At 36.9% G+C, this 115343-nt stretch carries 118 protein-coding genes and 2 riboswitches (2 of these 120 running past the window's edge); of the genes, 43 read left to right on the top strand and 75 right to left on the bottom strand.

The window, feature by feature from the left end:
• Positions 1-201, bottom strand: partial view of a TetR/AcrR family transcriptional regulator gene (locus AC1RFD_RS01745; RefSeq protein ID WP_054550665.1) — the 5' portion only. The gene continues 387 nt to the left of window position 1, outside the view; 201 of the gene's 588 nt are visible here — the first part of the coding sequence; it begins with the start codon at positions 199-201; its stop codon lies beyond the left edge, outside the window.
• A gap of 126 nt (positions 202-327) precedes the next feature.
• On the opposite strand from AC1RFD_RS01745, the gene AC1RFD_RS01740 reads away from it, so the two are divergent.
• Together AC1RFD_RS01740 and AC1RFD_RS01735 are read left to right on the top strand one after the other, a co-directional pair.
• A complete protein-coding gene (locus AC1RFD_RS01740) occupies positions 328-1320 on the top strand; it encodes an NADPH:quinone oxidoreductase family protein (RefSeq protein WP_054550664.1) in 993 nt (330 codons plus the stop codon).
• A 288-nt stretch (positions 1321-1608) separates the two neighbouring features.
• On the top strand, positions 1609-2736 hold the full coding sequence (locus AC1RFD_RS01735) for an acyltransferase (protein ID WP_281216762.1): 1128 nt from the start codon (positions 1609-1611) through the stop codon (positions 2734-2736).
• 737 nt (positions 2737-3473) lie between these two features.
• Here AC1RFD_RS01735 and AC1RFD_RS01730 read toward each other — a convergent pair.
• A complete protein-coding gene (locus AC1RFD_RS01730; protein ID WP_288582210.1) occupies positions 3474-5945 on the bottom strand; it encodes an S-layer homology domain-containing protein in 2472 nt (823 codons plus the stop codon).
• Between the two features lie 675 nt (positions 5946-6620).
• Positions 6621-7157: a TetR/AcrR family transcriptional regulator gene (locus tag AC1RFD_RS01725; RefSeq protein WP_048391146.1), complete on the bottom strand. Its 537-nt coding sequence runs from the start codon at positions 7155-7157 to the stop codon at positions 6621-6623.
• A 133-nt stretch (positions 7158-7290) separates the two neighbouring features.
• Here AC1RFD_RS01725 and AC1RFD_RS01720 point away from each other — a divergent pair, with 133 nt between their 5' ends.
• Entirely contained in the window at positions 7291-8031 is a 741-nt protein-coding gene (locus AC1RFD_RS01720; protein ID WP_288582212.1) for an SDR family oxidoreductase, read from the top strand.
• Between the two features lie 93 nt (positions 8032-8124).
• On the opposite strand, the gene AC1RFD_RS01715 is transcribed toward AC1RFD_RS01720, so the two are convergent.
• The 4 genes from AC1RFD_RS01715 to AC1RFD_RS01700 all read right to left on the bottom strand — a co-directional run bounded on the left by AC1RFD_RS01715 (position 8125) and on the right by AC1RFD_RS01700 (position 10840).
• Positions 8125-8436, bottom strand: coding sequence for a cupin domain-containing protein (locus AC1RFD_RS01715; RefSeq protein ID WP_048391149.1), 312 nt, complete (start codon positions 8434-8436; stop codon positions 8125-8127).
• A 41-nt stretch (positions 8437-8477) separates the two neighbouring features.
• Positions 8478-9464, bottom strand: a complete 987-nt coding sequence (locus AC1RFD_RS01710; protein WP_485598589.1) for an ABC transporter substrate-binding protein — start codon at positions 9462-9464, stop codon at positions 8478-8480.
• 82 nt (positions 9465-9546) lie between these two features.
• Positions 9547-10374: a helix-turn-helix transcriptional regulator gene (locus AC1RFD_RS01705; RefSeq protein ID WP_054550658.1), complete on the bottom strand. Its 828-nt coding sequence runs from the start codon at positions 10372-10374 to the stop codon at positions 9547-9549.
• A gap of 217 nt (positions 10375-10591) precedes the next feature.
• The gene (locus tag AC1RFD_RS01700) at positions 10592-10840 is read right to left on the bottom strand and encodes an opine metallophore biosynthesis dehydrogenase (protein WP_492474438.1); all 249 of its coding nucleotides are present in this window, start codon (positions 10838-10840) and stop codon (positions 10592-10594) included.
• 72 nt (positions 10841-10912) lie between these two features.
• Here AC1RFD_RS01700 and AC1RFD_RS01695 point away from each other — a divergent pair, with 72 nt between their 5' ends.
• Complete coding sequence (locus AC1RFD_RS01695) at positions 10913-11533, top strand: flavin reductase family protein (RefSeq protein WP_269898837.1); 621 nt, start codon at positions 10913-10915, stop codon at positions 11531-11533.
• 190 nt (positions 11534-11723) lie between these two features.
• Here AC1RFD_RS01695 and AC1RFD_RS01690 read toward each other — a convergent pair whose 3' ends face one another.
• The 5 genes from AC1RFD_RS01690 to AC1RFD_RS01670 all read right to left on the bottom strand — a co-directional run bounded on the left by AC1RFD_RS01690 (position 11724) and on the right by AC1RFD_RS01670 (position 16301).
• A complete protein-coding gene (locus AC1RFD_RS01690; RefSeq protein ID WP_492474867.1) occupies positions 11724-12665 on the bottom strand; it encodes an alpha/beta fold hydrolase in 942 nt (313 codons plus the stop codon).
• A 272-nt stretch (positions 12666-12937) separates the two neighbouring features.
• Positions 12938-13870, bottom strand: coding sequence for an EamA family transporter (locus tag AC1RFD_RS01685; protein ID WP_054550654.1), 933 nt, complete (start codon positions 13868-13870; stop codon positions 12938-12940).
• Positions 13871-14256: 386 nt separating this feature from the next.
• A complete protein-coding gene (locus tag AC1RFD_RS01680) occupies positions 14257-14466 on the bottom strand; it encodes a hypothetical protein (protein ID WP_387254706.1) in 210 nt (69 codons plus the stop codon).
• A gap of 227 nt (positions 14467-14693) precedes the next feature.
• Positions 14694-15347, bottom strand: coding sequence for an MBL fold metallo-hydrolase (locus tag AC1RFD_RS01675; protein WP_387254708.1), 654 nt, complete (start codon positions 15345-15347; stop codon positions 14694-14696).
• 30 nt (positions 15348-15377) lie between these two features.
• The gene (locus AC1RFD_RS01670) at positions 15378-16301 is read right to left on the bottom strand and encodes a DMT family transporter (RefSeq protein ID WP_054550652.1); all 924 of its coding nucleotides are present in this window, start codon (positions 16299-16301) and stop codon (positions 15378-15380) included.
• A gap of 113 nt (positions 16302-16414) precedes the next feature.
• Here AC1RFD_RS01670 and AC1RFD_RS01665 point away from each other — a divergent pair, with 113 nt between their 5' ends.
• Positions 16415-17833, top strand: a complete 1419-nt coding sequence (locus tag AC1RFD_RS01665; RefSeq protein ID WP_492474437.1) for an aminotransferase-like domain-containing protein — start codon at positions 16415-16417, stop codon at positions 17831-17833.
• A 437-nt stretch (positions 17834-18270) separates the two neighbouring features.
• A complete protein-coding gene (yiaA, locus tag AC1RFD_RS01660) occupies positions 18271-18741 on the top strand; it encodes an inner membrane protein YiaA (protein WP_048391167.1) in 471 nt (156 codons plus the stop codon).
• A gap of 119 nt (positions 18742-18860) precedes the next feature.
• Here the strand turns inward: yiaA and AC1RFD_RS01655 are convergent, their stop codons facing one another.
• The 4 genes from AC1RFD_RS01655 to AC1RFD_RS01640 all read right to left on the bottom strand — a co-directional run bounded on the left by AC1RFD_RS01655 (position 18861) and on the right by AC1RFD_RS01640 (position 22802).
• Positions 18861-19910, bottom strand: a complete 1050-nt coding sequence (locus AC1RFD_RS01655) for a 2,3-butanediol dehydrogenase (RefSeq protein WP_054550650.1) — start codon at positions 19908-19910, stop codon at positions 18861-18863.
• Positions 19911-19929: 19 nt separating this feature from the next.
• Positions 19930-20568 carry a GntR family transcriptional regulator gene (locus tag AC1RFD_RS01650; RefSeq protein WP_048391171.1) on the bottom strand — a complete coding sequence of 213 codons (639 nt, stop codon included), beginning with the start codon at positions 20566-20568 and terminating at the stop codon, positions 19930-19932.
• 559 nt (positions 20569-21127) lie between these two features.
• Positions 21128-22105 carry a serine hydrolase domain-containing protein gene (locus tag AC1RFD_RS01645; RefSeq protein ID WP_492474436.1) on the bottom strand — a complete coding sequence of 326 codons (978 nt, stop codon included), beginning with the start codon at positions 22103-22105 and terminating at the stop codon, positions 21128-21130.
• Positions 22106-22196: 91 nt separating this feature from the next.
• Positions 22197-22802, bottom strand: coding sequence for a TetR/AcrR family transcriptional regulator (locus AC1RFD_RS01640; protein WP_048391175.1), 606 nt, complete (start codon positions 22800-22802; stop codon positions 22197-22199).
• Positions 22803-23093: 291 nt separating this feature from the next.
• Here AC1RFD_RS01640 and AC1RFD_RS01635 point away from each other — a divergent pair, with 291 nt between their 5' ends.
• Positions 23094-24491, top strand: coding sequence for a hypothetical protein (locus AC1RFD_RS01635; protein WP_369580602.1), 1398 nt, complete (start codon positions 23094-23096; stop codon positions 24489-24491).
• Positions 24492-24521: 30 nt separating this feature from the next.
• Here the strand turns inward: AC1RFD_RS01635 and AC1RFD_RS01630 are convergent, their stop codons facing one another.
• From AC1RFD_RS01630 to AC1RFD_RS01615, 4 genes are read right to left on the bottom strand one after another with little or no spacing between them, the layout of a single operon-like run.
• Entirely contained in the window at positions 24522-24920 is a 399-nt protein-coding gene (locus AC1RFD_RS01630; RefSeq protein ID WP_054550647.1) for a GntR family transcriptional regulator, read from the bottom strand.
• 21 nt (positions 24921-24941) lie between these two features.
• Positions 24942-25721, bottom strand: a complete 780-nt coding sequence (locus tag AC1RFD_RS01625; protein ID WP_048391181.1) for an ABC transporter permease — start codon at positions 25719-25721, stop codon at positions 24942-24944.
• 6 nt (positions 25722-25727) lie between these two features.
• Positions 25728-26630, bottom strand: a complete 903-nt coding sequence (locus tag AC1RFD_RS01620) for an ABC transporter ATP-binding protein (RefSeq protein WP_054550646.1) — start codon at positions 26628-26630, stop codon at positions 25728-25730.
• Positions 26614-26865 (bottom strand): PLD nuclease N-terminal domain-containing protein, encoded by a 252-nt coding sequence (locus AC1RFD_RS01615; protein ID WP_054550645.1) that lies wholly within the window; start codon positions 26863-26865, stop codon positions 26614-26616. Before AC1RFD_RS01615 ends, AC1RFD_RS01620 begins: the two co-directional genes overlap by 17 nt.
• 183 nt (positions 26866-27048) lie before the next feature.
• On the opposite strand from AC1RFD_RS01615, the gene AC1RFD_RS01610 reads away from it, so the two are divergent.
• On the top strand, positions 27049-27588 hold the full coding sequence (locus tag AC1RFD_RS01610; RefSeq protein ID WP_048391183.1) for a transcriptional regulator: 540 nt from the start codon (positions 27049-27051) through the stop codon (positions 27586-27588).
• A gap of 32 nt (positions 27589-27620) precedes the next feature.
• Complete coding sequence (locus AC1RFD_RS01605) at positions 27621-28481, top strand: YitT family protein (protein ID WP_048391185.1); 861 nt, start codon at positions 27621-27623, stop codon at positions 28479-28481.
• Positions 28482-28522: 41 nt separating this feature from the next.
• Here the strand turns inward: AC1RFD_RS01605 and AC1RFD_RS01600 are convergent, their stop codons facing one another.
• Positions 28523-29686: a YbfB/YjiJ family MFS transporter gene (locus tag AC1RFD_RS01600; RefSeq protein WP_492474435.1), complete on the bottom strand. Its 1164-nt coding sequence runs from the start codon at positions 29684-29686 to the stop codon at positions 28523-28525.
• A 100-nt stretch (positions 29687-29786) separates the two neighbouring features.
• Between AC1RFD_RS01600 and AC1RFD_RS01595 the strand changes: the two genes are divergently transcribed.
• Positions 29787-30665 (top strand): LysR family transcriptional regulator, encoded by an 879-nt coding sequence (locus AC1RFD_RS01595; protein WP_492474434.1) that lies wholly within the window; start codon positions 29787-29789, stop codon positions 30663-30665.
• Positions 30666-30750: 85 nt separating this feature from the next.
• Here the strand turns inward: AC1RFD_RS01595 and AC1RFD_RS01590 are convergent, their stop codons facing one another.
• Positions 30751-32352: a Na/Pi cotransporter family protein gene (locus AC1RFD_RS01590; RefSeq protein ID WP_181574679.1), complete on the bottom strand. Its 1602-nt coding sequence runs from the start codon at positions 32350-32352 to the stop codon at positions 30751-30753.
• A 279-nt stretch (positions 32353-32631) separates the two neighbouring features.
• Here AC1RFD_RS01590 and AC1RFD_RS01585 point away from each other — a divergent pair, with 279 nt between their 5' ends.
• On the top strand, positions 32632-32937 hold the full coding sequence (locus AC1RFD_RS01585) for a hypothetical protein (RefSeq protein ID WP_048391191.1): 306 nt from the start codon (positions 32632-32634) through the stop codon (positions 32935-32937).
• Between the two features lie 4 nt (positions 32938-32941).
• Here AC1RFD_RS01585 and AC1RFD_RS01580 read toward each other — a convergent pair whose 3' ends face one another.
• The 5 genes from AC1RFD_RS01580 to AC1RFD_RS01560 all read right to left on the bottom strand — a co-directional run bounded on the left by AC1RFD_RS01580 (position 32942) and on the right by AC1RFD_RS01560 (position 37167).
• On the bottom strand, positions 32942-34453 hold the full coding sequence (locus tag AC1RFD_RS01580; RefSeq protein WP_054550640.1) for a sensor histidine kinase: 1512 nt from the start codon (positions 34451-34453) through the stop codon (positions 32942-32944).
• A complete protein-coding gene (locus tag AC1RFD_RS01575; protein WP_048391196.1) occupies positions 34437-35138 on the bottom strand; it encodes a response regulator transcription factor in 702 nt (233 codons plus the stop codon). Before AC1RFD_RS01575 ends, AC1RFD_RS01580 begins: the two co-directional genes overlap by 17 nt.
• Positions 35139-35191: 53 nt before the next feature.
• A complete protein-coding gene (locus AC1RFD_RS01570) occupies positions 35192-35779 on the bottom strand; it encodes a DedA family protein (protein ID WP_103117674.1) in 588 nt (195 codons plus the stop codon).
• Entirely contained in the window at positions 35779-36351 is a 573-nt protein-coding gene (locus tag AC1RFD_RS01565; protein WP_054550638.1) for a class I SAM-dependent methyltransferase, read from the bottom strand. The genes AC1RFD_RS01570 and AC1RFD_RS01565 overlap by 1 nt, the downstream gene beginning before the upstream one ends.
• A 450-nt stretch (positions 36352-36801) precedes the next feature.
• Positions 36802-37167, bottom strand: coding sequence for a hypothetical protein (locus tag AC1RFD_RS01560; RefSeq protein WP_319840082.1), 366 nt, complete (start codon positions 37165-37167; stop codon positions 36802-36804).
• A 284-nt stretch (positions 37168-37451) separates the two neighbouring features.
• Here AC1RFD_RS01560 and AC1RFD_RS01555 point away from each other — a divergent pair, with 284 nt between their 5' ends.
• The 4 genes from AC1RFD_RS01555 (at position 37452) to AC1RFD_RS01540 (ending at position 40827) form a co-directional block, all read left to right on the top strand.
• On the top strand, positions 37452-38351 hold the full coding sequence (locus AC1RFD_RS01555) for a hypothetical protein (protein ID WP_054550637.1): 900 nt from the start codon (positions 37452-37454) through the stop codon (positions 38349-38351).
• A 137-nt stretch (positions 38352-38488) separates the two neighbouring features.
• Positions 38489-39124 carry a TetR/AcrR family transcriptional regulator gene (locus AC1RFD_RS01550; protein ID WP_066036632.1) on the top strand — a complete coding sequence of 212 codons (636 nt, stop codon included), beginning with the start codon at positions 38489-38491 and terminating at the stop codon, positions 39122-39124.
• A gap of 21 nt (positions 39125-39145) precedes the next feature.
• Positions 39146-40027: an ABC transporter ATP-binding protein gene (locus AC1RFD_RS01545; protein ID WP_233436359.1), complete on the top strand. Its 882-nt coding sequence runs from the start codon at positions 39146-39148 to the stop codon at positions 40025-40027.
• A 2-nt stretch (positions 40028-40029) separates the two neighbouring features.
• A complete protein-coding gene (locus AC1RFD_RS01540; RefSeq protein WP_175400711.1) occupies positions 40030-40827 on the top strand; it encodes an ABC transporter permease subunit in 798 nt (265 codons plus the stop codon).
• 40 nt (positions 40828-40867) lie between these two features.
• Here AC1RFD_RS01540 and AC1RFD_RS01535 read toward each other — a convergent pair whose 3' ends face one another.
• Positions 40868-41464, bottom strand: a complete 597-nt coding sequence (locus tag AC1RFD_RS01535) for a TetR/AcrR family transcriptional regulator (RefSeq protein ID WP_492474433.1) — start codon at positions 41462-41464, stop codon at positions 40868-40870.
• A gap of 116 nt (positions 41465-41580) precedes the next feature.
• Here AC1RFD_RS01535 and AC1RFD_RS01530 point away from each other — a divergent pair, with 116 nt between their 5' ends.
• The 6 genes from AC1RFD_RS01530 (at position 41581) to AC1RFD_RS01505 (ending at position 47275) form a co-directional block, all read left to right on the top strand.
• Complete coding sequence (locus tag AC1RFD_RS01530; RefSeq protein WP_115673488.1) at positions 41581-42309, top strand: ABC transporter ATP-binding protein; 729 nt, start codon at positions 41581-41583, stop codon at positions 42307-42309.
• Positions 42306-43322, top strand: coding sequence for an ABC transporter permease (locus tag AC1RFD_RS01525; protein ID WP_048391207.1), 1017 nt, complete (start codon positions 42306-42308; stop codon positions 43320-43322). The genes AC1RFD_RS01530 and AC1RFD_RS01525 overlap by 4 nt, the downstream gene beginning before the upstream one ends.
• A 159-nt stretch (positions 43323-43481) precedes the next feature.
• A complete protein-coding gene (locus AC1RFD_RS01520; RefSeq protein WP_492474432.1) occupies positions 43482-44354 on the top strand; it encodes an ABC transporter ATP-binding protein in 873 nt (290 codons plus the stop codon).
• Positions 44355-44372: 18 nt separating this feature from the next.
• Complete coding sequence (locus tag AC1RFD_RS01515; RefSeq protein WP_048391214.1) at positions 44373-45071, top strand: hypothetical protein; 699 nt, start codon at positions 44373-44375, stop codon at positions 45069-45071.
• A gap of 32 nt (positions 45072-45103) precedes the next feature.
• The gene (locus AC1RFD_RS01510; RefSeq protein WP_115673491.1) at positions 45104-45823 is read left to right on the top strand and encodes a response regulator transcription factor; all 720 of its coding nucleotides are present in this window, start codon (positions 45104-45106) and stop codon (positions 45821-45823) included.
• A 9-nt stretch (positions 45824-45832) separates the two neighbouring features.
• Positions 45833-47275 (top strand): sensor histidine kinase, encoded by a 1443-nt coding sequence (locus tag AC1RFD_RS01505; RefSeq protein WP_485598563.1) that lies wholly within the window; start codon positions 45833-45835, stop codon positions 47273-47275.
• A gap of 13 nt (positions 47276-47288) precedes the next feature.
• Here AC1RFD_RS01505 and AC1RFD_RS01500 read toward each other — a convergent pair whose 3' ends face one another.
• On the bottom strand, positions 47289-48047 hold the full coding sequence (locus tag AC1RFD_RS01500; protein WP_485598561.1) for a DUF4184 family protein: 759 nt from the start codon (positions 48045-48047) through the stop codon (positions 47289-47291).
• A 159-nt stretch (positions 48048-48206) separates the two neighbouring features.
• Between AC1RFD_RS01500 and AC1RFD_RS01495 the strand changes: the two genes are divergently transcribed.
• Positions 48207-48965, top strand: a complete 759-nt coding sequence (locus AC1RFD_RS01495; protein WP_112117594.1) for an ABC transporter ATP-binding protein — start codon at positions 48207-48209, stop codon at positions 48963-48965.
• A gap of 3 nt (positions 48966-48968) precedes the next feature.
• Positions 48969-51353 carry an ABC transporter permease gene (locus AC1RFD_RS01490; protein WP_492474431.1) on the top strand — a complete coding sequence of 795 codons (2385 nt, stop codon included), beginning with the start codon at positions 48969-48971 and terminating at the stop codon, positions 51351-51353.
• 39 nt (positions 51354-51392) lie between these two features.
• Here AC1RFD_RS01490 and AC1RFD_RS01485 read toward each other — a convergent pair whose 3' ends face one another.
• Positions 51393-51842, bottom strand: a complete 450-nt coding sequence (locus AC1RFD_RS01485; protein ID WP_054550630.1) for a 2-thiouracil desulfurase family protein — start codon at positions 51840-51842, stop codon at positions 51393-51395.
• Between the two features lie 84 nt (positions 51843-51926).
• Between AC1RFD_RS01485 and AC1RFD_RS01480 the strand changes: the two genes are divergently transcribed.
• Together AC1RFD_RS01480 and AC1RFD_RS01475 are read left to right on the top strand one after the other, a co-directional pair.
• Positions 51927-52472 (top strand): GrpB family protein, encoded by a 546-nt coding sequence (locus AC1RFD_RS01480; protein WP_281216778.1) that lies wholly within the window; start codon positions 51927-51929, stop codon positions 52470-52472.
• Positions 52473-52491: 19 nt separating this feature from the next.
• On the top strand, positions 52492-52977 hold the full coding sequence (locus tag AC1RFD_RS01475) for an NUDIX hydrolase (protein WP_490761741.1): 486 nt from the start codon (positions 52492-52494) through the stop codon (positions 52975-52977).
• 48 nt (positions 52978-53025) lie between these two features.
• Here AC1RFD_RS01475 and AC1RFD_RS01470 read toward each other — a convergent pair whose 3' ends face one another.
• From AC1RFD_RS01470 to AC1RFD_RS01460, 3 genes are all read right to left on the bottom strand, one after another.
• Positions 53026-53541, bottom strand: a complete 516-nt coding sequence (locus AC1RFD_RS01470; protein WP_416141430.1) for a DUF6886 family protein — start codon at positions 53539-53541, stop codon at positions 53026-53028.
• A gap of 13 nt (positions 53542-53554) precedes the next feature.
• Complete coding sequence (locus AC1RFD_RS01465) at positions 53555-54295, bottom strand: class I SAM-dependent methyltransferase (RefSeq protein ID WP_416141429.1); 741 nt, start codon at positions 54293-54295, stop codon at positions 53555-53557.
• A 185-nt stretch (positions 54296-54480) separates the two neighbouring features.
• Positions 54481-55665, bottom strand: coding sequence for a YbfB/YjiJ family MFS transporter (locus tag AC1RFD_RS01460; RefSeq protein ID WP_054550627.1), 1185 nt, complete (start codon positions 55663-55665; stop codon positions 54481-54483).
• Positions 55666-55782: 117 nt separating this feature from the next.
• Between AC1RFD_RS01460 and AC1RFD_RS01455 the strand changes: the two genes are divergently transcribed.
• From AC1RFD_RS01455 to solA, 4 genes are all read left to right on the top strand, one after another.
• Positions 55783-56673: a LysR family transcriptional regulator gene (locus AC1RFD_RS01455; RefSeq protein ID WP_054550626.1), complete on the top strand. Its 891-nt coding sequence runs from the start codon at positions 55783-55785 to the stop codon at positions 56671-56673.
• A 194-nt stretch (positions 56674-56867) separates the two neighbouring features.
• Positions 56868-58235, top strand: a complete 1368-nt coding sequence (guaD, locus tag AC1RFD_RS01450; protein ID WP_416141428.1) for a guanine deaminase — start codon at positions 56868-56870, stop codon at positions 58233-58235.
• A 51-nt stretch (positions 58236-58286) separates the two neighbouring features.
• Positions 58287-59636 carry a uracil-xanthine permease family protein gene (locus AC1RFD_RS01445; RefSeq protein ID WP_492474430.1) on the top strand — a complete coding sequence of 450 codons (1350 nt, stop codon included), beginning with the start codon at positions 58287-58289 and terminating at the stop codon, positions 59634-59636.
• 127 nt (positions 59637-59763) lie between these two features.
• Positions 59764-60879, top strand: coding sequence for an N-methyl-L-tryptophan oxidase (solA, locus tag AC1RFD_RS01440; protein ID WP_492474429.1), 1116 nt, complete (start codon positions 59764-59766; stop codon positions 60877-60879).
• A 42-nt stretch (positions 60880-60921) separates the two neighbouring features.
• Here the strand turns inward: solA and AC1RFD_RS01435 are convergent, their stop codons facing one another.
• The 4 genes from AC1RFD_RS01435 to AC1RFD_RS01420 are packed head-to-tail and all read right to left on the bottom strand — an operon-like array spanning position 60922 to position 64443.
• Positions 60922-61485, bottom strand: coding sequence for a 5' nucleotidase, NT5C type (locus tag AC1RFD_RS01435; RefSeq protein ID WP_066036621.1), 564 nt, complete (start codon positions 61483-61485; stop codon positions 60922-60924).
• Between the two features lie 16 nt (positions 61486-61501).
• Entirely contained in the window at positions 61502-62587 is a 1086-nt protein-coding gene (locus tag AC1RFD_RS01430) for an FAD-dependent monooxygenase (protein WP_066036620.1), read from the bottom strand.
• On the bottom strand, positions 62584-63696 hold the full coding sequence (gene ribD / locus AC1RFD_RS01425; protein WP_421927720.1) for a bifunctional diaminohydroxyphosphoribosylaminopyrimidine deaminase/5-amino-6-(5-phosphoribosylamino)uracil reductase RibD: 1113 nt from the start codon (positions 63694-63696) through the stop codon (positions 62584-62586). The genes AC1RFD_RS01430 and ribD overlap by 4 nt, the downstream gene beginning before the upstream one ends.
• A gap of 15 nt (positions 63697-63711) precedes the next feature.
• Positions 63712-64443: a GTP cyclohydrolase II gene (locus AC1RFD_RS01420; protein ID WP_048391249.1), complete on the bottom strand. Its 732-nt coding sequence runs from the start codon at positions 64441-64443 to the stop codon at positions 63712-63714.
• 269 nt (positions 64444-64712) lie between these two features.
• Here AC1RFD_RS01420 and AC1RFD_RS01415 point away from each other — a divergent pair, with 269 nt between their 5' ends.
• The 4 genes from AC1RFD_RS01415 (at position 64713) to AC1RFD_RS01400 (ending at position 68522) form a co-directional block, all read left to right on the top strand.
• Positions 64713-65348: a GntR family transcriptional regulator gene (locus AC1RFD_RS01415; RefSeq protein WP_103117656.1), complete on the top strand. Its 636-nt coding sequence runs from the start codon at positions 64713-64715 to the stop codon at positions 65346-65348.
• Positions 65349-65506: 158 nt separating this feature from the next.
• Positions 65507-66706, top strand: a complete 1200-nt coding sequence (locus AC1RFD_RS01410; protein ID WP_048391251.1) for a quaternary amine ABC transporter ATP-binding protein — start codon at positions 65507-65509, stop codon at positions 66704-66706.
• The gene (locus AC1RFD_RS01405) at positions 66699-67553 is read left to right on the top strand and encodes an ABC transporter permease (RefSeq protein WP_048391252.1); all 855 of its coding nucleotides are present in this window, start codon (positions 66699-66701) and stop codon (positions 67551-67553) included. The genes AC1RFD_RS01410 and AC1RFD_RS01405 overlap by 8 nt, the downstream gene beginning before the upstream one ends.
• A gap of 84 nt (positions 67554-67637) precedes the next feature.
• Complete coding sequence (locus AC1RFD_RS01400; RefSeq protein WP_048391254.1) at positions 67638-68522, top strand: glycine betaine ABC transporter substrate-binding protein; 885 nt, start codon at positions 67638-67640, stop codon at positions 68520-68522.
• A gap of 42 nt (positions 68523-68564) precedes the next feature.
• On the opposite strand, the gene AC1RFD_RS01395 is transcribed toward AC1RFD_RS01400, so the two are convergent.
• The 3 genes from AC1RFD_RS01395 to AC1RFD_RS01385 form a co-directional block, all read right to left on the bottom strand.
• Positions 68565-68879 carry a DMT family transporter gene (locus AC1RFD_RS01395; RefSeq protein ID WP_048391256.1) on the bottom strand — a complete coding sequence of 105 codons (315 nt, stop codon included), beginning with the start codon at positions 68877-68879 and terminating at the stop codon, positions 68565-68567.
• Positions 68879-69220, bottom strand: coding sequence for a DMT family transporter (locus tag AC1RFD_RS01390; protein WP_004232293.1), 342 nt, complete (start codon positions 69218-69220; stop codon positions 68879-68881). The genes AC1RFD_RS01395 and AC1RFD_RS01390 overlap by 1 nt, the downstream gene beginning before the upstream one ends.
• 126 nt (positions 69221-69346) lie before the next feature.
• A riboswitch (guanidine-I (ykkC/yxkD leader) is annotated at positions 69347-69443 on the bottom strand.
• Positions 69444-69473: 30 nt separating this feature from the next.
• Positions 69474-70616, bottom strand: coding sequence for a PstS family phosphate ABC transporter substrate-binding protein (locus AC1RFD_RS01385; protein ID WP_288583893.1), 1143 nt, complete (start codon positions 70614-70616; stop codon positions 69474-69476).
• Positions 70617-70851: 235 nt separating this feature from the next.
• Between AC1RFD_RS01385 and AC1RFD_RS01380 the strand changes: the two genes are divergently transcribed.
• Positions 70852-71325: a YbaK/EbsC family protein gene (locus AC1RFD_RS01380; RefSeq protein ID WP_004232289.1), complete on the top strand. Its 474-nt coding sequence runs from the start codon at positions 70852-70854 to the stop codon at positions 71323-71325.
• 589 nt (positions 71326-71914) lie between these two features.
• Here the strand turns inward: AC1RFD_RS01380 and AC1RFD_RS01375 are convergent.
• The 3 genes from AC1RFD_RS01375 to AC1RFD_RS01365 form a co-directional block, all read right to left on the bottom strand.
• Complete coding sequence (locus tag AC1RFD_RS01375; protein WP_421926138.1) at positions 71915-73168, bottom strand: glutathionylspermidine synthase family protein; 1254 nt, start codon at positions 73166-73168, stop codon at positions 71915-71917.
• 23 nt (positions 73169-73191) lie between these two features.
• Entirely contained in the window at positions 73192-73848 is a 657-nt protein-coding gene (locus AC1RFD_RS01370; RefSeq protein ID WP_112117579.1) for a hypothetical protein, read from the bottom strand.
• A gap of 136 nt (positions 73849-73984) precedes the next feature.
• Positions 73985-75034, bottom strand: a complete 1050-nt coding sequence (locus AC1RFD_RS01365) for a DUF418 domain-containing protein (RefSeq protein WP_288583887.1) — start codon at positions 75032-75034, stop codon at positions 73985-73987.
• Positions 75035-75216: 182 nt separating this feature from the next.
• On the opposite strand from AC1RFD_RS01365, the gene AC1RFD_RS01360 reads away from it, so the two are divergent.
• Positions 75217-75480 carry a Parvovirus coat protein VP1-like protein gene (locus tag AC1RFD_RS01360; RefSeq protein WP_081011051.1) on the top strand — a complete coding sequence of 88 codons (264 nt, stop codon included), beginning with the start codon at positions 75217-75219 and terminating at the stop codon, positions 75478-75480.
• Between the two features lie 40 nt (positions 75481-75520).
• On the opposite strand, the gene AC1RFD_RS01355 is transcribed toward AC1RFD_RS01360, so the two are convergent.
• Positions 75521-76291 carry a GNAT family N-acetyltransferase gene (locus AC1RFD_RS01355; RefSeq protein ID WP_288583884.1) on the bottom strand — a complete coding sequence of 257 codons (771 nt, stop codon included), beginning with the start codon at positions 76289-76291 and terminating at the stop codon, positions 75521-75523.
• Between the two features lie 133 nt (positions 76292-76424).
• Here AC1RFD_RS01355 and AC1RFD_RS01350 point away from each other — a divergent pair, with 133 nt between their 5' ends.
• Positions 76425-76931: a GNAT family N-acetyltransferase gene (locus AC1RFD_RS01350; protein WP_333005522.1), complete on the top strand. Its 507-nt coding sequence runs from the start codon at positions 76425-76427 to the stop codon at positions 76929-76931.
• 50 nt (positions 76932-76981) lie between these two features.
• Here AC1RFD_RS01350 and AC1RFD_RS01345 read toward each other — a convergent pair whose 3' ends face one another.
• The 3 genes from AC1RFD_RS01345 to AC1RFD_RS01335 all read right to left on the bottom strand — a co-directional run bounded on the left by AC1RFD_RS01345 (position 76982) and on the right by AC1RFD_RS01335 (position 78503).
• Complete coding sequence (locus AC1RFD_RS01345) at positions 76982-77341, bottom strand: pyridoxamine 5'-phosphate oxidase family protein (RefSeq protein ID WP_416141933.1); 360 nt, start codon at positions 77339-77341, stop codon at positions 76982-76984.
• A complete protein-coding gene (locus AC1RFD_RS01340; RefSeq protein WP_403019692.1) occupies positions 77307-77483 on the bottom strand; it encodes a pyridoxamine 5'-phosphate oxidase family protein in 177 nt (58 codons plus the stop codon). The genes AC1RFD_RS01345 and AC1RFD_RS01340 overlap by 35 nt, the downstream gene beginning before the upstream one ends.
• 156 nt (positions 77484-77639) lie before the next feature.
• On the bottom strand, positions 77640-78503 hold the full coding sequence (locus AC1RFD_RS01335; protein WP_403019694.1) for an AraC family transcriptional regulator: 864 nt from the start codon (positions 78501-78503) through the stop codon (positions 77640-77642).
• 278 nt (positions 78504-78781) lie between these two features.
• Between AC1RFD_RS01335 and AC1RFD_RS01330 the strand changes: the two genes are divergently transcribed.
• Both AC1RFD_RS01330 and AC1RFD_RS01325 read left to right on the top strand, forming a co-directional pair.
• A complete protein-coding gene (locus tag AC1RFD_RS01330) occupies positions 78782-80011 on the top strand; it encodes an MFS transporter (protein ID WP_048391272.1) in 1230 nt (409 codons plus the stop codon).
• 24 nt (positions 80012-80035) lie between these two features.
• Positions 80036-81442: a M20 family metallopeptidase gene (locus AC1RFD_RS01325; protein WP_387254758.1), complete on the top strand. Its 1407-nt coding sequence runs from the start codon at positions 80036-80038 to the stop codon at positions 81440-81442.
• Positions 81443-81477: 35 nt separating this feature from the next.
• Here the strand turns inward: AC1RFD_RS01325 and AC1RFD_RS01320 are convergent, their stop codons facing one another.
• The 3 genes from AC1RFD_RS01320 to glnA form a co-directional block, all read right to left on the bottom strand.
• The gene (locus tag AC1RFD_RS01320; RefSeq protein ID WP_492474428.1) at positions 81478-82773 is read right to left on the bottom strand and encodes an ArsR family transcriptional regulator; all 1296 of its coding nucleotides are present in this window, start codon (positions 82771-82773) and stop codon (positions 81478-81480) included.
• Positions 82774-83155: 382 nt separating this feature from the next.
• The gene (locus AC1RFD_RS01315; protein WP_048391275.1) at positions 83156-83350 is read right to left on the bottom strand and encodes a hypothetical protein; all 195 of its coding nucleotides are present in this window, start codon (positions 83348-83350) and stop codon (positions 83156-83158) included.
• Positions 83351-83435: 85 nt separating this feature from the next.
• Positions 83436-84770 (bottom strand): type I glutamate--ammonia ligase, encoded by a 1335-nt coding sequence (gene glnA / locus AC1RFD_RS01310; protein WP_048391277.1) that lies wholly within the window; start codon positions 84768-84770, stop codon positions 83436-83438.
• 585 nt (positions 84771-85355) lie between these two features.
• Between glnA and AC1RFD_RS01305 the strand changes: the two genes are divergently transcribed.
• The 4 genes from AC1RFD_RS01305 to AC1RFD_RS01290 are packed head-to-tail and all read left to right on the top strand — an operon-like array spanning position 85356 to position 89065.
• Positions 85356-86489 carry a response regulator gene (locus AC1RFD_RS01305; protein WP_048391278.1) on the top strand — a complete coding sequence of 378 codons (1134 nt, stop codon included), beginning with the start codon at positions 85356-85358 and terminating at the stop codon, positions 86487-86489.
• Positions 86490-86495: 6 nt separating this feature from the next.
• Positions 86496-86915 carry an ATP-binding protein gene (locus AC1RFD_RS01300; protein WP_054550610.1) on the top strand — a complete coding sequence of 140 codons (420 nt, stop codon included), beginning with the start codon at positions 86496-86498 and terminating at the stop codon, positions 86913-86915.
• A gap of 27 nt (positions 86916-86942) precedes the next feature.
• Positions 86943-88640 (top strand): methyl-accepting chemotaxis protein, encoded by a 1698-nt coding sequence (locus AC1RFD_RS01295; protein ID WP_048391281.1) that lies wholly within the window; start codon positions 86943-86945, stop codon positions 88638-88640.
• Positions 88641-88678: 38 nt separating this feature from the next.
• The gene (locus AC1RFD_RS01290; RefSeq protein ID WP_009370722.1) at positions 88679-89065 is read left to right on the top strand and encodes an STAS domain-containing protein; all 387 of its coding nucleotides are present in this window, start codon (positions 88679-88681) and stop codon (positions 89063-89065) included.
• A 572-nt stretch (positions 89066-89637) separates the two neighbouring features.
• Here AC1RFD_RS01290 and AC1RFD_RS01285 read toward each other — a convergent pair.
• The 14 genes from AC1RFD_RS01285 to AC1RFD_RS01220 form a co-directional block, all read right to left on the bottom strand.
• The gene (locus tag AC1RFD_RS01285) at positions 89638-90984 is read right to left on the bottom strand and encodes a sodium-dependent transporter (RefSeq protein WP_036080548.1); all 1347 of its coding nucleotides are present in this window, start codon (positions 90982-90984) and stop codon (positions 89638-89640) included.
• 219 nt (positions 90985-91203) lie between these two features.
• Entirely contained in the window at positions 91204-91791 is a 588-nt protein-coding gene (locus tag AC1RFD_RS01280) for an ECF transporter S component (RefSeq protein WP_036080135.1), read from the bottom strand.
• A gap of 216 nt (positions 91792-92007) precedes the next feature.
• Positions 92008-92193, bottom strand: a riboswitch (FMN riboswitch).
• 143 nt (positions 92194-92336) lie between these two features.
• Positions 92337-93626, bottom strand: coding sequence for an RsiX family anti-sigma factor (locus AC1RFD_RS01275; RefSeq protein ID WP_054550609.1), 1290 nt, complete (start codon positions 93624-93626; stop codon positions 92337-92339).
• A complete protein-coding gene (gene sigX / locus AC1RFD_RS01270) occupies positions 93623-94156 on the bottom strand; it encodes an RNA polymerase sigma factor SigX (RefSeq protein ID WP_009370717.1) in 534 nt (177 codons plus the stop codon). The genes AC1RFD_RS01275 and sigX overlap by 4 nt, the downstream gene beginning before the upstream one ends.
• A 78-nt stretch (positions 94157-94234) precedes the next feature.
• The gene (locus AC1RFD_RS01265; protein ID WP_048391287.1) at positions 94235-96010 is read right to left on the bottom strand and encodes an ATP-binding protein; all 1776 of its coding nucleotides are present in this window, start codon (positions 96008-96010) and stop codon (positions 94235-94237) included.
• Positions 96003-96719, bottom strand: coding sequence for a response regulator transcription factor (locus AC1RFD_RS01260; RefSeq protein WP_004232215.1), 717 nt, complete (start codon positions 96717-96719; stop codon positions 96003-96005). Before AC1RFD_RS01260 ends, AC1RFD_RS01265 begins: the two co-directional genes overlap by 8 nt.
• A gap of 114 nt (positions 96720-96833) precedes the next feature.
• Positions 96834-98015 (bottom strand): c-type cytochrome biogenesis protein CcsB, encoded by a 1182-nt coding sequence (gene ccsB, locus AC1RFD_RS01255; protein WP_048391290.1) that lies wholly within the window; start codon positions 98013-98015, stop codon positions 96834-96836.
• Complete coding sequence (gene resB, locus AC1RFD_RS01250) at positions 98012-99688, bottom strand: cytochrome c biogenesis protein ResB (protein ID WP_054550608.1); 1677 nt, start codon at positions 99686-99688, stop codon at positions 98012-98014. The genes ccsB and resB overlap by 4 nt, the downstream gene beginning before the upstream one ends.
• Positions 99689-99693: 5 nt before the next feature.
• Positions 99694-100233, bottom strand: a complete 540-nt coding sequence (resA, locus tag AC1RFD_RS01245; protein WP_004232210.1) for a thiol-disulfide oxidoreductase ResA — start codon at positions 100231-100233, stop codon at positions 99694-99696.
• A 317-nt stretch (positions 100234-100550) separates the two neighbouring features.
• Positions 100551-101282, bottom strand: a complete 732-nt coding sequence (locus AC1RFD_RS01240) for a pseudouridine synthase (protein ID WP_004232209.1) — start codon at positions 101280-101282, stop codon at positions 100551-100553.
• 300 nt (positions 101283-101582) lie between these two features.
• Complete coding sequence (locus tag AC1RFD_RS01235; protein WP_244205598.1) at positions 101583-102170, bottom strand: alkaline shock response membrane anchor protein AmaP; 588 nt, start codon at positions 102168-102170, stop codon at positions 101583-101585.
• 104 nt (positions 102171-102274) lie between these two features.
• Complete coding sequence (locus AC1RFD_RS01230) at positions 102275-103345, bottom strand: D-alanyl-D-alanine carboxypeptidase family protein (protein WP_054550607.1); 1071 nt, start codon at positions 103343-103345, stop codon at positions 102275-102277.
• A 77-nt stretch (positions 103346-103422) separates the two neighbouring features.
• Positions 103423-104016 (bottom strand): SMC-Scp complex subunit ScpB, encoded by a 594-nt coding sequence (gene scpB / locus AC1RFD_RS01225; RefSeq protein WP_048391293.1) that lies wholly within the window; start codon positions 104014-104016, stop codon positions 103423-103425.
• The gene (locus tag AC1RFD_RS01220; RefSeq protein WP_054550605.1) at positions 103988-104767 is read right to left on the bottom strand and encodes a segregation/condensation protein A; all 780 of its coding nucleotides are present in this window, start codon (positions 104765-104767) and stop codon (positions 103988-103990) included. Before AC1RFD_RS01220 ends, scpB begins: the two co-directional genes overlap by 29 nt.
• 55 nt (positions 104768-104822) lie before the next feature.
• Here AC1RFD_RS01220 and AC1RFD_RS01215 point away from each other — a divergent pair, with 55 nt between their 5' ends.
• Entirely contained in the window at positions 104823-105329 is a 507-nt protein-coding gene (locus AC1RFD_RS01215) for a DUF309 domain-containing protein (protein WP_066036604.1), read from the top strand.
• Here AC1RFD_RS01215 and AC1RFD_RS01210 read toward each other — a convergent pair.
• The 11 genes from AC1RFD_RS01210 to AC1RFD_RS01160 all read right to left on the bottom strand — a co-directional run.
• On the bottom strand, positions 105326-105697 hold the full coding sequence (locus AC1RFD_RS01210; RefSeq protein ID WP_004232192.1) for a GNAT family N-acetyltransferase: 372 nt from the start codon (positions 105695-105697) through the stop codon (positions 105326-105328). The two genes, AC1RFD_RS01215 and AC1RFD_RS01210, sit on opposite strands and share 4 nt — an antisense overlap.
• Positions 105698-105896: 199 nt before the next feature.
• Positions 105897-107216 carry a diaminopimelate decarboxylase gene (lysA, locus tag AC1RFD_RS01205; protein ID WP_103117641.1) on the bottom strand — a complete coding sequence of 440 codons (1320 nt, stop codon included), beginning with the start codon at positions 107214-107216 and terminating at the stop codon, positions 105897-105899.
• A 225-nt stretch (positions 107217-107441) separates the two neighbouring features.
• Positions 107442-108890, bottom strand: coding sequence for a spore germination protein (locus AC1RFD_RS01200; RefSeq protein ID WP_004232186.1), 1449 nt, complete (start codon positions 108888-108890; stop codon positions 107442-107444).
• A gap of 15 nt (positions 108891-108905) precedes the next feature.
• The gene (gene sigF / locus AC1RFD_RS01195) at positions 108906-109697 is read right to left on the bottom strand and encodes an RNA polymerase sporulation sigma factor SigF (RefSeq protein ID WP_009370709.1); all 792 of its coding nucleotides are present in this window, start codon (positions 109695-109697) and stop codon (positions 108906-108908) included.
• Between the two features lie 10 nt (positions 109698-109707).
• Positions 109708-110148 (bottom strand): anti-sigma F factor, encoded by a 441-nt coding sequence (gene spoIIAB / locus AC1RFD_RS01190; protein ID WP_048391296.1) that lies wholly within the window; start codon positions 110146-110148, stop codon positions 109708-109710.
• Positions 110141-110494, bottom strand: coding sequence for an anti-sigma F factor antagonist (gene spoIIAA, locus AC1RFD_RS01185; protein WP_004232181.1), 354 nt, complete (start codon positions 110492-110494; stop codon positions 110141-110143). The genes spoIIAB and spoIIAA overlap by 8 nt, the downstream gene beginning before the upstream one ends.
• Before the next feature lie 239 nt (positions 110495-110733).
• Positions 110734-111984 carry a thymidine phosphorylase gene (locus tag AC1RFD_RS01180; RefSeq protein WP_492474427.1) on the bottom strand — a complete coding sequence of 417 codons (1251 nt, stop codon included), beginning with the start codon at positions 111982-111984 and terminating at the stop codon, positions 110734-110736.
• Positions 111985-111997: 13 nt separating this feature from the next.
• Complete coding sequence (deoB, locus tag AC1RFD_RS01175) at positions 111998-113179, bottom strand: phosphopentomutase (RefSeq protein ID WP_066036601.1); 1182 nt, start codon at positions 113177-113179, stop codon at positions 111998-112000.
• A 98-nt stretch (positions 113180-113277) separates the two neighbouring features.
• The gene (xerD, locus tag AC1RFD_RS01170) at positions 113278-114180 is read right to left on the bottom strand and encodes a site-specific tyrosine recombinase XerD (protein WP_492474426.1); all 903 of its coding nucleotides are present in this window, start codon (positions 114178-114180) and stop codon (positions 113278-113280) included.
• 175 nt (positions 114181-114355) lie between these two features.
• Entirely contained in the window at positions 114356-114820 is a 465-nt protein-coding gene (fur, locus tag AC1RFD_RS01165; RefSeq protein ID WP_004232171.1) for a ferric iron uptake transcriptional regulator, read from the bottom strand.
• Positions 114821-114942: 122 nt separating this feature from the next.
• On the bottom strand, positions 114943-115343 hold the 3' portion of the coding sequence (locus AC1RFD_RS01160) for a hypothetical protein (RefSeq protein WP_004232169.1). It continues 112 nt past the right edge of the window; 401 of the gene's 513 nt are visible here — the last part of the coding sequence; its start codon lies beyond the right edge, outside the window; the stop codon is at positions 114943-114945.

The raw sequence follows: 115343 nt of genomic DNA, 5'->3' as shown, positions 1-115343 counted from the left end.
GTAGATTTTGTTCGTAGTGGATTCAAGTAATTCTAATAAAATGTTTTGTTTGCTTGTAAAGTAGTAATGAACTACCCCTTTTGAGACACTGGCATGATTGGCTATGTCTTGTAGTGTAACCTTATCATAACCTAATTGTGAAACAGCGTTAAAGGCTGCTTTCATAATCTGTTTTTTACGTTCTTCCTCTTTCTTTTTCATAGGAGCCTCCGATGACTTGATAGAAGTTATTATACATGAAGAGTAGCAACAATCCAATTTTATGTTGACCGGTCAGAATAATTTTGATACTGTTTAATGGAATAAAATTGTAGGGGGACGTTTACGATGACGGCAGAAAATTTTAGTGCGTTAGTAGTCAATAAAGATGATGCATTTACAGTGAAAGTGAACAAGTTAACTTTAGAAGATCTACCAAAGGGTGAGGTATTAATTAAAGTTAGTTATTCAGGTATTAATTATAAAGATAGTCTTGCCTCTATTCCTGATGGTAAAATCGTTACGTCTTATCCTTTTGTTCCTGGCATTGATTTAGCTGGGACTGTTGTTTCTTCTGAGGATTCTCGCTTTAAAATTGGTGACGAGGTCATTGCGACTAGCTATGAAATAGGTGTTTCCCATTTTGGTGGCTTTAGTGAATATGCCCGCATCCCAGCGCAATGGATTGTACCGCTTCCAAAAGGACTTTCCCTTAAAGAGGCTATGGTAATTGGTACTGCAGGATTTACAGCTGCATTATCTGTTCAAAAGTTAGAGGAAAATGGTATTCATCCTGAAAAGGGGAAAATTCTTGTGACAGGGGCTACAGGAGGTGTAGGTAGCTTTGCTGTATCTATTCTTTCAACACTGGGTTATCAAGTTGAAGCGAGCACAGGAAAAGAATCTGAACATGAATATTTACAATCACTCGGGGCTACTACAATAGTAAATCGTGAAGAGGTTTATGATGGAAAAATTAAAGCATTAGGCAAACAAAAATGGGCTGCTGCTGTTGATTCTGTTGGTGGAGAGCCACTTGCCTCATTATTAAGCCAAATTCAATATGGTGGGGCTGTTGCATGTAGTGGTTTAACGGCAGGTACACAGCTTCCTACAAGTGTATTTCCCTTCATTTTAAGAGGCGTGAGTTTACTTGGAATTGATTCTGTTTATTGCCCAATGGACATTCGATTGAACATTTGGCATCGACTAGCGACTGATTTCAAACCAGCAAACCTTAATGATTTTATTCAGCAAGAGGTAACACTACAACAACTTCCTGATGTTTTACCTATTTTACTGAAGGGTCAAGCAAGAGGTAGAATCCTTGTTGCATTATAAGGAGTTTAATTAAGCTTCCTTCTTTATTCTATTTCCCAGAAAATAATTCTAGATGGCAAATAACAACATACAGCTACTACGCAAAGCGAGCGTGGTAGCTTTTTTTATTGTTGACATCTCCCTGACATAAAAGCGCTTTATAGTAGCTCATGAACAACCCACTTGTTTCCTTTAGACAAATTTAGGCAACAAAGCTTGTCTAAATTTGTACTAACAAGCATACCAATAGAGTATGTAGGCAGTATTCCGGGAATTCAATACTATAATTAATACTTTGGAGATGATCGTATGAAGCGAGCACATATTAATGAATTAGCTATTACACGGGCTTTAGCCATTCTAGCTGTTCTTCTTATTCATTCTACTAGTACACCTGTAACGGCTTTATCTAGTGACTCAAAATTATATCCATTTTATGTATTTTTCAATATCTCCCCTAAATTCGCTGTCCCTGCTTTTATTTTTTTAAGTGGCTTTGTATTATTTTACAATTATATACAAAAGGATTTAACAAAGGAGCTTATCATTCATTTTTATAAAAAAAGAGTGACCCAAATACTCATTCCTTATCTCTTTTTTTCTATTTTTTATTATGCAGCAATGCAATTTTATGTGACACATGATTTAGTAGACACATGGCGTTCTCTATTTAGTATCGAATTTCTAGAAAAACTTTTATTAGGCAAAGCGTATACGCATCTATACTATATTTTTATTATTGTTCAATTCTATCTTATGTTCCCATTATTCCTATATATTTTAAAGAAAAAACCAGCACTATCTCCTTATTTAATTTGGATTGGGTTCGTTCTTCAATGGGTCTTTATTCTATTAAACGCTGAGTTATGGCAGTATCCCTATAGAGGGAGTATCGCTTTTTCCTATCTCTTTTATTTCTTAGCAGGGGCATTTTTAGGGATTTATTTTGAAAAATACAAAGGATGGCTTCAACTAAAAAAAGAAAATTTTCCTATCAAGATACTTTTTGTGTGGTGTATTTGGCTAATTTCTACTATATATAATGTTTATTTATATTACTTTGTTTATACATCACAAACCTATATAGTGAACAGCACAATATTTGAGCTAGTTTTTCAGCTACAATCTTTAACAGCCTGTATTGTCTTATTACAGCTTTCTTTCTGGATCTATGATAAATGGAACCATGCTTTTGTAAATGGCTTAATCAATCTAGGAACAGTATCATTTGGCGTCTATCTATTGCATCCATTTTTCCTTTTCCTTTATAGACAATTAAGTACTGGTGGTAATAGTATTCTGTATCATCTTTGGAGCATTGGGGGCTTTATCTTTGCACTCTTCGTTCCATGGATGGTCGTGCTATTGATGGGCAGATTCTTTAAGTACCATTGGATTGCCTTTGGGCCTATCCCGAGTAAATTCCCTTACAAATAGCCGTTCATTATGCACAGCCAGTCGTCGATTTGTTTCCGTCAACTGGCTGTGTATATTTAGTTGAGAACCTGTTATTTTGTGCTTACCGTTACTGAAATACTAATGTTTCTTCTGAGGTGCATTATTAAATAAGAAGAAACTAATTAAAAAGGCCCTGTGGAAATCTACCAAGGGGTTTCATAGTGTTAAAAAACAATCAATAAAAAGTGAAAATGAATTTCCGTTGCAGGCTACTTACTTTCCTGTGGGCGAGCGCCGAATTGCTTCCTCCGCTACCACTCCGTTTAGCGTTTTGCCTGTCTTGCTATCCCTCGGGAGTCAAGTTGCCCTCCCCCACAAAAGTGTTACCTTTTTAGCAAAGGTTTTCAAATAAAGTGAAGGTTTATGAAGAGGTGTTGTCACGCATCACTTCTCTACATTGAAAATAAAAACCTATCCTTTTTCTAATCATGCAAATCATGGGCTATTTTGATCGCTCTGCTAGTATGAAAAATAAGGAAAAAACACTTTTGCAGAATGGTTGATTGGAGTGGAACCAGCGTCACTCCTAGGGGATTTAACGTCTCAGAGGAGACCCTGGAGCGAACACAGCGGCTCATCGGACGCCCCCTGGAAAGGACGCTGGCGGAACGGAAATCAACCTCTCGCAGGTCTTTCTCTCCTATTAGCATGATCTTATTTAAACACTAAAAAAGCCCTGTGGAAATCTCCACAGGGCTTTTCAATGAACGATTTAATTATTTTGCAATAGAACCGTCTTTTACTTTGTTGTTATTAGCATCAACTAGGTTTGTTGATTTGAATTCAACTACAATGCTGTCAGTTAATGCATAGTCAGCTTTAGTTGTCGCAGTAAGTTTACCACCAGCTACTGTAATAGAAGCAAGTTCTACAGTTGATCCTGCAATTTTAACAGTAACACCTGTTGGAGCAGCTTGATCAGCAATATTTTCAGAGAAATCTACTGTAAATGTTTTGCTATCTACTGCAGTTACTTTAGTAGCAACAGGAACAATATTTTCTTTAAGTGCTACTTGAGTTGTCACTTTTCCACCTTTAAGCGTGTTACCTTTTGTATCTACTACATTGCTAGCTTCAAGTACATAATTACCATTAGCTGTGATAGAACCTTCTGGTAAAGTGAATCTTACTTTCTTAGTACCATCTACAAACTGAAGTTGCGTACCTGCAGGAAGTTCTTTTCCTCCAAGTGTGTAGTTAGCAGCATTTGTAGCTGTTGCAGTCACATCTTTAGCATACTCAACTGTGAATACGTTATTGTCAGTTACAACAACTGGAGTAGCGCCGAATACTAATGAATCTGTTGGTGTTTCAGGTGTAGCTTCAAATACGCCTGTTGTTACATTGAAAGTAACAGTATCAGCAGTTACATTACCAGCTAAATCTGTTACTGCTTTAGCAGATAACTCGAAAGTGTATGTTGAATTGCTATCTAGATCAATGTCAACTTTTACAGTGTTTTTCTCTGCACCCTCGATTTTACCGTTACCATCTACATCGAAACCTGCATCTGCTTTTACTGCTGTTTCTTTTCCAGTAGTGTAAGCAATACCATTTTGTGTTTTAACAGTTAATTTTCCTTCTACTTTTACTGGCTCACTAAAAGTAAGGTATAATGCATCAACGTCTGTAGTAGCATTTACATCATCAGCTACTAACATTTTAGTAGCAGTAGAAACAAGTGTAGCAGGTGTTAAATCTTTTGAAAGAATAGCATTGAACTCAAATGCATCACCTACATTACCAGCTAAATCTTTTTGTCCTTCTACTTTAATGTTTGTATTAATGAATGTAGCTGTACCTAAAGCAGATTTAGCATCAATAGTGAATACAGTTTTATCCTCTGTATCTTTAATATCAGCATCTGTTAAATAGAATACAGTTGATCCTACTGTTACTTTTGCATATTCTTTAGTCTCTGCATCTGCATTAAGATTTTGTTTCATTAATTCTTCAGAGAAATCAAACGTAATTTCTGTACCATTCACTGCTGTAGAAACAGTTGGTTTTGAATTATCAACGTCTGCTTTCAAAACTGTGAAGTTAACTGCGATAGGATTTGCGATATTATTAGCGAAGTCAGTTGCACCAACAATGTCTACTTTGTAAGATTGTTCTGCTGTTAATCCAGTAATTGTTAATTTCTTACCAGATAAAGTATAGCGATCTTTTGATAGTTCTGTACCATTTAAGCTGATTGTTCCTTCACTTTGTACAGGCTCGTCGAAAGTGATAACAGCTGTAGTACCTTTAGCTTCTACAGAATTAACGCTTACAGGAGTCGTATCTGCAAATGTGATTAATTTGTTGAACTCTTCAGTTAGAACTTTAGCATCCCCTTTTGTTTTAATTGGTTTTACAGTTACTTTACCATTTGTTAATTTTACCTCTTTATCAGTTGTTAACGTAACTGTCATACCGTCTTCAGATACTACTGCGTTAGTGATTGCTACACCTTCAACAGCATATTTTGTTGTGATTGCTGCATCTTTTGCATCAACAGCTGTGTTGAATTTCACTTCAAGTTCTTTTGCATTCAGTCCTTTTACAGCTTCTACAGCTGGTGTTACTTCTTGAACTGCGTCAATCGTACGTTTTACCATTGTAGCGAATTCTTCGCGGCTAATTTTATCTTGTGGTGCTAATAAAGAGCCTTTACCATTGATTACACCATTTTCTACAGCTGTTTCTAAGTAAGATACAGCCCATTTAGAAGCTTTAGAAGCATCTGCAAATTGGCTAAGATCTGCTTTACCTGTTAATTGGTAGCCCTGAACGATGACTTTAGCAGCTTGTTCTCTTGTTAATTGAGCTTTAGGCTCAAATTTACCATTGCCCATACCATCAAATAATTCTGGTGAAGTTGCAAGTACTGCATTATAGAACCAATCATTTTCACTAACATCAGAAAAATCTTCAGTACCAGTAGCTTTTAAATCTAATGCTTTTGATAAAATTTCAGCCGCTTCTGCACGAGTAAGTGTACCAGCTGGGTTGAAGTTTCCTTTTTCATCGCCTTGGATGTAGCCTTTATCAGTTAAAAATTGAACAGCTTCTTTTGCCCAAGATGAAATGCTAGCTGCATCTTGAAATTCCGCAGCTGATGCTACTGGTACGATTGCTGATGCTACAAGTGCTGCTGTAGCTGTAGTTGCGAAAAATTTACGACCTTTGTTTTGTTTTGTCATAGTATATTCCTCCAGAATTTTAATAAATTATATTATTCTGTGAGAACAATATTATCGCGCTATTTAATTATAAAATTATAAAAATATGTATAAATCGTTCCCACAAATAATAATTCAACCAATTATATGTAAAGCAATCTTCTAAATTTTTCATGATTAAATATCCCAATCAAACTGTAATTTGCTTTACAAGACAATAATATAACTTCATTACCAATAAATAAACGCTAAAAATAAGGTAATTTTAATACTGCATTGGTTATACAGGGAATCTTTTCATAAAAAATTTCTATAATTTAGAAATACTATAACCTTTAACGGCAAAAGTAGCTGTTTCAATTAAATTTACAAATAATTCCTTTTTTAATCTAATCCGATTTCATTATTTTTTCGATATAATGATATACAGAATCATAAATTTTTATCCTCCTGAAATTACATCTAGATTCTATTATCCATTTATGCCTCGTTAGAAATATTCAATTGAGTATCTGAATGCTTTGATTGCAAATTCTTCATTTACCACATTATCCTATCTTCCATAAAGAAATAGATTGCCTTAGCTGAATCTAATAATAAAAAGAAACGGATTGGGGAAATACTTATTTCCCCATCCGTTTTATAATTTTGATCATAAAAGCACAACAAGCAGTACTTACTTTGAAAGATCAAGACTTAATGAGATCTACTAACAACAGACCAAACCTGTTCAAACAAATGTAGATGGTCCCCCTGATTCCACCGTTCAGCAAAATAAGGATTATGGAAGTAAGTAAAAGCTACAATAACTGCCATCCCCTTATTTTCCCAACCACTAATTTCTTCAACTTTTTTAGCAAGATGCTGGAGATGATCTTTAATTAAATCTTTATTTGTTTCTATATAATTTGTATACAACAGAAACATTTTTTGATGATTTTGATACAGATTTCTTTTTGTGACGTGAAGAAGCCATAGCCAATCATGTAAAGCGATTTCCGCATCAACGCCTTTTTTAGGACTCCATTCAAACAAATCTTTAGAAGTATTATCCAACCACTTAAGGGCAAGCTTTTGGAGCAAATCGTCCTTATTCTTATAGTGTTTATAAAGCGCAGCATGTGTTACGCCTAGCATCTTTGCAATATCTGATAATGTTGTTTTATTTATACCTTTGCTTAAAATAATTGCTTCAGCCGTAGAAAAAATCTTCTCTTCTGAAAGAATAGCCATTAAATATACTCCTTTCGCTTCTCATAGTTACATTTTGTTGACAATTTAACTATAACATGTGTAATATACAATAACAAAGTTACAAAATCAAAAAATTGTAACTTTTAATAACGGATTGTGGAGGATGAATTTTATGGTGAAAGAAATGTATGAACGTGTTGCTTTGGTATTAGGCGGATCTGGAGGGATAGGACGTACTGTTGTAGCAAAATTAGTAGAGGAAGGTTATGCAGTTGGCGTTCACTTTTCTTCAAGTGAATCAAAGGCTAACGAATTAGTTGAAGAAATATTAGCTGATAAAGGACATGCTATAAGTGTGGGAGGTGATGTAGCAAATGAAATAGAAATGAATATGGCTTTTGACCAAGTAGAAACCGCTTTTGGTGGTATAGATGTCGTGATAAATACAGCAGGAATCATGTTACTTAGTCCAATTGCAGATTTGAATTTAAATGATTTAGATAAAATGCATCGCACAAACATCAGAGGTACATTTGTTATCTCACAATTAGCTGCACAACGAGTAAGGAGAGGTGGCTCCATAATTAATTTCTCAACCTCTGTCACTCGTAGCCAATTTCCAAACTATGGTGCTTATGTAGCAAGTAAAGCAGCTGTTGAATCTATTTCAATGATTCTAGCTCGTGAATTAAGAGGAAAAGATATAACTGTTAATGCAATAGCTCCTGGACCAACGGCAACACCTTTGTTCTTCCATGGAAAAGATGAAAAACAGATTCATAATTTAGCAAATGCTGTACCATTAGAAAGACTAGGAGAACCTAGGGATATTTCAGAAGTTGTTTCTTTTTTAGCAGGACCAGCACGTTGGGTAAATGGACAAGTAATCTTCGTAAATGGTGGTTTAGCTTAATAACGAATTGTTACCAAGGTAAATACCCCTTTAGATTAATCTAAAGGGGTAAGATAAAAAATCATCTATCTCTTTTTGTTATTCTGGTAATGCCTACATGACCTTAGGCTCCACAAGCATAATATGGCATTCCTTTTCAGCAAAGGGCATGTGTTCCGCTCCTCCAGGAACAATAAACATCTCACCTTTGGATATTTTCACCTGACCATCCCGAAAAGCAATAAACATCTCCCCTTCGAGCACAATAAATACCTTATCAGCCCCTTGATGTTCATGCCATATAAAATCCCCAGCAATCTTCACCACTTTGAATTGAAAATCGTGTATTTCACCAATAATTTTCGGTGACCAAAGCTCCTTTAATTCGGATAATTTCTCATTTATATTGATAACTTGATCTTGCATATTCATCTCTCCTTATTTACTTTTGGAAAAGGTTTTTCCTATTATTCGTCCTTTTGTAAGGCTTCTGTTATATTTTGCAAAGCGTACTCGATAGCTAATGGACCTCCAGTAATAGCGGAAGTATCCATTAAATGAATATTATCTTTTTTTACGGCATTCATATTATTCCAGACATTGCTTTGATTTAACTCACTCATTAATGCTTCCTTTTTTGTAATATCACCGATAAGGAAAATATGGTCTGCTTGAATAGTTGAGATGCCTTCAAATGCAGCGAATTGATTATTATTCCCCTTAAATGTATGATCTGGTGTTAGACCCAAACCCTTTTCTTTATCGAAAGCAAGTGTATAAACAGGGTTATCTTCACCAAGAACATTAAACGTTTTTCCGTCCCAAGACAAAATAAGCGCTACAGACTCTCCTTGAATTGACTTTAATGCTTCACGTCCTGTTGAGATATCTTTCATCATTTTATCAATTACTTTTTCCGCCTCATCGTCTTTTCCGATAATCTTGGCTACTGTGCGAAGTCCATATTGCCAGTCTTCGTAGATGTCCTGTGATTGCAACGTAATGACTGGGGCGATTTTTTCTAGGGATTCATACAATTTTTCATGATGTTCTGTTGCTAAAATATAATCAGGACCAATCGATAGCGTTTTTTCAATACTAGGAGACAATTTATCGCCTAATTCCTCTGTTGAATCTAGCTTACCGTTTAAATAAGACAAAGTGGATAAATATTCTTTATCAGTAGAAGCTGCAGGTGGCTCACCTAATGCAACTAAAATTTCAGGGTAAAAATACCATAATGAAACAATTTTTTCTGGTTTTTTCTCGATTACAAATTCCTTACCTAGGGCATCTTTAATGGTTCTAGGCCACGCAGTTTCTTCTACATTAGCTGCTGATGAAGATATGTCTTCTGTAGTTAACCCCTTACTTTCAGCAGGCGATTTATGACAACCTCCCAATATACCTGCTAGTAGTAGCATTAAAAATAGCAGTCCATTAATCTTTTGCATTGAAATTCCTCCAACATAAAATCTCTGATATACACTTAGTATAGTAAAGTCATGTTTGGCGGAGAATGGATGCTTGGTGAACTTAGCATGGATTATTGATGAACTTATCTCGATATTCAGTAGGAGAGATACCATATTGCTTCTTGAATACTCTACTAAAATAAAAGGGGTCAGTAATTCCCACCGTTTCTGCAATTTGTTGTACAGGCACATCACTTGTAAATAGCATTTTTTGAGCCATGTTTATACGATAGTTTAATAAATATTCTGCTGGACCCATCCCTGCATGCTTTCTAAATATATAAGATAGTCGATTTCGATTAACGTTATATTGTTCGGCAAGAGAGGTAATGGAAAGGCTTTGATAATAGTTTTCATGAATATAAGTAGTTATTCGTTCGAATAGAGTGTGTGACGCACAGCTATTTTGTCGATTAGCCACACATAATAATGCTTCATTCAGTACATCACGAAATAGCATTTCTGTCTGAAACATTGATATACCTCCACTCTGATTATTTACATGCCATAGACGCATAATTAACTCGATTAGACGAGGAGATTGTCCTATCGGTAATTCAAAATGCTGATGTGAAAAGCTTGTCTCTGCTAAATTCTCCGTACATATCCTGTACAAAACCAGAATATATTCCCAATTTGCATCATCAAAATTTTTTTGATTTAGTTTCATTTTCGCTCCCCCGTGTACAACTTTTCCTGGTGAAAAGATGTAAGGGGTTCCATTAAATTGAAATTCTATTTTTCCAGAAAGGGGAAAAACAAATCCTGGAAAAGAATCTGTATAATCAGCGAAAGGTACACCTGTATTTCTAGAATATCGATAGATTCCTTTTACTTGGAAAGGAGTGTTTGCTAAATGCTCTGCAAGCTGATTTACGTCGATTTTCATACTTATATACCTCATTTCAATAATAATTCGTTTAGTCCTCGGTAGTTGGGTTGAATTATAGTTTTCATCTTATTCATTACCAAAATATAAAAAGGTAGTGATGACGGCTCTCGCCTATCTCTACCTTATCGATAACGATTATCATTGTCAATTAAGTTGAAGCCTCCCTCTTATACCCAAAGATCCATCAACCTCACTCATTTCATTTCTCTATCTTTTATCCTCTTCCTAAAAGCAATTTCTTGCAAATCATCTCTATTTCTTGTGAAAAAGATTTTATTTGGAAGGCTTCTGAAAGCCTTTGATTCTCAGATAAAGCTACTGCTTGTAACAATTTTTCTTCATAAGTTTGTACAAAATGATCAAGCGTCGGACTGGTTACTTTCAGGACTTTCGCAATAGGGAGACTTGAAACTATACCTTTGCTCAACATTATAGATTGAAGTATCAATTTTGTAATCAACACTTCGATGAACGTCGAAATGTTTATATTTTACAATGAGTCTGACAGTGAAAACATTTATGGGAGGAACTAAAATTGAAAATAATGCAACAAATGCCAAATACAAAAATAATAAATCCTAAAATTTTATATTATGGATTTCCTGTAATTTTACTAAGTACGTTAAATGAGGATGGAACAGTAAATATTAGCCCTTTATCTTCTTCTTGGGTATTAGGAGACTGCATTATCTTAGGGATTGGTCTTGGAGGAAAGGCAATTGAAAACTTAGAACATCATCCTGAATGTGTCATAAATATCCCCGACCCCTCTCTCTGGGAAAACGTGGAACAGTTAGCTCCTTACACAGGAAAAAATCCAGTTCCAGATTTTAAGAAACAGATCGGTTTTACATTTAGAAAAGAGAAATGTGATATTAGTTGCTTAACACCTATTGGGTCTACAACGGTTATTCCTACTCGAATTATGGAGTGTCCTATTCAAATCGAAGCAAAGGTAAAACATATACGTATTCCAGATTATTCTCCTAATTTTGCTATCGTTGAGACCCAAACGACACAAGTACATGCCCACGAAGAAATAATTATTGACGAAAATCATATTGATCCAAATAAATGGAGTCCACTAATTTATAATTTTCGTCATTATTTTGGTTTGGGTAGCAACCTTGGTAATAACTTCCGCTCTGAGATCTAAACATTGGGATTAAAACATATGGTTCACAAAAAAAGACCAGGTTCTCATTTGAGCGCCTGGTTATTTGTTAATAATTAGGTCTATAATAATATGCTTGCTGCTCATACGCACTAAATACTTCACTATTAAGCAATACAATAATTAAATCTGTTTTTTTCCATTTAGAAATAAAAAATCTTTCTTAGAACATTCACTTTATCTCTTTCATAAATTCTCTAAAGTCTTCAACGATTTCTTTTGCTTTTGTACGATATAAGAAATGATCCCCTTCAAATGTCATCACTTTCCCATGGACAGAATTAGCTATTTGTTTTTTATGCTCTGGTACCCATCTGTCCGTTACTGGATGCTTCTCTTGTATAAACAAAATAACTGGAAGATTTTTAGGGAATATTAAACTTTCAGCCGCTTTAAAGTTAGCATACATCATTTCAGCTTCATTTAACTGGCTGAGATTATACATATTTTTGTGCTTAAGAATTTTCAGTTGTTCTATTGTTTTCTCATCATAGGGTAGTTCGACATATGGGTCATCACTAAGCTTCACCTGCAATCTAGCTAAACCTGATTTTTTTAGTAGTTTTAAAGTAGTTATTACTGAAGGTTCAATCTTTCTTTCACTTATTGTCGGAACACTACTATCCAGCCCGACAAATGCACTTACTTCGTTTGGATATTTGTTCACATAATCCAATCCGTAAAGGCCTGAAATGGAGTGACCCATTAGAATATAACGCTCAATTTGAAGGCGCTGTAATGCTTCATGGATTTCACTAACAATATTCTCAGTGCTTCTTTCTTTTTCGGTAAGAGCACTTAATCCATAACCAAAAGGCTCAATGACCACAACCTTGTAAAATGGAGATAATTCATCTACTAGTAGTTGAAAATCAAGTGCTGGTGCTGCTGTTCCATAACCAGGTAAGAGTACGACGGTTTCTTCTCCTTCTCCCTGGATAAAGACATTCATTTTTTTCCCATCTACGGTGACAGACTGACCATAAGTTTCTAGTTTTCCTTGCTCCATTTTGCTACAAACAATATCAACAAGGAAAACAACCGCTAATAAAAGTAATATGGCTATAATTAAACCTACTACTATTCTACTTATAAAGGTTATCGTTTTTTTCATTATTTTGGCACGAGGGTATAGAACAGCAAGCGATAACTGTGTTTTCCTTTCTTCTCGTGCCACACCTCCCTTTCATACTCTTCTCCCTATCAATCTATCTCGGCTACTTTCATAAACCGCTAAGGATAGCTTATACAATGAAGGTGTACTGCCTATGACAACAATATGAACAGCGTATGAACAAAAAAATAGTACGTCATTAAATAAATACAGAAAGGACCTAATGATTCTTTTGCTATGACATCGCTTAATTGACATGAAAAAAAGGATCTTCAAATCGAAGATCCTTTTGCTACTTTGTCAGATTTTCTGTATTTAGCTTTTACATTTTTTAATAATCCATCTTTATCAAGCAAAGTTGGTAAACTGATACCGATAACGATTATGACAATACCTGCTATTTGCAAAGTTGTAACCGTTTCGCTTAAGAGGATAACTGATACCATCACCGCGATTGGCAATTCAACAGCACTCAATATGGATGACATACCTAATCCCACTTTAGGCACTGCAATTGTGAATAAGAAAACTGGTATAATCATGCCAAATAACCCCAATGCTAAACCATAAATCCACAGTCCTTCGTTAAACAAAGTGCCATTCCAAATAATTTCTGGAGACTGAAAAGCCGCAGTCGTCATGAAAGCGAAGAAAGAAACCAATACTAAGCGATTAGAGGTTGTCATACTTGCGGTTGTCTTTCCGTTTACATATAAAAATAAGGAGTAACAAAGAGCAGCTGCTAAACCCCATAACCACCCTTGAAAAGGTATTTGAGACAAATCAACATCAATTATGCCTGCAGCTGGTATGGTTCCAGCTACTAATATAATTAAAGAAATGAATTCAATTCTACTTGGAAATTGCCGTTTTGTGATACAAGAAATCAGCATACCAATCCATGTAAATTGGAACAGTAATACTACTGCCAAGGAAGCAGGCAAAAAGTTTAAAGAATGACCATATAAAATATTTGTTAACCCTGTTAACATGCCTGCAAACAGAAGGATTTTAACGCCTTTAAAGCTAAAATTTGATCTATTTGTAACTAAGGAAATACATACTGCTATACAAAAGCCGATAAAAAACTGACTTGTAACTGCCTCAGATACAGAAAAGCCACTACGCATTGCCAGTTTTATAATAGTTGAAACGATACCAAAACTACTAGCTGCAATCACTACTAATAGGGGATAAAGGTACATCTTGATTATTCACTTCCCTCTCAAAACTTGTCTATTGATGAAATTTTGTTTATGATTTTGAGATGTCGAAAAAAATCATAATCTCCAATATATATCACAGATTGTTATTTTACAATCTTTTTTTCGTTAATAATGAATCCTCTCGTAGAGGAAAACCTAATTTTTAAAAATGATAAAAAAGCCAAAACCCACATGTATCAAGGGTTTGGCTTTTATCTTTGTATTTCATTAATAAAGAATGTTAAATTGAATGTTTTTTCTCAATTTCCTTCAGCATAAATCTTATACTGTAATAATCCAATCAAAAAAAACACCCCCCTCTATAAAGAACATAGAAGTGAGATGTTTTTAATGTTCACTAATAGTATTAGAATGGCCGCAAACGTTTAGCGTGACTCTTTTGGCGGTTGGCATACATCACATTTTCGTTGGTTTTTATTTTTAAATTTCGTAAATGTTTTTTCAAAGTTAGTACCACATGCACATTTAAATTGTAGCTTTTGAGAAAAACCATGGTATTCAGTCGTTAGCAACTTACTTTCTGAATTGTTCTCAACAAATTTCTGAATTTCACCAATCGTCCAACGTTTATTCATTTCCTTACACCTCCATATTTAATCGTTCCGCGGAGGCTTTTCTTGGCATCCGTTATAAAAAAGAGCTTAAGTATCTTAAGTGCCTCATTATAACATGAGCTGGCTCACAATAAAACAGAAGTTTTACAAGCGTTGGAGGGCTGTACTCTTGCCTGTTACGGTTCGAGCGAGCCTCTAAACATTTGGTTTTCTAAGGAAATTTCATCTTTAATCATTATTTTTAAGATTCAAAGCTTTTGAATCTGCTCTTTAATATCCACCGTGCATAATCCTCCGTGATAACAAATCACCGATTCAATGTCTAGGTCTACATATTTTTTTAAAGATTGTTGAGCAACCTCTATATCTAAAGTGGTTGGAACATGAATCCCTCCCAATATACCATTTACACTATACATCGAATCGCCGGCAACAAGCGTTTTACTTTGCTTCAAATATAAACTAATATGGCCAGGCGTATGTCCTGGCGTATGGATAACTCGTATTCCCCCACAATATGGTAGCTCTTGACCGTCTTTCAAGGTCTCATCCACTTTCCCCTTGGGTGGATTCTCTATGTGCCCGTCTTTCAAAAGCGGTAAATCCCCCTGAATATAAGGCTTATCTAGTTCGTGCGCATAAATTTTTATATGACTACCGCAATTTTGCAATATTTCAGGAAGACTGCCTATATGATCGATATCCTGATGTGTCAAAATCACAACTTTTAATTGGTTGAACGACACGCCTACATCTTCCATTGCCTTACGTAAATCTCCCATTTGGCCTGAACATCCAGTATCAATTAAAACAGCCATCTCCTGATCCCATAAAAGCGTTGGATGAATGAGGGCTCCGTTAAATTTAAGCTCCAGAATCTCTACTCCCTTAGAAATTTTCATCATTTCTTCCCCCTTTATTATTAGATTTTATTATTCTTTTATATCCTGAAGAATAGTCCTCTTCCGCCAAAGCAACTCTCTCAATGTTTCAAAATTGACTAGAACCGTTCCAACAATAATCGTCAGCGTACCTATTCCTGTTAACCACGAAATATATTCATGATAGAAGGTAACACCTAATATAACGGCAATTACTGGAGAGATATACAGCCATGTGGACGGAAAAACAGGATTTGTTCGTGACACAAGCCAATAATAGATGCTGTGACCAATCATTGAACCAAAAATAATCAAATAAAAAAGAGAACCCATTGAAGCTGGACTTAAAAGATAATGAAGCTGAATGTTCTCAGTAAAAAGTGACAAAATGATTAATAAAATCCCTCCATGTATCATTTGTGCTGCATTTAAAGCAATTGGAGATGTTGTTCCAAATTTTTGGATGACATGCTTCGTATAAATTGTCCCAGATGCATAGAAAACTTCACCTAAAATAATAGCGAAACAGCCTACCATCCAGAAGGGACTAATCTCAATTGCAAAACTAGGTAAGATTAAGAACGTAACACCAATGACTCCGACAACACAACCAATAAATGATTTTCGGTCTCCTTTTTGCTTCAATATAAATGTCTGAATAACAATAATCATCATTGGACCTGTAGCAGATAAGACAGCTGCGATTCCAGATGTCACATACTGTTCTGCCCAATATAATGTGGCAAACGTTCCAAAGGTTAAGGCCACTCCTGTAAAAAACATTTCTTTTCGAAATAATAACCGGATTGTCGTTTTTTCGCGCCAAACCATAAAACTAAATAGTAGTAAACCGGCAATGAAAAAACGAAGACCAGCTGATAAAAACGGAGGAACTCCTGCATCAACACCAACTTTAATTGCTAAAAATGTTGTCCCAAAAATCAAACACATAAAGAAATAATTAATCATTACCATATCAAACTCCTCCTCTTTTTCTATCATAAAAGAAGTAGGATAGAACAGATTAAAAAGGATAGAACAGATCAATTTGGTTTGTGGTACAATCGGTTTGAATAGGAGGAATCGATGTGGGCAAAGCAAATCAAAATGAAGATTATCTTTTTAAGAAAGTCTATGATGATGTACTGCACCGAATAGAGCGTAAAGAATGGAAAGAACATGAAAAGCTTCCCTCCGTCCGGCAATTAGCATCTGAAATGAATGTCCATCGGCTAACGGTATTAAAAGCTTATCAACTATTAAAACAGCATGACAAAGTTTATGTAAAAGATAAATCAGGCTATTTTGTCCAATCAATTGTAACTAAATATATTGAATGTTTAGATCAGGACAATCCCATTGTTTCAGCATACGTAAAAAAAAATCATTTATCCGAAATCCATCAGCCATCTGCTTCCTATCATTTTTCTCAGGCATTGATTGATCCTAATCTTTTGCCTAATCACTATTTTTCAAATTACGTGAAGGAAGTGTTTGACCTATATCCGAAAGTACTGGCAACCTACTCAACGGTGCAGGGTGATTTAGAGCTACGTGAGACACTGACCCAATATTTTATCAACCACTATAAAACACATTTGAGTCCAGATGAACTGTTAATAACATCTGGCTCACAGCAAGCCATTCACTTAATTGCTCAAGCTTTTATTAAGCCAAGAGACGTCGTTTTATTTGAACGTCCAAGCTATAGTGCTGCGATTGATATCTTTAAAGCACAAGGAGCTCAGATTGTTACGGTGGATATCCACCCTGAGGGCTACGATTTAGAACAGGTCGAATACTATATTAAAAAATACAAGCCACGCCTATTTTATCTCAACCCTACCTTCCATAATCCAACTGGTTATACGGTTTCTGTTGAGCAGCGCAAAAGATTAGTGGAATTAGCTGAGCACTATCGGTTTCTAATAATAGAAGACGATGCCTATCACGACATTTATTTTGACCAAGCCCCACCAGCTCCAATTTACACATTTGATAGTGTTGGGACAGTCATTTACATCCGAAGCTTTTGCAAATACATCTCTCCTGGTTTGAGAATTGCAACTGTTATTTGTCCATCATCATTAATGAAATCACTATTAACAGAAAAATCGCTAGCTGATAATGGCTCACCACTTCTCAATCAAAAAATTTTTCTCCATTACTTCTCCTCACTAAGATTGCAACAACATTTGGAGAAAATCCGGATTGCCCTACAGATTCGAAAGGAAATTATGGAGGAAGAGCTGGCTGTAACAGGCTGGCGATGGAACAGTCCAAAAGGCGGTCTAAATTTATGGGTACAGCTCCCAGACGATCTTCCAACTGAATTATTATTATCTAGAAGCATCGCACAATCGATCTCCTTTGTGCCAGGTCAAGTTTGTGATCCATTAAAACAACTATCCTCCTGGATACGTTTAAGCTATTCCTATGCAAACGAAAAACAGCTAAGAGAAGGAGTAAAAAAGTTGGTTACAGTGGCGCAATCACTTTCTAAGTGATCGGACTAGCGATTTAATTAAATCTATAAACGGTGGTATTCACAGCTTTATCAACCATTTCAATTATTTTTTCATCGGTGGCACGAATCGTAATAAGCGGTAGACATAGCAACAACAGGCAGACATATACACCTAACATATTCAGCTGTCTATTTGAATAATATGAAAAAAAGTTATACACCTAGCTCTTATCTGTTCAAAATAATTACAGCAAATCACAGCAAAAAATTGTTCTCGGTGTAGAACACAATTTTACCAAGGAATGATAAGAGTGCTTTCAGATTTGAGAAAGCCATATTAACTCTATATTCCAGTAAAAATAACAGCCAAATTAACTTTATTATTGAAGAGCGAGATTTAGAAAAATTTCTATTCTCATAACCTCCCTGTAGAATGATAGAATGTTTTTATACAGTGATAGAAGGAGGAGAAAGATATTGTCTAATCAAAATGAGTCTTCATTAGATAAGGAAAAGCAGCCTAATCCGAAAGTTAAAGTAGAAAGAAAAGAGGGGGAACCAACTGCTGCTTTCAAGGGGGCTTCCTGGGGCGCATTGTTAGTAGGTGTTACGGCATATTTTATAGGCTTGTTTAATGCAACGATGCAACTAAACGAAAAAGGATATTACCTAGCTGTTTTAATATTTGGACTCTATTCAGCAATATCCTTACAAAAAGCAGTAAGAGATAAAGAAGAGGGAATACCAGTTACTAGTATTTATTATGGTATTAGCTGGGTTGCACTTATTGTATCTATTTCATTAATGGGCATTGGGTTATATAATGCTGGGAGTATTGTTTTAAGCGAAAAAGGGTTCTATGGTATGTCATTTGTTCTAAGTTTATTTGCATCCATCACGGTTCAAAAGAATATTAGAGACACACAGAGAGCTAGAGAAAGAGATTAAGTTACTGAAAGAGTCGAGAAGTTCATTCTCGATTCCTTTTGTCATTTTTTCTTAAGCTCCATACTCCTCCAGACTATAAAAAAAGAGCATGGCTGTCATCAGCCATACTCCTCTCAATTTTATTTTTCTCCGCTTATTTCGACTAAAATTTTAGATTGTGTTTTGTCATTTGTTAACGTTTTGAATCCTTTTTCAACAATCTCATCTAGGTCAATTTGACTTGTGATGATCCCTTGTGGATTTAGTTGACCAGCGCTCATTGCATCAATTGTTCTTTGGAAAATTGACGGTGTATAAACAATGGATGATAATACATTAACACCTGTGTTTGTAAGTTGCATTGGATTCCATTCGATTGGTCTTGCAAAAATCGAAACAATCATCATGTTACCACGAGGTTTTGTTACATCAATTGCTTGTTTAAAGGTAGGAGCAACTCCTGCCACCTCAAAGGATACATCAACCCCATCTGCAACAATCGCACGAACTGCTTGTACAGGATTTTCTTTACCTGAATTAATAGCATGGGTTGCACCTAATTCTTTTGCCTTTTCTAATCGATCATCGGATAAATCTAATACGATAACTTTACTAGCACCTGATGCTTTTGCAGCGATTACTGTTAATAATCCAATTGGTCCAGCTCCAAATACAGCAACAGAATCACCTAATGTAACCCCAGCATCTTTAACAGCTTGTACAGCAACAGCCATTGGTTCTACCAGTGCACCATCTTGTAATGTTAAGTTATCTGCTAAACGATGTATATTCGTTACAGGGACATTAACATATTCCGCAAATCCACCGTTTCCATGTAAACCAATAAAGTTAAATCCATCATAACGATCGACTTCTTCATGTTTATTTCTATATGTTAATGTAGGATTGATGACAACTCGGTCCCCAGCCTTAAAGTCAGTAACCTTAGAGCCAACTTCTTCGATGATACCAGCAAATTCATGTCCCATTGTAAGTGGGGCAACTTCACCTGTTAAATCAGCTTTTTCATTAACTGGTACGAAAACCGGACCTTCTTCGTATTCATGCAAATCACTTCCACAAATACCAGCCCACGCTACTTTTACTTTCACTTCTTCTTCTCTTAAAGCGCGTAATTCAACCTCTTCAACTCTAATATCTTTCACACCATGCCAAACTGCAGCTTTCATTTATGTTACCCCCATAAAATTATTTAAATTGGTACCATAAAATAACATCCTTAATAGCTACTCGTGCATGATCAAAATCCGACACTTCTATACACTTGATAAAAGTATTGATGGACATATGATAGGATTCAACTAGATTCATCTTCCATTTTGTTTGTGCAGCTACATTTGTAACAAATATTGTTTCTTTAAAGAATCGTAGCATAGCAATATTTCCTGTAACATCAAAAAACAATTGTAACAAGTGGGCAAACGAAACAACATATTCATAAATATTTTCAGCAGACTTTCTTTGTTTCATAGCTTCAAATCGAAATAATAGTTCATTTTGCAAATCGGCAGTCCATTTAGATTCACACTTGGTTAGTGCAATATCCAATAGATGATAAAGCGCTTCCAAATAATCCTTTAATTCCTGATCCGTTATAATCTTCACTCTTACACCTTTATGTTGTACTTTTTCAACTACACCATCTTTTTGTAAAAGATATAGAGCCTCACGGACAGGTGCATGACTTACTTGTAACTCCTTTGCAATTTCTGCCTCTATTAAGCGCTGACCTTGTTCATAGTAACCAGAAAATATGCGGAATAATAATCGTTCAGCTATTTGCTCAGAAATTGTTTTTTTTGAAATTGAATTTTCATCAAACCCCATTAAACCACTCCAATAAATTTATATCTTTTTATTTTAACATAGTTCAGTGTATAGGGTGATTAGCTAAAAGCGTTATATATTATGGATTATAGATTATCGATAATCTATAAAAGTATTTTAATCTATAAACTCATTTCTTTCAAATATCTTGTTTTGGGTAGGTAACTAAATAATATGAAGTACCTTTTAAGAGAAAATTTATAAATGCAAAAAAGATGGTGTTAAGTTGATCAGACCGGTATATGGAGATAATTTGCGATATGAGTTACTCAATAATAACCTATAAAAAATGCACACAAACTGCTAGTTATTGTCTAACAATTTGTATGCCTTTCATCTTAAAGTGATTTGTTATGAGTTGACGATGTATATCCCTGTTTCTTCCATTAACAACTGTTGCGCTATATGAACCACTAATCTTCTCTGTTGCAATTTATATGGGCTTACCAGCACTTTGCGTACCGAATGCAACCTTTTAATTATACTATTTCAAAAAGACTTAGGAATAACTCCTAAGCCGTAATCATGTTTCTTCTCATATGAAAAAGAGTCTGTACCCCTAGTCTCTATTCTCTATATAACTTACAATTTGATTGGCAACAGTTGATGTTAACAACGTAGATATATTACTTAAAACAATAATTGTTGCGTCACTTTCTATCAACCTTAAATAGGAGGAAGTAAAACCATTAATCCCGCCATGATGAAAAATGAGCGTATTATTCTTTTTTGTCTTAGTAATGTTCCATCCATATCCATGGCCAAAACGACCTGATAAAAGCATCTGAGTTGTTATATTTTTCGATAGTAAACAATTATTTTTTATTGCATCATCAAGTAATTGTAAATCTTCTACTGTAGAAAATAACCCACCAGCAGAATAGGTGTTAGACATATTGATGAAACTAGCATGATAAATATTATTTTTTTCTAACTCATAACCGCTTGCTTTATACTTTTGAATAGCCACGTTATAATCAAGTCCAGTATTTAACATAGATAGAGGCTGAAGAATCTTTTGTTTAAGAAACTCTTCATAACTTAAACCACTTGTCATTTCTATAATCTTACCTAATACAATGTATCCTGAATTAGAATAATTAAACTCTTTCCCTGGTATAGATTTGAATGAACAAGAAATAATCCAATTTATTAAATCATCTGGTGATTGTAGTTGATAAGATTTTAATAAAAAATCAGGTTGATCAGTAATATTACCAATGCCAGATGTATGCGTTAATAGATGTTCGATCATAATTTGGTTACCTTTTGGAAAATTAGGAATAAAATTATCTACAGTATTATGTAACTGTAACTTTTGCTCTTCAACTAGCATTAAAATTGCAATGGTAGTAAAGATTTTAGTTACAGATCCAATACGGAACTTTGTAATAGCTGTATTTGGTATATCCCATTCATAATTAGCTTTTCCAAATGATTCTTTATATATTGTTTCTCCTTGATCAACCACTAAGATATTTCCACTAAACCCCTCTTCTTTTGAGTTTAAAAATGAATGAATATATGATTTTAGCAAATATCAAGCACTCCTTATTTTGTACTATAAGTTACTTGAAATGTTATCCAATGGCATTTACCAACTTCCTCCTTTCGAACTTTACGAGATCTTAAAGCTCATTTCTAAGATTTCTGCGAATTTCCTTTTGCTTTAACTTTATTAATTCTATGATACTTTTACAGATTCTTTTAAGTGACTCATTTGATTTGTAAGTGAGTACGAAAATACTGCCACCTTCTATCATGCTAAAGACTAAATACGCCATTTCTGTAGCTTCCTCAGGGGGCCAATTTGATTGGATAAACTTTTCTCTTAATATCATGATAAGTTCTTCATAGGCATTCTTGCATGCTAAACGAAGTTGCTCACTCATATGCCAAGTTTCCAAAGAAATAAGTGCTAGTGGAATTCCATCATGTGCAATTTTTGGATTGAAACTTAAACATTGACCAAAAAAACACTCTAAAGCTTTAATTACATCATCATGCTGTGAAAATAAATTTCTCAACTCTTGAGCAGCAAAATCTTTTGTTCGATTAATTGCCTCTGTCGCTAATTGCTCCTTGCCTTCAGGAAAATAATAATAAAGCGAACCTTTTGGACAACCCGACTCTTTAATAATTTGATTTAATCCTGTAGCATGGTACCCTTGTTTTTGAAACAGTGTTGACGCGGTTGATAAAATTTTCATTTTACTTTCTTGATTTCTAGACATTTTCCCCTCCGAAATTATAACGACTGGTCTATATAATAAATTGTTAAGACGATAAAGTCAATAGAACTGATTATTGCTTCACCTTTACTCGTTTAATAGTTAATTCAACTTTCATTTTTAATGGCAAGCTCTAATTCCTCACCTTTTATGATTACTTGATCTACATCCGATAATTTATTTTAATTACCCATTAATTCAGACTGCTTTTCACAGGATCAAAATTTTTTAAAATCAGCACCATCTTTTTTTCTCTTCATATTCTATAGAATCAGAATATTGAGGGGGAAACGTATGGGGATTGAATTCACAGCTCTCCATTGGATTTACGTGGTTTTTATTGTGCTCATCATCGGATTTATGGTTAAACGTCGCGATACCACCCTCATTTGTGTAGTAGGCATCTTTATGCTAGCGATTGTTGCAACTGGTGATTTTACCTCGTCCATAAGTGGTGTGTTTAACAGCTTTATTTATGCCATAACTGAGCTGCTATCAACGATTCTTATTATTTCGATTATCGTGGCGATGAGTCGGGTCATGATGTCTTCAGGTATTAATGAGGTTATGGTGGCCCCTTTCACAAAGATCATTAAAACACCCGCACTCGCTTATTGGACGATTGGACTTTTAATGATGTTTATTTCTTGGTTTTTCTGGCCATCACCTGCAGTAGCGCTATTAGGAGCCGTGCTCTTGCCTGTTGCGATTCGGGCGGGCCTCCCAGCACTGGGGGTTGCCATGGCGATGAACTTATTTGGGCATGGTATTGCATTATCGAGTGATTTTGTCATTCAAGGGGCTCCAAAATTAACGGCTGATGCTGCTGGTATCCCTGTTGGAGATGTTGTTTCAGCCAGTATTCCGCTTGTTATCACAATGGGCGTTGTAACGACAATTGTTGCTTATATTTTTTTAAGACGTGATATGAAACGAGGAACGCTACTTTTAAATACTGGCAACAATGAGGAGGAGGATGGTGAACAAGAAACTGCGGAAAACTTACTGTCAATTGGGCAAAAACGATTCTTCGCCGTACTTATTCCTATTGCCTTTATCTTAGACGTTATCGCTATGTCAGTATTCAATTTAACGGGCGGCGATGCAACGGCTTTAATCGGTGGAACCTCTGTTTTTATTTTATTGTTGCTTAGTATGGTTGCTCATAAATCAGCGGGATTAGAAAAGACAACAAGTTATTTGATTCAAGGATTTCAATTCGGCTTTAAAGTCTTCGGACCCGTAATTCCAATTGCTGCTTTCTTCTATCTTGGAGATGCTGGCTTTACACAAATTCTTGGAGATCACCTCCCCGCTACTTCACACGGTATTGTCAATGATCTGGGTGTCGGTCTTGCAGCAATAGTTCCGTTAACAAAGGAAATTGCTGTTGTCACACTAGCAGTTGTTGGCGCTATTACGGGGTTAGATGGTTCGGGCTTCTCTGGAATTTCTTTAGCAGGTTCGGTTGGAAGTCTATTCGGGAATGCTATTGGTGGGGGAACAGCCACTTTAACTGCTTTAGGGCAAATCACAGCTATATGGGTAGGCGGCGGCGCATTGATTCCTTGGGCATTAATCCCAGCAGCTGCTATTTGTAATGTCAGCCCATTTGAGCTGGCAAGACGAAATTTAATTCCTGTAGTCATTGGACTGATTGTGACAACGATAGTTGCTGTATTTTTAATTTAATAAAAATAGTAAGAGATGGTCACTAGGTTATCAGTAGCCATCTCTTTCACTCTCCGTATAATACTTTTGTAAAATGTCATAAAACATTTCTTTTAGTTGAGATTTTTTCATGCCTAAAATATAAGCCTCTATCAATAATTGCTCCACTTTCATAGCTATTTGGTGACATGAAATAGTCGTTGCTTTATTAGGATCTACGATAACAAATGCTCTAGACTGAGGCTTAATGGTGATGATCCCCTTTTTTTGAAGCTCTTTGTAGCTTTTATGAACTGTATGCAGATTGAGGTTTGTTTGTGCTGCTAGCTGGCGAATTGAAGGCAAATGTTCCCCCTTTTTTAAGCTTCCAGTCGCTATGGATAAAAGCAACTGCTGTGTGAGTTGTTGATAATATGGAATTTTGCTTCTTCGATTTACTTTTACATTCATTTGTCGAGGATTTCCTCCATATTAAAATTTCTTTTTGGCAATAAAATGATGCATGATAGCCATCATGAATAGTACAAGTAACAGTGTGACAATTATATTAAAGCTATACCATTTTTCTATGTCACCTGTCATGATTATCGTTGTAGCATACAAACTATTACTAGCTGGATTTATGACATCTAAGAATGGATGTAAACCAGCACAAAAACGACAAATAAATAAGACACCAATACTAATTAAAGCAATAAATGGTGTACTATTAAAAAATGTACTCATCATGGCAACAAATGTAATGATGAACAACAGCCAAATACAATAAAATGCTAAAGCTATCAATGCGCGCATTATCGGTACAGAGGTAAATAAATAAGATGTATAGCCAAGGGACATTGCATAGCCAAGCGAAATACATAGGACGGCTAAAATATAATGAGTAAGGAGTTTACTGTTTAAGTAGGATGTGATTGATACTGGCCTTGTTAAAATGAAGGCCATCATTCCATTCGCTTTTTCTCCTTGAATAATACCCATCGTTGCAATAGCAAGGATGATTATACCTAATTGATCAAATTGCGAATTAAGGGTTGAAGCAAGCACTTCTTCTCCCCCTGGCTTTGCCATTGTTGGATCAATTATAATCCCTTCTATACCACCCATTGATTGTAAAATAGCAGGCAAGAAATACATCATAATCGGCTGAGTTAAACCTAGGAGGATATAGACGATTGGTAGCCAAACGACTTTATATTCCTTTGTCATTTGATTCATTTCTTTTTTACTTAGTGCTATAAACGTATTCACTTCAAATTACACCACCAATTCTAAAAATATTTCTTCTAAGCTTTCTTGAAGGCCAAGATCAAACTTTGTAAATAGTACATTTGAATCCAATCCGTACTGTAGCAATCGATGGGCGTCCTTTTCCAAGTGATTGACATATACTTTAAAACCTTCCCCACAATTTTCGATTCTCTTTACATAAGGTAAATGTTCAATCGTTGTTAGCCACTTCACATCTTTCTTTTGAACCGCTAAAAAGATAGCTGAATCTTGATAGCGATTAAGTAACTCTAATTTTGTTGCATCTTCTATTTTGTAACCATTTTTAATGACCACAAAGCGCTCACAAACTTCCTCCGCATCGGCTAAAATATGTGTAGAAAGTAATATGGTCGTTTCTTTTTTTATGTCTTTTAATAGATTCAGCACTTCACGTCTACCAATTGGATCTAGGGCTGAAACTGGTTCATCCATAATGATGAAAGCTGGCCTGTGTAATAAAGCTTGTGCGATTCCAAGACGCTGTTTCATACCTCCTGAAAATGTTCCAACATGAGCATATGCTTCTTTCCCTAAGCCTACCTTTTCCAGAAGAATTGGGATGTCTTTTTGTAATTGATTTTTCGAAATACCCGAAAGTGTCCCCATAAAGGCTAAAGTTTCAGAGGCTGTCATCCACGAGAAGAAATTAGGGTACTGTGGTAAATAACCAATATGATTTTTCATCTTTGAAATTTTTTGCCCATCAAGTACAATGTCCCCTGCATCTGCATAAAGAATATCAGCAATAATCTGAATTAATGTAGATTTTCCTGCCCCGTTTGGTCCAATAAGCCCTACACATTCATTCGAATCTATAACCATTGAAAAGCTACTTACTGCCGTTTTCTGTTTAAATTTTTTCGTAATATTATTAATTTCTAAGCGCACGTTTATTGACATCCTTTCTTCCCATCACGAAATATAGAACAGAACCAATTGTATTAAAGAACAAAATAATAATGGCCCACATTAGTATGTTTTCTCTGCTATCTCTATGTTTATATAAATCTATTAGTGCAACAGTGATAAGTAAAAAACCTACGAGTACAAATGGTAAAAGAATTGGTAGTATGTTTGCCCAATCAATTTGATTTAAGTCTTCAAAACCATAGTGTAATTTCATTTTTATAACCCCTTTCATTATCATTATCAATAATGATAACAAAAGAATGAAAAAATTTCATTACCTTTTTACTGTACATCTTTAAAAAAACGCTATAGTATATTTTTTGATAATGTTCTCAAATTGATAACATTTGATTGCTTCCCTTGATACTATCTCATTTTCTGGTAGGAGGATCGGTTTATGCGTAATAAAGCAGAGGTATTAATGCACCCTGTGAGAATGAAAATTTTACAAGCTCTGATGCACAATAAAGAAGAGGGTTTAAGCACATTGGAGATGATTTCTGTCATTAAAGATGTACCACAAGCCACTCTATATCGTCATATCCAAATTTTAGTCGATGAAAATATCATAAAAATTGTGAAAGAGCGAAAAGTTCGTTCTGTTACAGAGAAGTTTTATGCATTAAATGAAGGAGCAGCAAAACTTAGTAAGGAGGATTGGACTCAACTCACAACCAAGCAAAAATTAAATTATATTTCCTACTATCAATTGGCTTTACTATCTCAATATCAAAATTATTTGCATTCACTTGATGAAAAAGAAAGCACAACAGATTTAGCAACTTTTTCTTTAATCGACTTAACGTTAACGGACGATCAATTCAAAAACTTTGAAAATGAATTAAACGATTTATTAACTAAATACTATAATATGACCGACTCAAATAAAGGTTTGGAGACTAAAACAATTGCTTTAAATATTATTCCAAAGCCTTAGGTACTATTGACGTAGAGAAATGGAGAAGATTTATGAAAAAAGGAAAGTCACTAGAAAATATACGAAAATTAATTATGATCATTATTGGGGCAGTTATAGCTGCATACGGACTAGAGGCCGTGTTAATTCCGAATGCTGTCATTGATGGCGGTGTAACAGGTCTTAGTATTATGGGTGCGCACCTCTTTGGTATCCCGTTAGGCGTACTGCTCTTTGTATTAAATATTCCGTTCATTTATATCGGCTACAAGCAAGTTGGAAAAACCTTTGCCTTAATGAGTAGTGCTGGTATTGCAGCTTTATCGATTTCTACAGTGCTTTTACATGACGTTAAAACCATTTTAGGCCCAAATGATCCCCTCCTAATTGTCTTATCTGGTGGTATGCTCCTTGGTGTGGGTATTGGAATTGTCCTACGAAATGGTGGCGCTTTAGATGGCTCAGAGGTTTTAGCTGTACTATTATCACGTAAAATTCCATTTTCAGTCGGCGATATTATATTATTTATCAATGCCTTTATTTTCTTAGGGGCAAGCTTTATCTTTGGCTTAGAGAGTGCTCTCTACTCAGCGTTAACTTACTATATTGCCAAAAATGTTATCGATATTATCCAAGTTGGTTTAGAAAAATCAAAAGAAGTTCGTGTTGTTAGTGGAAAATCCGAGGAGATTGGAGACGCTATCCAAGCCCGCTTAGGACGTGGTGTTACCTATACACATGGACGTGGTGGTTTCTCCAATGAACCAACAGAAATCTTAAACTGTGTCATTAACCGTATGGAAGAAAATAAATTAGTTTCGATTATTAAAGACATCGACGAAGGCGCTTTTGTAGTCATTTCTGATGTGTCAGAAGTTCGTGGTGGTAACTTTAAGAAACGAGATATCCATTAATTTCAAAGTAAGTAAGGCGCACTATACCTTACTTACTTTTTTTAGTTGCTTCTATCATATTTTACGCCACCTATTAAACATAATCCTCCCAGCATTACTACTAAGGAAGCCCCAACTAAGGCATACTGATAGCTATTTGTGTAACTTGCAAGTGTGCCTGCAATGGATGGACCAATCATTTGTCCGAGCGCATAGCCAGCCGTTAAATAACCTATCATTTGATGACTATTAACTGGGGCAAGTTTCCTCGCTAATGTTGTACAAACAGTTGTAATTCCCATAAAGGTTGCCCCAAAAATGAAGGCACTAGCATAAAGGGTCATCGAATTTGTAGCTAGCGCAGGTAAAACAATACCTATCGCTTGCAGTAGCATAGAGATGAGTAAAATTTTCACATAGCCATAACGTTGTGCTAGCTTAGACCAAACGATACATGAGGGAATTGCTGCAACACCCACAACAAACCATACAAAGGCTGCATCTCCATGAAAGCTTGCCGACTCCTGTGCAATTGATACAATAAATGTGCCTGTGACAATATAGCCAAGCCCCTCTAAGCTATAAGCGATGATTAACCATTTTATCCAAGACTGAGGAGGCGTTTTCTGTGAAATTATCTGGCTTTCCACTAGTTGTTTACTTGGTGTAATAGGCTTAATGAATAGTACAATCAAGACAAACAATACAATACTAAATAAAGCTAATACGATCCAAGTTCCATTCCAATGGAAAACAGCTTGGATTGGTGAAACAATTACCGCACTTAATGCAATCCCTATTCCCACCCCACTATAGAACAGCCCCGATAGATGCATATGACTACTGCTGGCTAACTGGTCTAGTATAAGGCTTGTTATAACAACAAAAATAAAAGCACTCACAACACCCGAGATAAATCGTAATAAATACCAAATGATGATTACATTTGTAAAGCCCATGAAGGCTGTTGTTAAAATGCTGATAACAAGGGTAATTTGCAAAAAGAGAATACGTTTATTCCCTATTGGTAAACGACCTGCCACCCAGGCTCCAACCAAATAACCTAAGTAATTACTTGTTGCTAAGTAACCTGCTGTTGCTCGGCTAAATTCAAAAGTTTCTTGCATATAAGGTAAAATAACCGTATACGAAAAACGGCCGATGCCCATAGCAATAACTAAAGCAAAAATACCCCCGATTAAATAGCGTACGGTTTGCTTGTGCATATCATCACTCCTTCTATTTCACTATATCGAATATCTAGGTATCAAAAATAGATCTAATTCTTTATAATAAGTATCAATAAAATTGATAGCTGGAGGGCATATGAATATTAATGATTTAACGATTTATCGAACAGTCGTCCAAACAGGTAGCTTTTCTAAAGCTGCCACAGCACTTAATTACACACAATCCAATATCTCTATGAAAATACAAAGTCTTGAGGCAATCTACGAAACAACCTTTTTTTATCGTGGACATCGAGGGATACGGCTAACACCAAAAGGAGAACAATTCTACGAGTTAGTCCTAAAAATGCTTCATCTCTATGAAAAAACCTTTGAGATCATACATGAAACGGAGGAACAACGAGGCGTTTTACGAATTGGTTCGATGGAAACAACTGCTGCATTGCATTTACCAACTCTGTTAAGCACATTTCATCAAGCACATGAACAAGTGGATATCACCATATTAACAAGCCCTTCCCAGTACAATATTGAACGGGTAGAAAACTATGAACTAGATGGCGCATTTGTTACCGGACCTGTTTATAAAGAAAATATAATGATGAAAGAGTTTGTCTGTGAAGAGCTTGTTATTCTCACTTCTAGCAAGCATAAACCTATTAAGCATCTACAGGATTTAGAGGGAAGCACTTTGATTACGTTCCGCCACGGCTGTTCCTATCGAGCCATCTTGGAACATTGGTTACATGAAGAAGGGGTTCGACCACAAAATCGAATGGAGCTTGGTACGCTTGATGGTATTATTGGTTGTGTTGCTGCTGGGTTAGGTATTACCTTACTACCACTTGCCATTGCGGAAAAATATATGGCAACACAAGCATTAACATTGCACAAGATAAAGAACAAGCAAGCACATATTCCTACATGGTTTATTTATCGTAAGGACGAAGTACAATCCCCCATCCTAACTTATTTTTTAGAAGCCATAGAAGCTTATGACTATCCGACAGTTTGAGGGTTCTATCTGTCATTTTAACAATTCTATCCTTCCACTAATAAAAAAGCTGTTCAGCAGATTATCTCCACTGAACAGCTTATTATTAGGCAATAACGGTTTCCGCTATGTTAGAAGCATGATCACCAATTCTTTCTAAATTACTCACAATATCTGCAAATACAATACCTGCTGAACCTGAGCAAACTCCTTCATTTAATCGCTTAATATGCAATTTACGTAAACGTCTCTCCATATTATCAATTTCATTTTCTTTTTCTATCACTTGCTGTGCTAAGGAAAGATCACGCTTATCAAGGGATTCAATAGACATTTTCACAGTTTCTAATGTAAAAACAAACATATCTTCTAACTCCTGCATCGCTTGTTGACTTAAACGAACGCGATTACTATCCTTGTATTGCAGAAGCTCAATTATATTTTCTACATGATCACCAATTCGTTCGATATCCCGAATATTTTCAAATAAAGCATGATGCACTTGGGAATCATGGGTTGATAGAGATTGTTTTGATAGCTCCACTAAATATTCCGTTGATTTGCGGTCTAAATTATTAATGGCTTCCTCCAATTGGCCGACCTTGCCGATTAACTTAGCATCATCCGTTTTCAAAATCGTTAACGTTTCTTCTAGACCTTGAATACTATACTCGCCCATGCGCACTACTTCCATCTTTGCTTGACCTAATGCCACTGATGGTGATTTGATAATCAAATTTTTATCCAAAAATTTTGGTTTGTATTCAATAACTGAATCTTCGCCTGGAATTAGTTTCGTTACGACATAAGCCCAAACACCTATGAATGGTAACTGAATGATTGTATTGATGACATTAAACGTTCCATGTGCAAAGGCTATTTGCATTTTCGGCTCTAAATTGAGCACCCCTGCAATCCATTCCACATAGTTCGTAAATAATCCCAATATGAGCATAAAGATAATTGTACCCACTACATTAAATAGTAAATGTGTGGCAGCTGCTCGCTTTGCTGCAATAGAAGCACCTAAAGCGGCTAGAATTGCTGTAATCGTTGTACCAATATTATCTCCAAACAAGACAGGTAATGCCCCGTGTAAAGTTATTAAATCTTCAGCATAAAGCCCTTGTAAAATCCCTACTGTAGCTGAGGAAGATTGAACAATCAGGGTGAATATCGTTCCTACTAATACCCCTAAAATCGGCACATCAGACATTTGTACAGTCAAATCTAAAAATGGTTGCCAATCTCTAAGCGGCTTCATTCCACCACTCATAAGCTCTAAACCAATAAATAAACCTGCAAACCCGAATAATACTTGTCCCATATTTTGAATGAAACTCTTCTTAAAGAAAAATAAGCATATCGCGCCCACTGCCATAATTGGATATGCGTAAGCACCTACATCTATTCCTATAATAAATGCTGTGATGGTTGTCCCAATATTAGCTCCCATAATAACGCCTATTGCTTGACGCAATTTCATAAGTCCTGCGCTCACTAGTCCAACAGTTATAACGGTCGTACCTGAACTTGATTGTATGAGAACTGTAACAACAATACCAACTAGTACACCCATCAATGGGTTTGTTGTAAATTTATCTAAAATATCTCTTAGTCGATCACCTGCAGCCTTCTGCAAGCCATCTCCCATAAATTTAATAGCGAAAAGAAATAAGCCTAACCCTCCAAGAAATTGGAAAATCATCTCCTGTACATTGATAGCCAATCCATTCAACCCTTTCCTTGTTGTCAGACTTTATTATTAATAGTTTTAAGCTAGCTGTACATATCATTTACAATGGATTAAATTAATGTTTACACGCCCTTTACAATTAGTCCAAAAAACGGACATATTCAAATCAAATTCAACAAAAAACAAACAAAAAAAACATGAAAAAATCTTCAATCAGATTTTCACATGTTTTCTTTTGACGACTGAATGCATTTCCATTAGGCTGTACTTAGACACTGAAGGGAGTTTTCTATGGATATTTTTATAGCTAGTAACCGCCAATTACCGATCCGCTACTATGTGCAGGAAGCAATTTGGATTCGACGTGGTGGCAGTATTAAGCTGCCAGATTTAACACTGCCATTTTTCGTTGAGGTAGAGATTAAAAATCAATATAATTTACATATCATTGCAGATTATATTATGGACTTTCAACGACAATACAAGCATACTGAAATCCAATTATTAATCAGAAACACAGCTACCCTAGCAACCCTGCAAGACATGCTGTCACATCATACACAAACACAACATGCCATTACTATTCTTCCATTGTAGTCAGTTATGAAGCTGCTAACGGCAATGTGATAATAAAGTACAGTGTCTCGTTTTTGTATTTTGCGTGAATCGTTCCTCCGTGAAGCTCCACTATGCTTTTCGCAATCGCTAGTCCAAGCCCTGAGCCCTCGGTTACATTTGTTCTCGATTGATCTTTTTTATAAAATCTCTCAAATAAACTAGCAAGCTCCACCGATGTAAAGGCATCACTTTGATTCGCTACACAAATACGCACATGGTTTGCTTGTCCTTCAAGGGAAACCATAATTTTTCCTTCAGCAGTACTATAATTGATCGCATTGATGAGAAGATTATCAAATACTCGTACAATCTTTTCCGAATCCAGCGCAGCAAAAATTCGATTCTCTGGAAAATGTTTTATAAAAATACGTTGTTTCTCCTCTGCTAACGGTACTAATTCCTCCATTAGTTGTTCGAGCAGCTCATTTACACAAACTTGTTGTCGCATTAAAGTATTTTTATCATTCGTGAGCTTAGTATATTCAAATAAATCGTCTATTAAATTTTTTAATTGTTCGGATTTAGAAAAGGCTATTTTCAAATATTCGTCATATTGCTCTTTTGTCTCATACTTCTCTTCTCTTAATAAACGCAAATAACCCATGATTGAGGTAAGAGGTGTTCTAAGGTCATGTGAAACATTTGTAATAAGCTCGTTTTTTTGTTGCTCAATTTTCCTCTCCATCTCGATACTTGTCATAATTTCTTCTGCCATTTGATTAACATTATCCGTTAGTGAAGCAATTTCATCTTGGCCTTTTTTCTCAATACGAAAGGCTAAATTTCCTTTTGCGATTTCCATAACCCCCTCTGCTAATGCCTCAATTTGATTCATTTTGCGTTTTGTTATCAAGAAAAATGATACGATAAACAACATAACACCAATGAAAAAAGGTATGGGACCTTCATTCGTACTTGTGATGGCTTCTCCTTGTGGAAGCCCACTAACAAAGAAGTAATAATTTTTATCTTGTAAAGTTAGTGGCACTAATGTAGTAAACTCTTCACGAGAAGTTTCGATCATATGATAGGCATTTTCAAAAGGTTGATTCATTGTAAAGCCCATGACATGCCTTATTTCTTCATGCAAATCGATTTGTTGCTCTTTTACCTGCTTTGTTTTATATAAGATCTTACCTGCCTCATCTGTGACGACAATTTTGAATGCATTGTCCTCATTTTCTATTTTTCCATTTTCTTGATCGATCAATTCTCTTAATGCTTCAACACTATTTTCTTGGGTTGCCAATGCTGCTGTATCCTGTGCATGATAATACATCATCTTCATACTACCACTATAATCCACAATCACTGTCTCATTGTTATTCTCAAAAAATGGCACTACTGCACGTGCCACTAAAAAACTGCCAAGTGCACATAATAAAAACGTTGTAAATAGTTGAATACGAATGCTACGTTGAATATTATTTTTTATTTTCGCACCAATTTGCTTCAGAAACCTTGGGAACTTTAAAAGCCTAAAGAACTTTTTCAACTTTATACCCTACTCCCCATACGGTTTTAATATATTGTGGATTCCTTGGATTTGCCTCAATTCGCTCTCTAATTTTTCGAATATGTACCATTACAGTATTTTCCGATTGAAATGCTTCCTCTTTCCAAACTTTTTCATAGATTTGCTCTGCACTCATGACAATGCCAGGGTTACTAACAAGCAATTCCAAAATAGCAAACTCCCTAGGTGTCAGCTTTACTCTTTCATTGTTAACAAAAACTTCATGTGTCGCTGTATTGATACGTAAATCGCCAACTTCCAGCTCCTCTCTATTGCTGCTATGTAAGCCACTCATTTTCAGATAGCGACGGAGCTGTGATTTAATGCGGGCAATTAGCTCTAATGGATTAAAGGGCTTAGTCACATAATCATCAGCACCTATCGTTAAACCACTAATCTTATCCATATCTTGAGATTTGGCAGTTAGCATAATAATAGGCATTTCTGCTATTTCTCTTACCTTCATACACATTTCAATGCCATTTACTTTAGGCATCATTAAATCCAATACAATTAAATGTACTTTATGCTTCTTTACTAACTGTAAGCCCTCTTCTCCATCACATGCCTCTAACACATGAAATCCCTCATTTTTCAAATAAATGCCTATCAGATTTCTTATCTCTTTTTCATCATCTACAATTAAAATTGTTTCATTACTCATCTAATCCCACCATTAATCAAATATTTTCCATTCATAATGCTCCTCCATTTTAGCTATTTTTTTATTTTCCGTATATAAAAATAATAAATACAGCTAACAGTCACGATGAATAACCCAAAGTACATACCATATTTCGTAGCAATCAAAGAAATATATTCAATTTGACTGCCAAATAATAAACCTAGTGTAAAATAAATCAATGTCCAGACAAAGCCTGTTGTATAGGAAAATAAGGCATATGTTTTAAAAGACATATTATTCATTCCCACCAAGTAAGGGAGGATATGTCGAACAATTGGAATAAAGTAACTCAGGACTAATGCAAAGTGTCCATATTGATCTAACAATTCTTGTGATTTGGTTAAGTACTTTGCCTTTTTCTTTTTCACAAGTTTATCGAGTACACGATGACCAAATAGTTTTCCAAGTATAAATCCTAGAGAAAGCCCTGAAACAACGCCTAAATAAGTAAGTAAGAAAGATTTCCATATGATCAATTTTCCTAGCGACGATAGAAAACCACCACTCATGACAATCATTTCATCTGGTAGCGGCATGCCTATGATCCCTAGCCATAAACTAAAAAACAAAGCAAAATAGCCATATTGTTCAATAAATAATAAAAGATCCTTTAGCTCCATTAGCTGACCCTCGTATTTCCTAGCCTACAACTCAATACATAGGCTGGTGGCATATTAATCCATACTTTCTCATGTGAAATATTCTGAAAATAGGTTTGAAAAAATGATTTTTTCACAAGTGAATATTGGAAAGTAATGAATTTTCCATTGTACAAACAATCCCTCACATTTCTTAAAATACAACACGATACTTCCGCCTTTAACGAAGTAAATGGCAGTCCAGAAATAACATAATCTATTTTTTCGATATTCAAATCTGTCAAATATTGCTTCAAATTTTCTGCTGAACCATGGATCACTACAACATTGGCTACATGAGCAAATTGCCTACGCAGTTTCTCACAAAAAATCGCATTATGTTCAATGAGAACAAGCAATGTAGCTGGCTTTTTTCTTTTCACAAGCTCCTTTGTAAAGGCCCCCATCCCAGGGCCAAGCTCTATAATGCATTGAGCCGTCTCAAAGCAAATAGGTTGCACCATTTTATGCGCTAATTTCTTAGAACTAGGTGATATAGCGCCTATTGTTTTTGGATGCTTTATAAATTCAGTAAGGAAGGTGATGAGCTGCATTTAGTTGTCTCCTCGCTTTGCTTTCTTTATTGATGGTTTTAACTATAAAGAGACTTTCTTAAAGATTTGCAAGGAGAATTCTTAACTTTTTCTTAATAATTGACATTATTTAGTTAGTAGATCAACACGATCTCATACGGTGAAACAAAAAAGTCACTCATGTTCATTCATGAGTGACTTAATTGCTTGATTTCTATATTCATCTTCATTTTTCTTTTTACACTCTTCATCCCTAAATCTCATAAAATTCAATTTCATTGGTATTGAACTCACACACATTAATTCTATAGATGTAGCCTCCTCCCCATTCTTAACCATGTTCAAGTAACCGTTTCCCCAAGATGATTGATCGCAATATAATCTTCATTTTTAGCTGTATCAATAGTAATGATCATATTTCCCTCTTTTCTTATAAAGGCATGGTTCTTTCTTATACGACTTATTGTAATTTTAATCTTTTACTCTATGTCTCATGATTCCTTTTCTAATCCCTCTTATAATTAATTGCCCTAAAACATAAAAAAATGAAACAAAGATAATGGCTACATCTCTTCCAAAAGGCTTAAACCAACTTCCATCATCATCTATAAAAAAATGGCCTAACATTAAAGACAAAGCAGTCATCAAAAAATTTAGGACAATGAACAAAGGTAGATGATCATTTCTAGATACTATGCCAACTCCAATAATGAAAAAAAGAAATAACGGAAATAAGAAGCTAGCCTCTTGGTTTGAGAGGTGGCTATTATACTCGTAAAAATGAAATAAAAACGGGAATGGAAATAGCGACAACATACTTTGAATAAATCTTTTCATTTCAGCTACACCTCCACAAAAATATAATATGATTATTTAAGTGTAATTTTACACTAATTATAATCTTTTATCTATAAAAATAAAATGTATAGGATGGTAATTCTTCTGTATTAACTTCCTCCTGAACATCAGTACAATTTCCCTTAAGATTCATAAAAGATTAAAAGGTACTTCGTTCTAATGACTATTTCCTACATAAAATAGGCATACAATTGCTGCCAATCGAATAGAAACCTATATAGGGAACATTTAGTCATGGGAAAAATAAAGTGGGGTGTGTAAGGATGCTTAAAGTAAATGATGCAAAAGAAATGGTACTTGAAATTGTGCAAGATGACCCATTGTTTGTGGCACTGCAACATACACCTTTAGAGGAAAACCTCTATAATGATGGGTATTTAGCAGAGATCGATGAATCGAAACACTATACAATTGCAGAAGTCGCGGGCTGGTTTGATATTACAGACGCCATGCTTCGCTACTATTTAAAACCATTTGAACAGTATATTTTTGACAATGCTTCGCCCAATACAAATAGCAATATTCGTTTAAACCTACCTGCTATATTGAGATTGCGCATGATTTTATTATTGAAGGATGAGTATCGTGTAAGGGGGATTAAATTATTGCTAGGTATTGATGATAACGGTCAGTTGCTGAAACACCAAATTACCGCAACGACCATGGATTCTGAGGATTTATCACATAAAATCGATTTGCTTGGAAACGTCCTACAGCAAATGATTCAAACAGGTCTTTTTCAGATTTTGCCGAATGAAGAGCAAGGGACATTACAAGTTAACATTAATCAGGACTTTCTTGACAAAAACATTCAACGTCTTTCGACCGATTCTATCCTTCAAGTGGAAGAAATTCAAAAAGAAACGTTGGAGCTAAAGCAGGAAAATGAGCATCTACAAAATCAAATTACCGAGCTGCAAGAAAATAGCGTGAAGGACATTGTCCAAAAGATTAGAGAGCGTCATATAGAAAATGAAATCGTTTCTACATTACGTACAGAAGCATTACAGCAATATTCCCAAAATCATAAAGTCGGTTTTTTCACCAAATTTTTCAAGTCCGCACAAATTGAAATGGACAAAGAGCAATTCGTTCTAAGCTATATTTCAAAGCATTTAGAAGAACGTTTAGAAATTGCATTGAACAATTATTATGATAAGTAAACTGAAGCAATGGAGAGCATGAGTGAGACTATTGGAAATGGTCACAATCATGTTCTTTTTTATTTTTCCAAATCACATTGACCACAGTAGTCAATTTCTATATAATGGCATAAAATATGACGGAAAGGAGTAAAAAATTGTATCAAGCTTTTATGAATTTAACCGAAGAAAAGCGCCAAGCAATTATTAATGCTGCCTTAAGGGAATTTTCGCTCAATAACTATGCTACCGCTTCAACAAACAAAATTGTGAGCAATGCCAATATATCAAAAGGCATTTTATATCACTATTTTGGTAGTAAAAAAAATTTATATCTTTTCTTATATGACTATACAACTACTAAATTCTCCGAGGCACTTAATCGCCAAATTGATTTAGCAGAGCCTGATATTTTTAAGCGTTATGAACAGATCATGAAAATTAAAATTGATCTCATGAAGCAATATCATGCGCTGTTTGATTTTTTGAAAAAGGCCTATGCTGAAACAAGCTCTGAGGTACGAGATGAACTAAATCATTACAATGCCGCTTTTCAAAAAAATGCTTATGTAACTGCATTCGAAGGAATTGATACTAGTTTATTCCGAGAAAATTTGGATATAAAAAAGGCAATTGATACTATTCAATGGGTAACAGATGGTATCAGTCATCGTTATGAGGAAAGATTAAAAGCGCATGTAGATAATCTAGAGCTCTTTAATGAATTAATCGAGCAATGCATGGAAGAGGCTAGTGAATATTTTCTATTTTTGAAAACATTATTGTATCAATAAAATGGGGTGAGTGACGTGTCCATGATTGAAGTAAACCATTTAACTAAAAAGTTTGGCGATTTTTATAGTATACAAAATGTTCATCTACAAATTCCAAAGGGTGAAGTGTTCGGTTTTTTAGGACCAAATGGGGCAGGAAAATCCACAACCATACGCCATTTAATGGGTTTTTTACAGCCAACTGAGGGCTCTTGTTTCATTAACGGTTTAAATTGTCGGGAGGCATCTGCAACCATCCAACAAGTTGTTGGCTATTTACCTGGAGAAATTGCGTTTATTGATAAAATGACGGGTAAGCAATTTATTCACTTTATTGCTAAGTTAAGAGGGATGAATGATTACACCCATGCCGAGGAATTAATGCATTTCTTTGAATTAGATGCTTCTGGGCTCATAAAAAAAATGTCGAAAGGTATGAAGCAGAAGGTTGGTTTAGTTTGTGCCTTCATGCATCATCCCGAAATTGTCATTCTAGATGAACCTACTAGTGGTTTAGACCCGCTCATGCAAACCAAATTTATTGAATTCATTTTAGCTGAAAAGGACAAAGGAACGACCATTTTCATGTCCTCTCATATGATTGAAGAAGTAGAGAAAACTTGTGATCGTGTAGCGATTATTAATGCAGGTAAAATCGTGGCGACTGAAACCATTACAGATTTAAAGAAACGTAAATCTAAAAAATACATGCTTGAGTTTCAAGATGAGCAAGAGCTCACTCGCTTCCTTGATGAGGAATATGTACTTGAACGTATCTCTTCTACAAAAGTTATGATTACTATAATGGGAGACCTTCAAGCATTTCTCCATACGCTATCTAACTATAAAATTATAGACTTAGACGTTATTTCCCAGTCACTAGAAGATATTTTTATGCATTATTACGAAAGTGGAGGTGCTTAATCATGAATTTTACCCTATTCAAGCATGAGTTATTTGCCTCTCTTAAACTATTCACCATAATTATCGGTGTACTAATGCTATATATTGTCAGTGTAATTTATATGTATAACCCAGAAATGACGGATACACTAAAAAAATTAACAGAAACAATGCCTGAGATGATGGCAGCCTTTGGTATGACCAGCATTGGCGATACCTTGATAGAATTTCTCTCCACCTATTTATATGGATTTTTATTAATGATTCTTCCTTTGGTATTTTCTATCATGTTAGCTAATAAGCTCATCATGGGCTATATTGATAATGGTTCGATGGCATACTTAATCGCTACACCGAATACACGTTTTAAAATTGTCTTTACACAAGCACTATTTTTGATCATCAGCCTTTTTACACTCCTTGCTGTTACTACGTTGGTCATGATTGTCTTTGCAGAAATATTATTCCCTAATGAGCTGGACATAACGGCCCTACTGCTGTTAAATTTCGGGCTATTTTTATTGCACTTTGCCATTAGTGGGTTCTGTTTTCTTATGTCTTGCAGCACGAAAGATTTAAGAACATCCTATGCCTATAGTGCTGGCATTCCCATTGCCTTTTATCTGATTGAGGCACTGAGCAATATGGGTGGTTCACTAGACAAATTACAATACATTACAATCTATTCATTGTTCGATTCCGTTCAATTAATTCAACAAAATAGCTCTTGCTGGTGGATGCTAGGTACACTTTTCCTCATTGGCTTGCTTTGCTATAGTCTAGCAATTCGTTTTTTTGTAAAACGAGATTTACATCTCTAAATTTCTAGCCGCTACAGATCCAGTGCTGTAGCGGTTTTCATTAAATAGTACCTACTACATTTCCTAAAAAACGTATTAATCGAAAATGTAGAGCGACCATTTCTTCTACTGTTAAGTTCTCGTTCCCCTTGTCCAACCACTCCTGAATGACCCCTAAAATGGCAGATGCTATAAAGGCTTGTAAGTATTGTTGAAACTCTGGATCTTGTGCTTCCTTGCGTATAAGCGATAATCTGTCTAAAATATGACTTCCAAAGATCATTTTCACCTTTTGTGTAAAGCTAGGGCTCCCCTGCTCTCCTAATAACATACGAAAAGCTGGTGCATGCTCTTTTATACACGTTATCACCTTGATAAATGGCTGATAGAGTTGCCCCATTTTTAACGTTTGAAAAGCATCCAACGGCTGAACATGTTTGACATAGCGCTCTAACTCCATTAATAGCTCTTGCTGCAAATCCTCCATCACATCATATTTATCTGAATAATGTAAATAAAACGTGCCACGATTAATTTCAGCTACTAACGCTAAATTCTTTACAGTCACACGCTCAAAGCCTACCTCCTCTACTTGTTGGATAAAAGCATTTTTAATGGCTTGCTTCGTTTCAAAATTCATTTTTTCATGTACAGACACATATTTCCCTCCATTTACTTAACACTTGCTGGCAAACTGTTGATTGTATTTGCTCACATGCTACCGTAAAATTTTTATCAAATCAACATTGTGTTCAGTGAAGGAGTGAGGACCATATGGGCAACCAGGCAATCTCTATTAAGTCTCTCGAAAAACGATTTCAACATAAGCAAGTTATTGCCCCCCTTTCTTTGGATGTTCCTAAGGGACAGTTAATGGGCTTACTCGGTCCGTCAGGCTGTGGTAAAACAACACTAATCAAAATGATTATGGGCATGCTGAAACCTGATAGTGGTACTATTCAAGTATTAGATTTGAATGTTCCTCATAAACAATTATTAAATGACATTGGCTATATGGCACAATCAGATGCACTTTATACAGATTTAACGGGAGAAGAAAATCTACATTTTTTTGCAAAGCTTTATTCACTATCTAAAGCGGAACGAATAGAAAGAGTAGCCTATGCAGCAAGCCTCGTTCGTTTAACAGATGACTTACGACAAAAAGTAGAAAATTATTCAGGGGGAATGAAACGTCGATTATCTCTTGCTATTGCCCTTATTCAAAATCCTAAACTACTCATTTTGGATGAACCAACGGTGGGGATAGATCCTGTCTTAAAAAAGGAAATTTGGCAAGAACTGATTCGTTTAAAAGATCAAGAACAAAAAACCATTTTAGTGACGACGCATGCGATGGATGAAGCGGAAAGATGTGATCAATTGGCCATGCTGAGAAGTGGACATATTATTGCACAGGGTACCCCACAAGAGTTAAAAGAACATTATCAAGCAAAAGACTTTGATGAGGTGTTTGTAAAAGCTGGAGGTGACGTTCAATGAGAATAAGTGCTATCATCACAAGAATCATCCAACAAATGAAAAGAGATAGACGGACACTTGCTTTATTATTTTTAGCCCCACTTCTTGTCTTGTCCTTAATGTATTTTATTTTCAATAGTAATGAGGCTTCCGTCACACTTGTGGTCTCTAATGCGCCCGCCCCATTGATTGACAAATTAAAAGAGACTGATTTTACCATTATCGTGGACAATGATTTTTCAAAAAAACAGCTACAAGATAAAGAGTATAATGGTTGGCTAGCAGTAGAGCAAAATGTTAGTAAGTTAACTTTATTAAATGATGATCCTTCTCTGGCAAAGGCTTTAACGATGCAACTTGCTCAAATCTTACAGCCTACACAAGCCTCTATAGGCAGTATGAAAACGGACTATGTTTATGGTGATCAGGATACGGCTATTTTTGATATATTTAGTCCTATGCTCATTGGCTTCTTTGTTTTTTTCTTTGTTTTTTTAATTACGGGCATTGCCTTATTAAAGGAGCGTACTTCTGGAACATTGGAGCGTTTACTAGCGACACCGATTAAACGTTCAGAAATTGTAGCAGGCTATATGGTTGGCTATGGTTTATTTGCGTTCCTGCAAACAATTATTATCGTCCTGTTTGGTATTTATGTGCTCGATATTGTCCATGTAGGCTCCATCTGGCTTGTCCTACTCATCAATATGATGGTTGCTCTTGTCTCGTTATCCTTAGGTGCGTTGCTATCTAGCTTTGCCGCTTCAGAATTTCAAATGATGCAATTTATTCCGCTTGTTATTGTTCCTCAAGTGTTCTTTTCGGGTATTTTCCCGCTGGATAGTATGGCGGAATGGCTTCAAAACATTGGGCGTATCATGCCTCTATACTATGCTGCGGACGCATTGAATGGTGTGATGTATAAAGGTTATTCACTTTCTGATATTATAGTGAATCTCAGCATTCTTGCTTGTTTTGCCATTGTTTTCATTACGTTAAATATTATCAGTTTAAAAAAATATCGTTCGTTGTAATCAATCCTTAAAAGTTCTGCTATTTAAAAAGCAGAGCTTTTTTATGTAACTGAAATAACTAAAAACAGGAAATATAACCAATTTAATTGAAGTGAATGGTCGATTTTCATTATAATTATTTTATGGAGAAGAATTATCCAAAAATAAAGGTGTGTGAAGATGACTACTATTTTGGAAGTACAAAACATCTGTAAACAATACAATGGGAAAAAAATTTTAGAGAATGTATCGTTTTCAATTGCGTCCAATCAAATCATTGCTCTAGTGGGGAAAAATGGTTCTGGAAAAAGCACTTTACTCAAGATTATTGCAGCATTCATTAAACCAGACAGTGGTTCTATTGTAAAGCATAAAACGTCTTTAAAAGTTGGCTATGTACCAGAAACAACTCCTTCTCATATTTTATTTACACCTCAAGAATATCTTTATCACATGGGCTGTATACGAGGTATGGCTAAAAAGCAGCTTTTGCAGAAGATAGAAGAATTACTTGAGATGTTTCAACTAAAAGAGGAAAAAAATACAAGGATTGTCCATTTCTCTAAAGGGATGAAGCAAAAGGTGATGATTATGCAGGCAATGCTAGAAGAAACTGATCTACTGATAATGGATGAACCATTGTCAGGACTTGATGCCAAGGCACAAAATGATTTCGAACAAATCTTAGCTAAAGTAAGAAGCAAAGGTCTCAGTATCCTATTAACCTGTCATGAAACCAAATTACTCGAAAAGCTTGTAGACTCCGTTTTACTTATTCAAGAGAATGCGATCATTCAGATAAAGGAATTCGATCGCAATCCAACGCATCGATTAATTTTTGAGATTGCTAGCCTGTCATTACTCGATGAAATCATACCTTCTATGGAGATTCAACAACAACAACTTTTAGTGAATGGACATTATGAAATAGTGACGATTGTTCCAGCAAAGGATTCAGATGAAATTTTACTGAAATTATTACAACACAATGCTTCAATTAAATATTTAGCTACTGTCCACTACAAAAAAGAACAATTCTCTTCTCATTTTTGAAAGGAGGAATCGAAAAAGATGAGCAGTTTAGTACGTTATCAATTGATAAATTATTTAAGAACCTATCAATACGTTCCACCTTTTACAATCTTCATTCTATGTCTTATCGTTAATTATACTTTTGTCCCTAATCCAATATTAGATAGTTATTCATTTACATCTCTTGTGCTCTTTTTTTTAATGGGCTGGTTTACTGTTACATTATTTCATGCTGAAGATGAAGGACAAAAAATGATTACTACCCTTCATACGAGAAAAACAATAGACTACAATTTAGGGATATTCATCATTTGTGGGCTGCTTGCCTTTAGCCTAAGCTGTGTTTCTGTCATCTATCCAATCCTAATAGAGGCATTTTTTGAGAAGCCCAAACTATTACATATTTTACTAGGTTTCTTGTCTCATTTTAGTTTATCGTTACTTGCCATTGCACTCACTGCTTTATTTACTAGGGAACTTGTGAAAAATAGGCGAAATACGTGGTGGGGTGTAATAGGCATCCTTATTATTTCTGTCGTGATCGCTACTTTAAAAGATTCTATTCTAACTGGACTTCTTTGGTTACTTCCTCCTCTTCATTTTTCATTAGAAATGATGAGTGTGGGCGATCAAATTGAAGTTATACCCAACGTTTTTTATTGGCAATACACATGGATTATAATCTATGCATTCCTTATCATTGTTTTGTTTTTTTTCCTAGTCAACCGAAGAAAATGATTTAGACATCTTACTAAGGAGAGATAGTATGTATGAGCAACGGGAACATCAAAGTACTAATTGTTGAAGACGAAAATGATATAGCTAATATTATAAGGGACTACTTAAGTGTTAATCAGTTCGATTCACATATTGTTCGAACAGGTCATGAAGCAATCCATTATTTGCAAGAATCTAAACCTGATTTCATTATCCTTGATCTTTCTCTACCCGATTGTGATGGCATTGAAATATGTCGTAAAATCCGTGAAAACAGCAATGTTGCCATTCTTATTTTAAGTGCTCGAGGAAGTGATACAGATAAAGTACTGGGATTAGGTTTTGGAGCAGATGATTATATGACAAAACCGTTCTCTCTAAGTGAACTTGTCGCAAGAATTAACGCTCATTTACGAAGACAGGATAGATGGCTTCAGCATAATGGACGGCATATGGGAGGAGATGTCATTCACATAGATAATATGGTCATAAATAAACAGGAATATATTTTTTTACGTGATAGCAAGCCAATACCACTGTCAGCAAAAGAGTTTGAACTGCTATTTTTCCTAGCTAAAAATAGAAATCAAGTTTTCTCTAAAGGTCAGTTACTTGATGCCGTTTGGGGTTATGAGACCTATGGAGATGAAAATACAATTACAGTTTATATTAGAAGGCTTCGAGAAAAAATTGAAGTCAGCCCTTCTCATCCTGTTTATCTTCAAACGGTTTGGGGAGTTGGTTATAAATTCAGTACACCCAATCACTCATAGGAGAATCAAATGTACCTAAAAAATTGGATGAATAAGTGGTTATGGACCCTATTAATCTGTGTTGTACTATTGTTTGTGGTTGTCCTTTCACTATTTTTTGCAGCAGAGCCTTCTCAAGAAGAATCACAAGATAAATATGTTATTAATCAAATTCGTTTATCAGTAAATCCATTATTATTGTACATAGAAGTTCATTTTCCAAATTTCGCATTAGATTCAGCTGTACGTAGCACGCTACAACAAATGAGTGATGACAAGAATATTGATATTACAGTAGTTCAACTAGATGGAACAGTAAGTTACACTTCAATTAAGAATGATGTTTCAACTACTATTCATATTAAACATGATATACATTATGATTTATTTACCTCACAACAAGAGCCTGGAAAGATTAATATAGCCTTTCCGATTATGAATGGAGAAAGTAATGAACAGATAGGTAATGCTATTTTTTCCCTGAACAAAGACATTCTCTTTCCTTTAAAACAGACTAATTCCAACTCGACTCTTTTATTAGTCTTTATTGGCTTCTTGAGCCTTTTGATCATTTGCCTTGCCCTATTCATAGTAAGGAAAGTTCATAAAGATATTTTAAAGCCTTTAGATGAGCTAAAGGACAACACAGAGGAAATTGTAAAAGGAAATTACGAACAAATTACCATCCACTCGAAAATGGATGAGATTGGTGAATTGTATGCAGTATTTGATCAAATGCGATTAGAGATTAAACAGTTAGCCATCCAGCACAATGAACAAGAGCAAACTCAAAAGAAGCTCATTTCTAATATATCTCATGAAGTGAGAACTCCCTTAACCACAATCAAAGCATATTTAGACGCTATTTCAGAGGGTATTTGTCGAGATGAAGATTCGCTTATGGCCTATATTCAAATCATGCAGTCTAATACGGATAAGATGTCGAGGCTAGTTGATGATTTATTTATTCATACCTTAAAGGAGCTTGGTCATATCCCGATCCATTTAAAAGAACAATATAGCCAAGACGTTCTTACAAACATTCTGAAACCAATTCAATATTATGTCCAAACAACAAATATTCATTTTATAAGACCTACTAGTATTCCTAATGTCCTTATTCTAGTAGATGCTGATCGACTAGAGCAGGTGATCTCCAACCTTATTACCAATGCGTTAAAACATTCTTCTCATGAAGATACCATCACCATTACTACCTATATCGAAAATCAATCACTCTATATCCAAGTAATAGATACTGGTAATGGAATGCTTCCCGAAGATATGCCTTTTATTTTTGAACGTTACTTTAGAGGTCGGCAGCCTGGAAGTGAATCAGTCATTAAAAATGAAGGAGCAGGACTTGGCCTATCCATTTGTCAGCATATTATGGAAGCGCACCATGGGTCCATTTCATTTCATAGTAAGCCTAATGAAGGCACTACCTTTACACTTATACTCCCCATCTCGTAAAAAGACTCCCGTTTTAGGAAGTCTTTTTTTCTTTCAACATTCTTTTCTTATATGCTAAAAAGAAAGAAAGAGTAAGTATACTACAAAAAAATGAATCGATAATTCGGACAACCCATATTCCATAACTTCTTAAAGGAATGCCGTTAATAAGCTGCCATAGACATACATATCCGAGCGTTAAAACAGCTAGTAAACTCCAAAAGATGCGTTTTTTCCGTGGCGATATAGCTGGTATTTTTTTATTTTTGCCTAAAGTTGCTCTGTAATATACATATCCAAAGATTAACACAATGCCAAACAAGGTACTCCCATGTTGTAGAAATTTATAAATCGGTATTTGATAGCCAAAGAAAGTATATGTTTGAGTAAGAACTCGAAGTTTTGTCACCATAAGCCCATTTTGATGTGTAAATGAATCCCATATGACATGTGTTAACATGCCCAGCAATGCAGAGTAGCCAAAAACAAATACTTTCCATATGTTATTTCCTGCAATTTGATGGCTTTCTGTAGCTTGTAAAAACTCTGGTAAATGGCTCATGATTGGCTGTTGGATAAACCGTTGATAAATCAAATAGATGAAAAGAACGAGTGGCAGATTGAATAAAAAGAACCCTACAAAGGTATGACCAATCTCCCCTATCGGCCGACCTCTTAAAAAATATTCAAAATCTGGAGCCATACTTCCTAAAACTAATGCAGAAAAATGAATATATTTACTTTTTCGAGAAAAAGGTAAGACTGCCGCTGGATGAGCAAATGTTAAGGGCATATCTCAAACCTCCTTATTTATTACATCTATTAAATCGCATATTATAACGTTTACTATTAAGAAAGGTTACTCTGTCTGTAAGAATTTATTAATAATTTCATAAGGACTTACTAATAATTACATATTACACTAAAGAAAATGAGTTAAGGAGGCCTTATCATGGAAAAAGAGATACTGATTCGAGCCCAAAATTTATGTAAAACCTATTCAACCGGCAGCGAACAATTCCATGCTATTAAGAATATGAATGTCGACATTTATAAAGGGGATTTCACCGTTATTATGGGGAATTCTGGTTCTGGTAAATCAACGCTTCTTTATCTTTTAAGTGGGCTTGATGCCCTTACAGCAGGAGAGGTTTATTTTCAGGGAGAAAAACTTGATACCTTTTCTGAACGAAAGTTAGCTACTTTGCGTTCACAGAAGGTTGGCTATATCTATCAAAGTAGCAATCTCATTCCAGATATGACACTACTAGAGAATATTGCTCTTCCTGGATACATCGCGAAAAAAAATAAAAAAGAAGTCATACAAAAAGCGGAGCAACTACTAAGTTTAATGGGACTTGAAAAACAACGAAATCGATTACCCTCTCAAACATCAGGTGGACAGCAACAAAGAGCTGCCATTGCTAGAGCGTTGGTCAACAATCCTGAAGTGTTATTTGCAGATGAACCTACTGGTAGTTTAAATTTTGATCAAGGTGTAGCAGTATTAGATACCTTAACGAATTTAAATAGAAATGGGCAATCCATTGTCATGATTACACATGATATGAAGGCAGCTTGTCGTGCGAATCGCCTAATCATCATTCAGGATGGAAAAATAGATGGGATCTTAAACTTTGAAAAATATGATCATACCAACATACAAGAACGGGAACACATTATCTTTTCTTATGTTGCCGGGAAGGAGTAAAAAATGTACGGGATTATAACCCTTTGCTCTTCCTATATAAGAAAACGGAAAATACAGAATGGACTGATGGTTGTCCTTATTTTTTTATCAACACTTTTACTGGCGACTTCTGTCACTATACTGACCAATACAAACAATATTTTTGAAAAAGCCCATCATGATTCAAATGGTGCCCATCAAATTTTAACAATGGGTAACAATATTCATAACCCGATTGCTGTAAACGAATGGTGGCAGGAGCAACCAGGTGTGACTACTTCTAGTCTCATACCCTATAGAAATTTATCTAGATTTACCTTCAATGGGAAAGAAATATCCAATATCTATTTATTTATGATGAATACGCCAAATACACCGTTTATGATTGATCAATTACTATTTTCTGAGGGTGAAAAGCAACTCTCTCCTCCTAAGGGTACCATTTGGATTCCCACATCATTGGCATCAAGCGCTACCATTTCGCTCGGTGATGCAATTGAATTTCATACAGGTGAGAGCACGTTTAATTTAACAGTGTCAGGTATTGTGGTTGATATGCCATACGGAGGCCCTTTTACAACAAATGCTCGTATTTGGATGAACAATACTGATTATCAACAGCATTTAGCAACCATGACAGGTTTTGATCAGTACATGATGGCATTACGCTTTAATGACTATCAGCAAAACACCAATTATTGGGGTGATTTTGAAAAGTATCTGCTGGGACCTTATCTTGAATCTAAAATGGAATATGAAGAAATAGCTTCTTTTTATTTGATCATTAATAAAATCATTGGCTTTATTATGATCGCCTTTGGTATAGCTATGCTTTTGGTTTCCTTGTTTGTTATTGGTTTTAGCATTTCCGATGCCATTTTAACGAATTACAGAACAATAGGCGTTATAAAATCATTGGGTCTTTCTTCTCGAGAGATAAGTATCACTTACGTATTACAATTCGGATTGTTATCTGCTGTCGCGATTATACCTGGCATCATCATTAGTAAATTCCTTTCCAGAATAATTATAGAAAGCTCCTTATCTTATATGAAGGCAGGAAATCATTTAACCATACATCAAGATACTCTACTTAACATATTAATTGCTCTCATCTTATTTGGCATTGTGCTACTCACTGCCTATTTCTACTCACACAAGGCGCGAAATGTAGAGCCTGTTCAAGCCATCAAATATGGGATGTCAGAAAGTGCAAATAGTAAAATGAATCGGCGCAGAAACAGCTCGAATAGATTATTTCGATTAAGCAGTCTACCGATTCAACTTCAAATTGGTCTTAAAAGTATCACAAAAAACATAAAAAGTTCCATTCTTGTTATTGCACTTACTTCCATTACGTCTGCCATACTAGTCTTTAGTGTAGTCATATTAAATAGCTTTATTTCCATCAAAGAAACATCTCCTTCATGGGGATATGATGCCTCACATGTAGTAGTAACTGTATCTAATAAAGAAACTTTTACAAAACAACAATTTGAAGATTTTTTAATGGCTGATGAACGGGTTAAAGATCATGCATGGCTTGATCAATTCACAGGCATACTTCCTAATGACAGCAATCCCCCATTAAATATTAATGTCAATGTGATTGAGGGTAGCTTTGATGCCGCTGGCTATGTGACAATGTCTGGCCGTAATCCAATCAGTAAGAACGAAATCGCGATTGGACTCAATGTCGCTCGCGCTTTAAATAAAAATATAGGCGATATTGTAGAAGTTTATCTTGAGGGGAAACCGCATTTTCTTATTGTTACTGGAATCTATCAATCGATAGCAAATATGTCAAATTCAGCAAGGATTACAGCAGAGGTTATTAAAGTTTATAATACTACCTACACTACTTCAGAGGTAAGTATGATTAATCTTTTAGATGAAACAGTCGCTACGCCATTCGTTGAGGATTTAAATACGCACTTTAAAAGTTCTGTATCAGCTGTCACACAACAGCTATTATTAGATGCCGTCTTTAAAGAAGTCGTGGCCGTTTTAGTCATTCCCCTTTCAATTGTTGGTATTTTATTTGTCATCGTAACCTGCATCATTATTTTTAGTGTATCACGAATTAATGTTAGAAAAGAAAGTAGCACGTATGGCATTTATAAATCGATTGGAATGACCTCTACAAATATTAGATGGTCGATTACAATAGGTATTTTAATTCTATCCATAATAGGTGCATTAGCAGGAATCTTTATCGGGATAAAATTAATTCCTCTTGCACTTCAGTCAATTATTTTAGATTATGGCTTACTCGAACTACCGCTTGTTATAAACTGGCCAACAAGTATCGGTATAAGCTTTGTAAGTGTAATAGCTGCCATTTTTGGCGGCTGGATTTCGACCAAAATAATTGCTAAAACGTCGCCTCGCATATTAATTGTTGAATAAATAAATTTGGCCCCTACTAGTTTAGGGGCCTCTCTTTAATCATTCAAAAAAATTCTCTTCAGATAGCACGACGATATTGTTTCTTCGAAGCAATGCCGTAGTTACTCCTTCGCCAGCTAATTTTGTTCCATTAAACGCACCGTTATAAATCTTTGCACTGCCACAGGATGGGCTATATTCCTTTAAAATGACATGAGTTGCCCCTACCTCAAGTGCTTTTTGTAAGGTTGCATAGGCTCCCTTCAGATATAAATTTGTGACATCTCGTCCAGAACTTTCAACCACTGTTGCGTTGCCATCAAGTACATCTTGTCCATTGCCACCTACAATTTCAGCCGGTTCGCGGGGCGTTGAAAAGCCTCCCATCAGCTCTGGGCAAACGGTGACAGCTTTATTTTCTAACACAAGCTTTTGTATTTTTTCATCTAGACTGTTTGTGCCATTATAACGAACATTTAAACCTGCTAAGCAAGCACTTATTAAAATCATCCTTTTCACACTCCCTCTACTATCTTTATTCCACTATAACACGCATGCTACAATAATTTTATGAAGACCAAGGGAGGAGATAAAATGCCTGATCCTATTTTGATTTTACCTTATACAGATGAATGGGCTAAGGAATTTCATAGCATAGGCTGTCAATTACGGGAGGCCTTAGGAAACATAGCGCTGAGAATTGATCATATTGGCTCAACTGCTGTAACAGGGCTAGCAGCAAAGCCTGTAATTGATATACAAATATCCGTCGCATCGTTTACACCATTGGCAGCATTTAAAGCTCCATTAGAATCTCTAGGTTTTAGTTATCGAGCAGAAAATCCAGACAAGTCTAAACGCTATTTTCAAGAGGCTCCTGGAGATAGACGAGTACATATTCATGTTCGACAGGCTGGTAGTTGGGCAGAGCAGCTAGCCTTATTATTTCGAGATTTTTTGCGCCGTCATCCAGATTACTGTCGTCGCTATGAGCAGGTAAAATATGAATTGGCTAAGAAATACCAATATAATCGTCAACTTTATACAAAATCTAAAGAATCGATCATATGGGAAATTTTAAAACAAGCAAATCATTGGAGTCAGCAGACTGGCTGGTCTCCTGCCAATTCAGATAACTAAAGAAAAGGGAGGAACAAACTTGGCTGAATTTACAATCTGTTTTCTGAAGAAGGGAGATTATATCCTTTTATTGAATAGAGATAAGCCTCAGTGGATGGGCGCATGGAATGGTGTTGGTGGCAAAATTGAACAGGATGAAACACCATTAGCTGGTGCCTTACGAGAAATTAAAGAAGAAACAGGCATCACGGTTGAGGATATTACCTATAAGGGTAAGATTACCTGGACAGATGGCATTGTTAACTATGGCTGTATGTATGCGTTTATAGCGGAACTACCTGAATCTTTTCCATATGTAACACCGATAAAGGTTGCTGAGGGCATTCTTGATTGGAAGGAGCTTACTTGGATTTTACACCCTGAAAATGTAGGTATTGCGGACTTAAAATATTATTTACCTAAGATGCTCAATGAAACAGCAAACTATGATTATATTTTTACATATCAAGATAAGAAATTAGTGAATATCTCTTCAGCACCAATTGAACAAACATCGACTGTCTAATAATAAATAAGCCTCGTCCATGCAATAGGTGCATAACGAGGCTTGTTTTTAGAATCTTGGTTGTGCAAAGCGCATTCTGCACATGGACCAATTTAAGCTTGTAGTTTGGATTTTATCATGTATTTCCCATAAGTTATCCACGATTCGCAATTCAACATTGCGCTCCAATAATGCTTTAGCTATATCATTGATCTCTGAGACATGGATGGGCATTTGTGTTATTTCACTCGTATAATAGCCCGCAATATCATCCTGTAAAGTGAATCCATTACTATCAAACTCATATAGGTAAAGACTTGTAGTTTTCAATACTTCTAACCACTTGTTTTCTATGACTACTACATGTGAAGCTTGATGTAGATATTGCTGTCTGTCCTGCTCTGTTGTTTGATCTCCTGCATGAAAGCAGACACGCGGACAATCTCTTGGCGTTAAATAGTTTGGCAGGCATCTTTCGTTGATTGCCCATACTAGCCCTTTTTTGGCATCTAAATCTGGTCGCTCAGGCAGTCGAGGATGAAAAATCATAATAGTAGGGTCTTCACTGACATGAAATAAACGCATCGGTACTTCTCCTTTATTTCTTTAATTTAAAAACAATAAAATCTGCACAATGCAAATCTTCCGCAAATTGAGGGTACTTCCTTAGCATGTCTTGTGATGGCTTGGGCTCTACCATAGTCTCAATAGTAAATCCAGCTTGCCTAATTGCTTGCACATAGCTTGTTAATGTTCGGTGGTATAGAACTATTGGTGGGTCAGCATCTAGCTGGTGATACTCCCCTTCATAAAAATAACGTTGGACTTTCCAATACTGTTGATCTAGCTGCTCATGTCTCATCCATCCACTATTTGGTGTCACAAAGCATGGATGTAAAATCGAAAAAATAAAAGTGCGATTAGGTTTTAATAATCGAAACATCTCACATAGAGCAGCCTGATAATCCTCTAAATCTTGGAGAACCATATTTGAAACAATACCATCAAATTGTTCATCTGCTAAAAAGGATAAATTTTCACAATTCCCGTGTAAAAATTGAATAGCTTCCTGCTGTGGTGTTCTTTCCATAGCAATGTCTAGCATTTTTTGTGAAAAATCAACAGCTGTTACTCTTGCACCCTTCTTTACCAGTAATCTGCTTAAATAGCCTTCTCCACATCCTGCATCTAATAGATGGTTTCCATCTACCTCACCTAGCAAAGAAAAGATAGTGGGATTTAACAATACGACACGATGAATATCCCCCTGCTCATCGTAGTTTGCTGTATACCTTTCCGCATATCGATTCCAGCGTTGAATAGCTTGTTCTGTGTTCATTTACAGTCCCCATTTCAAAGTAAAATCGTAACGTTACGTCCTGTGTGCACTTGTCTATTTTTCCATATAAAGAAAAAAATATATAGACTTTTATTTTATTTTTTAATATCATGTAGATAGAGGCACGGCTTCTTTAAGTAAATGATAAAGCCAGAAATCCAAATAGGATTTCTGGCTTTTATGCGTTATATAGAAATTGTATGTTCAGCAACAGCTTCTTTTTTTACAGTTAGCCATCTACCAATTACCATAACGAGCAATGCAAGAAACACTATGACACCAGCAAATATAAGTGCTGCTTTATAGCTACTATAAACTTCAACCAGTTTTCCTGCGATAATCGGTCCGATAATTTGTCCAAAAGCATAAAAGGTTGTTAATAAAGAAACAACGAATCCGCTCTTTGTCGGGAATAGCTGTCGTGCATAGGAAGTAGTTAGCGTGACAATTCCTACAAAGGTTAGACCGAATAAAAAAGATGCTAATAAAACGCTCCATACCGTTTGTGCAAAAACAGGTAACAGGATACCAACCACTTGCAGTATGTATGCCACAAACAAAATTTTTATAGCTGAAAACTTCTCTAATAAGACCGTCCAAACAGGAGCTGATGGAATAGCCGCGAGCCCCACAATGACCCAGCTATAGGAAGAGTAAGCTTGAAGAGAAGGAATATTATGAATAATATCGACTAAAAAAGTACCTGTAATAATATAGCCTAACCCCTCTAAACCATAGGATAAAATCAGCCATGGCATAAAACCCTTTGTCATTTTTGTATCAAGAGATTTCGTAACTTTTGTGCTGTCCTGCACCACTAAACTTCTCCATAAATAAGAGGTAATAAATAAAAAAATCGCTGATAAAATTCCTAAGCCTAACCATGCACCCTGCCAAGCAAATCTTGCTTCTATAGCAGGTACACATAAACCTGAAATAGCAATCCCTAAGCCTATACCACTAAATACATAGCCAGACCATCGTGATAATGAATGCTTCGCCAAGTAATCCATAATAATACTCGATGTTAACACAAAAATAAGGCCCCCTGTAATGCCCGCAATTAAACGCAGAACTAGCCAAACACTATACACTTCTATTAAGCCCATTAATATAACAGATAGGACATTGGTAACAACACTTGCCATTAAAACATTTTTACGTTGACGATAAATGAACCCTGCCCATAATGCGCCAATGAAATAACCAATATAATTGCTTGAAGCTAAAAAACCAGCCACTTCCAATGAAAACCCTACATCATGACGCATAAAGGGTAGAATCGGTGTGAAGGCAAATCGACTAATCCCCATAGCAACAACTAATAATAAAATTCCTCCAAAGACAATTCCTATATGTTGTCGATTCATGATGAACCCCCCTCTCATATATTCTACTGTAATTAAAAGGATACAGAGCGCAAATTAATAAATCTAATATATAATGTATATAAAAGCATAAAAAAAATTTATGAAAGGTGTAACGACATGAATTTACATGCTCTACGTTTATTTACAAAGGTGGCTGAACTCAATAGTGTTTCCAAAGCGGCACAGACACTTATGATAAGTCAGCCTGCTGTAACCATTCAAATTCGTAATTTAGAGAAAGAACTAGGCTTGACACTGCTAGAAGCCAAAGGTAGGGGCATTTCTCTAACACAAAATGGTACTTTTTTATACAAACAGGCACAGCGCTTATTTGATCTAGAAACTGATATTGAAAATAAAGTTGAACAGCTTAAAAATACGGGCAATGAAGAACTGCAAATTGCCTCCACGCATGTTCCCTCCCATTTTTTACTACCTAAATGGTTAGCTCAATTTAAACAAGTTTATCCAGCAACACATATTCATTTAAAGACCGCCAATTCCCAGCAAGTGATTGAGGATTTACTCCATTATAAAGCTGATTTAGCTTTTATCGTCAAAGAAGATGGACATCATGCTGATATTAATTATCAATTTCTAATGAATTTGGATTATTGGTTTATTGTGCCGTACAATCATCATCTGGCAGGTCAAACAGTATCGCTTGCAGAACTTATGCAGCAGCCCTTCGTCACAAGGGAGGATGGTAGTTCCACAAAAGAATACTTAAATGCCCTATGTAAAGTGCATAAAATTCCTCCACCGAAAGTAGGTTTACAACTAGACGGGATTAATGAATCCATACATGCCATTGCGGCAGGTTTTGGTACAATGCTAGCACCATCCATAGCAGCTTCTAGCTTTATTCTACAGCAGCAAGTTGCCCGCGTTTTTATTAAGGACATTGATATCCAACGACCGATTTACCTTTGTACAAGAAAAAATGAATTGCATCACTCCACATCCTTTAATAATTTTCTTCACATCATCAATGAATCGATCATATAGAAAGAAGGCACTCTCAAATAGGTGCCTTCTTTTGTTATCTACCAACGCTTGTCAAAGCTGTAAAAATGTAGTTAAAAAGGTGCATGCATTTCTTTAGTCATTATATTAATATTCGTTTTTTTGTAGACTTAATAGTTTTTATAGCCTATAATAATCCGTGTTATTATCAATAAACGAACATTAAGGTGGTTTTTATGTCTGAATATACGCATATTTTCAAAGGAACAGCTTTTACTAGTAAATCTGCTACTGACGTTCACATTTTAAAGGATTATTTATTTTTCATTAATGCTGACGGTATGATTGTTAAAACTATCGCTCCCGAACAACCTGATTACCAACAACTATTAATTACATATCAAGATCAAAATAACTTCCATGCATTAGCTGAAGGCCAATATTTCCTACCGGGATTTGTCGATTTGCATGTACATGCACCTCAATGGGCACAATCTGGGACAGCTTTAGACATTCCTCTTTACGATTGGTTAAACACCTATACTTTCCCTATCGAATCAAAATTCTCCGATTTAGTATTTGCTCAAGAAGTTTATGAGGATTTAGTAAGCACACTACTTGCCAATGGTACAACTACATCATTATATTTTGCGACGGTCCATAAGGAGGCCAGTGTACTTTTAGCGAAAATCTGTGCTGAAAAGGGACAACGAGGATTAGTCGGAAAAGTGGTCATGGACGATCCTGAACAGAATCCTGATTTTTATCGAGATGAAAACACAAAAACCGCATTAGAGGATACGGAGGAATTTATTTTAGCTGTAAAAAATTTAGCCAAAACGACTAAACAGGGTGTTTACCCCGTTGTCACTCCTCGCTTTATTCCAAGCTGTACAGACGGTGCCTTAAAGGGCTTAGGTGAATTAGCTGCGAAGTATGATACACATATCCAATCACACTGTAGTGAAAGTGACTGGGAGCACAGCTACGTTAAAGAACGATTCAACAAAAATGATGCCGTCGCCTTACATAATTTTGGTTTGTTAGGTGAAAAATCTGTCATGGCTCATTGTAATTTCTTAAGCGATGAGGATGCCAGATTATTTGCTGAAACTGGCACTGCCATAGGTCATTGTCCAATCTCTAATGCCTATTTTGCTAACAGCGTGATTCCAATCGCCCGCTTTCATGCAATGGGCGTTGATATTGGACTAGGTTCAGATGTTTCAGGCGGATTTTCTCCAAGTCTTTTTGATAATGCAAGACAAGCTGTTATGTCATCGAGAATGCTAGAGGATGGTGTAGATACAACCATTTCCGCCGAAAAGCGTGGTATCCCAAATTCACGCATTACAATAAATGAGGCCTTCTATCTAGCGACAGCTGGTGGTGGAGAAAGCTTAAGTCTTCCAATTGGCCGTTTACAGGAAAACTATACATGGGATGTACAAATTATCGATACAAAAATTCCTACTGCTAGGCTTCCGATTTTTGATCCAAATGAAGATTTACACGATATATTCCAAAAAATCATGTATCTTGTACGCCCAGAAAATATCCGCGAGGTATGGGTGCAAGGAAATAAAGTTCATACGAGAGGCTAACCATTCTCTTATTCTCTAATAAAAATCTATCATTTTGAGGTGTACAACTTCGTGGAAACACAACATAGAAAACTAACTAATCAAACAAAACAAACACAATTAACCGTGTTACCAGATGAAAAAATTTCGTTCGGTCAGTCTGCTCTACTCGGTTTACAGCATGTTATGGCTATGGATGTTTATGTGGTGCCCTTTTTAATTGCCATGCTAATCGGTCTACAAACTGGTCAGGCAAGCGCCTTGATTCAATCAACCTTTATTGCAGCTGGGGTCGCGACGATTGTGCAAACACATTTTTGTATGAAATTACCGATGGCACAAGGTCCATCCTATGTTCCACTTGGTGCCATTGTTGGGATCTATGCAGCAAGTGGTAGTGGTGATTTAGGTTGGAGTACTGTGCTAGGTGCTAGTTTAATTGGAGCCATTTTGGTTATTATTTTAGGCTATACAGGTATCTTCAATAAAATTGTCCAAACATTTATTCCACCAATTGTTGGTGGAACGATTATCTTTGTGGTTGGATTGTCCTTAATGCCTGTTGGTTTAAGTGATAATATTTTTAATGGTGCAGGCGCATCCATAAATCAAAACATTTATTTAGCACTTATCTCAGCATTCGTATTAATTATTTGTGTCATGTTAGGCACAGTCTTCCATCAAAAAGGACGTCTATTCCGAATTGCTTCTGTCATCATCGCCTTAATTGCTGGTAGTATTGCAGCAAATATCATGGGTGTTTTAGATTTATCTCCTGTATCGCAAGCCAAATGGTTTAGCATGCCACAACTTCCATTTGCAGATTTTAGTTTTAGCTTTAATTTTTCTGCTATTATCACAATGGTCATTATATATATTGTCTTAATGGCTGAAACAACAGGAACATGGTTTGCCATTAGCAATGTCATCGACCAACCTTTAACAAATAAACAAATTAACCGTGGTGTTATTGGTGAAGGAATTGGCTGCTTTATTGCTTCTTTACTTGGCTCCACTCCTGTGACAGGTTATTCAACAAATGCAGGTGTTATCTCTATTACTGGGATTGCGAGCCGTCGTGTCTTTATAGCAGCAGGTATTTGGTTTATCGTCTTCGGCTTCTCTGGTAAATTAGCAGCACTCATCTCAGCAATTCCTTCAGCTGTTATTGGTGGTGTATTTGTGATCGTCTGCGGCATAATAGCCATTAGTGGTTTACAGGTCATGAAAAATGAACATATTGGTGAAAAGGAAATGTATGTCATCGCGATTCCTGTTATTTTAACGTTAGCATTGACATTATTGCCTGATGATTTCCTGTATTCCTTACCTACAACCGTGCAGTATTTATTTGGTTCGCCTATTGCAACCGCTGCGCTCGTAGCGATTTTCCTTAATAAAATTTTACCAAGCTCAAAATAGTAGCTATCTACAACGCACAGCATCTCTAGTCCATTCGGATTCCAGGTGCTGTGTCTATTTATTTTCTAAAAATTCTGTTTCCTTCCCTATAAATCTGTTATACTAGAGTAAAAAAGTAGGGATTAAAATGGACTATGATGTCATAATAGTTGGTGCTGGCTCCATGGGGATGGCGGCTGGTTACTTTTTAGCAAAGGAAGGAAAAAATGTACTTATGCTAGATGCCTTTACTCCACCCCATGAAGAAGGTAGTCATCATGGGGATACAAGAATCATTCGCTTTGCCTATGGTGAAGGAGCTAGCTATGTACCTTTTGTAAAAAGAGCTGGCGAGCTTTGGCAAGAGCTAGAGTCTTTAGCAAATGAAAGCTTATTTTTACAAACTGGTGTAGTTAATATTGGAGAGCCAACATGTGCCTTCATTCAAAATGTGAAGGCTAGTGCTGCGCTCTATAATTTAGCGCTTGAACACTATTCACCTGCTGAAGCAATGAACAAATGGCCAGGGTTATTCTTGCCAAAAAATTTAGTTGCTTGCTTTGAACCTACTGCTGGTGTACTTCGTGTTGAAGCATGTATTCACGCCTATAAAAAATTAGCCTTGGAGGCGGGTGCAAGCCTCCGAACAAATGAAAAAGTATTGGCTATACAAGCTGGTGATATTGTACAGGTACAAACAGTACATAATAGCTATAAAGCAAAGCAATTAATAGTAACGGCGGGTGCATGGGCAACAGAATTATTACAAACAGTAGATGTGAGCATACCCGTCACACCAACGCGGAAAACCTTTGCATGGTTTGAGGCAGATGAGCAGCTGTATCGTGATGAAGTTTTTCCTGCCTATTGCTTTGAATTTGCCGATTCAACCTACTACGGCTTTCCAAGTATTGATGGAGCGGGGTTAAAACTTGGACGACACGATGGTGGTGATGTGGTTAATCCAAACGACCCTCTACGTCCGTTTGATGCGTCTGATGCTGTTGACTTACAAAACTTCGTTGATCATTTTATGCCTCAGCATGGAACGCTTAAATACGGAAAAACATGTAAGTATTCGATGACACCAGATGAAGATTTCATCATCGACTTTTTACCTGAACATCAGAATATTGTGATTGCTGCAGGTTTTTCTGGTCATGGCTTTAAATTTAGTAGTGCTGTTGGGGAAGCTCTTGCAGATTTAATTATAGAAGGCAAAAGTAAACAAGATTTATCTACCTTTAAACTTAGTCGATTTTAGCAAAAAAGGATCGGTACAACGGTTAGTCGTTGCACCAATCCTTTATTTTGTTAACATCGTTTGAAACTCTTGCCAATCATATAAACGTGGAAGATTTACATGCTGGTTATAAGATTGATTCTTTAAGATTACCTTAGTTGTCACATCATGAAGTGTCTCAAGTACTGCTGGTTTATCATCTACATAAATATCTAAAGCAAGCTCTTTTATAATGGCTACCTTTTCTGCATCTTGCATGCCACAAAAAAAATGACCGTCTGTTATTGGAAAGCCCTGTGCCTCCATCCAAGCTTTTGTTTGCGCACAATATTGCTTTGGACGAGATGTAATATAGTAAATGTCATGTCCCTGCTCTGCTAAAGCTTGGAGGGCTTTTAAAGCACCATCAAAAGATGGACAGTCCGTAAAATAGATCTCTTCCAATGCGCTATTCCACAAGGCAGTTCCTTCCTCATCTGTTAATCCAAATGGTTCATGAATTTCTACTCGTTGTATCGCTTGAAAGGTTTCAAAGGAAACCTTTTTGCCAAGCTTTTTATTATAAAGTGAAAAGGCATGTGCTCGTAAATCAATTAATGTGTCATCTATATCAAAGCCAAACTTCATCTAGTTGTTCGTCCTTTCACGAAGCCTTGTTTATAAAGTTAGAAGCAAATGTCTGTTCTTTTTCAATTTGTTTTGCTAATACTTCCTCAATGGCTTGCTTACGCATTTGTTGAAAATATTGTACGTTAAATTGTGCTAGTGTGTCTTTATTTAGCAATGATGCAAGACAATCTGCATCTTTTAGTGCACTATTCAGCCCAAAAGCGCCTGTTGGTGTCATTGTATGAACAGCGTCCCCTAGCAAGACAAGGCCCTTTGTCCCCCAACTATTACAATGGCTACTAAAGACATCAAGCAAAACAAAATCCTGCCAGGAAGTTATCTGTGCCTGCACTGTCTTCGTTAATTCTGGAAATGCCTCCACAAGCTGCTGGATAAAGGGTGTAAATGCTAGTTTTCGAAGCTGAGGGAAACTACCTTGCTCAATATTCCAGCCTATTTGAAGATAACCACCAACTTGTGTAAACAATGACAGCTGCTTATTATCGATGAGTGCCATTTTTATGGATGGTTCCCAATCAGCTGGCGCAGGAATTTTAGCCCACAGTAAATCAAAGCCATGCTTCTGTTTCTGAACATCAATATGTGCTTGCTTACGAATAGTAGAATAACGACCATCTGCACCGATAATTAACTGACTATCGATTTGTATAGGGTCTCCGTTTTTTATCGCCATAACGCCTCTATAATGACCAGTAGCATCCGCGATCAGCTTTGTTACCTTTGTATGTAGCAAGCATGTAAAGTTAGGGAACAGCTGTGCTTTTTGTAAAATTCCTTTTAATAAATTTGCCTGTGGTACATGAATGCCTAAATGTCCTATTGCTTCATCTGGAAGAATTGTTTTAAATGCTCTGCCACCAGCATAATACTCAAGTTTCTCCATTCGTAATATACCGAGTGCCTCGACTGCTTCGAAAAGATGGTGGCTTTTTAAAACAGCCTCCCCTTCCTCATTTAAATGCTCGCCACGAAATGCCTGACCAAGTGCTACATTTTGCTCTAATAAAATCACTGACAGCCCTTTTTTAGCAAGTAGGTAGGATAACAATGCACCAGCAGGACCTGCCCCTACTATACAGACATCTGCTTGATAGTTCACTTTTTTTCACCCTGCTTTGGATAGGCAATAATACGCAAATCCTCGCCTATTTTATCAAATGAAGCAAACTCAACATTCCATGCCTCATGCATGAGAGAGGGATTATAGCCAGCAAACGGCGTTAACGATAGATTTCCACCCAAAACTTTAGGTGCTATATATACTACATATTTATCGATTGCACCTTGCTGTAAAAAGGAAGCATTCATTTTACTTCCACCTTCTAGCAAAATATCTGTTATGCCGTGTATATAAAGCTTTTCAAGCATCTCATCAATCTGTAATCCATATTCATTTTTTTGTACGGGTAAAACTGTAACACCTTTTTCTGTAAATAAATGAATTTTATCTTGGCTTACGTCGTCACTACAAACAAGAATCGTTGGTGCATCCTCTGTATTCAAGACATTTGCATTGTCAGGTGTACGTAGAGAACTATCCATAATAATACGTGTTGGATTTTTTCCATATCCTTCTTTTAGTCTTGTTGTTAAAGAAGGATTATCAGCAATGACTGTACCCACGCCAACTAAAATTCCATCTACTTCATGACGAATATGGTGAACATCCTCACGTGCACCCTCTCCAGTTACCCATTTTGAATGTCCTGTATGCGTAGCAATTTTCCCATCTAAAGTCATAGCAAATTTTGAAATAACAAAAGGACGATGCGTAAGCATATTGTGAATAAAACGCTCATTTAAACGGCGCGCTTGTTGCTCTAAAACCCCTACTTCCACCATTATTCCAGCATCTTGTAGCAATTGGATGCCACGACCTGCTACTGCTGGATTTGGATCTTGCATAGCAATTACCACTCGACTGACACCAGATTCCTTCACTAAATTGGCACAAGGAGGTGTCTTACCATAATGTGAACAAGGCTCTAACGTTACATATAACGTAGCACCCAGTGCATGCTCTCCAGCCATTCGAAAAGCATGCACTTCAGCATGTGGTTCCCCTGCTTTTCTGTGTAAACCTGTACCTACAATCACACCGTTCTTCACGATTACAGCCCCAACAAGTGGATTAGGGTTCGTATTTCCTTTAGCACTAGCTGCTAAATCCAAAGCCAGTTGCATATACTTTTCATCTACATTCATCATCATCGCAACCTCCACCTATTGCTTTTCACGTATATGTCCAGATTTTTCAACTTTCGTTTCTAAATAAAAACGATTCGTCTCTGTCAAACCGCCCCATAAAGGAACATGCCCTTCCGCAGCCATGCCACGAGCCTGTAATGCAGCCAATTTCTTCGGATTATTTGTAATAAGTGTTACTGGTTTGGTACGCAGTGTAGCTAATACCGCAAGTGCTTCGTCATAAGAACGTGTATCATCTGGGAAGCCAAGTGCATGGTTTGCTTCAACTGTATCGAGCCCTTCCTCTTGCAATAAATAAGCAAGAGATTTAGAGAATAGTCCAATACCACGACCTTCATGATCAGCTAAATAAAATATAGCACCACAGCCATGCTCAACTATCATTTTCATAGACTCATGCAACTGGTATCCACAATCACAACGCTGGCTGCCAAATATGTCGCCTGTGTGACAAATACTATGCATTCGGATTAAAGCATCTTCTGAATGGGTAAAATCACCATATACAAGCACAGAGGATTGTTGTAAAAATGCTAAATTAGCAGCGGCTAATCCATCAATGATTTCTTCTTTAGTTAAATTCGCATCAATTTTAAGCCAGTTATACCATTGAAACGTTGCAGAAAAATCGCCTTGTTTTACAGGTAATTTCACTGGTCCAACTAGGCAAATATTCTCTGTATTTGTATGCTTTACTAACGTCATTTTATCTTTTACTAAGTCCATCACTTTAGTTGTAATTGTCATATTAATCTCCAACCTTCTATAGAAACAGTTGGCTAAATTCACCAACTGAGCACATGTATTTTCACATCACTTACATAACGTAACTTAGTTTATAATAATAACTAAAAAGTGTCAATCGACAGCTATTACTCTTTAATTATAATTATTAGGGATGATAATTTTATTATTACTTTTTCATCATATACTACTAGCTTATGGAGATGCTATTTTTTCTGTGCAGGCTAGTCTATAATAAGCTGTGGTACTGTAATGACGAAAGGAAGTTTAACATGAACTTAGAAAAAAATGTTCAACTAAAGCAACCAAAATATCAACAAATAGCCATTGATCTCGCCTCCAAGATTGTTGAAAGAAAATACAGCATTGGCGATAAAATATATGCAAGATCCTCTCTTGCCAGTCAATATAATGTTTCTGCTGAGACTGCAAGAAGAGCTATTGCCGTTTTGCAAGACTTAGAAATTGTTGAAGCTTCAAAAGGTAGTGGCGTAATTATAAAATCGTATGAAAAAGCGGCTCAATTCGTCAGACAGTTTCATGATGTACAATCGATTCATGAAATACAAAATGAGCTTTTGACAAGTATTCAAAAGCAACATCATGAATTGATTAATTTACAAGACAAGGCAAAGCAACTAATTAGCCGCACCGAGCATTACCGGTCAGTCAATCCGTTCATCCCCTATCAATTAGAAATGACAGCTGATAGTCCATGCATTCATCAAACTGTACAAGCTTTAAATTTTTGGCAAAATACTTCTAGTACTATCGTTGGTATTCGACGTGGCAATGAATTATTACTATCCCCTGGTCCTTATGTCTCGTTTGAAGAAGGGGACATTATTTATTTTGTTGGAAATGATGAAAGTTTCGCTAGAGTTCAAGGCTTTTTATACCCAAATTAAAATCCGTTTAAGCGCTGATATAACAGCGTTTAAGCGGATTTTTTCTTATTTGTCGATTTGACAAAAGTAACAACCCTTTGCTACAGTAAGGTTGTTACTTGTTTATTTTTGGGTATCATTATCCTCACATAGTAATAATCTACGAAAGGAGTGCTTCTATGGAAAAAATTAAAATAGAACACGTATCGAAAGTGTTTGGCAAACATATTCCCCAAGCACTAGAACTCGTTAAGCAACAAAAAAGTAAGACTGATATCTTAAAAGAAACAGGTGCAACTGTTGGAGTATACGATGCAAGCTTTACTGTCAACGAAGGAGAAATCTTTGTTATTATGGGATTGTCAGGAAGTGGCAAATCCACGCTTATACGGCTTTTAAACCGCCTAATTGAACCAACGAGCGGAAATATATATATCGATGGAGAAAATATTTCTACCATGGGAAAAGAAAGTCTACGGTCTGTACGAAGAAACAAAATGAGCATGGTTTTCCAAAACTTCGGTTTATTCCCCCATCGTACATTACTTCAAAATACCGAATATGGCCTTGAAATTCGAGGTATTTCAAAAGAAGAACGGCAAGCAAAAGCTGAACAGGCTTTAGAAAATGCTGGATTACTCGCTTATAAAGACCAGTATCCAAATCAGTTATCAGGTGGTATGCAGCAGCGTGTTGGTTTAGCACGAGCCCTCGCTAATGATCCTGAAATATTACTAATGGATGAAGCATTTTCAGCACTTGATCCATTGATTCGCAAGGAAATGCAAGATGAGCTACTCGATCTACAACAAACATTGAAAAAAACAATTTTATTTATCACACATGATTTAAATGAAGCATTACGCATTGGGGATCGCATTGCCATTATGAAGGATGGCTCTATCATTCAGATTGGTACGGGTGAAGAAATATTAACCAACCCAGCAAATGATTATGTCAAAACATTCGTGGAAGATGTGGATCGTTCTAAAGTATTGACAGCTGAAAATGTCATGGTACGTCCAGTTTATGTCAATACAGACCTAGATGGCCCTAAAGTGGCACTAAAGCGTATGCGTCAAGAGGCTGTAAGTTTATTAATGGCTGTTGATAAAAATAGACATTTAAAAGGCTATATCACTGCAGACGATGCACTAGCTGCAGCGAAGAAACAAGAGCAAACCGTCCATTCTATTGTGCAATCAGAAGTATTAACTGTTCCACCAGATATGCTACTACAGGATATTTTAGGGATGATTTATAATTCTCCTACTCCTATTGCCGTTGTGAAAGATGGTCGCTTGCTTGGTGTACTAATTAGGGGCGTTGTCATCCAAGCACTGTCAACTAGCGATGAGGAGGCCGAATCACATGAATAACTTTTTAGATAATATTCCAACATTACCACTAGCTCCGTGGGTAGAATCAGCTATGGACTGGTTGACGAGTAATTTTTCAGCGTTCTTTAACTCTATTCAGCAATTCGGAAAACTACTCATGAATCAGGTCACTGATTTATTAATTAGTATCCCAGCCATTATTCTTATACTTCTTGTCGTGATATTTGCCTTCTTCGTTTCAGGCAAAAAGTTAGGGCTTGCTGCATTCTCATTAATTGGCTTGTTGTTTATCTATAACCAAGGATTATGGACTCATCTTATGGAAACAACCACGCTTGTGATCTTTTCCAGTATTATATCCATCATCATCGGTATTCCACTAGGTATCTTAATGTCAAAATCAACGGTAGCTGAAAACATTATTAAACCAATACTAGATTTCATGCAAACAATGCCTGGCTTTGTCTATTTAATTCCAGCCGTTGCCTTTTTTGGTATTGGTATTGTACCTGGTGTCTTTGCATCCGTTATCTTTGCTTTACCCCCAACTGTACGTATGACAAACCTCGGTATTCGTCAAGTACCAAAAGAATTAGTGGAAGCTGCAGACTCCTATGGTAGTACAGCTAGCCAAAAATTATTTAAAGTAGAAATCCCCCTTGCTAAATCAACCATTATGGCAGGGATTAACCAAACCGTTATGCTGTCACTTTCTATGGTAGTTATTGCCTCTATGATTGGGGCTCCTGGTCTAGGACGTGAAGTATTAACAGCCCTTCAACGTACTCAAGTTGGGAATGGCTTCGTTGCAGGATTAGGCTTAGTTATTTTCGCGATCATTATTGACCGTTTAACACAAAGCCTCAATAAAAAGAAAGCATTATAGAAATGTCATCTTTCTTGCTACCATCCATCCTCCGGTGGATGTCGGCAGTTTGGATACAAAATGATGAAGAGAAAGGGAGATTCGATGAAACTGAAAACACTATCAAAGTTAGGAATGGCTCTAGGTCTAGGCTTCATGCTTGCTGCATGTAGTGGAGGCGACTCAGGCTCAAGTTCTGGAAAAAACAGTGATTCTAAGGAGGTAAACCTAGCCTATGTTGAGTGGGATACGGAAATTGCCTCAACGAATGTTGTTGGGCAGGTACTCGAAGATTTAGGTTATGATGTAACATTAACTCCTCTGGATAATGCGATCATGTGGGAGGCTGTCTCGAAAGGAGAGGCTGATGGAATGGTTGCTGCTTGGCTACCACATACACATGCTTCACAATATGAAAAATATAAAGCTGATTTAGATGAGCTAGGTGAAAACCTTGCTGGTGCAAAAATCGGTTTAGTTGTACCAAGCTATATGGATGTCAATTCTATTGAAGATTTATCTAATGAAGCAGATCATACAATCACTGGTATTGAGCCAGGTGCGGGCATTACTGCTGCTACAGAAAAAGCATTAGAAGAATATGATAATTTAGCAGATTGGAACTTTATTACTTCTTCTTCTGGTGCGATGACAACAGCATTATCAAAAGCACTGAAAGATAAGGAAGAGATTATTGTCACAGGCTGGTCACCACACTGGAAATTTGCGAAATATGATCTTAAATACTTAGAAGATCCAAAGGGTGTATATGGTGGAGAAGAAACGATTAATACATTCGTACGTAAAGGCTTAAAAGAAGATTTACCAGATGTATATTCAGTACTCGATAACTTCCACTGGACAGCAGAAGATTTAGAAAGTGTTATGTTAGAAGTAATGGATGGTAAAGATCCAAAAGATGCTGCGAAAGAATGGGTTGATGCTAATCCAGATAAAGTGGCTGAATGGACAAAAGACGTAAAAAAATAATATAAAAACAGGCACTCCTGCATAAGAGGAGTGCCTGATTAATTATGATAGCAATTTCAACATGATTGCTGCTCCTAATACAAGGACAATACAAACGATGCGTCGCCAGTCCTTAGATTCATTAAAAAACAGCATACCTAGCAGCGCTCCTCCAGCTGCACCAATCCCTGTCCAGATCGCATAGGCAGTACCCATTGGTAATGTTTCCATCGCATAGGCAAGGCCTGCAAAACTTAAGGTGAATGCACCAATCAACAGTCCTAAATTTTTCATACTCTTCGTCTTATTATATTTACTAATCATATATACGCCCAACATTTCACATAACCCTGCAACAACTAATGCCATCCATGCCATTATTCACTCACCTCTTGTTCCTTAGGCTCTCCTGTTACTAGCTTTAAGCCTACAACTCCTGCAAGTAACACAACAATACATATGATTTTTGCTAATTTCCACGGCTCTCCAAATAGCAAGCTATCCGCACATACAGTACCAGCTGTTCCTAATCCGACAAAGATTGCATAAACGGTCCCAACTGGTAGATGCTCACCTGCTTTAATGAGCAAATAAAAACTAATAAAAATGGCAATTGCTGTACCAATCCATTCTAGTACACTTGTTGCATGCTTTAACCCAATGACCCAGCCAACTTCAAAGCAAGCCGCTATAATGACGCTGATCCATTGTTTATTCATCATAAATCCCTCCATTTTATAAGACACGGCCGAATAATTGGATGATCCAACTACTTTTTCAGCATTCGCCAAATGACTTGATTTTAGCCAAACAAAAAAAGCCTGAAGAAACTGTCTTTAAACAGTATCTCCCAGGCTTTTATCCTTCCGTGTCACAAAATCAATTTGTGGTTTTCTCTCGGACCAGACTAGCAAGCGCTACGGAACCCTAGAAAACTTTTATTCGATTATTACTCTTAGTATAGCAAACTATTCAATGATTTTCCACTGGTACGTAACCGACCTTTTCTACCACTGCCTGCCCTTCCTCAGAAAGTATCCAATCAATCAGTTTCTGTACATTTTGATTTTCCGTTCCTGCTGTGATGGCATAAAATTCAGACACTAAAGGATATGTACCATTTTGAATATTTTCTTTTGTTGGTGCTACTCCGTCAATGGATAGTAATTTGATCTTTTTGTTACCAACCATCTCTGTAGAATAATATCTAAACGTAAAGCCCAAGGCATTTTTATAATTTCGATATTGCGACACTTCACGAATGATTCCGCCCATTCCTGATGCAACATCTTCAGTGGGTGCCTCCATGATTGGCGTATTGCCCATCAGCTTTTCTAGTGTCGTTTGGCTTCCACTATCTGCTGGGCGTTGGAAAGCACGAATGGCCTCATCCTCCCCACCCACTTCACGCCAATTAGTTATTTCTCCAGCATATATTTTTTTGACCTGCTCAAGTGTTAAATTATCGATTTTATTTTTACGATGCACAAAAAAGACAAATGCCTCTCGACCAATTGGCGTCATATCAAATGTAAGTCCTTCCTTTTCTGCCTGCCATTCTTGTGAGGTGGACGGGGCTGCCACAAAGATCAAATCAACATCTCCAGCTATTAAATTTTGATAGGCCTCTGGTGTACGACTTACTTGAACTCTACTATTATATGGAGGATATTCCCCTTTGGGATAAGTAGCATCCACAAAAGCCGCATATAAAGGGTACATGGCTGTTGCACCATCTAGTCGTGGTAATGACTCTGTCAATTGTAAGGAAGCTTTATTTTTCACTATTTCATTGCCAGGAACAAATGGCTGATAGACTGTTACATCAATTTCCGCATCAACAGTGGGAATACTCATTTTATAATAATGTTGAATCGGTTTAATGGCTGCAATCAACAGGGCGATTCCCATGACACCAAATAGCAAGCCCCTTCGTTTTTTTGTGTTGGTCCATTTAAACATACTACATACAATCCAGACAAATAAACAAATGGGTATAGTAAAGACCAAATTAATTAAATGCAGCCCACCACTCAATGTGATCATGAATGCCACTATTAATGTCACAAAGGACAAACCAATTAATATAGATACTATTTGTAATAATCTAAGCATACAAAGACCTCCCTAGTGTAATTTTACACTCCTTACACCAATGGTACCCGAAAGATAAAGCATTCACAACTATATATTCTGAAAATTATGGTAAAATTAATTTTGTCTGGATTTAATGAATGCTTTTTGTATGAAGGTGGTATATCAACTATAGAAAAGGGATCTTTTCGAAAATCTCAAAAAATCTCGACAACCTATGCTAGGGCATAATTGATACAAGTAGGAGGGTGTACATATGGCAATTGAAAAAGTACGTCGCCATTTAGCACAATGGCATGTAGAACACAAAATACAAGAATTAGAAGAAAGCTCCGCAACAGTTGAGTTAGCAGCACAGGCGCTTGGCTGTGAGCCAGAGCGCATAGCAAAATCTTTATCTTTTCTTGTAAATGATGGAGCGATCTTAATTGTGGCTGCTGGTGACGCAAAAATCGATAATGCAAAATATAAAGCCGTATTTGGTACGAAGGCAAAGATGTTATCCAAAGATGATGTGGAGACGATGATTGGCCATGATGTCGGAGGTGTATGCCCTTTTGGTGTGAATGAGGGCGTAGCCATTTATTTAGATGAATCTTTAAAACGTTTTACTACAGTATTTCCAGCGTGCGGTAGTAGTAATTCAGCCATTGAGGTAACCATTTCAGAACTTGAAACATATGCTCCCTATAAAGAATGGATTGATGTCTGTAAAGGCTGGAATGAATAAGGACCAAACGATTGGCGATACTTTTAAAAGTCTCGCCAATTCATGTTGTTGAAAAAAGATAATATCGCTAGGAGAAATAATACCTTTTGGCAAGGTAAGGGTTGATTTCCGTTCCGCCAGCGTCCTTTCCAGGGGGCGTCCAATGAGCCGCTTCTCTCACTTACGTTCGCTCTAGGGTCTCATCAGTGACGCTAAATCCCCTAGGTGTGACGCTGGCTCCTCTCCAATCAACCATTCTGCAAAGTGTCTTTACTTTTTTAATAGTAGCATAGTAATAAAATCGCCCATTATCTGTATTCATAGAGGGGATAAGCTCTTATTTTCAATGTGGAGAAGTGATGAGTGACAAGAAGTGAACACCTTCACTTTATTTGAAAACCTTTGCTAAAAAGATAACACTTCTGTAGGTTGGAGTGGAAGGCTACTTGACTCCCGTGGGATAGCGAGTCAGGCAAAACGCTAAACGGAGCGGAGCGAAGGAAGCGGTTCGGCGCTCGCCCACAGGAAAGCAAGTAGCCTGCAACGGCAATCCATTTTCACCTTCTAAAAAATTTTATGGGTGGTTTTGTTTTTCAGCACTATAGATTTGCTATTCCTTGTAACCAACGGCTAACCAATGTGAATCCCATTCTGTAATTTGATTGCCTACCCGACAGCTTAAACCACATGCACGATTATCAGCAACAAATGAGCCAATTAGCCACTTCTTAGCACGATATCCTTCTTTTAACTGCACTGTTATACTAGGCATCTCCACATACTGTTGGTAAATAAACAAATTATCATCATAGTGTTTGGATGTAGAAGCATTTACTCTCCGCCCACTTCCTGCGTAAATTTCTACTGTATTTCCCTCACGAGAATAAACAGGCTTCTTGACATAGGGTACATCATCGCGAATAAATGGTTCTGCTGTAAGGTATGTAGGAAGCATATATTGCAAAATAGCTGCTCGTTCCTCGGAAGTAAAGAGCAATGGATCATTTCTCCGCTCCCATATTAACCATAATAAGATTTTCGATTGTAATACATAGGCAGCAGGTGGATTAATAATGGCTAGCTGTCGTTTTTTGACAAGCTCTAAAAGATGCAAGCCAATGCGATCACCATCTGCTGCCACATCATCTATTAAAAACTCTACAGGGTGTGCGGGTCTAAATAAAATATCAATTTTCTCCATTGTAGGTGTATAAAGACCTTGTGCTACCTCGGACGTGTCATTAGAAAAGATAATAAGCTTTTGTATGGGCATATACTCAATGTCAAAAGGAATACAAGACTTGATAAACTGTACCTGGCAATACTCTTCGTAGTCCTCTTTCGCTGTTTTTCCTGTGATGACAATCTTCGGCTTTTTGACATTATGTAAATATTGAATGGCAGCAAAAAGAGCACCCGACAATGCTTTTTGTAAGGCTGTTACATCATTGGGATTTTTATAGCCAAAATGCTGACATAGTGCGTCATTCATCTTGAAGGTTTCTTGTACAAGAAAAGGGGTTTCTCCATTTAACTCTAAACATTTAATGTAGCCCTCCTCTGTACAAATAAAATCAAATCGTGCCAGAATTGATTGCTGCTGTAAATAATCTAATTGAATATATGGGATCATTTCCGGTCGAATACCTAAGGCTAAGAGCTGATCGACCGATAAATGTTTAAATTGTTTCCCGACTTTTAAAAAGATGCGCCAAAGCATTTGTGTTGCATAATGAAGTTGATCAATTTGTTGCTTTGGCAATTCTAAAACATCATATAATGCGTACTCTAAATCCTCAAAGTCAGGAAAGAAGTCAGGGAATTTTGAGTAAAATGCTTGTCGTTGCTGTGTGTGATTCATCATGTTCTTCACTCCCTATCCTAACCTTACGAGGAGGACGAGCCGCCACGAGATGCCCCACCAGAACCAAAGCCCGATTTTCCTGTGCTTGAGGAAGAGCTATTGGAGTAGGAATTGGAACTCTTAGATGAACTATCCGTCGAATAGGTGCGTTGTCCACTCGAATAAGAATTTGATCCACTTGAAGTTGAGCTACCTGAAGTTGAACTAGCCTTATTTTGCGTACTGTTTGTTATACCATTTGTATGTTTACTTTCATCCTTAGCGCTTGATGACGATCGTGGCACTGCTGAGCCGCCACCATTGCTTTGCTCATCTCGATCTGTACCATTTTTTAAATTGCGACTTTTATATATCGCACTTCCTATCATGGCTCCAGCCGTTGCATACATCAAACCATTAAAGAAATGCTGGGCATAGTAAGGTGAATTTTCATCGATACATTCAAAGGAACCATCATCACCTTCTTGCCATTCATCACAGGCATCAGCCATTTCACTATTGTAAACACTTTCTATTTCATCACTTGTATTTGCTTGATTTTGATCTTCAGTTATCTGATTAGAAGTAGTTAAAGGGTATTCTTCTGCTGTTTGAGTTTCACTATTTCCACATGCTGCAAGCTGTACAGCCATCAAAGATGCCGTTGTCACAGCCATATATTTTTTTATTTGCTTAGCCATATTATAAACGCTCCTTTATTTCTGGTACCTAGTTTACGATTATCTCCTATTTTAGGTTTCATTTTTTACAAAAACATACAATTTATTTTAGCAGAAAAAATCCCAAACAGTAGGATTGTTTGGGATTTACAGTATTTTATGATTGTTTGGACACGACTTTTTTTCCATAAGTCATATATCGCCATAATTTTTCAAATGGTCCTATTGTAAAGAACTTAAACCAAATCACGCTAAAAATTATTTGAATGATAAACGTAATACTCGCTATCACTACAATATCTGATGGTGAAACTACTTCTAGCCCCATTAATGAAATAATGGCTGTTCCAATAAAGCTTTGCGCTAAATAATTTGTGAAGGCCATTTGCCCCACGCGTCCAATTGGCTGAAGTAGCTTCGCTATTGTTTTATGTTCTAATAGAATAAACAAACAACTTAGATAAAAATAGGTTGTTGGAACAACCCCTAAGCCAATGATAGATTGAAGCTGTTCGTCATCTGTTTGTGAGGCAAACCAAATCCATAATGAGAATCCAATAAAGAACGGGAAAGTACTATAAAGCAACCATTTTATTTTTTGACTATGCGCTCCAATGTGCCCAATCCAATCAGCTTTTGCTACTAAAAATCCACTTAAAAACATAATAAAGATGGCTACGGCATCATTGCCTAAAAAGCCAAATATAGCTGACAAAACTGCATTAGACGGCACATACATTTGTCCTAATAATGCCAGAATATGCAGTGTGATAATCGTAAACAACCATTTAGAAATGGTTGAAACCTTCGCAGAGTAAAATGGTAACAATAAAAAACCAATCACTGCGTAAATGGCTAGGATAGAGCCCCAAAAAATAAAAATATGAATAATACCTATAACCAACAGAGCCAATAAGCGTCTTGCAAAGCGCATTCTCGGTCTATCTCCCCGCGCTTCAGCACGTGTAGCAAAAATATAAAAACCAACCCCAAATAGGAATGAAAAGATAGAGAAAAATTTCTTTTCTATAAAAATATTAATAAGTGAATCAATAACCCCATTGATTCCACTCATATCAGGCATTGGTGCACCCTCCATCAAGAGCTGATAGGCACCTACATTAATAAATAAAATACCAAATAACGCTAATCCTCGTATAATATCTAAGGCAATGATTCGTTCTTTTTGTGTAACGGATGGATTCATGTTGAAAAACTCCTTATCTTTTATGCTATAGCTAGCATAACTCCCCATCCTTACAAGTAATTATTTTTAAGCTTACAGGAACCTTACAAATCAAAAAGAATAGTCTTATAGTTTTTTATCCTCTTCTACGATGAAATATTACATATTTTATAGTAAAAACATCGAAAAGAGAGGTTTAGGAGATGAATAGAAATCGCAAGCTCGGTTTTTGTTATCCCGGCTACCGATACTGTGGTCCTGGCTGTTCAGGACCAGGTACGCCTACAAATGCAGTGGATGCTTGCTGTAAACTGCATGATGAATGCTATGAACGCCACGGTAGCACAAAATACTGTGATGAATTGTTTCAACAATGCCTCCGTCCCCATATGAACGCTCCAAATAAAATGGCTAGAGACGCTAGACTATTCTATCGAGTTTTTGAATTACGCAATCGTTTCTTTTAAAAGCAGATAAAGCTCACGATGTTTTTAATAACCGCGTGGGCTACTTTTTTGTATAGATAGCATATTTTTGTGGTGTCGTAAAACCAAGCTTTGTGCCTAGGTGAATGGATCCTGTATTCGAAATGTCACAATCCCAACAAGGCTTTAGCTGGTTGACAAGACAATGATCTATAAATGTTTCTGCAATGCTACTTGCTAATCCTTGTCCTCTAAAATTCGAATCTGTCATAATATCAATTTCTGCATACTCATTTGATTTAAATATAGAGACCGCTTCACTAATGATTTGTTCTTTATGTACGAAACAAAAGCCAAAGCCATTTTTGAGGAAATTAGAGGTAGAATCCCAATATTCCTCATAATATGTCTGATCAAATTCCAGTGAATTTTTAATCAAGGGTTCAGTAATAAATTTGACTTCGTAGTCACGTTCCCCATGCTTCTCTCTATGATTATAAATATTTTCATCAAATGTAAATGTATAGCGTTCTAGCTTTCTCAGTTGATTATTTAACAAATGTTCGATTTTAGTATTCCACTGTTCAGAATAAGAAAATAAGGTAAACCGTTTCTGTTGTTCTATAGCCTGTTGAAAACAATAGGCAAGATGATAATCAATCGAAGTCTTATTTTCATTGCCATATACATAGTATATCCCTGATTTCGTGTGAAATAATAATGTTTGAAAAGCAGCTGTATCAGAATAGACAGCTCCTTCTATCATTCGATCTAGTATACTATACACAAATGTCGGGGCTCTTGAAATAAATTGTTTAATGATAGGATATTGCTCTTCCGAGACTTTTATCATGCTATTTCCTCCAGTATTTTGCAGTATGTATCATTTCTATTATAATAAACTTATATCCATATGAAGGGACTGAATTATGCGCAGATAGCAATATTTTTCATCCAACATCATCATAATTTTGGAGGTAAAAGTATTGATTGAAAATATCGACACGGAAAGATTGCGGTTACAAAAAATGGAGAAAGCTGATGCTAAAAGTTTATTAACCATTTGGTCTGATCCTGATGTAACCAAGTATATGAACATTACTCAGTTTACACAAGAAGAGCAAGCCTTGGAAATGATTGAACTTCTAGAACAATTAGCTAAGCAACACAAGGCAATCCGCTTCTCTATTTTTGAAAAGGCATCCAATCATATCATTGGGTCATGTGGCTTTAATATGCTTGATTATGACAATGCTCTAACAGAGATTGGCTATGATTTGGGCAAGGAATATTGGGGAAAAGGCTATGCAACAGAAGCTATAACTGCTTTAATTGATTATGCCTTTAAGCACTTAAAAATGGAAACCATTGTGGCAGAAGTTGACGCTGCCAATATCAATTCACTCAAGGTTTTAAAAAAATTGAATTTCATTTACCAAGAGAAGCACAATACTGAAGATACTCTACAACTTTACACTTTAACAAAATCGTAAGAAGAAAAGGCTAAGCATGGTAGAATTCAACCAATACTTAGCCTTTTTGATTAATGATACATGCCGTTATTCATTTTCCCTGTCAGCTTTTCTATTTTTACTTCAAATAGTTCAATTTTCGGCATAATCGGATAGCCTTCTCTTTCAAATGTCCATTCAGGCTTGCCATACTTCTCCAGTAACGCATCAAAGAACCATTCTTTTTTCGTTTCCTCTTCAATTCTTTCGATATGTCCAAACAAAACAACACTTTGATAAACTAGTGCGGATTGACAGGCATATTTTTTGCCTGGATGTAAATCACCCATATCGCAAACTTCTATACAAATTTTAGGATTTTGTTTGATATTTGACCAAAAGTGACTTTCTCGAAGATTAAATATGCAAGTATAGTTTGTCCTCCCCTTCATATACAAAGACAAACGGAATAACATAAGGAAAACCTTCCTCATCAACTGTTGCAACATGCGCAACTTTTCCCAACTTTAAGTATTGCTGTGCATCCTCTTGTGAAATTTCAACACGTTTGTTTTGAATCGTACCTCTCATCATTTCTTAACCCCCTCATGAAATTATGTAACGATTAATAAACGCCATTAAACAGTTTATTTCAAAATTTACATCTTTAACAAAACTAAAAAAGGGAAATTTTTTCAGTAGAATAATAAAAGCCAAGGATGCACTAGTATAGCATCCTTGGCTTTTTTGTTATTTAATTGGAATCCAAATTTCTGAATACGCATCAGGGCTATAAGCATCCTCTTCAGGATAAACCTCCAACTCTGCTGTTCCTGCTGGTTCATATGGGTTGGATGGGAACCACTCTGAATAAATTTGTTTCCACGTATTTTGCATTGCATCAGGCATAGGTCCATGTACTTCAAAGATAACCCATTTGGATGCAGGTACTTCCATTGTTAAGAAATCTTCCCCTACTTCTCCTACATGATCAGTAGCAATCCAATAATCAATGAAGCCCTTTTGTCCCTGTTCAGTATTTGGTACACAAACACCTAATACGCCATTGACCGTGCCATTATTTAATTGGTATAGCTGGTGATCAAAGCCACTTTGGTTTACCTCTTGCCAAAATAGAGGTATTTCCGTTGTATTCTCCCCATTTTGACAGTTGTATGTTCTTTTTACACCCACAATTTGAAACTTGTCTTTTTCAATAATTTTATATTTCATTGGTTCTGCTCCCTTCAAGCTTACCTGTATGACCAGGCGATTATATGATTGTAATGGTCCTTGCTTCTTTCTTGCTTCACTAGGCGTAACATGGTGCTGTTTTCGAAACGCTTTAGTAAAGGCTTCAGGAGTTTCATAGCCGTATTTGTAGGCGAGATCGATTATTTTTTGTTCAGTACCCAGCAATTCTTGTGCAGCTAATGTTAATCTTCTTCGTCGCAGATAATCTGCAATAGACATATCTGTCAAAATGGCAAATGTTCGCTGAAAGTGAAAGACAGAAGAATTAACCTCCTGCGCAATCTGTTCAATCGTAATATCCTCTAATAAATGCTCCTCCATATAATTAATGGCCTTTTGTATCGACTCAATCCAACTCATTGCTTTCACTCCTTGATTCCATCTTAAAATAGATACTGCTATATAACCTGTCTTTTTATGCTAACTTTGGACAGGTTTTAAGGGAAGTATTTTTTATGATCTACTCTCCTTGCTTAATTTCGTCCTTCATCTACACTTTTTTCTCTATCTCCTCAAAATTTCATTGTACTCGAAATCAAAATATATTGAAAAATAACAATAATGTATTTATAATAACGGACAAGACCTTTATTGTCCTTAAATAAAAATAAAGCGTCCTAAAAAGGAGGAAGAATTGAATGAGTGAGTTACATACGCAATTGAGTGTTGGCAAACGAAATTTTATCTTTTCATTATTATTTCTAGCATGGTTAGTCGATTCATTAACATTGTTCGGTATGAATGTGGCCATTATCCCCATTAGCAAAGAATTACATTTAACACAGACACAAAGCGGGTTGGTCATCAGTAGCTTTTGGCTAAGCAGTGCACTGATGACATTGCTAGCAGGATGGGCCTCTGATAAGTTTGGTTCACGGAAAATAATTGTTATTGCTGTTTTCATGATTTCCCTCTTCTCCCTACTGACTGGGATGATTGGCTCTTTTATGGCAATCTTAGCTATTCGTTTTATTCTTGGTCTTGGTGATGGTGGTTTACCGACAGGCAGTGGCGTTGCCATTACGGAGATTTTCAAAAAAGATGTTCGTGCACGGGCTAAATCGATGCTTCTAGCTGCTCAATTAATTGGTGGTGTTCTTGCTTTGTATTTGGCTGGTTTAATTGCTGATACTTGGGGCTGGCGCACAATGTTTTACATTATTGGTGGTGTTGGTCTAATTGTCACTCTTTTATTGTTTAAGTTTTACAATCCCCCAAAGCTTATTAAACAACAGGTGGCAGAAACTTCAAATGGTCGTCCAATGAAAGAACTCTATAAAAGTTCATTTTTATGGATGCTTGTCGTGATGTACTTTTGCTCAAGTACAGTCCATTGGGGTTTCTCGTCATGGCTTCCCTCCTATTTGGAACAAACGCGGAATTTAAATTTACGAGAAGTCGGATCACTTGCTATGATTCCACAGGCTTGTGGATTAATCGCAGCTATTATCACAGGATTTTTAATTGATAAAGGACTTGCTGGAAAAGAAAAAATAATTGTATTGATTGGTGCCATTGTTTCAGGCCTATGCCTTTATATGATGTTTAATGCATCGAGTATTCAGTTAGCGATTTCCTTTCAGAGTATCTTCTCTATAGGGGATTCAGCCATTTCAATGGCAATTTTGGCCATTCCACTTAAGTATGTTTCTCAAAAAATTATAGGCTCTTTTTTAGGCATGATGTATTTCGCTAGTGGTATGGCTGGCTTTATTGCCCCAACAGCTATGGGTGCTCTTATTGATGGTTTTGGAGGCTCATTCCAAGCAGCCTTCTTCTTCCTAATCGGTGCCTTAGTCATCGTGGTAATCTGTGCGGTATTCTATAGAATTCCATCAAAGAATAGTAGTTTAATTGATCATGCATAAAAAGAAAGGTAAGGGTGAGTTTATTTGACCAAACATAGTAGACTATCACAAATTATTGAAGAAAAACGAGAAAAATTAATTGAAGTGAGTAATCAAATCTGGCAATATGCTGAAACAGGATTTGAAGAATTTAAATCTGCTGAACTATTAAGCAAAGCACTAGAGGATGAAGGTTTTGAAGTGGAGAAAGGTGTTGCCCAAATTGAAACCGCCTTCATAGGAACGTCTGGTCATGGCAATCCTGTTATCGCATTTCTAGGAGAATTTGATGCGCTTACTGGTTTAAGTCAACAGGGCGGTATAGCGCAGCCAAATCCACAAGAAACAGGAGGTAACGGTCATGGGTGTGGACATAATTTATTAGGTACAGGTTCACTTGGTGCTGCTATTGCATTACGTGATTACATGCAAGAGAACAATATCGAAGGAACGGTCCGTTATTACGGTTGTCCCGGGGAAGAAATCGGTGGCGGTAAGACCTTTATGGCAAGAGAGGGTGTTTTTGATGATGTTGATATTGCTTTGACTTGGCATCCAGGAACAACAAATAATATTATGTCGGTTGCCACACTCGCTTGTTACGAAGTGTACTTTAAATTTAAAGGTAAAAGCGCCCATGCAGCTGCTAGCCCACACTTAGGGAGAAGTGCTCTTGATGCTGTGGAGTTGATGAATATCGGAGTAAATTATTTACGAGAGCATATCATTCCTGAAGCAAGAGTCCATTATGCCATTACAAATACAGGTGGTTTTTCTCCAAATGTTGTACAAGCAGAGGCAGAAGTTTTGTATTTTGTAAGAGCTCCAAGAGTTTCTCAAACGGAGGTTATCTACCAACGTATTTGTGAAATTGCAAGAGGTGCTGCTCTGATGACTGGTACTGAGGTAGAAATAGATCTAGCCTCAGCTCTTTCTAATGTGCTTCCAAATACAACATTAGAACAGGTTATGTATGAAAATTTCATTAAATTAGGTACACCTTCTTATTCAGATGAGGAAATACAATTTGCTAGTGCTATTCGTAAAACACTATCGGAAGAGGAAAAAAAGGTGGATGTGCAAAGAAATCGTCAATTAGCTGGAAAAGATATTGCGGATATTATTGATCCATTTAAGCCTGATGAATTTATGGCTGGATCTACTGATGTAGGTGATGTTAGCTGGCTTGTCCCAACTGCACAATGCATGACCGCATGTGAACCACTTGGAACCCCTCTTCATACATGGCAAATCGTAGCAACAGGGACAACTTCCTTAGCACATAAAGGCATGCTTCATGCAGGGAAAGTTATGGCTTCTACAGCACTGGATGTCCTTCTACAACCAGAATTAATTGAACAAGCGAAGGCAGAATTAATTGAACGTCGAGCTGGTGAGGTATACACTTCCCCTCTGCCATCAGATGTAAAGCAATACAAAATTCGCTCATAGCATAACAAGAGAGTCCATATATCTATGGACTCTCCTTAGAATGGAGAAATTTTATAAACCTTACGTGGACGTCCGCGTGTATGGGGTTTCTCCTCTGCAACGACTTCAGCAAATCCTTTTTCCTCAAGGGTTGTTAATATTCTGCGCGCACTTCGAGCTGGTATCTGCATATATTTTGCTAGCTCATTAGCATTCAGCTCATCACTTGCTAATTTTTTCAATGAGGACTTTAACTTATTTAATGTCATCACACTTAAGGTGGTTTTCTGACTTAAAGCCTCTAATTCTTCTGAGGTATAGGAGTATGTAAGTTGTTCAGGCTTTCCAAGCGGTCCTGCAATTTTTTTATCATCAAAACAAACCATCCATGAACCCTTACTGCATTCCTTTGCATGCAATAAGGCATTTCCAGCGTTTATTTCTGCGTCATATACCGTTTGACCAATCCCAATTCCACAAGTCATGGCCTCTTGATCTAGCGGTGTGAAATCTTCTATATCAGGCATTTGGTTAAAATTCTTCGTTATATCCTCCATTAAGCCTCTCGTAGTGAAAATCACATAACGCCCAAATCTTGTAGATTTAATGGAACCATGGATGCTTTTTGTGTACGTCAGCAAATGCTCCATTATCTTAAGTTCCATTCTAAACAGCTCATCTGTTGAGAAGTTATTTTTTGCGATTCCTAAAAATGGATCAATTTCGATTATTTGTACAGCAATTTGAGTCGCCTTATAGCGTAGCATTTCATATGTTCGTAGCATATTCGTAATAACAGCCTCTACAGCCATCGAGGATGGGAACAATCGGTAGGTTGGAACACCTAGCAATTGTAGTTCATGATGAATGGGATGACCAGTAATGGCAGCCTTTGTTTGGCCACTTTCCCAAAGCTTAAAATGATAGTGCACAAGCTCTTTTAATGAAATTGTCTCCGATTCCACAAATTTAGGCTTTACTTCAATCCCTGCCTCCACCAAGGCTTGCTCCCATGCATCACTATTACCAGCATCGTAGCTAATTTCATTCACGTCGATTTTGTGTTCGTACAATACCTTTAACACGGTTTTATATAAGGATGATCCTTTATACATAACATAAAAAACTGGTGTCTTTAGTTGGTTCCAACTTTGCACAATATTATAGGTGATGGGCCCTGTACACAGCCACATATCCATTTCTTCCATCAATAAAGGTGTCACTTTTTCATCTAAATCCTCTTGTGCTAGACATTCTATCGAGGTAAATATAAACTCTGGCCAATTTTTCAAGACAGCTTCGACAAATTCAATCGAGTCTGAAGGGCCAAGAAGACCTAACCGTATTTTCAACCAAACCCCTCCTTTGTTCGATGAACATGATAATTTTATTATAGCAAAAGTATATAAAATACATATAAATTTCCGACAACTATCGATTTTCATTTACCCACTGTAAATATAAGAGAGGAGATATTTTTTGTAAAATACCAAGGTGCTTTGGATAAAAAAATAGGTCTTTCCATCAAGTGGTAAAATGGCAGTAGAAAACTTTGAGGCACTATGGATGTTCATTACTTTGAAACTGTACTGGTTAGGGAGAAAAATGATGATCCAGATGAATTAATTTATGACAATCCAAGGAAGAATAAACCCGATTACCATTAACCTTTCACAACAATCGAGTTTATCTTTTATTAAAAAAAGTCACGTCTCATCGACATGACCCCTCTTGTTAAATAGTGTAATTGTTTTGCTGATAAATAATTAAAGCAGAATGGATGACCGTCTGCTCTCCAATAAAGAGCGTATTGTATTTGATATCAAGTATGAAAAAGCCTTTTAAATCTACTAAAGCACGGTTAATATCAAGTTCAAATTGCACAATATCATTGTTTTGAATTGTCACAACTTGAGTTATCTGTGTCATCGTTCACACTCCTTTAATCTTATGATAGAGCAAAAAGAAGTACATGTCACATAAAAAAGTTGGAGCTAAAAAAGCCCCAACACCTTTAGTACATCGTTAAATATTCCTCACGCTCCCAGTTATGGACACGTGTGCGATATTTATTCCATTCAATTTCTTTGGCAGCTGTAAATTTATCATAAATATGGTCACCCAATGCATCACGAACAATGGTATCCATCTCTAATTCAATTAGCGCAAATTCTAATGAGGATGGTAAACTATCAATCCCGTTCAACTCCCGATCTGCTGCTGTCATTTTATAAATATTACGGTCTACCGCGGCTGGTGGTGTTAAATCTTTTCGTATACCATCCAGCCCAGATGCTAGAATTACAGCCATTGCTAAATAAGGGTTTGCTGCTGGATCAACTGAACGCAATTCAATTCGTGTAGATAGCCCACGTGCTGCTGGAATGCGAATTAATGGTGAGCGGTTTTGAGCAGACCACGCTACATAGCAAGGGGCTTCATAGCCAGGTACTAATCGTTTATAGGAATTGACAAGTGGATTCGTGATAGCTGTAAAACCATGCACATGCTTCATAATTCCTGCCATAAAGCTACGTGCGGTTGCGCTTAATTGCAAGTCTGCATGTTCATCATAGAAGGCATTTTTATCACCTTCAAATAAGGAGAGATTAAAATGCATTCCTGAGCCATTGACCCCAAATAGTGGCTTTGGCATAAATGTTGCGTGGAGACCATGCTGTGCAGCAATGGTTTTTACCACCAGTTTAAATGTTTGGATATTGTCACATGCCTCAATAGCACTCGCATACTTAAAGTCGATTTCATGCTGGCCTGGTGCTACTTCATGATGAGACGCTTCAATTTCAAAGCCCATCCCCTCTAGCTCTAAAACAATATCACGACGACAGTTCTCTCCCAAATCAGTTGGCGCTAAATCAAAATAGCCTCCACTATCATTTAATTCCAGTGTCGGATGCCCTTTTTCATCCAACTTGAATAGGAAAAATTCAGGCTCTGGCCCTAAATTAAACGACGTAAAGCCCAGCTCCTCCATTTCCTTCAATACTCGTTTTAAATTGGAGCGTGGATCTCCTTCAAACGGTGTACCATCTGGTCTTGCAATATCACATATAAAGCGAGCTACTTTCCCCTTTTCAGCAGTCCAAGGAAAAATCACAAAGGTATTGATATCTGGCTTTAAATACATATCTGATTCTTCAATACGCACAAAACCTTCGATTGAAGAGCCGTCAAACATAACTTTATTATCTAGCGCTTTTTCTAATTGACTGACAGGAACTTCCACATTTTTGATTGTCCCTAAGATATCTGTAAATTGTAGGCGAATAAATTTCACATTTTCTTCCTTCACTCGGCGTATAATATCTTCTTTGGTATAATGTTTCATTCTTCACCACTCCAATGTAATTTTAATTAACACGTTTTTTATAACTGCTCTAAAAATACATTAAATTTGAAGAATAAGCAATATGTATGTAAGGTTTTATGACATGCTTTTTATCGAATATATTAATCCTTATTTTAGATTAATTTTTCTTACCACATTTCCATCTCAAATAGCGATCTTTCATCTTTAAAAAAGGGCAAAATTACTACTTTCTACAAAAGGCCTTTAGTCTTACAAAAATTCTTCGTCACTCTAAAAATGAACAGTCTAGTATCATGACTAGAGACGAAGTATTCACTACTTCCCCATGCATTAATTGTAGATATATCAAGAACATCGTTAAAAAGATAACCCGTGAACCCTATCCAAGAACCAAGATGTCAAAAATCCTATTGATTAAGTTTTACTTTATATCACAAAAGCCTTGTATAATGCGATATTTATTGGTAAATTTATAGCAAATTAGAATTTTAATTTATTCATATTATCAGTAAATACGGAGTATATAATTATGGTTAGAAATCATTATGTTGGCTTCCAGGAAATATTTAGTTATAGATACATAAGGCGGTGAATTAAGTAGGCATGTCAGTATTAATTATTGGCAGCGTAAGTAATGATGTGCTACGTCTGCAAAAGTATTTTCATCGTATCAGCATCCCCAATATTTATTGCTTTTCAACAACGGAAGCAGCAATGAACTATTTAGTAGATTCAGCTTTGAAAGATGAGCTGGAATTAATCGTACTTGACACGAAAATGACACTCAGCAATTGCGAGGAAATTTGTCAGCACATTCATGTACTTAAAAATTGGATAGATGTCCCTATCCTTCTATCTACTACCTACGAAAAAAACATAACAATCGATAGGGTTTTTGAAGCAGGCATTTTCGACTTTATTTTAAAGCCGTTTGATTTTACTCATTTTAAGACTCGAATTCAAGTAGCCTTAAAATATCAGAGGGAAGCCAAGCTTCGAAAGCAGCAAGAAAGTATGATTCAAAAAGATTTATTTGTTGCAAAAAAATTCCAAAAGAACGCACTATCTCCTCCATTAAATCTTGAGCAAATACAGGTTGATGGTCTTTACGTAACATCCAATACACTAGGAGGTGACATGTACTGCTGGTTTAAGATTAATGACCATTTAACCGCCATTCTTCTGTACGATGCAATGGGGCATGGCATAGCTGCATCACTCGTTACTATGTCCATCAGATCATTATTAAAAGGAATGATTACTAAGTTAATTGATCCAGTAGCCGTAATCCAAGAACTTAACCGCCAAATTTACGAGCTATTTTCTGATGAGGATATGGACCGTTTTTTAATGACAGCAATCTACATACTTCTAGATACAAAAAACGGCACTTTGCACTATGTGAATGCGGCTCACCCTTCTGGTTTTTTATTTGGAAAATTTGGAGAAACAGTCTTCCTCCCAGCGAATACGCCTATCCTCGGACTATTCCCTACTATTCAAATAAATAAAAAAACAATACCTTTATCAGGCTGGCATCGTATTATTCTTTATACGGATGGATTATTAACATTGAACGAGCAAAACTCAATTGATATGGACTTTTTCTACGCCTATGCTTCACAGGATAACAGCTATGCACTACAAAAGTTTTCTCAAAAGTACAATTTATTTGATAATGATTACAGCGATGACATCACAGTCGTTTCAATAACAATTACATTAAAGGGTAGGTGATTGAAGATGGAATTCACACTCAATGTAAATCCTGATACACAAGCTATAGCCTTTATTGATCAAGTAATGGAGAATTATACAGAGATATATAATCTACCTTATAAACGAGAGTTAAGATTTGTTGTTCATGAACTAGTCATCAATGCCGTAGAGGCTATGGGAAAAATTAATACACCCGCTCAAAAGAAGATTCAAATACAAGTAACTCAATCAAACGAAGAGATAAAAATAACAGTCACTGACGAAGCAAAAGGCATTGACGAAAAGGACTGGGACAAAGTTCTTCAATTCGATTTAGACAAATTTGATTATGCTGATCGTGGACGCGGTTTATTTTTTGTCAAAAATATGGTCGACCATATTTGGTTCGAAAATATTTCTGAAACAAAATTTTTAGTTGGTATTTCCAAAAAGATTCATCTATAAAGTAAACGTAAAATTGGGGGCGTTTTAATGAAGTTATCTATACGAAAGAAAATGAATCTGCTTATATTTGGTTGTATTATTTTACTTACTTCCCTTTTAGCAGGAGTCAATTTTTTTGTTGCCAAGAACAATCTATTAGAAAGTGCTGATACAAAGCTTTTATCAGATATACAGTTGAGCTATGAATATTTAGACGCTAAATATCCTGGTGAATGGTCCATTAAAAACAACCAACTCTATAAGGGCGATATCAATATGGTAGAAAACTTTGAGGTAGCTGATAAAGTTGGAGAACTCACAAACGGGAATGCTGTATCCATCTTTCAAAACGATACGCGTATAAGTACCAATATAGTGGATAATGGTGAACGCGCTTTAAATACAAAGGTTTCTGACGAGGTTGCTACTGTTGTACTAGGAGAAAAAAAGCGCTTTATCGGTTCTGCCAATGTCTTAGGAAGTTTGCATCAAGCAGCCTATGATCCGATTGTAAATAGTCAAGGCGAGGTTATCGGTGTATGGGCAACCGCTGTCCCTACCGCTCCTTATATAAGCATTGCCACAAAATCAGCACTGGAGAATGTAGCGATTTCCTTAGTGATCGCCATTGTAATGATCGGAGGAATTAGTTGGTTCTTACAAAAGCAAATTGTTAATCCTATTAACATTCTAAGTACCAATGCCAAGGAACTAGCAGAACTAAATTTAAATGTTAAACTGTTAAACCCTAAAGGCAAAGATGAAATCGCTGAATTAGCACGCGCATTTAGTAGTATGAAAAATCATTTAACAGAGACGATAAAAATTGTGGCTGGTAGTGCACATCAAATTGCAAAGTCATCACACACTTTGGCAGAATCATCACATCAAACAAGTGAAGCATCTAATCAGATCGCACTAACAATGAATGAAATCGCCGTTGGTACTACCACTCAATCTGATCAGGCTGAACGAATAGTTTCAATGATGCAAAAAACGCTTGAGGAAGTATCAAAGAGCTTACAAAAGGCTGAAATCACTTTAAATAGCGCTATCGAATCCACTCATATCGCACGTAAAGGAGAAGAAGCCATCAATGAAGCGATTATGCATCTAAGTGATGTTACGAAAACAGTGTCTTATGCAACAGATTCTATCCAAAAATTAGGCAAGCGCTCTGAAGAAATTGGTGGTATTATTACCGTTATCACTGGCATCGCAGAACAAACGAATCTGTTAGCACTCAATGCGGCCATCGAGGCAGCACGAGCAGGTGATCAAGGGAAAGGTTTTGCTGTCGTTGCATCAGAGGTTCGTCAATTAGCTGAACAGTCAAGTTTAGCAGCTGGACAAATTACTAATCTTATTAATGATATCCAAGCGGAAACATCTGTGACCGTACGAACAATGGAAAGTAATTTACTAGCTGTCGAGGAGCAAGTAACGATCATCAATAAAGGCGGAAGTGCCTTAAAAGAAATCGTGGAGAAAGTTGTCGAAACTGAAGAAGGTGTCGAACAAATGAAAGTGGCATTTACACATGTTAACGACAACTCCCTAGATGTGCAACAAGCCATTCAAGATATTTCTCGCATCATCGAGGACGCTGCAGCAGCTACAGAAGAGATTGCCGCAACCTCAGAAGAGCAATATGCGACTGTTGCCGAAATTACACAAAGCTCAGATGAGTTATCATCAATTGCTGATAAATTACAAAATGAAGTGAATAAATTTAAGTTTGAATAAATCCCCAAACAAGAAAAGAAAAATGGAGGCGCTATAGGATGAATCAGAAGAAAATTGCAATGAATATTGACACAAAGGCTGATTATATTGTGATTGCGTTTACAGGCGATTTAGAATACGGGATGATTGAAGAAATAAAGTCAGAGCTGCAAACACTTAGCTTAGACACAAAACACGGATACATTATCGATATGCAAAGGGTAACAAATATTGATAGTACTGGATTCGGGATGATCGTTAATTTTGCTAAGAAGGTGTCTGTAAAAGATAAGAAAATCGCCATTATTGTCGTCGATGATTTCATTCGCAACTTATTCGCTATTTCACAGGTTGATAAAGTATTCCCTATTGCCGAAAGTGAAGAACAAGCAAGGAAGATTATTAAAGAAGATTGGCTAGGTGAGCTATCACTTAACGATTATTAATCTTTATAATTATAATGAAAAGGTGTATTCCTATTAGACGGAATACACCTTTTTATGTTGTTAAAAAAGAAGATGTTAACGGTAGAAATAGTAACTTTGCAAGGTGAGAGATTGATTTCCGTTCCGCCAGCGTCCTTTCCAGGGGGGGCGTCCGATGAGCCGCTAAATCCCATAGGAGTGACGCTATCAACCATTCTACAAAGTGTCTTTACCTCATAGTAGCATAGCGATCAAATCTACCCATTATTTGTATTCTTAGAGGGGATAGGCTCTTATTTTCAATGCGGTGAAGTACTGAGTGACAACACCTCTTCATAAAGAGTAATGAACTCCTTTACTTTATTTGAAAACCTTTGCTAAAAAGATTGAGATTTTTTGGGTTGGTGCGGAAGGCTTCTTGACTCCCGTGGGATAGCGAGACAGGTGAGCCCCTACACGGAGGAAGCTGCTGGCACTCGCCCACAGGAAAGCAAGTAGCCTTGCAATAGAAATCCATTTCTACCTTTCTATTGACTGTTATGTTTTTAACACTAAGAGAAGGTATTTTTCCTATGGCGGAATATACCTTTTCTTTAATACTGCAGTAGCATATTAACAAACACAACTAGAATGATAATCGGTACAACAACTAGCATTAACATACGATATGTCGAATAATAGCCTTGTCCCATTTGACTACCCGTTAGCAATTCTCTCTTCACAAATTCTTTATCCACTACATAGGCAATAAAAATAGCAATGAATAAATTCCCTAGCGGAAGCATGATATTCGACACTAAAAAATCGGTTGCATCAAAGATACTTTTCTCAAAAATCATTATATCCGATAAAACACTCGAAGAAAGCGCTGCTGGAATAGCTGCAATAAATACGACTATACCAAGTAAAAGTGTCCACATTGGACGGGATTTCTGACTATGCTCCATAAATGCCGCGACGATAATCTCATATAAACTAAATGATGACGTTAATGTAGCAAATAAAAATAGCAATAAAAACATGGCTAAAAACACTTCACCAAATGGCATTTGACTAAATGCTGTTGGTAGCACCATAAATAGCAAACCTGGACCCGCTGCAGGCTCTAAATCAAAGGCGAACACAACAGGGAAAATCGCTAAACCTGCTAAAAATGAAACAAGCACGGTTAACAGCACTACAGAACCCGCTGAATTCGGAAGACTGACATCTTTTTTTAGATAAGAGCTATATGTAACTAGACAAGAAAAACCTACTGCTAACCCAAAGAATGATTGCCCTAAGGCTTCTAATAATGCCTTACCCGTAATATTCGAGAAATCAGGCCATAAGAAGAATTTTACCCCTTCCATTGCCCCATCTAATGTAACTGCACGCACAACAAGGACAATGAACATTATGAAAAGTAACGGCATCATCCATTTATTGGCCTTTTCAATCCCATTTTGTACACCTAATGAAATCACAAGTACGTTGGCTAATGTAAACAACACTAGACCAACTAGCGTAATCCAAGGCGTGCCTATAATTTTTCCAAATAATTCAGCTGGATCTACTGCTGGATCAATTACCGCGCCAGCTACACCTAGCCCGCTATAAATAAAGATCCAACCTCCAACAACGCTATAAAAAGTTAATAATAAAAAACAGCCTAGCACGCCCATTCGACCAATCCAGGCCCATCCTGGCTTAGTTGGAGCAATTTTTTTATACGCTGTTACAGCCTCGGATTGTGTACCACGTCCTAAAACATACTCGGACAATAACATCGGTAGTCCTATTAACAAGGTAAATAACACAAAGATAAGGAAAAATGCTCCTCCACCACTTTGTCCTGTTACATAGGGAAGTTTCCAAATTGCCCCTAGTCCGATCGCCGCACCAGCTGACGCTAAAATAAAACCTAATTTACTAGACCATTGTCCTTTTTTTCCACTCATCTCTTCAAACTCCTCAAACATTCTAAACTCTTCTCTATTTTACATGAAAATATAGCTTTCGACTAGATTATAATTATAAAGTACTAGTTAGCTATTTTACTCCATTACTTTTTTCTATATTTATCCGTTAGTTTTGCCTTTCTTTTCTTCACACCTTTCCCTATCCATCATTCCTTCCAACAAAAAACCTCAGGTATGTTCACCCGAGGTTAGTAAAAATTATTTTGTTATATAGATAGAACGCTGGCGGTCGATCCACTTGCGCATAGTTGTAAATAAAAATGCCATAATAGCCGTTAATAAAATACCTTTCACAATGTTAAATGGTAAAATCCCAGCGATAATCATTTTATAAAGTGAGTCACCTACAACAGGTTCCATTCCTAAGAAGTATGTGTACATCGGTAAAAATACTGCGTAGTTTAAAATACTCATCCCTACTGCCATTACGACTGTTCCTGTCGCCAAACCTCCAACAAGACCAGCAATTGTTTTAAAGCGATTAAAAATAAGGCTTACAGGCAAAATAAATAAAATACCTGTTGCAAAGTTGGCAATATGACCTACTGGCACGCCTGTTGGCGTTCCAGAGAAAATCCAATCCAATACATTTTTAAATAATTCTACTAAAATACCAGCTACAGGCCCCATTGTGATGGCTGCTATTAATGCAGGCATATCACTAAAGTCGACTTCCAAGAATGCTGGGAATGGTGGAATTGGGAAATTAAAAAGCATTAATAAAAACGAAATACTGCTCAGCATGCCAATCGTAATAAACGATTGAAGTTTAACATTTTTCTTCATAGAAAACTCTCTCCTCTTTGCTGATTCAATCTCGCAAGAAGAAAGGTGACGATCTTTCAATTGTTAGCACGAAAAAACCCTTATGCATAAAGAGCACAAGGGAGAAAGGCATGACGAATAAGCGTCAATTTAAACTATTTTTGAGCACTGTTTAAAAAGCCATACAAAAAAGCGCTCGGTCATAGTTTATTTCATAACAATGAATGACGATCGTACCTCCATCTTCTCCCATCCAGACTTTAACTGTCGGCCTCGGAATCACACCAAGTCAGCCATGCAAATAAATTTGCACAGGTCGCGGGCTGAAGAGCGAAGCATAAACCATTCGAGTTAATGGAAACATTAACGGTTCACCACTCTATTACCGCCGGTCGGGATTTTCACCCTGCCCCGAAGATGAATCATATTATTTTATACTACAACCTTACTATAATTAATTATTAAGAAAAAGTAAATAGTTCTGCTTAAAAAATTCCGATTAGATTTGTAAGTATTGTAAAAATGGAGCATTCCATGTTACAGGAATGCTCCATTTTTGATTTTGACTAAGGCATATATTGTTTATTTGGCCCCACAGGCTTGGGCAAATACGTTTTTAAATCGAATCCTTCCCAGCTTTCTTGGACCACATTATCCAAGCGTAATTGTTGGTCAAAGCTAGCAGCAGTTAACATCATAGCTTCAATCAATTGGGTAGCGCGAATTGGCTCCATCGATGCTAAATCTAAGGGAATATCGAATGTTACGACTACACCTTCTGCTTCCTCTTTCACGGTATATGTTACATTTTCAGGAACCACTGTTACATAAACATCATCATTTTTGTTTTTCATTAGTGTAAGTGCTTCTGTAACATTAGCAAATGTTTGACGGAAATCTGGTGACAGGTATTCTGCCCCACTACCATCTTGGTATAAATAATAATTAAAATGCTTGGCGTTTGTTAATGACATGGCTTGACTTGGCTCACCCTCCTGAGAAAACTCATAAGGTGTGCCATCTTCATTTTGAATCTCAACTTCCGTATATTCAGAATCCGAGAAGGTATCCTCTAAAGTCCCTTTGTACTCATTAACGGTAGCTGATGCAACATCATAGTCATTGTCCTTTGGTAATACGTGGACAAGCTTGTCTTCCTTCTCCTTCAGTTCACCTTTAAAAGGATGATAATCCGTAAACCCTTTGGCTTCTTCATCTATTTGAGGAGCATATTTTTCATACATCTGTAGGGTAGAAGGCTTTTCTGTTCCAAAATCAGTTGCTACACGCTCATTTGGTATCACATATGTCATTGGAACACTTTCTGCATCGCGTCCTGCCAAACCAATACGGAAAATGACAGCATCTTTCACATCTTCCTCATAGACAGACGACCGTAAAGATAACATACGCTCATGCTCCGATACAATACTGGATTGAAGTGCCTCATCCTGGGTAGCTGCCTCTTTAGCAGAACGATCTTCCTGTAACGTAGAGTAATTAGCCGTTTCTGGCGTACTAGCTAGATCTTTTTGGCTAGCGTCATTATTATTCATGAACATGAAGCCAACGAGTACCGTTATCGCGAAAACTGCTGCTACACTCGTAAAAATCGGCATTTTTCGGAACTTAAATCGTGATGGTCGTTCATCTTGTATTAAAGATTTACTTTCTTGTTGTGCTTCTTCATTCTCTATAGGTTGTTGTATCGCTTCTTGTAGGTGACTATTATCCTGCAAGCGAGCATCTGCCATTAACCGATTTAATATTTCTTCTTTTGAACGGCGGTCAGAAAGCTTAGGGGCATTGTTCAAGACATGTTCAAGCTGTTCATCATCAAATGGCTTATGCGTCATTGCCGTTTCGCCTCCTGTTCTCTAATCGGCTGTAGCTGTTGCCTTAAAAATTTAATGGCTCGATGCTGGGTCGTTTTTACCTTAGCTTCTGTCCAATCTAGTATTTGCGCTGTTTCTGCAATCGATAAATCTTGAAAATAGCGCATAATAATGACCATTTTTTGGTCGCCTGTACAGTTTTCAAGTGCTGATTCCACCTGCATAAATTCATCACTGGCCTGTAGCATATCTTCCGGTGATGGCGTGGTTGAATGGAGCTGTTCCGTTTCCCAGTCAAAGAAATCATGTGAATGCTTTTGACGTACAGCTTGCTTTCTAAAATGATCAATTGCTACATTTTTAGCAATAGCAAATAGCCAAGTTTTCTCACTACTATTGCCTGCAAATTGATCGTATGAGCGCAACACTCGTACATAAACTTCATGTGCTAAATCTTCGGCAAGTGTACGGTTTTTTACTAAATATATTAAAAACTGAAACACGTCTTGGTGATATGCATCGTATAGTCGATGGAACACGGAGTCATTCAAAGCACTCCACCCCCGTTCTATAATATTTGTCGTCTTACATTCATAGAAGTTACAGCCAATTAATAGCAATACTTGTTATTAATCGAACGGTAAATAAAACGTGAAGGTTGTACCCTCTTTCAACACACTGTCTACCATAATATTACCTGAGTGTGCCTTCACAATATTTCTAGCAATGGCTAAGCCGAGACCAGTTCCACCCTTGGAACGAGTACGTGCCTTATCTGCTTTATAAAAACGTTCAAAGACATAGGGTAAGTCCTCTTGAGGGATGCCATGTCCTGTATCTTGAACAGATATTTTAGCAAATGTCGGCTCCTGCTCTACTTTTACAGTCACAGACCCTTCATCTGTATGTCTCAGGGCATTGTCAACTAAATTTGTAAGCACTTGTTCAATGCGATCCTCATCTATATTAATCATGGCCTCGTCATTAAATTCACTCTCAAACAGCAGACGAACGTGCTTTTCTTTTGCTACCTGTGCAAATTTTTGTGTAATACGTTCAAAAGTAGAATTAATTGGTAATTCATCTTTATAAAGCGTCATATGCCCTGATTCCATACGTGCCAAATCTAATAAATCTGTCACAAGGCGACCCATTCGCTTCGATTCATCATAAATAATTTTGGTAATCTCATTTCGCTCTTCCTGATCCTGAATAAAATCGTCATCCATTAATGCTTCTGAGTAACCTTGAAGCATGGCAATCGGTGTCCGAAGCTCATGAGAGACATTCGCAATAAAATCCGATCTTAGTTTTTCTAAGCGATGCTGTTCAGTCATATCACGAATAACAGCGACAGCACCACGTATCATTTCCCCACTATAAAGAGGACTAATGGTAAATGTATAATAGCTGCCATCCATTTCAATTTCCTCTTCTAGTTTATCCTCAAACATCAGCACATGATCAAGCATATGATACAGCTCTGGCGGAATAGGTTTTGCACTTTGTGAGCCTTTGTTGACAAACCACTTTTGCATCAGACGTTCGGCTGGTGGATTACTTAATAATATTGTACGATCCCGATTAAACGTAATCACTGCATCTGTCATAGATGTCAAAATATTAGAAAGCTGTTCGTTTTCTTGATTGATAACCTCTAAATTATGCTTTAATTGACGGCCCATTTGGTTGAAGGCAACGGCAAGCTGACCAATTTCGTCATTTTGGGTAGTAGGCATTTTCGCTTCAAAATTCCCTTTTGCAATTTCAAAAGCTAATTCACGCATTTTTCTTAATGGCGAAGTTATACGTGAAGAAAGGAAGAATGCGAAGAATGTCGTCAACACAAATGCTATGAAGGCTGCTAAAAAGACAATTTTCGTAGTTTCCTTAGACGTTTTATGTAGCGCATCTGGGCTTTGGTAGATGAAGACAGCTCCATGTACTGCATTTTCAACATTTAGGGGAAAACCAAGTACGACATAAGATTCCATTTTTTCTTGATCAGTTGAAGAAGGCATCATCATTTCTTTAATAATCGGCTCATCTGATTGAAACACTTCATGAAAAGATTTATTGGCTAATATAGTATCTTGTATTTCTTTTTTGTTGACACCCTCTTGCATCGCAAAGGACACTTCAACATGACTGATAGCGATCAATGCATTGGTTCCTGTAGGTAAAATATCTTTTAATAATTCAGAGGTAGATTCGGCTGTTTCATTGTCATCTACTATACTTGCTACCGTTGCTGCTGTTTGTCGCAATGAAATTTCTGCTTGCTGCATATGGTAATTTTGAAGAAATTCAAGCATTAATACCGTGAAAACAAATAATACAAATGAAACGAGAAGCAATATGGTTACCCATAGCTTCCCGACAACACTATTCCATATTCTATTCATTGACAACCTCAAATTTGTATCCAACGCCCCAAACCGTCACAATCATTTTAGCAGCGTTTTCAGAAACTCGGTTGAGCTTTTCACGTAAACGTTTTACATGTGTGTCTACTGTGCGTAAATCACCAAAGAAGTCATAATGCCATACCTCTTTTAGTAGTTGTTCACGGTCAAATACTTTGTCTGGCGATTTCGCTAAAAAGTACAGCAATTCATACTCTTTCGGTGTTAAATTAACCTCAATGCCTTCTGCAGTCACACGATGTGCATCATGGTCAATCATTAAGTGTTGGAACACCACTAAATCTTTTGAAGAAGATGCATTAGTCGTTGGTGAGAAAGCCTGTGAACGACGTAAAATAGCCTTCACACGTAACACAACCTCACGAGGACTAAATGGTTTTACGATATAGTCATCTGCACCAAGCTCAAAGCCTTGTACACGGTTCGCTTCTTCGCCTTTGGCAGTTAATAAAATAATTGGTGTTGCTGCGCGCTCTCGAATTTCTGCACACACTTCTAGCCCATCTTTTTCAGGCATCATAATATCAAGTAAAATACAGTGATACTCTTTTTCTAAAGATTTCTCGATCGCTTGTTCTCCATTTTCGGCCTCGTCAACAAGGTATCCTTCTCGCTCAAGATACATTTTTAATAAGCGGCGAATACGATCCTCGTCATCTACTACTAATACTGAAATATTTTCTGACACTTTCACGATCCCTCTCTTCCATCTTTCTCTAACTTCTATTGTACATGGTGTGACACATATTGAAAAGAAAAGAAAGCCTCTTCGCTACAGCGAAAAGGCTTGTTGCTTCACAGGTTACGCGTAGGAGTGTAAACCTGCAAGAATTAAGTTAACAGCAATTAGGTTGAATAAAATAATCCCAAAACCAATTAGTGCTAACCAAGCAGATTTTCGACCTTCCCAGCCTTTTGATAGACGTAAATGCAGGAATGCTGCATAGAATAACCATGTAATAAGAGCCCATACTTCTTTTGGATCCCAACCCCAGAAACGACTCCAAGCAATTTGTGCCCAAATCATCGCAAAGATTAAAGCACCAAGGGAGAATACAGGGAAACCAATCAGCACTGAACGATAACCAATTTCATCAAGTAATTGTAAATTGACACGTTTAACAAGTGGTTGGAAAATGGCACTAATTCGACGGCGAGCAATTAAACGAATTAATAAATACAACACAGATCCTACCAATAATGACCAAACAACGGTTGTTAATTTTTTAGCATTAATTAACGCTGGCATTTCTACTAATGGCGACATGCCATGTTCTTCTATCACTTCATATTCATTCATACCGAATACTGGAGGTAAATTGTAAATAATTTTACGAGTAGTACCTTCTTTATCCACATAATTATAGCTAGACTCATAATCCATAGCACTAAATGTAGATGTTACCGCGACAAATCCAACAACTACTACAAGACAGTACATGACGGCTTCTAACCAAAAACGTTGTTTAGAGGGCTTCGTTAAATCTACTACTTTTAACAAGTAAATAAGTCCTGCCACAGCACTAATGGCTAAAATAGATTGCCCTAATGCTGCTGTAATAACGTGAATTGTTAACCAATGACTTTGTAATGAAGGCACTAATGGACTTACTTCTTTCGGGAACATTGCTGCATAAGCAATAATCAAAAGCGCAACAGGCAGTGCCACTAATCCAAGTGCAGTCAAACGATAAATAAAATAAATTAAGATAAACGCGCCGACAATGAACATACCAAAGGCAGTTGTAAATTCGAACATATTACTTACTGGCGCATGTCCTGTATAAATCCAACGCGTAATAAAATAGCCAAGCTGTGATAGGAAACCAATAATAGTAACCACAATGGCAAGCTTGCCCCATTTGCCAGTATTTTTACCAGTAGCATTACCTTGCTTAATTGAACCACCAAATAATAATGTCGCAACTAGATAAGCAATAAACGCAACAAATAGTAAGTTTCCACTTAAGTCAATCAAACTCATAAGGTGTTGTCACCTTCCTTTTCTTTAATGCCACCAGTAGTGGACTCTTCGCCAGCCTCATCTTTCTCTAACTGATCTTTATACGGAGGCAATGCAGCAAATGTTGTAACAGCATCTAAATCCTTTTTCATGCTGAACATATTTTTGTTGACATGGGCAGCCATTAACACACGGCCGTCTGGTTCCACTTGAAGCCATAAACGACGATGATTCCAGTAAGAGCCAATGGCAACACCGATCATAAAGATGACCCCACCAACAAACAGAATAGGGATGGTACTATCTTTTCGCACCGTAATACCTGACATATCACGCATCTCTGCACTAGCAAATTTCATTCTGTATTTATTTTCACCCAGTGGTTCTAAAGGAGGCTGCATAATTTCAACAAAGCTTACTTCTCCTTCAGGAGTTTCTGGTGTAGTCATTTTAAATAAAAATGCAGGATTATTTGGAATAGACGTTTTAGTCTGAGGTTCTCCATTTTCAAATCCATCAAAATCAGGTGTATAGACAAGAATTTGAACGGATGAACCATTCCCTAAATCATATTCTTTTTTAGGATTTGTTAAATCAATCTCTACCTTACCTAATGATTTCTCTGTCGTCTTATTAATTAATTCAAAGTTCATCTGTTTTAATTCATTTAGACGATAATCCATCTGGTAAAGAGCAAAGCCATCTTCTTTCAAAGGATGGTTTACACGAATAGAATAGTCTTTTACTTTTTCTAGATTTTCCGTATCCCCAGGTAATGCGTCTTCAGGTTGCTTGTAAAGTGTAATATCGGTCTGGAAGTTTTTAGCCACTACATTCACACCCTGTTTAACTTGCTCACCTTGAGGTGTATTATCATGTGTTTCTAAAATAAAGTCACGGTTTTCAATGAAATAGCCTTCCATTCCAGTGATAGCTCGTGTTTCACCTTCACGCACCCATATCGATTCATCAACATAGAAGCCTGGAACTAGACGTAGCATGACCCCACCTAAAAAAATGATGAGACCTACATGGTTTATGTACGGACCGTAACGAGAAAAGCGTCCTTTTTCAGCTAAGAGAGCGCTACCATCTCGACGAACAGAATACTTCATCTCAGTCATTTTTTGAGCCACTTTATCAAGCGTTTCCTCCGCACTCGCTGACACTTGTCCTTCTGCAACAATGCGCTGACGCTTCATAAAGCTTTCATGTCTTTTAACACGTTGATTCTTTAATGATTTATAAAGTGGAATGCCTCGGTCAAGACTTGCCACTATAATTGATACTGCTAGCATACCAACTAAAATCTGGAACCACCATGAGCTATATAAATCCGAAAGCCCCAACGTATAATAGATTTTACCGAATGTACCATATACGTCTGCGTAATAAGCCCCCTTCTCCATATCAGAAGCTTTTACGTAAAACTCTTGCGGTAGTAATGTTCCGACTGAAGCAGCAATTAATGTGATAATAATTAAGGATATACCAACTTTAACACTTGAGAAGAAATTCCATATTTTATCAACAAATGATTTGTTATATGTTTTGGAGCGAATGGCCATACCATCATAGCGCATATCAACAACTTTATTTTGTTTTTCTTCTTCGGTTAAAGGACGACCACATTTTTCACAAAGCTTCGTGCCGTATGGATTACTATGACCACAAGCACAAATGATTTTTTCCATCGTCATTACTCCTTATTTGGCTTCACTAATTCCATGTACGAAGCAATATCTTTCTCCGTCATTTCACCTGTAATAATTTTGGCCACTTTGCCTTCTGGATCAATTAACACTGTTGCAGGTAATTGTCCTACATTATAAGCAGTCATAACACTTTTTGTTTTGTCGATAACTACTGGAAATGACAACCCATATCGATCGACAAAATTCTGTACTTCAAAATCTGTTTGAGCAATATTGACAGCTAATGTTTGTACACCGTGATCTTTAAATTCTTGATACTGATTGTCCATTGCGGGCATTTCCTTCTCACAAGGCTTACACCAAGTTCCCCAGAAATTTAAAAATACCCCTTGCCCTTTATAATCCGACAATTTATGTTTTTCACCGTTTAAATCTACTAACGTGAAGTCAGGTGCCTCAGAGCCTACTGCTACTAACTCTACTTTTTCCTTTGTTGCTGTTCCATATACTGTGTACCCGATTGCCAACGCTAACACAGCTAAAATGACAGTTCGCAGTACAAGACGTTTTTTCTTTTTCTCCAAGTTAATAAACCCCCTATCAATTACGGCTTGCGTTGCTTTAACATATTGAAGAAACAAATAGAACTTTTTCATTCTCTATACGTCTATAAATATGTAAAAGCTTCTTTCACATTGACGTCAACAATACCGGATTAAATGTGTTACAGCTTTTTTGAACAAACTGCTACTAGGTGTACTATTCTCACCTATTATAGCAAAATGATACAAAAACACTTAGCTATTAATTATGAATGATTTATGAACGATTTCACCACAAAGAAAGTGTAAACATCCAAATACCTCTATTGGTATCCACACTTTCTTCTGGCAACATTGCATTAATCAAGCTTTCCTGTTTCTGCTAACACACGTAGTTGCTTTACTTCATGCTTTGATAATTCACGGTATTCTCCTGGAGCAAGACCAAATAAATCTAAAAAAGCAAAGCGTTCGCGTTTTAATTTAACAACGGGTGTTCCAATCGCTTCAAACATACGACGGACTTGGCGATTGCGCCCTTCATGAATCGTGATTTCACAAATAGCTTTGCCCGCTTTTTCATCGAAAGATGTCATACTTACCTTAGCAGGTGCTGTCTTTCCATCCTCTAATTTGATCCCTCGTTGAAGCTTTTTAAGCCCTTCAATTGTTGGCACACCTTTGACACGAGCGATATATGTTTTGTCAATTTTAAATTTCGGATGTGTCAACATATAGGAAAATTCTCCATCATTTGTCAATAGCAATAATCCAGATGTATCATAATCAAGACGACCAACTGGGAAAATACGTTGCGGAATATGATGAAATAAATCTGTGACAGTTTTGCGTCCTTTATCATCTGTAACTGCAGAAATTGTTCCACGTGGTTTGTAAAGTAAGAAATATACCTTATCTTCTTTTTCTAGTTTTACACCTTCTACTTCAATTGTATCGGAATTAGATACCTTTGTTCCTAACTCACGAACCACTACACCATTTACTTTAACTTTACCTTCTAAAATCAATTGCTCTGCCTTGCGCCTTGACGCAACACCTGCATAGGCAATGACCTTTTGTAATCTTTCCATTTTTTCACCTCTAGTTTTCTTTCACATTGACACGTTCGTCATCATTCGATTTCGATCCAATGAATAGGGTTATTTTTCCCGCTAATCTGTGAAAATTATGTCATACTTTTAGACATTATTAAAGAAAAACAAATTTCACATTTTTTAATTGAGTATTCCGACTAATTTCTCGTTCGTTAATTTCTTAACATTTGAACCGAGATTTTGTTTTGTTTACTAGCAGTATACTCATTTGATAATCATGCGAATCGATTGTAAAATGTTTATTTTGACACAAAAAAAGCTACCATTCGGCAGCTTTTATCTGTATACATTTTCAATTGTTAGGCCACGTTGCTTTAACTCATTGGCTATATAGTTTTTAGCCAGTACCATGTTGCCTGCCAAAGGTTCCTCCATTGTGGAACCATCTTGAAATGTAAAAACCAGATGATCAGGCTTTGTCACACCACTTTTTTCTAGATTAACCTGCTCAACTTTCACTATTTCTTCCCACTCGACAAAATTTACTTTTAAACTAAAAAATGGATTCATATGAATACCTCTTGAATCTATCCATTTATAAGTATTAAAGCTTAATGCGATGAAACCTAAGGCAATTAATAAGGAAGTAGATACTAGACCACGTTTTATATTCTTTCTTTTTTTCGTTTTAGGTATGATCAAATAATTGATTAGTAGTACGAGGGCCATGACAAATAAAGAGACCATAAAGATAATATAAGCATTAAAATAAGGTGCAAAATAATAAAATTCATTAGGTCGATATAGTATCTCTTGAATTGGATATAGAAGAATGACAGGCACAATTAAACTTGATAAGAATAAGATAATGATTAGCCCAAATTGAATTTGCCTACCATTACTTTCCATTGAAGCTTCCCTCAATTTCCTCACCCCTTTTTTCGAAAATTAAGAATTTTAAATTCATTATCATTTTACCAAATTTAACATCAATTGATCAAATAATGTAAAAAATCAGCAAATCGTTTTTAACGATCCGCTGATTCAACTTTTACTGGCGTTGCATAAATCCGTTCTTCTCCTATAAAGATAGACAAGACTGCTTCTTGGCGTTTCCTTGAAACATGTAATACTTGCCTCACCTGTTCTTTTTCCTCTTTATTTAACTGTAGTCGAACGGGCTCTTGTAAACGAATAGCCAACTTTTTATTGACATTGTATTTACCCTTTTTCACTACTGTTTCAAGACTATAATCTTGCCATACTTTATTGGATAAACCTCGATGTACATTCCAATCATCTGATTCATTTAATGTGACGACAACGCAGATTTGCCCGTCCTTTTGAAAGGCCGTTGCAAGTGTTCGTCCAGCAACCTTAGTAAAGCCCGTTTTTCCAGCGAAAGCAGTACCAGTGGCTGACTTTAAGGAACTAACAGGCTGTTCTGTCTCATCATCTATATCTGCTGCCATTCCTGAACCTTCTCTTAATAGACGGTGTTTATTTTCCCATAACATTCCGTTTACTGTATTTGCCCGATAAAGTACCGTTGAAGCAATTTTCTCAAATGTTTTATTTTGCAACGCAAGTCTTAACATCTCAGCAGTATCTCTTGCAGACGATAAATGCTCATCATGATGAAGACCAGAAGGATTCATAAAGACGGTATTGGTAAGACCTGCAATAACAGCTCTTTCATTCATTAATTTGACAAAACCCTCTACAGACCCTCCTACATGTTCGGCTAAAGCTGTTGCAGCATCATTGCCGGAACGTAGCATTAAGCCATACAATAACGTTTCAACTGTCACCGTTTCACCAGCCTGTAGGTAAATAGAGCTCCCCTCAGCCATAGCAGCCTTAGGGGATATAACGACTTCATCCTGCAAGTCACTATTTTCAATTGCCACAAGTGCTGTCCAAATTTTTGTGAGGCTAGCAATAGGTAATCGTTCATCGCTATTGGATCCAATTAAAAGTCGACCTGTATCGCCATCCAAGACAGCATAGCCGCTTCCTCCTCTTGCAAAGCTAGTCTGAGGAAGCATTACCATTAACACAATGATCATAAACAGTGTTAAACGAAATAACCGAAGCAACGAGCCACTCCTTATTCAATGTGATAGGAAATTATAGATTTAAATTTATGTTGAAGGCTACGCATTATACCTAACCATTATTTTGCTCCGCTAAAAGTCTCTTGGAACTTCGTCATAAATAAATCTGTTTCTTGTTCTGTATCAGCAAGGTCCTCTTCAGGTAGAGGAGGCATTTCTTCTATACTATTTAAGCCAAAATAATGTAAAAATTCTTTTGTTGTTCCATATAAGATGGCACGTCCAGTCCCTTCTGACCGTCCTACCTCTTTAATTAATCCTCGTGAAACTAATGTTTGGATTGGTCGTTCACACTTCACACCGCGCAAATCTTCTATTGCTACACGTGTAATGGGCTGTTTGTATGCCACGATCGCTAACACTTCAAGGGAGGCTTGAGATAAGGATTGTGCGGTTGGATTTTCTACTAATCTTTGAATCGTATCGGCAAACTCAGATTTTGTAATGAGCTGATAAACGCCTGCAATTTCTTTCACCGTGATTCCTCTTGTTAAATCTTCTTCGTAGGTTTCTCTCAATGTATTCATTGTTTGCAGAATCAGCTCTTCCTGCTCTCCTAAGAGTTGTGAAAGTTGTTTAATCGTTAAGCCATCATCTCCCACAACAAATAATAAGGCTTCAATTCTACTCTGTAACATCAATGTTTTCGTCATCTTCCCATTCCTCCTTCTGTAAGGTAACCGTTAATTCTTCAAAGTTACCATCTTGCTCTACGATGACGACCTGACGTTTCATCAGTTCAAGAAGAGATACAAACGTCAGAATAAGTGTTGGCTTATCTTCATAGGGAAAAAGCTCGAAAAATGATGCACGTCCACCTGTTAATCGTAAAGAATCCACAACAGAGCGCATTTGATCTTTTACTGATCGCTCCTGCCTTGCTACAGTAGTTTTTAATGGTTTTTTTAATTTTTTGCGACGCATTAATTTCTGAAATGCTCCAAGCATATCATAGATATTCACATTCAAATCAAATAAAGCCATCTGTTCTTCTGAGGCTAATCCTGTTAAATCAGCAGGTGGCCTCGTAAATACCTGTGCTCGGTCTGTTTCAAGCTCCTGCAAATTACTAGCTGCTTCCTTGTATTTTTTATATTCGATTAAGCGTTGCACGAGTTCTTCACGAGGGTCAGGGCCGTCCACTTCTAATTCTGCGTCCTCCATCTCTCCTTCGTGAATTGGCAATAACATGCGGCTTTTAATTGCCAGTAAAGTTGCTGCCATTACTAAATATTCACTTGCTTCATTTAACTCTAATACTTGCATTGCATGTATATGGTCGATATATTGTTGTGTAATTTCAGCCATTGGGATATCATAGATATCAATTTCCAATCTGTGAATTAAATGCAATAATAAATCAAGAGGCCCTGAAAAGGCTTCTAATTTTACTTCATAAGACATTATTTTACCACCCTGAGATTCTATGTTCTTTTAGTATAGTGGAAAGGAGTCCAAAATGCATCCACAGCATCATACTTTATTTATAGATTACTGTGCCTATTTTAATGGCAATCAAGATTTTTTTGAATGCCATGAAGTGCTAGAGGAATATTGGAAGGAAATTGCACCTGGCGATAAAATGCATCCGCTTGTCGGCTATGTGCAGCTGGCAACAGGTTTCTATCATTGGCGACGTGGTAATAATACTGGTGCTAAACGAATTTTAGAAAAAGCACTTCATAACTTTCAAGAAAATGAAGGGCATGTTTTTTTCCAAGAAATTGATTATCTTGAACTCCTAACACAAATAACAAAAGCTATCACTTCGATTGAAATGGGCAAGTCCTTTCAAACTTTCCAGCTTCCTCTCTCACCTCACTTGCTGGATTTAGCCCTAGCACGTATAAAGCTTTTGCCATCAAATAGCTCAAATTATCTTCTTCATAAACATATGCTTCGAGATCGCTCACATATTCTTGCAGAGCGACAAGAAAGCAAACAAAGAAAAAGCAGACGTTGTTAATCGTCTGCTTTTTCATCGATACAATGAATACATTTTTGAACAAAACTACGTGTTTCATCTGTAGCACGCACACTTTCATATTGGCCAAGTTCCGCCACTTCTTGAAGCATCTCCGTTGCTACGCCCTCTCCTCTATAGGAAGGGATCACCGACACGTGCTGGATTGTGGCTATATTATGCTCATCAACAACAAGCCCTACAATGCCAACATATTCATCATTCTTTTTCCATAAGTATAAAACCCAATTATCGTCATTTTCATAGGAGTGGATGGTTTCTGTAAGCTTTTTTACGTCTTTTTCGTTAGGCATAAATGAAAGTAGCCCCATTGCTATTTTCTCTAAAGCTTTTTTATATCGAATTAACATATTTGTCTATTCCCTCTTTTTCTAGCTGTACATAATCTTTGACTATCCTACACGATTTGTACTTTTACCGCAAGCCAATTTCTGTCTTACGAACCAGGTCCGAGAATACCTTTCGACGCCAACACCCAATAGACTACGCCCCATAATAAAATAAATGTTGTAATGGACGCTAGTAATACCCACTTATTTTTCCTCAAATTTACTCACCCTTTTTTAAAGTTAGCGGGAGATCGTTTTGCACAATATCTTCATAACTTTCGCGGCGAATAGCTAGTTGATGCTGTCCATCCTCTACAAATACAACTGCAGGTCTTGGCACACGATTATAGTTACTAGCCATCGAATAACCATACGCACCTGTACAGAAGATGGCTAACACATCACCTGAAGCAGCATCTTGTAGTTTAGCATCAATAATTAATTTATCGCCAGATTCACATAATTTACCAGCAACTGTATAGAGCTCATCTTTCGGCTCGTTCGCCTTACTTGCGATGACTGCCTCATACTTAGCGTCGTATAATGCGGGACGGATATTATCGCTCATACCTCCATCGACAGCAATATATTTTCGCACATCTGGCACAATTTTTTGTGAACCGATTGTATAAAGAGATGTTCCTGCATCACCTACAAGTGATCGACCTGGTTCAATCCAAATTTCCGGCATCTTCAGTCCAAGAACAGTTGCTTTATTTTTGACAACTGTAATCATATCCTCTACATATACTTGTGGTTCAAGCGGTGCATCTTCTTCAGTATAACGAATACCAAAGCCCCCACCTAAGTTTAACACAGTACATGTAAATCCGTGAGTCTTGTTCCAATCAGAAATTTTGTCAATCAATTTTTCTCCAGCCAATCCAAAACCGGCAGTGTCAAAAATTTGTGAGCCAATATGGCAATGTAAACCAAGTAGCTCTAGGAATTCATGGTTAAATGTTTGTTGGAATGCTTCATCTGCTTGACCATTGTTTAAGTCAAAGCCGAATTTTGAATCTGCTTGACCTGTCGTGATGAAATCATGCGTATGTGCTTCAACACCTGGTGTAACACGTAATAATATACGCATTTTTTGCTGACGGCGCTCCGAAATATCTTTTAAAAGCTGTATTTCATAGAAATTATCTACAACAATACATCCAATCTTGGAGTCAAAAGCTAGCTCTAATTCAGCAATGCTTTTATTGTTACCATGAAAATGAATGCGCTCTGCAGGGAAACCTGCCTTTAAGGCAGTAAATAATTCTCCACCAGATACAACATCCAATGATAAATTTTCTTCTGCTGCTAATTGATACACCGCTACACATGCAAATGCTTTTGAAGCATAAGCTACTTCTGCTTTTACACCTAGTTTTTTAAACGTATCGATAAAGCTGCGCGCACGCTTACGAATAAGTGCAGTATCATACACGAAAAGTGGTGTACCATACTCTTTTGCTAGCTCTAATGTGTCTACCTGTCCAATTGTTAAATGACCATCTTCAGAAATCGCTTGTGTTCCATATAAATGCATGTGCATCTCTCCCTTTTCACATCGTTCCATCTTGTTATTTTTACGGTTTGAAAGTTGAAGGGTTCTTTACTATATTAGAACCATTCCATCAAAAAATTATTTCCTTCACATATAAAAAAACAAATGTATAGTACTTGCTTTTTCTTGAATGAAAATAATTTTTGCAAAAATCACAAAATACTATATGTGAACTTTATCACATGAAAAAAACGAGTGCAACGGCTCCTATGATCTTTTTCGCTGTTTGGAAGCGACTACATAAGGCCTTAGTGCATCCGCTGTCATTGGGAAGCGAATAATGACGCGAAGCATTGCTGTTGGAAAGAATGGAACAAGCGGCCATAAATAAGGTGCCTGCATTGGTCGCAATGAACATAAATACGTAAACAATAAAAATAAACCAATAAATAACCCATTGACACCCCAGAGACCCGTCATCAGAAGTAGCAGTAACCTAAAAATTTTAATGGAGATACTAAGCTCATAGGATGGAATAATGAAAATAAGAATGGCTGCCACCGCTGTATAGAGGACCACCTCTGAAGAGAATAATCCAACATCAATCGCAATTTGACCAATGATTACCCCCGCAACCAATCCCATCGCTGTGGACAATGGTGACGGTGTATGAATGGCGGCCATCCTCAAAAATTCTATTCCAATATCTGCAATCAAAATTTGTAGTAATAAAGGTACATGCGATTTCTCCTCCGTACCTAAAAAGGAGAGGGCATCTGGAAGTAGGGATTCATTCGTTGCAAATACATACCACAATGGCAATAAAAGTAAACCCATTACAGAGCCAAAATATCGCATAAAACGTACAAACGTCCCTACTGTGGGTGCCTGACGATATTCCTCTGCATGCTGCAATAAATGAAACACTGTAACAGGTACTAAAATAACGGATGGAGAAGTATCGACTAATATAGCTATATGCCCTTCAAGTAGATGAGCTGCAGCAATATCAGGTCTCTCCGTATAACGTACAAATGGAACTGGGTGGAACTTTTGTTTAAAGAGCCATTCTTCTAATGATTTATCGGCCATCGTCAAGCCATCATGATTTATTTGTCCAAGACGCTGTCGTAAACTTTCGAGCATATCTTCATTGGCAACATCCTTCATAAACGCGATCGCCACGTCGGTTTGACCGATTTTGGATATTTTATGTAGCTCGAAACGTAGATTACTATTACGAATTCGCCTACGTATTAAGGCTGTGTTTTGAGAAATCCCTTCTGTAAAGCCATCCCTTGATCCACGGATAACTTTTTCATTATCTGGCTCTTCTGGAGAGCGTCCTGGATAGTTTCTAAGCTCTGCAACATAGCAATAGCCACTTTTAGTAATAAAGGTGACTTGTCCACTTAAAATGGCTAGTAAATAGGCTTTACGCTCTGTTTCTTCTGAACGTCCATGGAAATTAAAGTAAGACTCAAAATATTCCTTCTCATCCTCTACATCAATTTCAATGTCCTCATCTGGAAGCATGCTAGACAGCAACTGTGTTAAAGCTTCTCCATCTACAAGCCCACTAATATATGCACAAAGGACCGGCAAATCTTTGACAAATAAGTGTTTAATACCAACGTCAAACGATTCGCCGTCACCAAATTGTTCGATAAGAAAATCTTCGGCTTCTTCTAAGCTGTTAAATAATTTATTTGTCATGCTGTCACCATTTTCTTAGATGTCTTTTTTTATTACTTCCTGCTCCACTGTTGCACTAGTTGCCATCCAACTTTTCAGCTGGGCAAGGATTTTTTTCTCTAATCGGGAAACCTGTACCTGCGATATACCTAATCTATTTGCAATTTCAGTTTGCGTGCAATCTGAAAAATAGCGAAGATATATGATAGACTGCTCTCTTGGCTCAAGTCTCGTTAGTACTTCTTTTAATGGGATGTAATCAAATGGTTGCTCCGATTTTTCATCCTTCATTTGATCCATTAGTGTAATGGAATCACCCTCACTCTCATACAATTGCTCATGAAGAGAGGCAGGGTCTCTCAATGCATCGGATGCTGTAACAATTTCCTCTGTTGTCACACCAAGCACCTGAGCAAGCTCTTGAATGGTTGGTGGATGTTCGTTCTTTTTAATAAATTCATCTGTAGCATGACGGATTTTAAAATTGAGCTCACGAATAGAGCGGCTCACCTTCACCATACCATCATCCCTTAAAAAACGCTGAATTTCTCCAATGATCATCGGTACAGCATAGGTTGAAAATTTCACATCATAGGTTAAATCAAATTTATCCACAGATTTCATGAGCCCTATGCAGCCAATCTGGAATAAATCCTCAAGCTCAACACCTCTCGTTGTAAAACGTTGAACAATGGACCACACAAGTCTCGTATTGCCTTCTACCATTCGTTTACGAGCCTCATGATCGCCCTGCTGTGCGCGTGCAATTAAATCACGCATTTCCTCCTGAGACAATAGCTTATCGGACGACTGTTCTAACGGCTTCACGGGTTTAACCTCACATTACCGCTGTGCGAACTGTGTAAAATTTCTTCGTGAATGTTACAGTTGTTCCTTCTTGCCATTTTGATATAACTGTCAGCTGATCTGAGAAGCTATCCATAATCGTGAAGCCCATACCCGAACGCTCCATCATACTTTTTGTTGTAAATAATGGTTCCATTGCTCGACTAACGTCTTCAATTCCTATCCCTTTATCCATGACAGATACTGTCACAATATCATCCTCACGTTTAGCATGAACTGTCACAACACCCTTACCATCTTCTTCATAGCCATGAATAATAGCATTGGAAACTGCTTCTGAGACAACTGTTTTAAATTCTGATAGCTCATCAATAGTTGGATCTAATTGTGCAATAAAGCCTGTAACAGCTACACGCGCTAAAGCTTCATTTTCACTAATTGCCAAAAAAGTTAATGTCATTTCGTTATCCATTTACAATCCCCCTTACGCGATCAATCGCTTGTTCCTCTGTTGCATCCATCATCCACGGTCCTAAACCTGAAAATTGAAATACTTTTCGCATTGTTGGCGATGGATTCAATAATATAGTTCGCCCAGCAACTGCCTCTAACTCACGCATACGACCAAGCACTAATCCAACTCCCGAACTATCCATGAAAGATAGTCCTTCCAAGTTCCAAATGATGGTCGTCACAGTGCCTTGAAAAATTGCTGCAGAAATTTTCGCTCGAATTTGTTCAACGGCATGATGATCGAGCTCCCCAAACAAACGTATAACGACTGTCTCTCTTGTGACCATTTCTAATTGATAATGCATGAACATCGCCTCCTCCTCGTGCAATTCCACATTCAATAGATTGAATCCTTGTGGCTGACAGAACTAGTGCAAAGTCTTCCGAAATAGTGTCTAATCGACATACTTATAGCTTTTTAGGTTAAGTGCAGTATGGGATAAATCTACAATTTCTAAACGCTATCGAGCTCTAAATTTTGGCGATTCATCGAACGCACAAAAAAGCGAGAACCCTCATAAGTGAGGGCTCTCGCTAAAAATCTTTATGCAATTGTATAAGCTTGCTGAATTTTATTAATTGTCTCTTCGTCAATTGGCTGATTTGAATACAAATAAGCAATCGTATCACCATTATTAACATGATCACCTTTTTTGGCGATTAGCTGAATTCCTGCATCATAATCAAGCTTTGATTCCTTCGTTAAACGTCCAGCGCCTAGACTAACACTTGCTTCTCCAACTAATAAAGCATTAATCGTCTCCACCGTGCCCTCTGAAACCGCTGTCACTGCTACTTTATGAGCTGTGTCATTTTGAACAATATCAGAGACTACTCCTCCTTGCGCCACAATAAACTCCTCGAATTTTGCAGCTGCAGAGCCATCTGCTAGCACTCGCTTAACAGCAGCTGTTGCTTCCGCTTCATTCACACCTGCCGCAATTTGGTACATCAAGGAAGAGATGACAACACATTCATCAACCAAATCTTCATGCGTTTCTTCCATACGTCCACTTAATAGGGCATAAGCCTCCACTACCTCAAGCTTATTACCAATCATTTTCCCTAAAGGATTATCCATATCACTGATGTGTGCGATGACTTTACGGCCAAGTTTTTCTCCAATAGCCGTCATTGTATCTGCTAAACGCTGTGCTTCTTCCTGCGTCTTCATAAACGCACCTGAGCCACATTTTACATCGAGGACTATACCATCGGCACCACTTGCAATTTTTTTACTCATAATCGACGCTGCGATTAATGGAATAGAATCGACAGTACCTGTCACATCACGTAATGCATATAATTTTTTGTCGGCTGGTACTAGATTACCTGTTTGTCCAGCAACGGCAATTTTATGCTGATTGACATTATCAATGAACTCCTGTGATGAAAGCTCTGTTTTAAAGCCCTGAATGGATTCAAGTTTATCAATTGTCCCCCCAGTAATCCCTAAGCCTTTACCACTAAATTTCGCAACAGGAATTCCTAGAGAAGCAATAATTGGCGTAACAACAAGTGTAACCTTGTCACCAACCCCTCCAGTTGAGTGTTTATCAATTTTAAAGCCTTCAATAGATGTTAAATCAATGACATCGCCTGATTCGATCATTGCCTTTGTTAAATAAAATGTTTCATCATCAGACATGCCTAGTAAACGTATCGCCATTAATAAAGAACTTGCTTGATAATCTGGGATAGAGCCTGTCGTATAGCCTTCAACAAAATACTGAATTTCAGCTTGAGAAAGCTCTAATCCTTGTTTTTTCTTTTCAAACAATTGAACCATATTCATACAAAAAACCCCCTTATTTCAAATCATGTAAGAAACTTTTACCGAATGGCGGTGCTTCTACATGAAAGTTTTCTGCAACTGTTGCTGCAATGTCTGCAAAGGTTTCACGAAGCGCAAGTTCCGCACCACCTTTAAAACGTGGTGAATAGACAATTAGTGGTACATATTCGCGTGTATGATCTGTCCCTGGGAAGGTTGGATCATTGCCGTGATCTGCTGTAATAATTAATAGATCGTCTTCTGACATTGCCTCTAGAATTTCTGGTAGACGTGCATCAAATTCTTGTAATGCCTGTCCATAGCCTAGAGGATCACGTCGATGGCCGAAATTGGCATCAAAGTCGACTAAATTTAAGAAGCTTAGACCACGGAAGTCACGACGTACAACTTCTGCAAATTGATCCATACCATCCATATTATTTTTTGTACGTACAGCATCTGTTACACCTTCACCATTGAAAATATCTGAGATTTTTCCAATTGCAATCACATCTAATCCCGCGTCCTTCAAAACATTCATTGTTGTACGACCAAATGGCTTTAACGCATAATCATGACGATTGGATGTACGAGTAAAGTTTCCAGGCGTACCCACAAATGGTCGTGCGATGACGCGACCTACTAAATATTCAGGCTGTAATGTTAATTCACGAGCAATTTCGCAAATTTTATATAACTCTTCTAGTGGAATGATTTCTTCATGAGCAGCAATTTGTAAAACAGGATCGGCTGATGTATAGACAATAATCGCACCTGTTTCCATATGCTCCTTCCCAAAATCTTCAATTACTTGTGTACCACTTGCTGGCTGATTGCATAGCACTTTCCGACCTGTACGTTTCTCTAGCTCATCAATTAGCTCTGCTGGAAACCCATCTGGATACACTTTAAATGGTTTATCAATATTTAACCCCATGATTTCCCAATGGCCAGTCATCGTATCTTTACCAACTGATGCTTCTTGCATTTTACCGTAGTATGCTTTAGGGTCAGTAGTTGCATGCATTCCATGCAATGGTTCAATATTCGCTAAACCAAATGACTCCATTACTGGCATTGTAAGCCCATTCATTTTTTCAGCGATATGTCCTAGTGTATGTGCGCCAACATCCCCAAATTTAGCAGCGTCTGGCGCTTCACCAATACCTACGGAATCCATGACAACAACATGGATTTTGTTAAAAGGTTTATTCATAATGGTTGCCTCCTAATCTCATGACTCTATTTTACCAAAAAAATGCGAAAAATAAAGGTCAGACATCCGACTGAAAAATAATTTTTTCCTATTATCTTTTAAGCACGTGGATGGAATTGCTTATAGACCTCAGATAATCTTGTTTTGCTAATATGTGTATAAATCTGGGTAGTAGAAATATCTGCATGACCAAGCATCTCCTGCACCGCTCGTAAATCGGCTCCATTTTCAACCAAATGAGTGGCAAAGGAATGACGCAATGTATGTGGTGTTAATTCATGTTGGATGCCTGCCTTTAACGCATGCTCCTTCATTAATTTCCAACAACCCTGCCTTGTTAAACGTTTCCCTCTTTGATTAATAAAAAACGCATCTGTTTTGGGGTACTTTCCCTGTAATTGACTACGAGCACCATTTAAATAGGCATTTATTGCCAAAAGTGCGCTTTTGCCGAGTGGAATGATTCGCTCCTTGCCACCCTTCCCAAATACACGTACAAAGCCCATGGTTAAATGAATATCAGCTAAATCCAGTGCAATAAGTTCACTGATGCGCATACCAGACCCATATAGTAACTCCAGCATGGCAAGATCACGTATACCTTGTGGCTTACTTTTATTTGGAGCTGTTAGTAAAGCTTCAATCTCTTGGATAGATAAAATATTAGGCAACTTTTGCTCAATTGTCGGCATCTCCAAATGGACTGTCGGATCAGTTTCTGCGCGCTTTTCTCGTAGTAAAAATTGGTGGAAACTTCGAATCGATGAAATATGACGGGCAATGGTACGACTTGTCTTTCCCTGTGCCCGCAATTGCTCTAAATGGCGTAATATAGTTGTCCGTTCTACCACACTAAAATCAGACATACCTTCTGCTTCCTTTAAAAAATGTACATAGCTTTCTAAATCTCGGCGATAGGATGCTAATGTATTAACAGATAACTGCCTTTCCACCTGAATAAAATGGATATAGTCCTCTACTACATATTGAAATTCATTCATCACAACGCCCCCTCACTGTCAATTATTCTCTATTTTAGCATGGCCTTAAGAAATGTGCTAAAGGACCCTCCATTCGACATAAACCACCAACCATAATGGTGTCTATACTTCAATAAAAAAAACAAAAAACTGCCCGATTCAATCTATACCAAAGATTAAAACAGACAGTTTTTCGTTATTTTTCTTCATTCGATTCGTCGTTTTTATCATGACAGCGCCAGCATATGCCGTGGAAAGTTAGTCGGTGATCTTTTATAATAAAGTTCCAACGTTTTTCAACAACGGCTTCCACATCTTCAAGTAAATCTTCTTGAATTTCATCAACAGCACCACATTCGATACAAACAAGATGATGGTGGAAATGGGCAGCTCCCTCTTGGCGTAAATCATAGCGCGATACGCCATCGCCAAAGTTGATTTTGTCGACAATTTTGAGCTCAGTTAATAATTCTAACGTTCTATAAACAGTAGCTAGACCAATCTCAGGTGCTTTTTCTTTTACTAAAAGATAAACATCTTCAGCACTTAGGTGGTCCTCTTCGTGCTCAAGCAAAACAGCAACTGTCGCTTCTCGCTGCGGCGTCAGCTTGTAACTAGCACTATGCAACTGTTTTTTTATACGATCAATTCGGCTCTCCATGTGACGCCCCCCTAAACTCTTTCCATTATACCAAAGGAGTAAATCCTATTACAAGATAGTGAATAGATTTCTAACATGCTTCTACTTTTTTATCTGATCACAATTTTGGTCTATTCAATCCATCATTTTAACACATAAGAAATAACAATAAACTCAGCAACTATTATGATGAAAAATGCGATAAAATTCAACAAAATTGTCCGACCAGATACTTGTTTCCCGATTTTTCGCTTTGACCAAGCGGGTACAAGTAAATTGCATAGGACTAGCAACAATATACAATAGATGAGCTGAAATGGAAACCACCAAATCGTATAAAGCCAAAAAGCTTCAAGTTTTTGTAATAAAAAAACCGAACTAAAGCCAAAAAAAGTGGCACGCATGGCTACAGTCACACGCACTAACACCTTTAAGACGCTATGTGTTGCTAGTAATAATATAAGACCTATGGAAATAGCAACAGGCAGTACTAAACGAAAAATGGATTGCCTGTCCCCATCTGCTAAACGAGGCTCTATAAATA

This window comes from Lysinibacillus sp. GW823-FHT02G10, from assembly GCF_058797135.1.
This window is presented reverse-complemented; position numbering and strand designations above follow the sequence as displayed.

Bases quoted from the DNA above. Each gene is read 5' to 3' on its own strand.
- AC1RFD_RS01740 (WP_054550664.1), top strand. From the start codon at position 328: ATGACGGCAGAAAATTTTAGTGCGTTAGTAGTCAATAAAGATGATGCA.
- AC1RFD_RS01735 (WP_281216762.1), top strand. From the start codon at position 1,609: ATGAAGCGAGCACATATTAATGAATTAGCTATTACACGGGCTTTAGCC.
- AC1RFD_RS01730 (WP_288582210.1), bottom strand. From the start codon at position 5,945: ATGACAAAACAAAACAAAGGTCGTAAATTTTTCGCAACTACAGCTACA.
- AC1RFD_RS01725 (WP_048391146.1), bottom strand. From the start codon at position 7,157: ATGGCTATTCTTTCAGAAGAGAAGATTTTTTCTACGGCTGAAGCAATT.
- AC1RFD_RS01720 (WP_288582212.1), top strand. From the start codon at position 7,291: ATGGTGAAAGAAATGTATGAACGTGTTGCTTTGGTATTAGGCGGATCT.
- AC1RFD_RS01715 (WP_048391149.1), bottom strand. From the start codon at position 8,436: ATGCAAGATCAAGTTATCAATATAAATGAGAAATTATCCGAATTAAAG.
- AC1RFD_RS01710 (WP_485598589.1), bottom strand. From the start codon at position 9,464: ATGCAAAAGATTAATGGACTGCTATTTTTAATGCTACTACTAGCAGGT.
- AC1RFD_RS01705 (WP_054550658.1), bottom strand. From the start codon at position 10,374: ATGAAAATCGACGTAAATCAGCTTGCAGAGCATTTAGCAAACACTCCT.
- AC1RFD_RS01690 (WP_492474867.1), bottom strand. From the start codon at position 12,665: ATGAAAAAAACGATAACCTTTATAAGTAGAATAGTAGTAGGTTTAATT.
- AC1RFD_RS01685 (WP_054550654.1), bottom strand. From the start codon at position 13,870: ATGTACCTTTATCCCCTATTAGTAGTGATTGCAGCTAGTAGTTTTGGT.
- AC1RFD_RS01680 (WP_387254706.1), bottom strand. From the start codon at position 14,466: ATGAATAAACGTTGGACGATTGGTGAAATTCAGAAATTTGTTGAGAAC.
- AC1RFD_RS01675 (WP_387254708.1), bottom strand. From the start codon at position 15,347: ATGAAAATTTCTAAGGGAGTAGAGATTCTGGAGCTTAAATTTAACGGA.
- AC1RFD_RS01670 (WP_054550652.1), bottom strand. From the start codon at position 16,301: ATGGTAATGATTAATTATTTCTTTATGTGTTTGATTTTTGGGACAACA.
- AC1RFD_RS01655 (WP_054550650.1), bottom strand. From the start codon at position 19,910: ATGAAAGCTGCAGTTTGGCATGGTGTGAAAGATATTAGAGTTGAAGAG.
- AC1RFD_RS01650 (WP_048391171.1), bottom strand. From the start codon at position 20,568: ATGGGGTTTGATGAAAATTCAATTTCAAAAAAAACAATTTCTGAGCAA.
- AC1RFD_RS01640 (WP_048391175.1), bottom strand. From the start codon at position 22,802: ATGTCTAGAAATCAAGAAAGTAAAATGAAAATTTTATCAACCGCGTCA.
- AC1RFD_RS01635 (WP_369580602.1), top strand. From the start codon at position 23,094: ATGGGGATTGAATTCACAGCTCTCCATTGGATTTACGTGGTTTTTATT.
- AC1RFD_RS01630 (WP_054550647.1), bottom strand. From the start codon at position 24,920: ATGAATGTAAAAGTAAATCGAAGAAGCAAAATTCCATATTATCAACAA.
- AC1RFD_RS01615 (WP_054550645.1), bottom strand. From the start codon at position 26,865: ATGAAATTACACTATGGTTTTGAAGACTTAAATCAAATTGATTGGGCA.
- AC1RFD_RS01610 (WP_048391183.1), top strand. From the start codon at position 27,049: ATGCGTAATAAAGCAGAGGTATTAATGCACCCTGTGAGAATGAAAATT.
- AC1RFD_RS01605 (WP_048391185.1), top strand. From the start codon at position 27,621: ATGAAAAAAGGAAAGTCACTAGAAAATATACGAAAATTAATTATGATC.
- AC1RFD_RS01600 (WP_492474435.1), bottom strand. From the start codon at position 29,686: ATGCACAAGCAAACCGTACGCTATTTAATCGGGGGTATTTTTGCTTTA.
- AC1RFD_RS01595 (WP_492474434.1), top strand. From the start codon at position 29,787: ATGAATATTAATGATTTAACGATTTATCGAACAGTCGTCCAAACAGGT.
- AC1RFD_RS01590 (WP_181574679.1), bottom strand. From the start codon at position 32,352: ATGATTTTCCAATTTCTTGGAGGGTTAGGCTTATTTCTTTTCGCTATT.
- AC1RFD_RS01585 (WP_048391191.1), top strand. From the start codon at position 32,632: ATGGATATTTTTATAGCTAGTAACCGCCAATTACCGATCCGCTACTAT.
- AC1RFD_RS01575 (WP_048391196.1), bottom strand. From the start codon at position 35,138: ATGAGTAATGAAACAATTTTAATTGTAGATGATGAAAAAGAGATAAGA.
- AC1RFD_RS01570 (WP_103117674.1), bottom strand. From the start codon at position 35,779: ATGGAGCTAAAGGATCTTTTATTATTTATTGAACAATATGGCTATTTT.
- AC1RFD_RS01565 (WP_054550638.1), bottom strand. From the start codon at position 36,351: ATGCAGCTCATCACCTTCCTTACTGAATTTATAAAGCATCCAAAAACA.
- AC1RFD_RS01560 (WP_319840082.1), bottom strand. From the start codon at position 37,167: ATGAAAAGATTTATTCAAAGTATGTTGTCGCTATTTCCATTCCCGTTT.
- AC1RFD_RS01555 (WP_054550637.1), top strand. From the start codon at position 37,452: ATGCTTAAAGTAAATGATGCAAAAGAAATGGTACTTGAAATTGTGCAA.
- AC1RFD_RS01545 (WP_233436359.1), top strand. From the start codon at position 39,146: ATGATTGAAGTAAACCATTTAACTAAAAAGTTTGGCGATTTTTATAGT.
- AC1RFD_RS01540 (WP_175400711.1), top strand. From the start codon at position 40,030: ATGAATTTTACCCTATTCAAGCATGAGTTATTTGCCTCTCTTAAACTA.
- AC1RFD_RS01530 (WP_115673488.1), top strand. From the start codon at position 41,581: ATGGGCAACCAGGCAATCTCTATTAAGTCTCTCGAAAAACGATTTCAA.
- AC1RFD_RS01525 (WP_048391207.1), top strand. From the start codon at position 42,306: ATGAGAATAAGTGCTATCATCACAAGAATCATCCAACAAATGAAAAGA.
- AC1RFD_RS01520 (WP_492474432.1), top strand. From the start codon at position 43,482: ATGACTACTATTTTGGAAGTACAAAACATCTGTAAACAATACAATGGG.
- AC1RFD_RS01515 (WP_048391214.1), top strand. From the start codon at position 44,373: ATGAGCAGTTTAGTACGTTATCAATTGATAAATTATTTAAGAACCTAT.
- AC1RFD_RS01510 (WP_115673491.1), top strand. From the start codon at position 45,104: ATGAGCAACGGGAACATCAAAGTACTAATTGTTGAAGACGAAAATGAT.
- AC1RFD_RS01505 (WP_485598563.1), top strand. From the start codon at position 45,833: ATGTACCTAAAAAATTGGATGAATAAGTGGTTATGGACCCTATTAATC.
- AC1RFD_RS01500 (WP_485598561.1), bottom strand. From the start codon at position 48,047: ATGCCCTTAACATTTGCTCATCCAGCGGCAGTCTTACCTTTTTCTCGA.
- AC1RFD_RS01495 (WP_112117594.1), top strand. From the start codon at position 48,207: ATGGAAAAAGAGATACTGATTCGAGCCCAAAATTTATGTAAAACCTAT.
- AC1RFD_RS01490 (WP_492474431.1), top strand. From the start codon at position 48,969: ATGTACGGGATTATAACCCTTTGCTCTTCCTATATAAGAAAACGGAAA.
- AC1RFD_RS01485 (WP_054550630.1), bottom strand. From the start codon at position 51,842: ATGATTTTAATAAGTGCTTGCTTAGCAGGTTTAAATGTTCGTTATAAT.
- AC1RFD_RS01480 (WP_281216778.1), top strand. From the start codon at position 51,927: ATGCCTGATCCTATTTTGATTTTACCTTATACAGATGAATGGGCTAAG.
- AC1RFD_RS01470 (WP_416141430.1), bottom strand. From the start codon at position 53,541: ATGCGTTTATTTCATGTCAGTGAAGACCCTACTATTATGATTTTTCAT.
- AC1RFD_RS01465 (WP_416141429.1), bottom strand. From the start codon at position 54,295: ATGAACACAGAACAAGCTATTCAACGCTGGAATCGATATGCGGAAAGG.
- AC1RFD_RS01460 (WP_054550627.1), bottom strand. From the start codon at position 55,665: ATGAATCGACAACATATAGGAATTGTCTTTGGAGGAATTTTATTATTA.
- AC1RFD_RS01455 (WP_054550626.1), top strand. From the start codon at position 55,783: ATGAATTTACATGCTCTACGTTTATTTACAAAGGTGGCTGAACTCAAT.
- guaD (WP_416141428.1), top strand. From the start codon at position 56,868: ATGTCTGAATATACGCATATTTTCAAAGGAACAGCTTTTACTAGTAAA.
- solA (WP_492474429.1), top strand. From the start codon at position 59,764: ATGGACTATGATGTCATAATAGTTGGTGCTGGCTCCATGGGGATGGCG.
- AC1RFD_RS01435 (WP_066036621.1), bottom strand. From the start codon at position 61,485: ATGAAGTTTGGCTTTGATATAGATGACACATTAATTGATTTACGAGCA.
- ribD (WP_421927720.1), bottom strand. From the start codon at position 63,696: ATGATGAATGTAGATGAAAAGTATATGCAACTGGCTTTGGATTTAGCA.
- AC1RFD_RS01420 (WP_048391249.1), bottom strand. From the start codon at position 64,443: ATGACAATTACAACTAAAGTGATGGACTTAGTAAAAGATAAAATGACG.
- AC1RFD_RS01415 (WP_103117656.1), top strand. From the start codon at position 64,713: ATGAACTTAGAAAAAAATGTTCAACTAAAGCAACCAAAATATCAACAA.
- AC1RFD_RS01410 (WP_048391251.1), top strand. From the start codon at position 65,507: ATGGAAAAAATTAAAATAGAACACGTATCGAAAGTGTTTGGCAAACAT.
- AC1RFD_RS01405 (WP_048391252.1), top strand. From the start codon at position 66,699: ATGAATAACTTTTTAGATAATATTCCAACATTACCACTAGCTCCGTGG.
- AC1RFD_RS01400 (WP_048391254.1), top strand. From the start codon at position 67,638: ATGAAACTGAAAACACTATCAAAGTTAGGAATGGCTCTAGGTCTAGGC.
- AC1RFD_RS01395 (WP_048391256.1), bottom strand. From the start codon at position 68,879: ATGGCATGGATGGCATTAGTTGTTGCAGGGTTATGTGAAATGTTGGGC.
- AC1RFD_RS01390 (WP_004232293.1), bottom strand. From the start codon at position 69,220: ATGAATAAACAATGGATCAGCGTCATTATAGCGGCTTGCTTTGAAGTT.
- AC1RFD_RS01385 (WP_288583893.1), bottom strand. From the start codon at position 70,616: ATGCTTAGATTATTACAAATAGTATCTATATTAATTGGTTTGTCCTTT.
- AC1RFD_RS01380 (WP_004232289.1), top strand. From the start codon at position 70,852: ATGGCAATTGAAAAAGTACGTCGCCATTTAGCACAATGGCATGTAGAA.
- AC1RFD_RS01375 (WP_421926138.1), bottom strand. From the start codon at position 73,168: ATGATGAATCACACACAGCAACGACAAGCATTTTACTCAAAATTCCCT.
- AC1RFD_RS01370 (WP_112117579.1), bottom strand. From the start codon at position 73,848: ATGGCTAAGCAAATAAAAAAATATATGGCTGTGACAACGGCATCTTTG.
- AC1RFD_RS01365 (WP_288583887.1), bottom strand. From the start codon at position 75,034: ATGAATCCATCCGTTACACAAAAAGAACGAATCATTGCCTTAGATATT.
- AC1RFD_RS01360 (WP_081011051.1), top strand. From the start codon at position 75,217: ATGAATAGAAATCGCAAGCTCGGTTTTTGTTATCCCGGCTACCGATAC.
- AC1RFD_RS01355 (WP_288583884.1), bottom strand. From the start codon at position 76,291: ATGATAAAAGTCTCGGAAGAGCAATATCCTATCATTAAACAATTTATT.
- AC1RFD_RS01345 (WP_416141933.1), bottom strand. From the start codon at position 77,341: ATGAAGGGGAGGACAAACTATACTTGCATATTTAATCTTCGAGAAAGT.
- AC1RFD_RS01340 (WP_403019692.1), bottom strand. From the start codon at position 77,483: ATGATGAGAGGTACGATTCAAAACAAACGTGTTGAAATTTCACAAGAG.
- AC1RFD_RS01335 (WP_403019694.1), bottom strand. From the start codon at position 78,503: ATGAGTTGGATTGAGTCGATACAAAAGGCCATTAATTATATGGAGGAG.
- AC1RFD_RS01330 (WP_048391272.1), top strand. From the start codon at position 78,782: ATGAGTGAGTTACATACGCAATTGAGTGTTGGCAAACGAAATTTTATC.
- AC1RFD_RS01315 (WP_048391275.1), bottom strand. From the start codon at position 83,350: ATGACACAGATAACTCAAGTTGTGACAATTCAAAACAATGATATTGTG.
- glnA (WP_048391277.1), bottom strand. From the start codon at position 84,770: ATGAAACATTATACCAAAGAAGATATTATACGCCGAGTGAAGGAAGAA.
- AC1RFD_RS01305 (WP_048391278.1), top strand. From the start codon at position 85,356: ATGTCAGTATTAATTATTGGCAGCGTAAGTAATGATGTGCTACGTCTG.
- AC1RFD_RS01300 (WP_054550610.1), top strand. From the start codon at position 86,496: ATGGAATTCACACTCAATGTAAATCCTGATACACAAGCTATAGCCTTT.
- AC1RFD_RS01295 (WP_048391281.1), top strand. From the start codon at position 86,943: ATGAAGTTATCTATACGAAAGAAAATGAATCTGCTTATATTTGGTTGT.
- AC1RFD_RS01290 (WP_009370722.1), top strand. From the start codon at position 88,679: ATGAATCAGAAGAAAATTGCAATGAATATTGACACAAAGGCTGATTAT.
- AC1RFD_RS01285 (WP_036080548.1), bottom strand. From the start codon at position 90,984: ATGAGTGGAAAAAAAGGACAATGGTCTAGTAAATTAGGTTTTATTTTA.
- AC1RFD_RS01280 (WP_036080135.1), bottom strand. From the start codon at position 91,791: ATGAAGAAAAATGTTAAACTTCAATCGTTTATTACGATTGGCATGCTG.
- AC1RFD_RS01275 (WP_054550609.1), bottom strand. From the start codon at position 93,626: ATGACGCATAAGCCATTTGATGATGAACAGCTTGAACATGTCTTGAAC.
- AC1RFD_RS01265 (WP_048391287.1), bottom strand. From the start codon at position 96,010: ATGAATAGAATATGGAATAGTGTTGTCGGGAAGCTATGGGTAACCATA.
- ccsB (WP_048391290.1), bottom strand. From the start codon at position 98,015: ATGAGTTTGATTGACTTAAGTGGAAACTTACTATTTGTTGCGTTTATT.
- resB (WP_054550608.1), bottom strand. From the start codon at position 99,688: ATGGAAAAAATCATTTGTGCTTGTGGTCATAGTAATCCATACGGCACG.
- AC1RFD_RS01240 (WP_004232209.1), bottom strand. From the start codon at position 101,282: ATGGAAAGATTACAAAAGGTCATTGCCTATGCAGGTGTTGCGTCAAGG.
- scpB (WP_048391293.1), bottom strand. From the start codon at position 104,016: ATGACGAAAACATTGATGTTACAGAGTAGAATTGAAGCCTTATTATTT.
- AC1RFD_RS01220 (WP_054550605.1), bottom strand. From the start codon at position 104,767: ATGTCTTATGAAGTAAAATTAGAAGCCTTTTCAGGGCCTCTTGATTTA.
- AC1RFD_RS01215 (WP_066036604.1), top strand. From the start codon at position 104,823: ATGCATCCACAGCATCATACTTTATTTATAGATTACTGTGCCTATTTT.
- AC1RFD_RS01210 (WP_004232192.1), bottom strand. From the start codon at position 105,697: ATGTTAATTCGATATAAAAAAGCTTTAGAGAAAATAGCAATGGGGCTA.
- lysA (WP_103117641.1), bottom strand. From the start codon at position 107,216: ATGCATTTATATGGAACACAAGCGATTTCTGAAGATGGTCATTTAACA.
- AC1RFD_RS01200 (WP_004232186.1), bottom strand. From the start codon at position 108,890: ATGACAAATAAATTATTTAACAGCTTAGAAGAAGCCGAAGATTTTCTT.
- spoIIAB (WP_048391296.1), bottom strand. From the start codon at position 110,148: ATGGATAACGAAATGACATTAACTTTTTTGGCAATTAGTGAAAATGAA.
- spoIIAA (WP_004232181.1), bottom strand. From the start codon at position 110,494: ATGCATTATCAATTAGAAATGGTCACAAGAGAGACAGTCGTTATACGT.
- AC1RFD_RS01180 (WP_492474427.1), bottom strand. From the start codon at position 111,984: ATGAATATGGTTCAATTGTTTGAAAAGAAAAAACAAGGATTAGAGCTT.
- deoB (WP_066036601.1), bottom strand. From the start codon at position 113,179: ATGAATAAACCTTTTAACAAAATCCATGTTGTTGTCATGGATTCCGTA.
- xerD (WP_492474426.1), bottom strand. From the start codon at position 114,180: ATGAATGAATTTCAATATGTAGTAGAGGACTATATCCATTTTATTCAG.
- fur (WP_004232171.1), bottom strand. From the start codon at position 114,820: ATGGAGAGCCGAATTGATCGTATAAAAAAACAGTTGCATAGTGCTAGT.